Annotated in this window: 109 protein-coding genes and 5 pseudogenes (2 of these 114 only partly in view); 48 read left to right on the top strand and 66 right to left on the bottom strand. The window is 60.6% G+C overall.

Going from position 1 to position 113,647, the window contains the following annotated elements:
• The 9 genes from KIO76_RS29335 to KIO76_RS29375 form a co-directional block, all read right to left on the bottom strand.
• Window positions 1-242: the start of an acyl-CoA dehydrogenase family protein gene (locus KIO76_RS29335; protein WP_291976290.1), read on the bottom strand. The gene continues 640 nt to the left of window position 1, outside the view; 242 of the gene's 882 nt are visible here — the first part of the coding sequence; the start codon lies at window positions 240-242; the stop codon falls past the left edge of the window.
• A gap of 201 nt (window positions 243-443) precedes the next feature.
• Window positions 444-1,655 carry a CaiB/BaiF CoA transferase family protein gene (locus KIO76_RS29340; protein WP_213327228.1) on the bottom strand — a complete coding sequence of 404 codons (1,212 nt, stop codon included), beginning with the start codon at window positions 1,653-1,655 and terminating at the stop codon, window positions 444-446.
• A gap of 15 nt (window positions 1,656-1,670) precedes the next feature.
• Window positions 1,671-2,531 carry an amidohydrolase family protein gene (locus KIO76_RS29345; RefSeq protein ID WP_213327229.1) on the bottom strand — a complete coding sequence of 287 codons (861 nt, stop codon included), beginning with the start codon at window positions 2,529-2,531 and terminating at the stop codon, window positions 1,671-1,673.
• Between the two features lie 27 nt (window positions 2,532-2,558).
• Entirely contained in the window at window positions 2,559-3,272 is a 714-nt protein-coding gene (locus tag KIO76_RS29350; protein ID WP_213327230.1) for an ABC transporter ATP-binding protein, read from the bottom strand.
• Window positions 3,256-4,041, bottom strand: a complete 786-nt coding sequence (locus KIO76_RS29355) for an ABC transporter ATP-binding protein (protein ID WP_213327231.1) — start codon at window positions 4,039-4,041, stop codon at window positions 3,256-3,258. Before KIO76_RS29355 ends, KIO76_RS29350 begins: the two co-directional genes overlap by 17 nt.
• Window positions 4,038-5,042 carry a branched-chain amino acid ABC transporter permease gene (locus KIO76_RS29360; RefSeq protein WP_213327232.1) on the bottom strand — a complete coding sequence of 335 codons (1,005 nt, stop codon included), beginning with the start codon at window positions 5,040-5,042 and terminating at the stop codon, window positions 4,038-4,040. The genes KIO76_RS29355 and KIO76_RS29360 overlap by 4 nt, the downstream gene beginning before the upstream one ends.
• Before the next feature lie 3 nt (window positions 5,043-5,045).
• The gene (locus KIO76_RS29365) at window positions 5,046-5,921 is read right to left on the bottom strand and encodes a branched-chain amino acid ABC transporter permease (protein WP_213327233.1); all 876 of its coding nucleotides are present in this window, start codon (window positions 5,919-5,921) and stop codon (window positions 5,046-5,048) included.
• A gap of 18 nt (window positions 5,922-5,939) precedes the next feature.
• Window positions 5,940-7,079, bottom strand: a complete 1,140-nt coding sequence (locus KIO76_RS29370) for an ABC transporter substrate-binding protein (RefSeq protein WP_213327234.1) — start codon at window positions 7,077-7,079, stop codon at window positions 5,940-5,942.
• Between the two features lie 425 nt (window positions 7,080-7,504).
• Window positions 7,505-8,299, bottom strand: a complete 795-nt coding sequence (locus tag KIO76_RS29375; RefSeq protein ID WP_213327235.1) for an enoyl-CoA hydratase-related protein — start codon at window positions 8,297-8,299, stop codon at window positions 7,505-7,507.
• A gap of 87 nt (window positions 8,300-8,386) precedes the next feature.
• Here KIO76_RS29375 and KIO76_RS29380 point away from each other — a divergent pair, with 87 nt between their 5' ends.
• A complete protein-coding gene (locus KIO76_RS29380) occupies window positions 8,387-9,133 on the top strand; it encodes an IclR family transcriptional regulator (RefSeq protein WP_213327236.1) in 747 nt (248 codons plus the stop codon).
• Between the two features lie 136 nt (window positions 9,134-9,269).
• Window positions 9,270-10,187 (top strand): LysR family transcriptional regulator, encoded by a 918-nt coding sequence (locus tag KIO76_RS29385; protein ID WP_213327237.1) that lies wholly within the window; start codon window positions 9,270-9,272, stop codon window positions 10,185-10,187.
• Here KIO76_RS29385 and KIO76_RS29390 read toward each other — a convergent pair.
• From KIO76_RS29390 to trbB, 11 genes and pseudogenes are all read right to left on the bottom strand, one after another.
• Window positions 10,184-10,411: a DUF2274 domain-containing protein gene (locus KIO76_RS29390; RefSeq protein WP_213327238.1), complete on the bottom strand. Its 228-nt coding sequence runs from the start codon at window positions 10,409-10,411 to the stop codon at window positions 10,184-10,186. The genes KIO76_RS29385 and KIO76_RS29390 overlap by 4 nt on opposite strands.
• 2 nt (window positions 10,412-10,413) lie before the next feature.
• Entirely contained in the window at window positions 10,414-11,568 is a 1,155-nt protein-coding gene (locus KIO76_RS29395; protein WP_213327239.1) for a TraB/TrbI/VirB10 family type IV secretion system protein, read from the bottom strand.
• The gene (gene trbG, locus KIO76_RS29400) at window positions 11,565-12,572 is read right to left on the bottom strand and encodes a P-type conjugative transfer protein TrbG (RefSeq protein ID WP_213327240.1); all 1,008 of its coding nucleotides are present in this window, start codon (window positions 12,570-12,572) and stop codon (window positions 11,565-11,567) included. The genes KIO76_RS29395 and trbG overlap by 4 nt, the downstream gene beginning before the upstream one ends.
• Complete coding sequence (gene trbF / locus KIO76_RS29405; protein ID WP_213327241.1) at window positions 12,569-13,258, bottom strand: conjugal transfer protein TrbF; 690 nt, start codon at window positions 13,256-13,258, stop codon at window positions 12,569-12,571. The genes trbG and trbF overlap by 4 nt, the downstream gene beginning before the upstream one ends.
• Window positions 13,255-14,618, bottom strand: a pseudogene (gene trbL, locus KIO76_RS29410) (P-type conjugative transfer protein TrbL). The gene trbF and the pseudogene trbL overlap by 4 nt, the downstream one beginning before the upstream one ends.
• 3 nt (window positions 14,619-14,621) lie before the next feature.
• Window positions 14,622-14,912 (bottom strand): putative entry exclusion protein TrbK-alt, encoded by a 291-nt coding sequence (trbK-alt, locus tag KIO76_RS29415; protein ID WP_213327242.1) that lies wholly within the window; start codon window positions 14,910-14,912, stop codon window positions 14,622-14,624.
• A gap of 9 nt (window positions 14,913-14,921) precedes the next feature.
• Window positions 14,922-15,683: a P-type conjugative transfer protein TrbJ gene (gene trbJ / locus KIO76_RS29420; RefSeq protein WP_213327243.1), complete on the bottom strand. Its 762-nt coding sequence runs from the start codon at window positions 15,681-15,683 to the stop codon at window positions 14,922-14,924.
• On the bottom strand, window positions 15,680-18,136 hold the full coding sequence (gene trbE / locus KIO76_RS29425; protein ID WP_213327244.1) for a conjugal transfer protein TrbE: 2,457 nt from the start codon (window positions 18,134-18,136) through the stop codon (window positions 15,680-15,682). Before trbE ends, trbJ begins: the two co-directional genes overlap by 4 nt.
• Before the next feature lie 10 nt (window positions 18,137-18,146).
• A complete protein-coding gene (locus KIO76_RS29430) occupies window positions 18,147-18,428 on the bottom strand; it encodes a VirB3 family type IV secretion system protein (protein ID WP_213327245.1) in 282 nt (93 codons plus the stop codon).
• Window positions 18,428-18,760 carry a TrbC/VirB2 family type IV secretion system protein gene (locus KIO76_RS29435; RefSeq protein WP_213327246.1) on the bottom strand — a complete coding sequence of 111 codons (333 nt, stop codon included), beginning with the start codon at window positions 18,758-18,760 and terminating at the stop codon, window positions 18,428-18,430. The genes KIO76_RS29430 and KIO76_RS29435 overlap by 1 nt, the downstream gene beginning before the upstream one ends.
• On the bottom strand, window positions 18,757-19,737 hold the full coding sequence (trbB, locus tag KIO76_RS29440) for a P-type conjugative transfer ATPase TrbB (RefSeq protein WP_213327247.1): 981 nt from the start codon (window positions 19,735-19,737) through the stop codon (window positions 18,757-18,759). Before trbB ends, KIO76_RS29435 begins: the two co-directional genes overlap by 4 nt.
• A 509-nt stretch (window positions 19,738-20,246) precedes the next feature.
• On the opposite strand from trbB, the gene KIO76_RS31240 reads away from it, so the two are divergent.
• A complete protein-coding gene (locus tag KIO76_RS31240) occupies window positions 20,247-21,410 on the top strand; it encodes a hypothetical protein (protein WP_249730236.1) in 1,164 nt (387 codons plus the stop codon).
• A gap of 158 nt (window positions 21,411-21,568) precedes the next feature.
• Here KIO76_RS31240 and KIO76_RS29450 read toward each other — a convergent pair whose 3' ends face one another.
• From KIO76_RS29450 to parA, 9 genes are all read right to left on the bottom strand, one after another.
• A complete protein-coding gene (locus KIO76_RS29450; RefSeq protein ID WP_213327248.1) occupies window positions 21,569-22,006 on the bottom strand; it encodes a CopG family transcriptional regulator in 438 nt (145 codons plus the stop codon).
• 3 nt (window positions 22,007-22,009) lie between these two features.
• Complete coding sequence (locus KIO76_RS29455; RefSeq protein WP_213327249.1) at window positions 22,010-23,998, bottom strand: conjugal transfer protein TraG; 1,989 nt, start codon at window positions 23,996-23,998, stop codon at window positions 22,010-22,012.
• A 21-nt stretch (window positions 23,999-24,019) separates the two neighbouring features.
• Window positions 24,020-25,759 (bottom strand): relaxase/mobilization nuclease domain-containing protein, encoded by a 1,740-nt coding sequence (locus KIO76_RS29460; protein WP_213327250.1) that lies wholly within the window; start codon window positions 25,757-25,759, stop codon window positions 24,020-24,022.
• Between the two features lie 243 nt (window positions 25,760-26,002).
• A complete protein-coding gene (locus tag KIO76_RS29465; protein WP_213327251.1) occupies window positions 26,003-26,923 on the bottom strand; it encodes a lytic transglycosylase domain-containing protein in 921 nt (306 codons plus the stop codon).
• A 5-nt stretch (window positions 26,924-26,928) separates the two neighbouring features.
• Window positions 26,929-27,264: a DUF736 domain-containing protein gene (locus tag KIO76_RS29470; RefSeq protein ID WP_213327252.1), complete on the bottom strand. Its 336-nt coding sequence runs from the start codon at window positions 27,262-27,264 to the stop codon at window positions 26,929-26,931.
• A gap of 33 nt (window positions 27,265-27,297) precedes the next feature.
• The gene (locus tag KIO76_RS29475) at window positions 27,298-27,843 is read right to left on the bottom strand and encodes a S26 family signal peptidase (RefSeq protein WP_502761915.1); all 546 of its coding nucleotides are present in this window, start codon (window positions 27,841-27,843) and stop codon (window positions 27,298-27,300) included.
• Complete coding sequence (locus KIO76_RS29480) at window positions 27,840-28,358, bottom strand: DUF2840 domain-containing protein (RefSeq protein WP_213327253.1); 519 nt, start codon at window positions 28,356-28,358, stop codon at window positions 27,840-27,842. Before KIO76_RS29480 ends, KIO76_RS29475 begins: the two co-directional genes overlap by 4 nt.
• Window positions 28,355-28,609 carry a hypothetical protein gene (locus KIO76_RS29485; protein WP_213327254.1) on the bottom strand — a complete coding sequence of 85 codons (255 nt, stop codon included), beginning with the start codon at window positions 28,607-28,609 and terminating at the stop codon, window positions 28,355-28,357. Before KIO76_RS29485 ends, KIO76_RS29480 begins: the two co-directional genes overlap by 4 nt.
• Window positions 28,606-29,259, bottom strand: coding sequence for a ParA family partition ATPase (gene parA / locus KIO76_RS29490; protein WP_213327255.1), 654 nt, complete (start codon window positions 29,257-29,259; stop codon window positions 28,606-28,608). Before parA ends, KIO76_RS29485 begins: the two co-directional genes overlap by 4 nt.
• Before the next feature lie 291 nt (window positions 29,260-29,550).
• On the opposite strand from parA, the gene KIO76_RS29495 reads away from it, so the two are divergent.
• The 4 genes from KIO76_RS29495 to KIO76_RS29510 are packed head-to-tail and all read left to right on the top strand — an operon-like array spanning window position 29,551 to window position 34,256.
• Window positions 29,551-30,162: a TnsA endonuclease N-terminal domain-containing protein gene (locus KIO76_RS29495; protein WP_249729551.1), complete on the top strand. Its 612-nt coding sequence runs from the start codon at window positions 29,551-29,553 to the stop codon at window positions 30,160-30,162.
• Window positions 30,159-31,829, top strand: coding sequence for a TnsB C-terminal domain-containing protein (locus KIO76_RS29500; RefSeq protein ID WP_213322902.1), 1,671 nt, complete (start codon window positions 30,159-30,161; stop codon window positions 31,827-31,829). The genes KIO76_RS29495 and KIO76_RS29500 overlap by 4 nt, the downstream gene beginning before the upstream one ends.
• Window positions 31,826-32,722 (top strand): TniB family NTP-binding protein, encoded by an 897-nt coding sequence (locus KIO76_RS29505; protein ID WP_249729550.1) that lies wholly within the window; start codon window positions 31,826-31,828, stop codon window positions 32,720-32,722. The genes KIO76_RS29500 and KIO76_RS29505 overlap by 4 nt, the downstream gene beginning before the upstream one ends.
• The gene (locus KIO76_RS29510; RefSeq protein ID WP_213322900.1) at window positions 32,709-34,256 is read left to right on the top strand and encodes a TniQ family protein; all 1,548 of its coding nucleotides are present in this window, start codon (window positions 32,709-32,711) and stop codon (window positions 34,254-34,256) included. The genes KIO76_RS29505 and KIO76_RS29510 overlap by 14 nt, the downstream gene beginning before the upstream one ends.
• On the opposite strand, the gene KIO76_RS29515 is transcribed toward KIO76_RS29510, so the two are convergent.
• A complete protein-coding gene (locus KIO76_RS29515; RefSeq protein ID WP_502761919.1) occupies window positions 34,228-35,208 on the bottom strand; it encodes a replication initiator protein A in 981 nt (326 codons plus the stop codon). The genes KIO76_RS29510 and KIO76_RS29515 overlap by 29 nt on opposite strands.
• Between KIO76_RS29515 and KIO76_RS31850 the strand changes: the two genes are divergently transcribed.
• Window positions 35,146-35,319, top strand: a complete 174-nt coding sequence (locus tag KIO76_RS31850; protein ID WP_502761920.1) for a hypothetical protein — start codon at window positions 35,146-35,148, stop codon at window positions 35,317-35,319. The two genes, KIO76_RS29515 and KIO76_RS31850, sit on opposite strands and share 63 nt — an antisense overlap.
• 41 nt (window positions 35,320-35,360) lie before the next feature.
• On the opposite strand, the gene KIO76_RS29520 is transcribed toward KIO76_RS31850, so the two are convergent.
• From KIO76_RS29520 to KIO76_RS29540, 6 genes and pseudogenes are all read right to left on the bottom strand, one after another.
• A complete protein-coding gene (locus tag KIO76_RS29520; protein WP_213327257.1) occupies window positions 35,361-35,642 on the bottom strand; it encodes a helix-turn-helix transcriptional regulator in 282 nt (93 codons plus the stop codon).
• Between the two features lie 143 nt (window positions 35,643-35,785).
• Window positions 35,786-36,235, bottom strand: coding sequence for a DUF2285 domain-containing protein (locus KIO76_RS29525; protein WP_249730252.1), 450 nt, complete (start codon window positions 36,233-36,235; stop codon window positions 35,786-35,788).
• Window positions 36,132-36,545 carry a transcriptional regulator domain-containing protein gene (locus KIO76_RS31245; RefSeq protein WP_349629441.1) on the bottom strand — a complete coding sequence of 138 codons (414 nt, stop codon included), beginning with the start codon at window positions 36,543-36,545 and terminating at the stop codon, window positions 36,132-36,134. Before KIO76_RS31245 ends, KIO76_RS29525 begins: the two co-directional genes overlap by 104 nt.
• A gap of 103 nt (window positions 36,546-36,648) precedes the next feature.
• Complete coding sequence (locus KIO76_RS29530; protein ID WP_213327258.1) at window positions 36,649-36,912, bottom strand: DNA -binding domain-containing protein; 264 nt, start codon at window positions 36,910-36,912, stop codon at window positions 36,649-36,651.
• A 142-nt stretch (window positions 36,913-37,054) separates the two neighbouring features.
• Complete coding sequence (locus KIO76_RS29535; protein ID WP_213327259.1) at window positions 37,055-37,309, bottom strand: helix-turn-helix domain-containing protein; 255 nt, start codon at window positions 37,307-37,309, stop codon at window positions 37,055-37,057.
• 410 nt (window positions 37,310-37,719) lie between these two features.
• Window positions 37,720-38,718 (bottom strand): annotated as a pseudogene (locus KIO76_RS29540) (DUF932 domain-containing protein); the annotation flags it as partial.
• A gap of 13 nt (window positions 38,719-38,731) precedes the next feature.
• On the opposite strand from KIO76_RS29540, the gene KIO76_RS29545 reads away from it, so the two are divergent.
• Together KIO76_RS29545 and KIO76_RS29550 are read left to right on the top strand one after the other, a co-directional pair.
• Window positions 38,732-40,135, top strand: coding sequence for an STY4851/ECs_5259 family protein (locus KIO76_RS29545; RefSeq protein ID WP_291977549.1), 1,404 nt, complete (start codon window positions 38,732-38,734; stop codon window positions 40,133-40,135).
• Between the two features lie 7 nt (window positions 40,136-40,142).
• Window positions 40,143-43,898, top strand: coding sequence for a DEAD/DEAH box helicase (locus KIO76_RS29550; protein ID WP_213327262.1), 3,756 nt, complete (start codon window positions 40,143-40,145; stop codon window positions 43,896-43,898).
• Between the two features lie 235 nt (window positions 43,899-44,133).
• Here the strand turns inward: KIO76_RS29550 and KIO76_RS29560 are convergent, their stop codons facing one another.
• The 3 genes from KIO76_RS29560 to KIO76_RS29570 all read right to left on the bottom strand — a co-directional run bounded on the left by KIO76_RS29560 (window position 44,134) and on the right by KIO76_RS29570 (window position 47,833).
• The gene (locus KIO76_RS29560) at window positions 44,134-45,492 is read right to left on the bottom strand and encodes a tyrosine-type recombinase/integrase (protein ID WP_213327264.1); all 1,359 of its coding nucleotides are present in this window, start codon (window positions 45,490-45,492) and stop codon (window positions 44,134-44,136) included.
• Between the two features lie 172 nt (window positions 45,493-45,664).
• Window positions 45,665-46,579: an MBL fold metallo-hydrolase gene (locus KIO76_RS29565; RefSeq protein WP_213327265.1), complete on the bottom strand. Its 915-nt coding sequence runs from the start codon at window positions 46,577-46,579 to the stop codon at window positions 45,665-45,667.
• Between the two features lie 72 nt (window positions 46,580-46,651).
• Complete coding sequence (locus KIO76_RS29570) at window positions 46,652-47,833, bottom strand: L-dopachrome tautomerase-related protein (protein ID WP_213327266.1); 1,182 nt, start codon at window positions 47,831-47,833, stop codon at window positions 46,652-46,654.
• Window positions 47,834-48,314: 481 nt separating this feature from the next.
• Between KIO76_RS29570 and rclC the strand changes: the two genes are divergently transcribed.
• From rclC to KIO76_RS29590, 4 genes are all read left to right on the top strand, one after another.
• On the top strand, window positions 48,315-48,878 hold the full coding sequence (gene rclC, locus KIO76_RS29575) for a reactive chlorine resistance membrane protein RclC (protein ID WP_213327411.1): 564 nt from the start codon (window positions 48,315-48,317) through the stop codon (window positions 48,876-48,878).
• A gap of 124 nt (window positions 48,879-49,002) precedes the next feature.
• Window positions 49,003-49,491, top strand: coding sequence for a cupin domain-containing protein (locus KIO76_RS29580; RefSeq protein WP_249730237.1), 489 nt, complete (start codon window positions 49,003-49,005; stop codon window positions 49,489-49,491).
• 39 nt (window positions 49,492-49,530) lie between these two features.
• A complete protein-coding gene (locus KIO76_RS29585) occupies window positions 49,531-49,953 on the top strand; it encodes a cupin domain-containing protein (RefSeq protein WP_213327268.1) in 423 nt (140 codons plus the stop codon).
• Window positions 49,954-50,063: 110 nt separating this feature from the next.
• Window positions 50,064-51,776, top strand: a complete 1,713-nt coding sequence (locus KIO76_RS29590; RefSeq protein WP_213327269.1) for a thiamine pyrophosphate-dependent enzyme — start codon at window positions 50,064-50,066, stop codon at window positions 51,774-51,776.
• Between the two features lie 342 nt (window positions 51,777-52,118).
• Here the strand turns inward: KIO76_RS29590 and KIO76_RS29595 are convergent, their stop codons facing one another.
• Window positions 52,119-52,610, bottom strand: coding sequence for an Lrp/AsnC family transcriptional regulator (locus KIO76_RS29595; protein WP_249730238.1), 492 nt, complete (start codon window positions 52,608-52,610; stop codon window positions 52,119-52,121).
• A gap of 102 nt (window positions 52,611-52,712) precedes the next feature.
• On the opposite strand from KIO76_RS29595, the gene KIO76_RS29600 reads away from it, so the two are divergent.
• The 4 genes from KIO76_RS29600 to KIO76_RS29615 all read left to right on the top strand — a co-directional run bounded on the left by KIO76_RS29600 (window position 52,713) and on the right by KIO76_RS29615 (window position 57,863).
• Window positions 52,713-53,657: a DMT family transporter gene (locus KIO76_RS29600; protein ID WP_249730239.1), complete on the top strand. Its 945-nt coding sequence runs from the start codon at window positions 52,713-52,715 to the stop codon at window positions 53,655-53,657.
• A 274-nt stretch (window positions 53,658-53,931) separates the two neighbouring features.
• Window positions 53,932-55,734, top strand: a complete 1,803-nt coding sequence (locus tag KIO76_RS29605) for a PAS domain-containing sensor histidine kinase (protein WP_213327271.1) — start codon at window positions 53,932-53,934, stop codon at window positions 55,732-55,734.
• A 40-nt stretch (window positions 55,735-55,774) separates the two neighbouring features.
• Complete coding sequence (locus KIO76_RS29610; RefSeq protein WP_213327272.1) at window positions 55,775-56,701, top strand: ArdC family protein; 927 nt, start codon at window positions 55,775-55,777, stop codon at window positions 56,699-56,701.
• Between the two features lie 130 nt (window positions 56,702-56,831).
• Window positions 56,832-57,863 carry an IS110 family RNA-guided transposase gene (locus KIO76_RS29615; RefSeq protein WP_213327273.1) on the top strand — a complete coding sequence of 344 codons (1,032 nt, stop codon included), beginning with the start codon at window positions 56,832-56,834 and terminating at the stop codon, window positions 57,861-57,863.
• A gap of 269 nt (window positions 57,864-58,132) precedes the next feature.
• On the opposite strand, the gene KIO76_RS29620 is transcribed toward KIO76_RS29615, so the two are convergent.
• The 10 genes and pseudogenes from KIO76_RS29620 to KIO76_RS31855 all read right to left on the bottom strand — a co-directional run.
• Complete coding sequence (locus KIO76_RS29620) at window positions 58,133-58,411, bottom strand: hypothetical protein (RefSeq protein ID WP_213327274.1); 279 nt, start codon at window positions 58,409-58,411, stop codon at window positions 58,133-58,135.
• 205 nt (window positions 58,412-58,616) lie between these two features.
• Complete coding sequence (locus KIO76_RS29625; RefSeq protein ID WP_213327275.1) at window positions 58,617-59,498, bottom strand: efflux RND transporter periplasmic adaptor subunit; 882 nt, start codon at window positions 59,496-59,498, stop codon at window positions 58,617-58,619.
• The gene (locus KIO76_RS29630) at window positions 59,489-59,719 is read right to left on the bottom strand and encodes a DUF1656 domain-containing protein (protein WP_213327276.1); all 231 of its coding nucleotides are present in this window, start codon (window positions 59,717-59,719) and stop codon (window positions 59,489-59,491) included. The genes KIO76_RS29625 and KIO76_RS29630 overlap by 10 nt, the downstream gene beginning before the upstream one ends.
• 12 nt (window positions 59,720-59,731) lie before the next feature.
• Entirely contained in the window at window positions 59,732-61,900 is a 2,169-nt protein-coding gene (locus KIO76_RS29635; RefSeq protein WP_213327277.1) for an FUSC family protein, read from the bottom strand.
• Window positions 61,901-62,115: 215 nt separating this feature from the next.
• Window positions 62,116-63,489 (bottom strand): NAD-dependent succinate-semialdehyde dehydrogenase, encoded by a 1,374-nt coding sequence (locus KIO76_RS29640; RefSeq protein ID WP_213327278.1) that lies wholly within the window; start codon window positions 63,487-63,489, stop codon window positions 62,116-62,118.
• A 145-nt stretch (window positions 63,490-63,634) separates the two neighbouring features.
• Window positions 63,635-64,465: a haloacid dehalogenase type II gene (locus KIO76_RS29645; protein ID WP_249730241.1), complete on the bottom strand. Its 831-nt coding sequence runs from the start codon at window positions 64,463-64,465 to the stop codon at window positions 63,635-63,637.
• Window positions 64,407-65,864 (bottom strand): DHA2 family efflux MFS transporter permease subunit, encoded by a 1,458-nt coding sequence (locus KIO76_RS29650; protein ID WP_213327279.1) that lies wholly within the window; start codon window positions 65,862-65,864, stop codon window positions 64,407-64,409. The genes KIO76_RS29645 and KIO76_RS29650 overlap by 59 nt, the downstream gene beginning before the upstream one ends.
• Before the next feature lie 831 nt (window positions 65,865-66,695).
• On the bottom strand, window positions 66,696-66,857 hold the full coding sequence (locus KIO76_RS29655) for a hypothetical protein (RefSeq protein WP_213327280.1): 162 nt from the start codon (window positions 66,855-66,857) through the stop codon (window positions 66,696-66,698).
• 99 nt (window positions 66,858-66,956) lie between these two features.
• Window positions 66,957-69,931, bottom strand: a pseudogene (locus KIO76_RS29660) (Tn3 family transposase).
• 823 nt (window positions 69,932-70,754) lie between these two features.
• Window positions 70,755-70,892, bottom strand: a pseudogene (locus tag KIO76_RS31855) (DUF982 domain-containing protein); the annotation flags it as partial.
• A 687-nt stretch (window positions 70,893-71,579) separates the two neighbouring features.
• Here KIO76_RS31855 and KIO76_RS29670 point away from each other — a divergent pair.
• Together KIO76_RS29670 and KIO76_RS29675 are read left to right on the top strand one after the other, a co-directional pair.
• A complete protein-coding gene (locus KIO76_RS29670) occupies window positions 71,580-72,182 on the top strand; it encodes a hypothetical protein (RefSeq protein ID WP_213327281.1) in 603 nt (200 codons plus the stop codon).
• Window positions 72,183-72,524: 342 nt separating this feature from the next.
• Window positions 72,525-72,827, top strand: coding sequence for a hypothetical protein (locus KIO76_RS29675; protein ID WP_213327282.1), 303 nt, complete (start codon window positions 72,525-72,527; stop codon window positions 72,825-72,827).
• A 710-nt stretch (window positions 72,828-73,537) separates the two neighbouring features.
• Here KIO76_RS29675 and KIO76_RS29680 read toward each other — a convergent pair.
• Both KIO76_RS29680 and KIO76_RS29685 read right to left on the bottom strand, forming a co-directional pair.
• Window positions 73,538-74,017 (bottom strand): helix-turn-helix domain-containing protein, encoded by a 480-nt coding sequence (locus KIO76_RS29680; RefSeq protein WP_213327283.1) that lies wholly within the window; start codon window positions 74,015-74,017, stop codon window positions 73,538-73,540.
• 145 nt (window positions 74,018-74,162) lie between these two features.
• A complete protein-coding gene (locus tag KIO76_RS29685) occupies window positions 74,163-77,687 on the bottom strand; it encodes a DUF4214 domain-containing protein (protein ID WP_213327284.1) in 3,525 nt (1,174 codons plus the stop codon).
• 312 nt (window positions 77,688-77,999) lie between these two features.
• Here KIO76_RS29685 and KIO76_RS29690 point away from each other — a divergent pair, with 312 nt between their 5' ends.
• The 8 genes from KIO76_RS29690 (at window position 78,000) to KIO76_RS29720 (ending at window position 86,725) form a co-directional block, all read left to right on the top strand.
• Complete coding sequence (locus tag KIO76_RS29690; RefSeq protein WP_213327285.1) at window positions 78,000-78,317, top strand: helix-turn-helix domain-containing protein; 318 nt, start codon at window positions 78,000-78,002, stop codon at window positions 78,315-78,317.
• Between the two features lie 532 nt (window positions 78,318-78,849).
• The gene (locus KIO76_RS31505) at window positions 78,850-78,981 is read left to right on the top strand and encodes a hypothetical protein (RefSeq protein ID WP_283771608.1); all 132 of its coding nucleotides are present in this window, start codon (window positions 78,850-78,852) and stop codon (window positions 78,979-78,981) included.
• Window positions 78,982-79,254: 273 nt separating this feature from the next.
• Window positions 79,255-79,551: a hypothetical protein gene (locus KIO76_RS29695; RefSeq protein WP_213327286.1), complete on the top strand. Its 297-nt coding sequence runs from the start codon at window positions 79,255-79,257 to the stop codon at window positions 79,549-79,551.
• 31 nt (window positions 79,552-79,582) lie between these two features.
• On the top strand, window positions 79,583-80,419 hold the full coding sequence (locus KIO76_RS29700) for a hypothetical protein (RefSeq protein ID WP_213327287.1): 837 nt from the start codon (window positions 79,583-79,585) through the stop codon (window positions 80,417-80,419).
• Entirely contained in the window at window positions 80,416-80,739 is a 324-nt protein-coding gene (locus tag KIO76_RS29705) for a hypothetical protein (protein WP_213327288.1), read from the top strand. Before KIO76_RS29700 ends, KIO76_RS29705 begins: the two co-directional genes overlap by 4 nt.
• Before the next feature lie 1,756 nt (window positions 80,740-82,495).
• Window positions 82,496-83,560, top strand: a complete 1,065-nt coding sequence (locus KIO76_RS29710; RefSeq protein WP_213327289.1) for a bifunctional nicotinamide-nucleotide adenylyltransferase/Nudix hydroxylase — start codon at window positions 82,496-82,498, stop codon at window positions 83,558-83,560.
• Between the two features lie 54 nt (window positions 83,561-83,614).
• Window positions 83,615-85,012, top strand: a complete 1,398-nt coding sequence (locus tag KIO76_RS29715) for a nicotinate phosphoribosyltransferase (protein ID WP_213327290.1) — start codon at window positions 83,615-83,617, stop codon at window positions 85,010-85,012.
• Between the two features lie 126 nt (window positions 85,013-85,138).
• A complete protein-coding gene (locus tag KIO76_RS29720; RefSeq protein WP_213327291.1) occupies window positions 85,139-86,725 on the top strand; it encodes a cadherin-like domain-containing protein in 1,587 nt (528 codons plus the stop codon).
• Here the strand turns inward: KIO76_RS29720 and KIO76_RS29725 are convergent.
• Window positions 86,722-87,864, bottom strand: coding sequence for a helix-turn-helix transcriptional regulator (locus KIO76_RS29725; RefSeq protein WP_213327292.1), 1,143 nt, complete (start codon window positions 87,862-87,864; stop codon window positions 86,722-86,724). The two genes, KIO76_RS29720 and KIO76_RS29725, sit on opposite strands and share 4 nt — an antisense overlap.
• Window positions 87,865-88,739: 875 nt before the next feature.
• Between KIO76_RS29725 and KIO76_RS29730 the strand changes: the two genes are divergently transcribed.
• Window positions 88,740-88,943 carry a hypothetical protein gene (locus KIO76_RS29730; protein WP_213327293.1) on the top strand — a complete coding sequence of 68 codons (204 nt, stop codon included), beginning with the start codon at window positions 88,740-88,742 and terminating at the stop codon, window positions 88,941-88,943.
• Here the strand turns inward: KIO76_RS29730 and KIO76_RS29735 are convergent.
• Window positions 88,933-89,409 (bottom strand): DUF2441 domain-containing protein, encoded by a 477-nt coding sequence (locus tag KIO76_RS29735; protein WP_213327294.1) that lies wholly within the window; start codon window positions 89,407-89,409, stop codon window positions 88,933-88,935. The two genes, KIO76_RS29730 and KIO76_RS29735, sit on opposite strands and share 11 nt — an antisense overlap.
• Window positions 89,410-92,167: 2,758 nt before the next feature.
• Here KIO76_RS29735 and KIO76_RS29740 point away from each other — a divergent pair.
• From KIO76_RS29740 to KIO76_RS29780, 9 genes are all read left to right on the top strand, one after another.
• Window positions 92,168-92,326, top strand: coding sequence for a hypothetical protein (locus tag KIO76_RS29740; RefSeq protein WP_213327295.1), 159 nt, complete (start codon window positions 92,168-92,170; stop codon window positions 92,324-92,326).
• Window positions 92,327-92,397: 71 nt separating this feature from the next.
• Window positions 92,398-92,541, top strand: a complete 144-nt coding sequence (locus KIO76_RS29745; protein WP_213327296.1) for a hypothetical protein — start codon at window positions 92,398-92,400, stop codon at window positions 92,539-92,541.
• Window positions 92,511-92,702: a hypothetical protein gene (locus KIO76_RS29750; protein ID WP_213327297.1), complete on the top strand. Its 192-nt coding sequence runs from the start codon at window positions 92,511-92,513 to the stop codon at window positions 92,700-92,702. The genes KIO76_RS29745 and KIO76_RS29750 overlap by 31 nt, the downstream gene beginning before the upstream one ends.
• A gap of 344 nt (window positions 92,703-93,046) precedes the next feature.
• Window positions 93,047-93,367: a hypothetical protein gene (locus KIO76_RS29755; RefSeq protein WP_213327298.1), complete on the top strand. Its 321-nt coding sequence runs from the start codon at window positions 93,047-93,049 to the stop codon at window positions 93,365-93,367.
• 751 nt (window positions 93,368-94,118) lie between these two features.
• Complete coding sequence (locus tag KIO76_RS29760; RefSeq protein ID WP_213327299.1) at window positions 94,119-94,472, top strand: hypothetical protein; 354 nt, start codon at window positions 94,119-94,121, stop codon at window positions 94,470-94,472.
• A 95-nt stretch (window positions 94,473-94,567) separates the two neighbouring features.
• The gene (istA, locus tag KIO76_RS29765; RefSeq protein WP_213327300.1) at window positions 94,568-95,824 is read left to right on the top strand and encodes an IS21 family transposase; all 1,257 of its coding nucleotides are present in this window, start codon (window positions 94,568-94,570) and stop codon (window positions 95,822-95,824) included.
• A complete protein-coding gene (gene istB, locus KIO76_RS29770) occupies window positions 95,821-96,678 on the top strand; it encodes an IS21-like element helper ATPase IstB (RefSeq protein ID WP_213327301.1) in 858 nt (285 codons plus the stop codon). Before istA (KIO76_RS29765) ends, istB (KIO76_RS29770) begins: the two co-directional genes overlap by 4 nt.
• A 70-nt stretch (window positions 96,679-96,748) precedes the next feature.
• Entirely contained in the window at window positions 96,749-97,063 is a 315-nt protein-coding gene (locus KIO76_RS29775; protein ID WP_213327302.1) for a hypothetical protein, read from the top strand.
• A gap of 350 nt (window positions 97,064-97,413) precedes the next feature.
• Entirely contained in the window at window positions 97,414-98,250 is an 837-nt protein-coding gene (locus tag KIO76_RS29780) for a hypothetical protein (RefSeq protein ID WP_213327303.1), read from the top strand.
• Between the two features lie 70 nt (window positions 98,251-98,320).
• Here the strand turns inward: KIO76_RS29780 and KIO76_RS29785 are convergent, their stop codons facing one another.
• Together KIO76_RS29785 and KIO76_RS29790 are read right to left on the bottom strand one after the other, a co-directional pair.
• On the bottom strand, window positions 98,321-98,581 hold the full coding sequence (locus KIO76_RS29785) for a hypothetical protein (protein ID WP_213327304.1): 261 nt from the start codon (window positions 98,579-98,581) through the stop codon (window positions 98,321-98,323).
• Window positions 98,578-98,919 (bottom strand): hypothetical protein, encoded by a 342-nt coding sequence (locus tag KIO76_RS29790; protein ID WP_213327305.1) that lies wholly within the window; start codon window positions 98,917-98,919, stop codon window positions 98,578-98,580. Before KIO76_RS29790 ends, KIO76_RS29785 begins: the two co-directional genes overlap by 4 nt.
• A gap of 56 nt (window positions 98,920-98,975) precedes the next feature.
• Between KIO76_RS29790 and KIO76_RS29795 the strand changes: the two genes are divergently transcribed.
• Entirely contained in the window at window positions 98,976-99,245 is a 270-nt protein-coding gene (locus KIO76_RS29795) for a hypothetical protein (RefSeq protein ID WP_213327306.1), read from the top strand.
• Between the two features lie 109 nt (window positions 99,246-99,354).
• Window positions 99,355-99,672, top strand: coding sequence for a PIN domain-containing protein (locus tag KIO76_RS31860; RefSeq protein ID WP_363316886.1), 318 nt, complete (start codon window positions 99,355-99,357; stop codon window positions 99,670-99,672).
• A gap of 88 nt (window positions 99,673-99,760) precedes the next feature.
• On the opposite strand, the gene KIO76_RS29805 is transcribed toward KIO76_RS31860, so the two are convergent.
• The 3 genes from KIO76_RS29805 to KIO76_RS29815 all read right to left on the bottom strand — a co-directional run bounded on the left by KIO76_RS29805 (window position 99,761) and on the right by KIO76_RS29815 (window position 100,579).
• Entirely contained in the window at window positions 99,761-100,033 is a 273-nt protein-coding gene (locus tag KIO76_RS29805) for a hypothetical protein (RefSeq protein ID WP_213327307.1), read from the bottom strand.
• A gap of 22 nt (window positions 100,034-100,055) precedes the next feature.
• Complete coding sequence (locus tag KIO76_RS29810; RefSeq protein WP_213327308.1) at window positions 100,056-100,325, bottom strand: hypothetical protein; 270 nt, start codon at window positions 100,323-100,325, stop codon at window positions 100,056-100,058.
• 62 nt (window positions 100,326-100,387) lie between these two features.
• A complete protein-coding gene (locus tag KIO76_RS29815; protein WP_213327309.1) occupies window positions 100,388-100,579 on the bottom strand; it encodes a hypothetical protein in 192 nt (63 codons plus the stop codon).
• Window positions 100,580-100,608: 29 nt separating this feature from the next.
• Between KIO76_RS29815 and KIO76_RS29820 the strand changes: the two genes are divergently transcribed.
• The 3 genes from KIO76_RS29820 (at window position 100,609) to KIO76_RS29830 (ending at window position 102,954) form a co-directional block, all read left to right on the top strand.
• The gene (locus KIO76_RS29820; RefSeq protein WP_213327310.1) at window positions 100,609-101,271 is read left to right on the top strand and encodes a hypothetical protein; all 663 of its coding nucleotides are present in this window, start codon (window positions 100,609-100,611) and stop codon (window positions 101,269-101,271) included.
• A gap of 336 nt (window positions 101,272-101,607) precedes the next feature.
• Window positions 101,608-102,111 carry a helix-turn-helix domain-containing protein gene (locus tag KIO76_RS29825; protein ID WP_213327311.1) on the top strand — a complete coding sequence of 168 codons (504 nt, stop codon included), beginning with the start codon at window positions 101,608-101,610 and terminating at the stop codon, window positions 102,109-102,111.
• 666 nt (window positions 102,112-102,777) lie between these two features.
• Window positions 102,778-102,954, top strand: a complete 177-nt coding sequence (locus KIO76_RS29830) for a WGR domain-containing protein (RefSeq protein WP_349629443.1) — start codon at window positions 102,778-102,780, stop codon at window positions 102,952-102,954.
• Window positions 102,955-103,830: 876 nt separating this feature from the next.
• On the opposite strand, the gene KIO76_RS29835 is transcribed toward KIO76_RS29830, so the two are convergent.
• A complete protein-coding gene (locus KIO76_RS29835; RefSeq protein WP_213327312.1) occupies window positions 103,831-104,034 on the bottom strand; it encodes a hypothetical protein in 204 nt (67 codons plus the stop codon).
• 377 nt (window positions 104,035-104,411) lie between these two features.
• Window positions 104,412-105,371, bottom strand: coding sequence for an aldo/keto reductase (locus tag KIO76_RS29840; protein WP_213327313.1), 960 nt, complete (start codon window positions 105,369-105,371; stop codon window positions 104,412-104,414).
• Window positions 105,372-105,544: 173 nt separating this feature from the next.
• On the opposite strand from KIO76_RS29840, the gene KIO76_RS29845 reads away from it, so the two are divergent.
• Complete coding sequence (locus tag KIO76_RS29845; protein WP_213327314.1) at window positions 105,545-106,417, top strand: AraC family transcriptional regulator; 873 nt, start codon at window positions 105,545-105,547, stop codon at window positions 106,415-106,417.
• A 334-nt stretch (window positions 106,418-106,751) separates the two neighbouring features.
• On the opposite strand, the pseudogene KIO76_RS29850 reads toward KIO76_RS29845, so the two are convergent.
• Window positions 106,752-107,145, bottom strand: a pseudogene (locus KIO76_RS29850) (response regulator).
• A gap of 214 nt (window positions 107,146-107,359) precedes the next feature.
• Between KIO76_RS29850 and KIO76_RS29855 the strand changes: the two are divergent.
• On the top strand, window positions 107,360-108,439 hold the full coding sequence (locus KIO76_RS29855; RefSeq protein WP_249730242.1) for a sensor histidine kinase: 1,080 nt from the start codon (window positions 107,360-107,362) through the stop codon (window positions 108,437-108,439).
• A 282-nt stretch (window positions 108,440-108,721) separates the two neighbouring features.
• Window positions 108,722-109,021 carry a hypothetical protein gene (locus tag KIO76_RS29860; RefSeq protein WP_213327316.1) on the top strand — a complete coding sequence of 100 codons (300 nt, stop codon included), beginning with the start codon at window positions 108,722-108,724 and terminating at the stop codon, window positions 109,019-109,021.
• Between the two features lie 14 nt (window positions 109,022-109,035).
• On the opposite strand, the gene KIO76_RS31865 is transcribed toward KIO76_RS29860, so the two are convergent.
• Both KIO76_RS31865 and KIO76_RS29870 read right to left on the bottom strand, forming a co-directional pair.
• Window positions 109,036-109,272, bottom strand: coding sequence for a DUF982 domain-containing protein (locus tag KIO76_RS31865; RefSeq protein ID WP_363316887.1), 237 nt, complete (start codon window positions 109,270-109,272; stop codon window positions 109,036-109,038).
• A gap of 193 nt (window positions 109,273-109,465) precedes the next feature.
• Window positions 109,466-109,780, bottom strand: a complete 315-nt coding sequence (locus KIO76_RS29870; RefSeq protein WP_213327318.1) for a DUF982 domain-containing protein — start codon at window positions 109,778-109,780, stop codon at window positions 109,466-109,468.
• 563 nt (window positions 109,781-110,343) lie between these two features.
• Here KIO76_RS29870 and KIO76_RS29875 point away from each other — a divergent pair.
• The gene (locus KIO76_RS29875) at window positions 110,344-111,315 is read left to right on the top strand and encodes a choloylglycine hydrolase family protein (protein ID WP_213327319.1); all 972 of its coding nucleotides are present in this window, start codon (window positions 110,344-110,346) and stop codon (window positions 111,313-111,315) included.
• A complete protein-coding gene (locus tag KIO76_RS29880; protein WP_213327320.1) occupies window positions 111,300-111,455 on the top strand; it encodes a hypothetical protein in 156 nt (51 codons plus the stop codon). Before KIO76_RS29875 ends, KIO76_RS29880 begins: the two co-directional genes overlap by 16 nt.
• A gap of 1,041 nt (window positions 111,456-112,496) precedes the next feature.
• On the opposite strand, the gene istB (KIO76_RS29885) is transcribed toward KIO76_RS29880, so the two are convergent.
• Window positions 112,497-113,225 (bottom strand): IS21-like element helper ATPase IstB, encoded by a 729-nt coding sequence (gene istB / locus KIO76_RS29885; RefSeq protein WP_151612119.1) that lies wholly within the window; start codon window positions 113,223-113,225, stop codon window positions 112,497-112,499.
• Window positions 113,225-113,647, bottom strand: the 3' portion of a protein-coding gene (gene istA / locus KIO76_RS29890) for an IS21 family transposase (RefSeq protein ID WP_213322865.1). It continues 1,077 nt past the right edge of the window; only the last 423 of its 1,500 coding nucleotides appear in the window; its start codon lies beyond the right edge, outside the window — the gene reads right to left on this strand; its stop codon occupies window positions 113,225-113,227. The genes istB (KIO76_RS29885) and istA (KIO76_RS29890) overlap by 1 nt, the downstream gene beginning before the upstream one ends.

Consider the following 113,647-nt stretch of genomic DNA (forward strand, 5'->3'; position numbering starts at 1 on the left):
TCACCAGAGGTGGCAAGCAATGCTGCGTGGGAGCATTCGCGGCCGAACGGCAGCCTGGCGATGCGACCGGAAACGGTCTTGCCATCATAAGTGAGGCTATCCGAGAAAGAGCTCGGACCGAAGGTAATCTTGCCGGACGGCAGGGAAATTCCCGCAGCTCCTAGCATCCAGCCAGCTAACATGGTTTCGGCAAGGGGCACCGAAAGGGCCATGTTGCCTGCGGCCCGCAGGACGCCGAACACTTCTTGAATGCTAACTCCGACGCCGTCCAGATCCTCGGGGACGGCGGCTATGTTCAGGCCGATTTCCTCAATGCCTTCCCAGAATCGCGCCTTCCAGATGCCGTTTGGTGCAGCGGTAACAGCCTGAATGTCGGCTAGATCATCGAAAAGCCGCTGGGCGGATGAAATGACAATGCTATCAGCGATCATGGCGATTTCCGATCACGCTTGAACGATCGCGCCGGACTGGCGCAACGCTTCGATCTTCTCTGCCGAAAGGCCCAGGTACTCTGCGAGAACCGCGCCGTTGTCCTGCCCCAATCGGGCCGACGGGATGTATTCGGGAGCGGGGGCTCCATGGAGAACGAGCGGGCTACGATGGACGAGGATGTCGCCGTACTCGGGATGCTGGACTTCGCGGAGCATTCCCCGTTCGTGAAGATGGCGATCCTGCGTGACCTCGAGGAGGTCTCGCACGGCAGCACAAGGAACCTTATGGCGACGGCAAACGTCCACGACTTCTTGACGGGTATGCTTGGAAGACCAGGTGGACACGATTTCATCGGTGAGATCGATATGCTTGAGCCTATCGAGCACCGTCGTGAAACGTGGATCGTCAAGAAGCTCCGGACGCCCCATTGCCCGGGTCAGACCGACCCAATGCGATTCATTCACACTGATGATCGCAACAAAGCCATCTGACGTCGGGTAGACGTTGTAGGGAGCTTCGGCCAAGCCGCCATGTCGGCTACCCGTCCTGGGCGCGGCAGACTTACTATTGAAGACGTCGGCCAAGTTGGAAGCCATCGCCGGATAGACGGCCTCGACCATCGCGATCTCGACCAGTTGTCCCTTTCCGGATTTTTCACGCCCGTAAAGCGCGGTCAGGATTCCAGCGTAGAGATGGACTCCGCTGAGGAAGTCAGTGATGGCAGGGCCTGCTTTCACCGGGGGACCATCAGGGAATCCGGTCACGCTTATAATGCCGGAAACGGCCTGGATCGTCAGATCCATAGCAAGGTTGTCTCGATCAGGCCCGGACAGGCCGTAGCCTGTAGCGGTACCGTAAATCAGGCGGGGATTGATCGAACTCAGAACCTCATAACCGACACCGAGCCGGTCCATCACGCTTGGTGCATAATTCTCGATGAGGATATCAGCCTTCGCCGCGAGAGCCTTGAGAATCGCGATGCCATCCGGGGACTTCAGGTTGAGGCTGATGTTCTGCTTGTTCGCGTTCAGCATTGCAAACGGGACTGCATTGCCTTTGCTGATGCGGGCACGATGCCTGACCGGCTCGCCATTTGGCGGCTCAATCTTGATGACCGTAGCCCCAGCTTGCGCCAGGAGAAAGCTCGCGTATGGGCCCTGGTAAACTTGGCCGAGATCGAGCACGACCACTCCTTCGAGTGGAGATTTGCGGGTGTTGTCCAACTTTTCCTCGAGTGGTCAGAAGCCGTAAAGGCGAGTCGGATTGTCGACGAGAATCCTGCGGCGAACGTCTTCGTCCGGAACAGTTTCAAAGAAGAGGCGAAGCAAATCCTGCAGATCTGGCACGGATTCGGGGCAGTGCCCGACGTGGGGCCAGTCACTGCCCCATACGACCTGGTCCGGCGCCGCCTCAACGATCGCACGCATGTAAGGCGCGGTGTCCGAATACGGTCGGCCGACCCGTGTGTTGCGGTCAGCCCCTGAAATCTTGGCCCAATAACGTCCGGTTTTCAGGAGTTCAGTAAACCCGATGAAGTCCGGATGCTCGTGACCCTTGTCGGCCATCGTACGCGACATGTGATCAATCACGTACTGCATCGGAAACCGCTCCAGTTCCGGCGCGGCGGCTACCAAATCGGAGCTTTCAATCCAGAACTGAGCATGCCAACCGCGCTCAGCGATACGCGGCGCAAGTTGCACAAAGTCTTCATAGCTTGTGCCCAGCGTCGAGACCGGCTTCCCGTCTTGGCGGATCATTGTCACTCGAACCGCCTTGAAGCCGGCGTCCGTCAGTTCATCAAGTCGCCGGTCCGAAACGTCGGGCCGCAGAATTGCGGTTGCCCGAAGGCGGTCTGGAAAGCGACGAAGCGCGTCGTAAGTGACGGCATTGTCGTTACCCGAGCCGACGGCATGGACAATAACCCCTCGCGAAACTCCGAGCTTGTCCCAAAGCTTGAAGGCATCCTCGATGGCGAAGGGACGGGATGGAGTAAAGCGCCCTTCGTCGCCCGCCGGGAAACGATCGAACGGCCCGTAGATGTGAAAATGACAGTCGCAACTGCCTTCCGGCAAGCGATAGCTCGCGATTGTTTCAGCCATGATCCCCCCCTGCCTGCGCGCACAACCTCAAAGGCCCAGATAGGCGCGCTGGACGTCCGGTGATTCTGTCAATTCTCTGGCGCTTCCCGCGGCAGTGATGCGCCCCACGCGCAAGACGTAGCCGCGGTCGGCGATTTTCAGGGCAGCGCGCACGTTCTGCTCAACCAGGAGCGAGGCAATCCCCCGATTCTTAAGTCCGCGAATTGCGGTCAGCACGACTCTGCTCAGCATCGGCGAGAGGCCCAAAGATGGCTCGTCGAAGAGAAGGATCTTTGGCGCTGCCATCAGGCCGCGTCCAATCGCGAGCATCTGCTGCTCGCCACCCGACAAGGCTCCACCAAGCTGGTCGTGGCGCTCGCGAAGTCGCGGAAAGAGGTTGAAGACATCGTCGATAGTAAATTTTGGACCTCCGCCATTGGCGTCGATGAGCCGAAGATTGGCTTCGACAGTCATGCCGGGGAAGATTTCTCGACCTTCCGGGACCTGGCTAAGACCAAGACGGCTCATCGTCCAAGGTCGGGCGCCAGTAGTATCGCCGCCAAGGAAACTGACTTTGCCAGACTGGGTCGGGATTACGCCTGTGATGGCGTTTAGCAGCGTGGTCTTGCCGGCACCGTTTGCACCGAGAATGGCGACGATCTCTCCTGGTGCGACCGACAGCGACACCGACCGGAGGGCCGAAACGCGTCCATACGCAACGGTTAAGTCTGATACGTTAAGCAGGTTAGTCGTTGTCGACATCGTCGACTCCCAGATAGGCTGCGATCACCTCGGGATGTTGAAGTACTCGACTTGGAACATCGGTAACGAGTTGTTTGCCATCGACCATGACCATCACCTCGTCGCAAAGGGCACCGATCGCAGCCATGTCGTGCTCGACGATCACGATGGTGCGGCCCTTTGCTGTTGCCCGCATCAATCGGATGAATTCGGCAGTCTCCGCCTCGTTCATTCCAGCAACGGGCTCATCCAAGAAGATGATTTTTGGCTCGTTCATCAGCATGATAGCCACGGCCAGCCGACGCTGAATGCCGTAGGCCAGGACCGAAGCTGTCTGGTCTCGAAGGTCAGAGAGGTCACACATTGAAAGAACCTCCTCAGCCTTACCAGCAAAAGACTCCATGTCGGACCGCCATGCCGAACTGCGCAAAATGCGCTGAACGACGTTGTGCCGCATCCCGCCGTAGCTGGCATAAAGGAGGTTTTCGTAGACGGTCGCCTCACCGAACATCGCCGTCCGCTGAAAGCTCCGACCCACGCCGCTGCGTGCCACCGCATGAGCCGGCAAGGCCACTACGTCCATCCCGAGCACCGAGACTTTCCCGGAAGTGGGCTTTGTGATCCCGCACATAATGTCGAACATCGTCGACTTGCCAGCTCCGTTCGGGCCGATCAGACCGAAAATCGAGCCATCGGGAATGCGAACGTCCACGCCCTTGAGCGCTTTGACGCCACCGTAGTGCTTCTCAATGCCGGAGGCTTCAACAGCGTATCGGGTCACCGGCGTCATGGTTGACCCGCCTTTGATCTGGAAAGCCGCGTCAAAAGGGCCTTGAAGATCTGATGGAGTCCGCCAGGGGCTACCATCATTACGAAGATAATAAGCAACGAGAAGACAAGAACCTTAACGTTCGCATCGAAATTCAAGAATTGCGGCGCTACCGTGAAGATCACAGATCCGATCACCGGCCCATAGAGTAGGCCCGTGCCGCCAATGAGCACTGCGAGGAGTGCGTCTACCGTGCGCAGCACCGACATGATTTCGGGCGTGACGATCTGAGAGAATGGGAGGCAGAGACTTCCCGCCAAGGCCGCAATCGGCGCGCTAAGTACCAGCGCCTTGAGCCTCTCTCTGAAGACGTTGATCCCTAGCGACTGAGCCAGATGCCGACCCTGGCGAATGCTCTCCAATGCCCGTCCAAACCTGGAGCTGCGAACATGAGCCAGGATTACGAGCACCAGAAGCAGGATGAGCGCAGTCGCGAGGAAGTAGGTCCGTGGCGTCGAAAAATCAAAGGGTCCGATTGCGAGGCGCGAGAATCCAAAAAGCCCGAGTGCACCGCCCGCAAAGTCCAGGTTGTGGACCGTCACCATTGCGACGCCCGACAACCCCCAGGAGACGATCGAGAAGTAGGCGCCGGTAAGCCTAAGCGTAAGCCAACCGATAAGCAGAGCGGCGACCGCAGCCACCACCATTCCCATTGCGATACCGAGCTCGTAGGGCAGCCCGGCATTGTTCATCGCGATTGCAGGCGCATAAGCGCCAATGCCAAAAAACATGCAATGGCCAAGCGGCACTTCTCCCACTCCACCAAGGATGATGTTCACGCTCAACGCGAACAGGGCAAAGCCGCAGGTGTACGCTGCCAAGTTCAGGAGAAACGGGCTTTCGACAGTCAAGCCAACGACCAGAATGAACCCGAGCCCAGCGAACAGGAGCAAAAGCTGCGCGACGGGTAGAGTTCTGCCGCTTCTTTGCAACTTCAGGGGGGCAATCGAAACAGTTGACATCACTCAGTGCCTATTGATTTGGGCTCGGCCCAGCAGGCCCTGAGGCCAGAAGAGCAGTACAAAAATGACGAGCATCCACCCGAGAGCTGGCGTCCAGGAAACAGAGACGTAGGTTTCGAACAGCGCATTCGACAGTCCGATGACCATTGCTCCCAGCATGGCACCGCCAATACTGCCTAGACCGCCCAGGATGACTACAGTAAATGCGACGATTACGTTTGCGTCGCCCATCGTCGGGAAGGCCGCAATCAAGGGAGCCAAGAGTGCGCCTGCGAGCCCGGCGGCGGATATGCCGAGAAGGAAAGAGAAACTGCGGATAAACGGGACGTTGATCCCCGAATAGAGCGCGCCCTTGGCATTCTGAGACACCGCGAGGATCTGCTGGCCTCTGACCGAATGTCGAAGCCACCACGCGAATGCAGTGAGAACGATCACCGAGGTCACGGCGATGAATACGCGCTGCGCCGACAGGAAAAAGCCGAACACTGATATGGCTGTTTGTCCAAAGGGCGATCTCACCGGCAGCGGATCCGGGCCAACGATAAGGATGATCGAGGCCACGATCGCCTGCGACAGGGCGAATGTGATGATGATCGACCCGTGCTCTCCACGATCGTAGAGGGCGCGGCGAACGATCGTCACCTCCAGTAGGTAGCCAATGACGGCGACCCCGACGACCGCGAGAGGTATCGCGACAAGATACCCCAATCCCGTGTTCTGGAGGAGAAGCACACCGTACGCGCCTAGTGCGAAGAAGGCGCCATGAGCAAAATTGACGATGTGCAGAGTTCCGAAGATGACCGTCAGGCCGACGGCCACCAAGGCATAACCAGACCCCAGAATCAAACCGTTAATGATCGTTTGGACAAACAGGTCCATCAGCGTTTGGCCTTGTGCTTACTTGACCCGGAAGAGGTCGAGGAGAGCGACGTCATTGCCCTTCACGACATGAATGTAGAAGTAGGGGGCTCGGGCGCGACCTTTCTCGTCGAAATTCAGGGATCCACGCGGCGTTTCCCAGGTATTCGTGCGGATCGTTTTGGAGATTAGGCCGTAGTCACTATCGCTGCCCGCTTTGTTCATCGCGCCAGCAATGACCTGAACCGCTTCATAGCTCACAAGGCTGACCTTGTTCGGATCTTCGCCGTACTTGGCTTTGAAGCGTTTGATGAACTCGGCCATCGCGCCTGTTGCGCCCTCTGCGATGAAAATATCCCCCGTGAGAACGCCTTCCATGGCGCCTTCAGCAGGACGGATAGCGGAAGCCTGCACCGTACCGGTGGAATGGGCTTCCATGGGGAACCCGCCTTGCTGACGGATCTGCTTCCAAATCTGGGCTGTCCGTGCCGGATAAGCATCGACGACGTAGATCATGTCGGGCTTCGCCGCTTTGAGGCGTGTAATGATCGACGTGAAATCGGTGGTAGTGCTATCGTAATTCGCAACCTCAATCAGTTTGGTGTCGGTTCCATCCAGTGACTTTTTAAGATTATCAAGGACAGCTTTATTGAATTCCGTATTCTCGCCCATGTAAACGATAGTCTTAGGGCGTTTAGTATTAATCAGGTATTTATGGTAAACGGTCGAGTTTGCCGTTGAGGTGTTGTTGATTTGAAAAAGATATGGGGAGCCTTGTTCGGTAATTGCGTCCGCTTGAGCCCCAGGATTCACATGTAAAATCTTGTTCTTCGTCATGGCGGATTCTGCCAGCGTAATGGAGCTATTCATGCCCGCGATGATGGCTTTCGCCCCGCCTTGGGTCATAAGCTTCTGAACAGCGGCAACACCGTCCTGAGGTGTTCCTTTTTCGTCCTCGAACAGCAGCTCGATCTTGCGGCCGCCCAAAATTCCGCCGGCTGCGTTGATCTCGGCCGCGGCAAGTTCCGCTCCCATGCGCCCATCCTTACCGTAACCAGCGGTCGGTCCGGTCAGTGGCAGCGCGAAGCCGATCTTCACAGTGCTTTGGGCAAATGTCGGGACGCTGTTGATGAGCGAGCCCGCGATAATGGCAGCAGTAGTCACTGAAAGTAGGTTCATGTTCTCTCCCTAATATTGGTGACGCTTATCGCGCTATTGGTTCTATGATTTTACGCGAAGATCCGCGGGCGCGTGATCTCGGATACTTAACGAACATCTGGCGCCGAGGCCGGTGCTTCGTGCTTTTATCCTTCGAGCATAATCGCCCGCCATTTCGTTCCGGGACCATATTGCCGGCTCCCGGTTTCGTCCAATGAATTCGTATGTATGTTATTATTTCTATATATATGGAAAATTGACGGGACGGCGATTGACCTCCTTTCACCCTTTGTCTTCGCTCGATTTGAACAATGCGGCCGGCGCGCGGCCTTATGCGAGACGCCCGCTCAGGAGCGGAGAGGTATCGCAACAAGGACTGTCTGTGCGTCGATCCATCTCCGTCGGCGCCACTGCAACGCCCGTCTAGCGCAGATGGGAGATGGACCCTACGCCTGGCCTTGCGTCAGCGCCCGAAAACGCGGCGAGCGCTTTTCAAGGAAGTGCGCTACGCCCTCGACAGTGTCTTCGGTGCCCAGGCTCGCCTCCGTCTCAAGGTTGGAGAATGTGGTTGCCTGCGCGAGCGACTGGCTCCAGGCCTCTCGGAGCTGCCGCTTTATAACCATCATCGAGCGTGGGGAGCAGCTTCGTGCCAAATCCTGGGCATACTGCTCGACAGCGTCCAGAAACCCTTCAGCTGGAAATGAGCGCGCCAGCCCCAGTTCAGCTGCCTCCTGCGCATTAATGACGCGGCCGCTGATCAGGAGATCCGAGGCATTCATCCACCCGATCAGGCGAGGAAGCATCCAAGCGATACCGTGCTCTGCGGGGAGGCCCCGTCGCGAAAACGCAGTTGTGAGTTTCGCGCCTTCCGCGACGAAGCGGAGATCGCAATAGAGAGCGAGGCAGAGGCCCACGCCGGCGGCAGCACCATTTACGGCTGCAATTAGCGGCTTTCTGAGGCCCAGCATATAGCTGTATCGTTGGCCAAAATCATCGTTGGATGTTACCGGTCGGCGATAGCTTTGTCCGGATAAGATCGAACTCGGGTCGGGCCCTGGACAAAATGTTCTACCGGAGCCAGTTATAACGATGGCTCTTACATCCGGATTGGCGTCGGCAGACAGAAGAGCCGTTTTCAGCGCATCCTCCATCGCTTGATTCCATGCGTTACGCGCTTCGGGTCGGTTGAATTGGATTACCAAGACCCCGCTTTTGATCTCTTGCAGTAGTACTTCTTCCATAGGGGCACCTTCTGAGAAAAATCGGTTGACGATTGCACAGGCAGATGCTTATCTCTATAGGGAATTAATTTCATATATGTGCAAATCGTGGCCAGCGCTGACTCGACGATCAAATCCGCGCGGCGAATTTTTGAAGTCCTAGAGCATTTCGAGGAAGTGCAGCGGCCTATATCTCTAAAAGAGATTTCGACGAAGCACGATTATCCAATATCGAGCGCTGCTGCGCTTCTGAAAAGTATGGTTGCGCTCGGTTACTTGTTCTACGATAGTTACAATCGAACCTATATGCCGACAATGCGCATTGCCCAAATGGGATCGTGGTTGAGCGACGGCCTGTTCGGGGAAAGTGATGTGCTGGCGCTGGTTGAGTTCGTGAACCAGGAGCTCGACGAGCTGGTCACAATCAGCACGCAATCGGACTTGCATGCACAGTATATTCATTGTCTACAAACGCGAAAGCGCCTGCGCTTTGAAATCAAGCCTGGCGATATCCGTCCGTTGGCCATCAGCGGTGTCGGCAGGGCAATACTAAGCGCGCATACAGACATTGAAATATCGCGGCTTGTGCGCCGGATTAATGCCGGCGGCCAAAGCAACGAGAAGACCAATCTCGAGGAGCTGATGAAAATCATCAATGAGATCCGACGTGATGGATATATGTTCTCGAAGCATATCATCACGCCCGACGCGGGTGTGATTGCCATCCCGTTGCGCAAGAGAAGCTTCGGTCGAATTCTAGTCCTCGGAGTTGGAGGTCCTGTGTCTCGACTGGAAGAGAATTTTGAGAACATTCTCTGTTGTATGAGGAGCGGTATCTCAAAATTCGAAGTGTAACTTTGACAGAGGTATCGTTGGAGGACGGCGGCCCTCAGATCGTCTTTGCAAAGGTTGTTCGTGCGGATGTATAGTATTTTACTTACCCATCGCGGCACATTTTCTTTGCAAAAAGTACTGGATTCGTGAGGGTTTTGTGTCGAAATTGGTCTTCGACCTCAGATTATTTCGCTATGCTTTAGTATCGGCCCAGCACGGCAGTTTTCGCCGCGCAGCAGCCGCTCTCAACGTCCAGCAGTCGACTGTGAGTCGAGGGGTCAGAAGCCTGGAAGAGCGCGTGAAAGCAAAGCTCTTCGAGCGCGATCACTCCGGGATACGACCAACGCCTGCCGGCGATCGCTTCCTCGAAGAAGCGACGCTGGGATTCGATCATCTGAGACGTGCATTGCAGCGCGCCGAGGCCCTACAGCGTGGCGACCATGGTGAATTGACGGTCGCCGTCACCGTGCCGTTTTCAGTCGTCGGCGACTTATTCGAACGCTTTCGAGCGGCATATGCCGGCGTGTCGGTCGAGATCGTCGAGAGCACTTCTGACGCGAGCTCGGCCCTCGTTCAGCAGCGCTCCGTGGACGTGGCCTTCGTTGGCGGGGCACATGGAAACGGAACAGCGCGATCGTTGTATCTGAGAGATGAGCGCATGATGGCGGTGCTTCCCAGATCGCACCCGCTCGCCGGCGCACATAAATTGAGTTTCGAAGATCTCCACCGCGAGCGGTTCATCTTCGCTGAGAACGGAGTGGGACCTGATATTCAGGGTCATCTCGCGAAGCGAATGGCGAAATGGGATGTTGAGCCGAGGGTGCAACTCCATCGCGTCGGCCAGTGCAATCTCATGAATATGGTGGCACTGGGATTCGGGGTCACAATCGCCATCGGCACGCCGCCGCGCATCGCTACAGACGGCATCGTCCTTATTCCTCTTGCCGGCCGCAACGTTCTGTCGCTGCATGCGGTGTGGATCGAGGCTAACCCTAATCCGGCGTTGAAGGCTCTGCTCGACATCGTGCGGGACGTTGCCGAACCTGATGATGTGCGGCACCAGCATCGGCACTAACTTTTCTCCGATACCTTGCGTGCATGCGCGAATCCTCGATCCGTCGCGATGAAGCGTTGCAGCATAGGCACGATCAACCTGGCAGGGCCGCCAACCTGCTGACCGGACTCGCGCGAGAGCAAATCGGCATAGGCCGTCAGATCGCGATGAAGCGACGCGGGCAGTTCCACCGTGACCTTCACCGGCTTGTCGTCGGCGATCGCGCCGAGTTTCAGTTTTGCCATCATCATCCCCTGTACGGCTCGAAGACCAGATCCCTGGTGACGATGATCCTGACCGGGAAGCCCGGGCGGATGGTTAGCGTCGGCGCGACCTGCAATTGGCGACGGATGATCTGCTGGCCCGCGTCGTTGATGGTGTCCTGCGCGCCGTCACGGATAGCGCGGACGAGACGGTCCTCATCGCTGACGGCGAGTTCTGTGCCGATCGCGAGCAGTGTCGACAGGCCGGCGGCCTTGGCCAGGTCCCACCAGTGGTAGTCGACGCCATCCTCCAGGCCCGCATAGCCTTGCGTGTCAGCGCCCGGTTGACGCTCCAGCACGATCGACCGGCCATTCGGCAGGATCAGCCGGTTCCAGACGAGCAGCACACGGCGCTGCCCGAACTGGACGTTGTTGTCGTACTGGCCGATGACGCGCGTGCCCTGCGGCACGAGCAGGCTGCGGCCTGTCGGGCTGTCGTAGATGTTCTCCGTCACCTGTGCCGTGATCTGGCCGGGGAGATCGGAGCGAATGCCGGTGATCAGCGCCGCCGGAATGACCGCCCCAGCCTGAAGCACATACGGTGACGCCGGCGCCATGACGCGATCCGACGACGTGGTGCGCCGATCGACGGCGGCATTGAGGAAAGCGAGTTGCTTGTCCTGTGCGGTCTGCTGGCCGGGCTGTCCCGTCAGATCGAGACCGGCAAGGTTCGGCGTTGCACCTCCCGGCGGTGCGCTGCCAGTCGATGTGGCCGGAGCTGTCTGGAAGAACACCTTGCTTGTCCGCGCGGCCTCTTCCTCGGCGCGCCGGCGCTGCTCGGCCGCGTCGACCGTCGGCGTCGCGATGGACGGGGGGACGACGGGTTGCCCCTTGTTCTGAGCGTCGAGGATCGGCCGGCCGAGATCTCCGGGCAACGGCGGGCCGAGAACTGGTCCGGTATAATCGCGCGGTAAACCGGCGAGACCATCGGCGGTCTGCCTGTTCGCGGTGGAGTAGAGCTCCTGGCCGTCATCGCCGGTTGTACGCGTCTGTAGGGCGTAGATCAGCGCGCCGCCGATATCGAGGCCGGCGACCACGCCGAGGCCCGCCAGCACTTTCCGCGATAGGCGCGTAACGCGCGGCGGCTCGGCGCGCAGCTGCATGGGAGTGGCCGCGCTCGTCTCATTGTTCTCGCTCATGACGGTCTCCCATCGGTGCGCTCGATCCGGACGGTCTGCTGCTGCTTGCCGCTGCCAAGGCGCAGCTCAGCCGCGCCGAAGAGGCGGTCGACGATCAGGATGTTGCGATAGATGCGGGTGTTGGCGATCTGCGCCTCACCCTCCGGGCCGATCACGAATATCGGCGGCAGCTCGCCCTGCACGATGCCGCGCGGGAACTCGACATAAACGCGCCTGCCGTCGTCATAGACGGAGACCGGCCTCCAGGGCGGATTGTCGCCGGTGAGACCGTAGCGATAGTTGCGCGCGGCGAGCGCCGGGATGGCCGGCGTGGCGGGAATGCCCTGGCCCTGTTCGGCCGCCGATCGCGGATACGACCAGGCTACCGACGGCATGTAGGGTTTCTGACCCGAGCGCAGCTCGAGCATGTAGGTTCGGCGATCCGTCGTGATGACGACGTTGGTGGTGATATCCGGCCGTGAAGGCTTCACCAGCACATGCACGCGCCGGGTGGCGCCAGAACCGGATTCCGTGTCGCCGATGATCCAGCGGGCGGTGTCGCCGGCGGCGATCGGCCCCGTCCCGGTCAGGCTCTCGCCCGGCTCAAGGGCAATGTCGGTGATCTGCCCGGGCGCGGCATAGACCTGATAGAGCGCGCCTTCGGACCATGGATAGATCTGGATCGCGTTGTAGTAGCCCTCGCGGCGCGGCTGGACGCGCGCAGCCGCGTTGGCGCTCTCGACCCGGTCGACCGGCGTGCCGGCCGCCGCGCCGCCCTTAGCCGGCGTCCAGGCTGGCGGGATGTGCAGCGGCTTCGGTCGATTGTCGGTGACCGATGCCGGCACGGCCGGCAATGGCGGCACGTTGCGATCATAGCTGACCTCCGGCGGCTTCAGCGGTGTGGCGCAGCCCGCGAGCGCAATCCCGGAAAGCAGCGCAACCGGAATTGCGGTTTTACGGAAAGCCGGAATGACGGTGATGCGGAAACCGGGCCTTCCGCCTTTGCGGACCTGCCGCCGGCTCATTGGCTCATCTCCCGCGACCAGGAAACCGCATTGACGTAGATACCGAGCGGATTGGTCTTGAGCCGGTCGGCGTCGCGCGGTGGCTGGATGATGATGGTCAAGATGGCGGTCCAGCGCTCCGTGCTGGAAAGCTGGCCGTTCTCGTAATGACGCTCGGTCCAGGCGACGCGGAAGGAATCTGCGGACGCGCGGATGACCGACGACACCTCGACGGAGACCTGATGCTTGCCGACCTTGGTGAAGGGGTCGCTGCCGCGCGCGTAGTCGTTGAGCGTCGCCGCGCCACGATCCGTGGTCCAGTCGTAGGCGCGCAGCCAGTTCTGCCGCACGATGACGGGATCGGCGGGGATCGCACGGACCTGCTCGATAAAGCGGGCGAGATGCCACGCCACCTGGGGATCGGTCGGCTTGTAGTCGGCCGTCGCCGGCGCGATCGCCTGCGCCTGACCGAGCTTGTCCACCTGAACGACCCACGGCACAACGGTTCCCTGCACCGACTGCCAAACAAGTGCGGCGGCGAAGCCGGCTGACAGGATCAGCGATCCGAAGGCCATGTAGCGCCAGTTCTTTGCCTGCACCCGGGCGGAGCCGATGCGCTCGTCCCAGATCTGTGCGGCCTTCTGGTACGGCGTCTCGGGTTGAGGGGTCTTGCCGAAATGCGCGGCAGGTCGCTTGAAGAGGTTCATGAGCGGTCACTTTCGGAGAGATTGACGGAGGCGCCGGAGCCGTGGCTGTCGCCGGAGCGAACCGCATGTGCGGCCGCGCTCGCGCCGTGGCCCATATGTCCACCGCGTTTCATGCGCTGCGCCCAGGCGGGCGGCCCCTCTGCGGATGTGGTCGAGGAAGCACCGGTGGTGGCAGCGCCGGACGCGGGATCGGCATCGCCAAAGATGGAGCCGCCGGTGGCGGTAACCGATCCCCTGCGCCCCTCCGCGAAGCTGCTTTTGAGGCTATCGTTCGCGCGGCTGGCAGCGCGGCGAAGCGGTGACAGGGCAGCGTTGCCGGCGGCCGTCGCGACGCCACCCAGTCCTCCAGCAAGGCCGGCCTTCCCGGTCTTGTCGATGGCGCCGAGCTGATAGGCGCCAGAGACCGCGCCCGCGGTCGCGGTGCCACCCCTGACAGCAGCGGCGCCACCGGACAAAGCCGCAGCTCCTCCTCTGGCGGCCAGCATCGCGCCGCCGCCGGCGGCAAGGGCCGCACCACCAACAGCGAGCCCCGTGCCGGCGGCAGCGCCGGCGCCGAGCTGGGGACCGCCGCTGACCAAGCCGGACGCAATGCCGGGACCGAAGATACCGAGGCCAAGAAGCGAGAGGGCCGCGAGCACCACGGCCATGGCGTCGTCGATGGTCGGAGTCTGTCCGCCGAACCCGGAGGTGAACTGACTGAACAGCGTCGAGCCGATGCCGATGACGACGGCCAGCACAAGCACCTTGATCCCGCTGGAGATGACGTTGCCAAGCACGCGCTCGGCCATGAAGGCGGTCTTGCCGAACAGGCCGAAGGGATCAGGACGAAGCCCGCCAGCGTCGTCAGCTTGAATTCGATCAGCGTCACGAAGAGCTGGATGCTCAGAATGAAGAACGCGAGAATGACCAGCGCCCAGGCGAAGAGCAGGCAGGCGATCTGGATGAAGTTCTCGAAGAAGGCGATCCAGCCCATCAGGTCGGAAATGGATTCGAGCAGCGGCCGCGCCGCATCGAGGCCCGTCTGCGCCACCTTTCCGGGACGCATCAGATCCTGCACGGAGAAACCCGTGCCGCTCGCCTTCAGCCCGAGGCCGGCGAAGCTGTCGAAGACGATTTTGGCGAGATTGTTCCAGTTGGAGATGAGGTAGGCGAAAACGCCGACGAACAGCGTCTTCTTCACCAGCCGAGCGATAATGTCCTCGTCGGCGCCCCAGCTCCAGAACAGCGCGGCCAGCGTCACGTCGATGACGATCAACGTGGAGGCGATGAAGCCAACCTCGCCACCGAGCAGGCCGAAGCCGGAATCGATGTAGCGGGTGAAGACCCCGAGGAAATTATCGATGACGCCGCTGCCGCCCATGATTCACCGCCCGTCCGTGGATCGTGTCGGAGCGGGCGTGAGCGCGCGGCCGAGAAAGCGATCGCGGGTCTGCGCCCAGACGCGCAGGCATTCGGCATTCTCGGCCGCCTTCTGGCCAAGCTGTTGGCACCGGCGCTGACCCTCGCGCAGAGGATCGAGGCCGAGCTCGACCGGGCGAACCGGCGATGACGGCTGCGATGGCTCACCCTTGCGGGTCAGCTCGATCACCGTCGCCGTGATGGCCACAGTGACGAACACCACAGCGCCCAGCCGGGCCAGCATCTTGCCGTCCATGGCCGTGCCTCAGTTACCGTTGAACATCTGTACGTTGCCCGGCTGGTAGCCGCTGCCGGGCGTGAGGAAGCGGCGGCGCTGCTCGCGTCCCTGCGCGGCCGCCGCCGTGCGCTCGGCCTCCGTGAGCGCGCCGGCACGGCCATTGGCCGAGATCAGCGCAACCAGGTCGGAAAGCTGCTGCGACTGGAGGGCAAGCAGCTGGTTACCCGCCTGCGTCGCCTGCAACGCGCCGGTCGCCGACTGGCTCTGATCGACCAGGGTCGACATCTGCGTGCGGTTGGTGTCGATGTTGCCGACGACACCGGCCTGCACGCGCATCGCATCCTGCAATCCGCCCACCGTGTTCTGCCAGCGTGAGCGGGCGTCAGTGACGAGCTGCTGATCCGTCGCCGACAACGAGACGCTGCCGTACTTTTGCTGGAACATCTTGTCGATCTGCTGGACGTTGAAGGCGATGTTCTGCGCCTGCTGCAGAAGCTGCTGCGTCCGCTGAACCGATTGCTGGATCTGCTGGAGCGCCGAGAACGGCAGGTTCGCGAGATTGCGCGCCTGATTGATCAGCATCTGCGCCTGGTTCTGCAGGCTGGTGATCTGGTTGGTGATCTGCTGGAGGGAGCGCGCCGCGGTGAGCACGTTCTGCGCATAGTTCGGGGGATCGAACACAATGAGAGCGTATGCTGGCGTGACGACGATCGGCGTGATCGCAAGCGGCGTTGCAAAGATCGTCGCGGCCAACAGAACGGCGCGCGAGCGGAACAGACCTGTGGTCATGACAGGACCTCCTTTTCGGTCGGGGTGATGAGCGTCGGGACGCTGGGGAGAAGATCGACAGCCCAGCTCACATCGCGTGCCCTGAACCAGGCGGCGAGGAATCCGTCGCGGCCATGCTCGGCGAGGATCTGCGCAATCAGAGTCTGGTCGGATTTGGCGGATGCGGCGCAGAGCGCCAGGCCGACTTCGGACAGGCCGAGCTCGAACAGTCGGTTTCCCCTGCGGCTCTGGCAGTAATAATCCCGCTTTGGCGTTGCCCGCGCGAGGATGTCGATCTGTCGGTCATTGAGACCAAACCGCCTGTAGATCGCCGTGATCTGCGGCTCGATCGCGCGCTCGTTCGGCAAGAGCAGCCGGGTCGGGCAGCTCTCGATGATGGCCGGCGCGATCGCCGAATTGTCGATGTCCGATAGCGATTGGGTGGCGAAGATGACGGAAGCGTTCTTTTTGCGCAGCGTTTTCAGCCATTCGCGGAGCTGGCCTGCGAAACCGTCGTCGTCCAGCGCAAGCCAGCCTTCGTCGATGATGAGCAGCGTCGGGCGGCCGTCGAACCGGTCCCCGATGCGGTGGAAGAGATAGGCGAGCACAGCTGGCGCAGCGCCTGTGCCCACAAGACCTTCGATCTCGAAGGCTTGCACGTCGGCGGTGCCAAGATGCTCGCTCTCGGCGTCGAGCAGGCGGCCATAGGGACCACCGACGCAGAACGGCCGCAAGGCTTGCTTGAGGTCGTTCGACTGCAGCAGCACGCTGAAGCCTGTGATGGTGCGTTCATCGACGGGCGCGGATGCCAACGAGGTCAACGCCGTCCAGATGTGCTCCTTGGCTTCAGGCGTGACAGGCAGGCCCTCACGCAGAAGGATCGCCCCGATCCAGTCGGCCGCCCAAGCGCGTTCATAGGTGTCATGGATGCGCGCGAGTGGCTGAAGCGAGACGGAAGACTCCGAGCCTTCGGTCAGGCCGCCGCCGAGATCGTGCCAGTCGCCCTGCATGGCGAGCGCGGCAGCACGGATCGAGCCGCCGAAGTCGAAGGCGAAGATCTGGGCTTGGCTGTAGCGCCGGAACTGCAAGGCCATGAGTGCGAGCAGCACACTCTTGCCCGCGCCGGTCGGACCGACGACGAGCGTATGCCCGACGTCGCCGACATGGAGGGAAAACCGGAACGGGGTCGAGCCTTCCGTTCTGCCGTAAAGCAGCGGGGGTGCTTGGAAGTACTCGTCCCGTTCCGGCCCCGCCCACACGGCGCTCAGCGGGATCATGTGGGCGAGATTGAGCGTCGAGATCGGTGGCTGGCGGACATTGGCGTAGGCATGGCCGGGCAGCGAGCCGAGCCAGGCGTCCACGGCATTGACCGTCTCGACCATGGCGGTGAAGTCGCGACCCTGGATGACCTTCTCGACCAGCCGCAGCTTCTCATCGGCGAGACGTGGATCAGCGTCCCACACGGTGATGGTCGCGGTGACATAGGCCATGCCGGCGACATCCGCGCCGAGTTCCTGCAAGGCCAAGTCGGCGTCGGCGGCCTTGTTCGCGGCGTCCGTATCCACGAGCACGGATTGCTCGTTGGTCATCACCTCTTTCAGGATCGCCGCGATCGACTTGCGTTTGGCGAACCACTGCCGCCTGATTTTTGTTAGCAGCCGGGTCGCATCGGTCTTGTCGAGCAGGATCGCGCGGGTGCTCCAGCGATAGGGAAACGCCAGCCGATTAAGATCGTCGAGCAGGCCTGGTGTCGTCGCCGTCGGGAAACCGACGATGGTGAGGATGCGGAGGTGCTGCTCGCCAAGACGCGGCTCGAGCCCGCCGGTGAGCGGCTGATCGGCAAGCAGCGCGTCGAGATAGATCGGCGTCTCGGGAATGCGGATGCGATGACGTTTCGTTGAAACCGTCGAATGCAGGTAGGTCAGTGTCTCAGCGTCATCGAGCCAGGCGCATTCCGGCATGAAACCGTCGAGCAGCGCGAGAACGCGATCGGTCCGATCGGTGAAGGCGCGCAGGATCTCGTGCGGATCGACGCCCGACCGCTCGCGGCCCTCATAGAGCCAGGCTTCGGTGCGCGCGGCTTCCTCGGCCGGCGGCAGATAGAGGAAGGTGAGGAAGTAGCTCGACTCAAAATGCGCGCCGGCTTCCTCGAAATCGGCCTTGCGTTCGGCGTCGACCATGGCGGACGCCTGATCGGGAAAGGTGCTGTCGGGATAGGTCGAGGCCGCGTGGCGCTGCGCCTCGACGAAGATCGCCCAGCCGGAACCGAGGCGGCGGAAGGCATTGTTGATGCGGCCGGCGACGGCGACCAGTTCTGCCGCAACAGCGGAATCAAGATCGGGACCGCGGAAGCGCGCGCTGCGCTGGAAGCTGCCATCCTTGTTGAGGACGACGCCTTCGCCGATGAGCGCCGCCCAGGGTAGATAATCGGCGAGGCGCGACGCAGTGCGGCGGTATTCGGCAAGGTGCATCATGGGCGCGCGCTCACACCGCCAGATGGCCGGGGATGCGCAGGTGCCGGCGCCCGACCTCCACGAACAACGGATCGCGTCGCGCCGACCAAACCGCCGCAAAATGGCCGATCGCCCAGATCACGAGCCCGAGCAGCCAAAGCCGCAGGCCGAGGCCGACCGCGCCGGCGATCGTGCCGTTCATGATGGCGATGGAGCGCGGAGCGCCGCCGAGCAGAATGTGCTCGGTCAGCGCGCGATGCACCGGCACTGTGGAGCCTGGCACGGCGTCGAGCTGTTCGAAGGCAGCCGCCATCAGATCAGCGCCCCGCCGCCGAACGAGAAGAACGACAGGAAGAAGCTCGATGCCGCGAAGGCGATCGACAGGCCGAAGACGATCTGGATCAGGCGCCGGAAGCCGCCAGACGTATCACCGAACGCCAGCGTGAGACCGGTGACGATGATGATGATCACGGCGATGATCTTGGAGACCGGTCCCTCGATCGACTGGAGGATTTTTTCGAGCGGCTGTTCCCACGGCATGGACGAGCCGGAGGCGTGAGCGGCCGGAGCGAGCATGATGCTGATGGCGAGCGTGGTGGCGGCAGTCGCGGTAGCGCGATAACCGCGCGAAAGTATGCGGATCATGCTGGCTCTCCTGTGTTTGTTGAGACGAGGTTGATGCGATAGTCGCCGTCGGCTCCCAGACCTTCGACGCGCGCGAGCTCGGTAAGCCGTCGCCGCGATCCGCGGCCGGACAGCACAGCGACGAGATCGATGGTCTCGGCGATCAGCGCGCGCGGGACGGTGACGACGGCTTCCTGGATAAGCTGCTCGAGACGGCGCAACGCGCCGATCGCGCTGCCGGCATGGATGGTGCCAATCCCGCCAGGATGGCCGGTGCCCCATGCCTTCAAGAGGTCGAGCGCTTCGCTGCCACGAACCTCGCCGATGGGAATGCGGTCGGGGCGCAGGCGCAGCGAGGAGCGGACCAGATCGGAGAGTGTAGCGACGCCGTCCTTGGTGCGCATCGCCACGAGGTTTGGCGCGGCGCATTGCAGCTCGCGCGTGTCCTCGATGATGACGACGCGATCGGCGCCTTTCGCCACTTCAGCCAGGAGCGCATTCGTCAGCGTGGTTTTACCGGTGGAGGTCCCGCCAGCGACAAGGATGTTCGCGCGGGACGCGACGGCCGCGCGTAGGGCCACAGCCTGATCGTCGGTCATGATGCCGGCGGCCACATAGTCGTCGAGCGTGAACACGGCGACGGCGGGCTTGCGGATCGCGAAGGTCGGTGCTGCGACCACGGGCGGCAGCAGCCCCTCGAAGCGTTCGCCGGTTTCGGGCAGCTCGGCCGAGACGCGCGGTCGGCGCGCATGCACCTCGGCGCCGACATGATGCGCGACCAGGCGTACGATCCGCTCGCCATCGGCGGCCGACATCGTCTCGCCCGTGTCGGCCAGGCCCTCCGACAGCCGCTCCACCCAGATGCGGCCGTCGGGATTCAACATCACCTCGACCACGGCCGGCTCTTCCAGCAGCCGGGCAATGGCAGCGCCGAGCGCCGTGCGCAGCATTCGCGCGCCGCGCTGGCTCGCTTCCTGCCTGTGGTGAGTGGACGACATTCCGACCCCGTTTGCGACGGGGCCTCAACAAGTCATTCCCCGAGTGGGTGACTAAAAGAGCCTTGGATCAGACGCGTTCAACAAAGTTCTGTCGTAGTAGGGACATGGCGTGCAAATACAGGAGAACGGCGGCATCGCTTTGGTCTTGCTCCATGGAAGTCACCACCTTGATTGCTGCGGCTCGTCATGATTCGATCTCGTCAAAGGTGGCTTGCAATTTGGCCACCGAGGATAAAGTCGATCAGCGTGATTTCAGCGGGCGGTTTCGACCCCCTAGCGGACATGGGGAGCTACTTCGAACAAAGATGTAAGCTGCCGCTCCACATCCCAATCCAATGGCAGTTCTTCGGGGCTATCATTCCAGGTTGGCGTACCTTTGCTTCTATAGGCACTAAGCGATTCAAAGATGGTGCTTTTTGCCTTTCCAGATGCGAAAGGAATATCGTCAAGGCCCGGCTCCGCTAGGGCCGCATGACCAGCGCGATGCGCGAAACACGAACGGTACAGGAATGTTGGACTTGTTTACTCCGCGATTCCGGGAGGAAAAACTCCACAATCACTTTCGTCTCATCTCGGCCGACCCTGAATACGCAAAGGTCCAGCCTATCATTCAAAACTGGGCGACTGGCCTGCTGGATCGAAGGGGAGAGAGCCAGAAATTCATCAACGAATTTCAAACGACGTTCAATTCCTCAATATGGGAAATCTATCTGAACAGAGCGCTGATTGATTTGGGATGCAGAGTCGACTTTTCAAAGTCAGCGCCGGATTTCTTCGTCCGAGGACCCGGAAATTGCGAGTTCAACATAGAGGCCGTCGTCTCTGATCAGCCTTCGACCGCGAAGCAGCAGAAGATCTTTAACGAGCAAGATTTCAAAACCCGTGGTGCGCTGAAACTTGCTGGAAAGATCGGGGACAAGCAGGATCTTTACCGCGGAAGCAATGGAAAGAAGCACCCGTATTCCTCGATGAGCCACGTGTGCAGCCGGCCATTTGTCATTGCAATCGCCCCCTTTGATAGCGATCTCTCGCTCACTCAAAACAACGAACTCATCAACATGGTCCTTTTTGGCTTGGCGCCGCCTGTGCTCGAAGGGCCAGACCTAAGAAAGCAAGGCAAGATAACCTCTCTCCTGACGCCTTCGGGTGCGCCGGTTGAGTTGGGAATTTTCACGAACGATTCGTTCAAAGAGATCAGCGCCGTTTTCTTTTCTACGGTCGGGACCTTTGGAAAAGCAGTCGTTGAAAGTAAGATTGATAGGCTCATCCGGGCGACCCGTTACAGGGTAATCGACAAGGACAGGATTGCGCCCGGTTCGGAACTCTGGCGAGTCGGGACGCACCGGTTTCAGGTCGCCGCGCTGAACTACCTCCTCACGCAACGACGAGAGAGCGAACATCAGATCGGCGGTGCAGATATCCTTATCCAGCACTCATCGTTTCATCGTGAAACCCATCTGGATGGGCTTCAGGTCTATTTCAATCCGTATGCAGAGGTGCCGTTTGACCCCAAATTCCCATGGCCCGCAGAAATCGCTCTCAACTACTATGACGTCGAAAGCGGTGAGCACATCCAAGCGCATCCTGACGGCGCGCTCGTTTCAAGGCAGGTTTATGAAATAACCCCCGAATACATTCGGCTTCTGCTCGGCAGTTACGGCTTTCTTCGATGATTGTTAGCCCGGTTGGGAGGCTTAAAAATAGATTCCTATGTCCGCATCCTGAGGTCTGCACTCAAGAGCGGACTGACGGCAACCCACCCGTTCCCGACATCCAGGATGTTACGAGCGTGAACCACGATCACCACGCAAGGCAATGTCGCTGCCGAACGTCATTGATCGAAGGCCTGCTCACCCGGAACATCTTCGGGAACCTCCTGACGGAGCTTCGGCCCTTTGGCGAGCCGCCGTCCTAGCGCGGTTATGAAGGCTTCATAGCGCTCGTTCGCCTTGGCGCGCGCTGCCTGCGCGGCGGGCTCTGGCAAGGCCGGCGTCGTGGTCACCCAGAATCGGACGAATACGGCCAGCGTCTCGACCGCGATGCCCATGTCCCGTTCAAGCCGCATCATGCGCCGATCGAGCTGGTCGAGACGTTTGCCGATAGCGGCCTCGCGCCGCTCTGCTGCGTCCGGAGACAGGAAGGACGCAATAGCGGCTTCGGCGATCATGGACTGTGACTGGCTCCGTCGTGCGGCGTAGTCGGCGAGCATCGTCATGAGGTCCGGATCGACATAGACTGAGACCTTCGTCTTCTTGCCTCTGACAGCCATGGCTCACAGTTCCATGCCATCGTTGGGATCGAGCGAGACCTGTCGCGCGGCGCCTTGCATGATGCTGGTCAGCCGACGATTGCGCACGGCGTCGTCATCGTCACCATCGTCGCTCGGGTCGATCTCGAATTCGTTTTCGATCGGCTCCTTCTTTTCGACCGGGTTCACGCGATTGAGCTCTGGCTGCAGCCGGCGTTCGGATTCGGTCGGGTCTTCATCGTCCTGCTGCTGCGCGTCCGATGCCGCGGTGGCCATGGGCGGGACGGGAATCGGCAGCTTGTTCCACTCGTCGGCCGAGACCTCAGCGCGGCGCTGCATTTCCGGCGGCGGCAGGATGCGTTCGCTGAATCGGGCATCTTCGTAGTAGCGCGCCTTCTTGGCCCGGATCGGCGGAATGCCGGCGATCATGACGATCTCGTCGCTCGGTGGGAGCTGCATCACCTCGCCGGGCGTGAGCAGCGCGCGGGCCGTTTCCTGCCGGGAGACCATCAAATGTCCAAGCCACGGCGACAGCCGGTGCCCGGCATAGTTCTTCATCGCCCGCATCTCGGTCGCGGTGCCGAGCGCGTCGGAGACACGCTTCGCCGTCCGCTCGTCATTGGTCGCGAAGCTGACGCGCACATGGCAGTTGTCGAGGATCGAGTTGTTCGGACCGTAGGCCTTCTCGATCTGGTTCAGCGACTGGGCGATGAGGAACGACTTCAAGCCGTAGCCGGCCATGAAGGCGAGCGCGCTCTCGAAGAAGTCGAGCCGCCCCAACGCCGGAAACTCATCGAGCATGAGCAACAGGCGGTGCCTGCCCTGCTTGGCCTGGAGATCCTCGGTCAGGCGTCGGCCGATCTGGTTCAGAAGCAACCGGATCAGGGGCTTCGTCCGGTTGATGTCGGAGGGCGGCACGACGAGGTAGAGTGTCGCCGGCTGTTCGCTGCCGACGATGTCGGCAATGCGCCAGTCGCAGCGGCGCGTCACTTCGGCCACGACGGGGTCCCGGTACAATCCGAGGAATGACATGGCGGTGGAGAGCACACCGGAGCGCTCGTTGTCGGATTTGTTGAGCAGCTCACGCGCGGCCGAAGCGACCACAGGATGCGGCCCCGCCTCTCCCAGATGCGCGGTCTTCATCATGGCGCGCAGCGTGGATTCGACCGGCCGCTTCGGATCGGACAGAAAGTTGGCGACGCCCGCCAGCGTCTTGTTCGTCTCCGCATAGAGAACATGCAGGATGGCGCCGACCAAAAGGCTGTGGCTGGTCTTTTCCCAATGGTTGCGCTTGTCGAGGCTGCCTTCCGGATCGACCAGGATGTCGGCGATGTTCTGGACGTCGCGCACTTCCCATTCGCCGCGGCGGACCTCGAGCAACGGATTGTAGGCGGACGATTTCGGATTGGTCGGATCGAACAGCAGCGCGCGGCCATGCTGGGCGCGGAAACCGGAGGTGAGCTGCCAGTTCTCGCCCTTGATGTCGTGAACGATGGCCGAGCCCGGCCAGGTCAGCAGCGAGGGAATGACCAGGCCGACCCCTTTGCCGGAGCGGGTTGGTGCGAAGCACAGCACATGCTCCGGCCCGTCATGGCGAAGATAGTCCCGCTCGAAGCGCCCGAGCACCACACCATCGGGATCGAGCAGGCCGGCCGCCTTGATCTCGGTCTTGTCGGCCCAGCGCGCCGAGCCATAGGTAGCGGCGTGCTTTGCCTCCCGCGCGCGCCAGACCGACATGCCGATGGCGACGGCGATGGCGAGGAAGCCGCCAGATGCAGCGATCACGCCGCCTTCGGCGAAGATGCCCGGCGCATAGGCTTCGTAAAAATACCACCACCAGAAGATCGCGGGCGGATAGTAGACCGGCCAGCCCGCGAGCTTGAACCAGGGCGCGCCGAGCTGCGCCTGAAACCCAAGGCTCCAGGCGACATATTGGGTCGCGCCCCAGGTCGTGCACAGCACGATCAGGAAAACGACGGTGATCTGTCCCCATAGGATCTTGGTTGCGGACATCGCAGGTTCCTTTCTCGAGGGTCAGAGTCCGAGCCCTCGCTTGCGGCCGAAATCCCAATCGACGCCGCCGCCGTCGCGAGCGACGCCGGAGACGTGGCGGCCGAGCTGCTTTTCGAGGGAGGGCGACCACGGCACGAGCTGGAAGCCGAGGCCGTCGTCGATCATGGCGAAGCGGCCGGTGGCGAGCGCGAAGCGCTGGCGATAGGTTCCAGCGATATATTCGCCGCTGCCGGCGCGATTGAACGGCAGGCCGGTCTCGCCAGCCAGCTTCTCGCCCAGCGCATTAACGTCGCGATCGCGCAGGGTGTCGAGCAACTGGCGCGCGAAGACGACGCGCTGGCCCCGGCGTTCCGCGAGACCCTCAGTGATGAGATGATCGGCGCGTTGATCCATCGCCTGCCGTACCTCGGCGCCAAAGCCCCCCTCCGACAGAGCGATCGGTTCGCGCGCCACCGCCTGCCGGTCGAGCCAAGTTGCTCCGGTCGCATTGACCTGTGCCTGGATGTCGAGGTCGGAGCGGACGGCGAGCGCGATGCGGCGTTCGCCGCGCGCGTCCTCATAGGACCGGAGCTCGACGATCGAGCCCGGCGGACTGTCGCCGGCGGCGTCGAGATGCGGCAGCTTGAGATGATGTGTCCGGCCGTCGACGCCGTCGATCACGGCATAGGCAGTCCCCCTCAGCTCATCATCGTGCCCGCGCTCAAGCAGCCGGCCGATCACGGGCACGTCGAGGCTCTCGGCTGCGAGGACATAATTGGCCGAGCCGCGCTCGATGCCGCGTTCGGTCAGGGCGCGGTGCATGCGCTTGATGATGTCGCCGCGCTCACCGAGCTCGCGCAACACCACTTCCGCGTTATCTGCGATATGCCATTGCGCGTGGCCGACCTGTCCGGCGACGCCAAGGATTTCCAGCGTGCGGAGCCGCCCGACCTTCAGCGCGTGGAATTCGTCGGGCGGTTGATCGGCGCGTGGCGCGAGGTCGATGATGCCGGTCTTGCGAGCATCGCGCACGAGCTGCCGATCGAGCTGGGTCCAGCGCTCCGCCTCGACCTGACGCGCCAAGTTGCGATGAATCTCCAGTTCGGTCCGGAGGCCAAGCTCCTGCGTGACGAGGTCCTGCGCGCGAGCGCGCATGCCCTCCTTGATGTAGTCGCGGGCGATGACGAGGTCCTGGCCGTCTTCGGCACGACCGCGCAGGATGATGTGAACGTGCGGGTTGTCGGTGTTCCAGTGATCGACGCCGACCCAGTCGAGCTTCGTGCCAAGGTCCTTCTCCATCTGCGCGATCAGCTCGCGGGCGTGAGCCTTGAGATCGGCCATCTCCACCGCGTCCTCGGGAGAGACGATGAACCGGAAATGATGGCGGTCGCCGTCGCAGCGTTCCGCGAAGGCGCGGGCGTCCATCTCGTCGCTCTCCGGCCCGAACATCCGGGCCTTCTCCCCATCGCGGGTCACGCCGTCACGGCGCAGGTAGTTGAGGTGCGCGCCGAGCGGGGCCGAGCGCGCCGTGTGACGGACGACGCGGGTCTTGATGACGACGATGCGCGAGCGTCCGGTCAACAGTCGGTTGGCCTGGATGCTGGCGCGCTGGCCGCGGCCGAAGCGCGAGCGGTTGCCGGGCGTGATCTTACCGGAGCGGGACACGCGGCCGCCGGCCTTCTGCGCCGCTGCCAGGGCCTGCGCGATGAAGGGCCGCGCCTGCTGCGCGCGGGTCGAGCGGATGCGACCCGGACGGACACGGAATTCGCGCTCATCGGCCATGGCGCAGCCCCGCGACGTGCAAAATGCGCCTGGAATTCAAGAAGATGAGCTGTTGGCGCACGGTGCGCCATATGGCTGCACGGTGCGGAGCGCCCCAGAAACCTGAGCAAAAACAACCATCCGACCGAAGCGCACCGTGCGCCTTTTTATCTCGCCATCCCCCGGTCGTGTCGCCTGCCACCACCCCCGGGGCGCCCCACGGCACGCCAGCGCATGAGGGAACGCGAAGGGCTGCGGAGCCGGTCATGGCGCCGCTCCAACGCCGCGGCGGGCGACGAACAGCGCTTCGGGCTGCGCGGTCGTCAGCGTCGCGGGTGTCGCTGGGCCGGGCGAACGGTCGTCGTTCGGCGGGCGATCGGGAGGTGCGGGCTTATCGGAGGACGCACCGTCGTCGCGCATGACAAAGATCGCCGCCTCGCGCCAGTCGAGCGGCCGAGCGCCTGTGAACGCGATCTTCGAGGGGCGCTCGCCACGCAGCGCCGGCGCAAGCGACGCGACGTAGGCGCGTGTTTCAGCCGGCAATGGACGGCCCTTCGCGCGATGCTCGTCATAGCGCGCGGGACCCGCATTGTAGGCCGCGAGCATCGCGGCGACGTCGCCGTATCGATCCCACATCTCGCGGAGGTAGGCTGTGCCTGCGAGAATATTGTCGCGTGGATCGTAGGGGTTGCGGCCGAGGCGATGGCGGATGCGCAGCTCGGCCCAAGTGTTGGGCATGACCTGCATCAAGCCCATCGCGCCGGCCGATGAGATTGCGCGCACATCGCCCGCGCTCTCGACGCGCAGCACGGCGCGAATCCAGTGTTCGGGAATGCCGAAGCGTTTCGAGGCCTCGGCGATGTGCGCGGCATATGGATCAGCAGCGGCCGCGCGCACGAAAGGCGCGGATTGCGCAATCGCCACACTTGATGCGCTGCTCAGCGAGAGCGCTGCGATCGCCACGGCAGCAGCACACAGGAGTAACGCCTTGTCTCTGCTGCACCGCCAGCCTGCCAGCGTGCTCGCTGCGGTCAAGGGTACGCGCGAAGCGCCGGCCAAAGGCCGCCCTTGACCTTCACTGCGCGCGCCGGCCGTCTCGTGGTCGAGCGGGATGAAGGGATGAGCCGGTCTTTCCGCGAACAAAGGGATGAGGACTTTGAACGCGATGATGGCGGGTGACCGCATGCCCGTCAGTCCCGCGCGTTGCGTGGCTTTGGACGATTCCAGTGCAGCGACCAGGCGCTATCGTCATCGTTGGAACGGAAGAGGTTCGCGCGGATCGGCTGCGCGAGCGTCGGGTCGTCGAGTTGCAAGGACAGGTATTCGCCGGCCTTGTCGCCGGTTTCCTTCCACGCCGCTCCCACTTCGGGACCGTTGGCGTCGCCAATGTGGACGCGGAAGTCCGGCACGTTCTCGGCATCGGATTTCTTCGCCGGCATTAACGCGAGTTCAGCGTCGATGACGAGCGTGCGGATGCGGCCGGAATAGCCGGTCTTCGTCTTCCGGAATGCGCCGATATTGGCCAAGGGACTCTCCTTCGGTTGCAGGTGGTGAGACGGTCAGCGTGTCGGCGCACGCCAGACGAAGCGGCCATCGCCGCTCTCGTCGGTGAAGAGAGGGATCGCCCGCCCGATCACGGCCGCGGCGGGCAGCGGGCCGAAGTAGCGTCCGTCGAAGCTGTCGCGGACGTCGCTGTTCATGAGGAAGAGTTCGCCCGGAGCGATGATGCGGCAGCCCTGCCAGACGAGCATCACGCGGCCCATCCGGTCGCGCTCCAGCGCCGCGCCCATCTCGACATCGTCGACGGTGATGGTGCGGCCGGCACGGCAGACGCGTTGACCGGGCAGTCCAACGACGCGCTTCAAGAGGGGCACGCCGCGCCCGACATAGCCGCGTGCGACCATGAATTGGGCGATTGGTTCCGGCGGCAGCACGGCGACCAGCTCAGGAACCTCGAGCGCGTCGGCTGCCGCGATCGCATAAAGGCCGATCGGCGCGCTGGCGGATGCGTTCCAGATCAGCTTGGTCGGCATTGGCTCGAGGCCGGGATAGCCGACGCCCGCCGCCGCGAGCGCGGTCGCGGTGATGAGGCCGAAGCGTGTCACTGCCCGGTCCTCCGCCGCTTCAGCCAGGCTTCATGGCGGGCCAGCGTGTAGGCGGATGGCGTCTCGCCAGCGCGCAGGCGGTTGTGGACGTGGCGCCAGTGGTCGGGGTCGACGTCGGCAGGATCGATGCCGAGCGCTTCGACCGCATCGATGTGCTGAAGCACGCGCTCGACTGCCGGCCAGCTCCCGGCCTTCAGCAGAATCTCGCCGCCGGGGCGCACGAAAGGCAGCGTCTGGAACGGCTCGCCCCGTCCGATCGCGCGCACGACGTCGATGCGCGAGATGATCGTGCCGTAGTCGTTGGCGGCCCAGCGGACGAAGGCAAAGATGCTGTTCGGCGCGAAGCCGACGACGCTCCGATGACGGTCCAGGATCTGTTCGTAGCTCTTGCGGCCGAACCTGATCCAGTGCTCGATCTTCCTCTGCCGCCAGGTGAGATCCACGAGCGTGGTGAATGGCGCAGGCCCGTCCGAAAGCGGACGGCCGCGCATGCGGCGGGCCGCGTCGCCGGTCATGGCTGGTCTCCATCGGTGAGCGGGAATTCGCGCGTGAGCAGGTCGCGCAGCATGTCGGCGACGGTCACGCCGCGCCGGAAGGCCGCGACCTTGATGTGTCCGCGCAGCTCCGGCGTGATGTCGATGGTCAGGCGAGCGGTGAAGGCGCTGGCGACGACTCTGCCGTTCGCCTGCGGTTCTGCCGCCCTGATCCACCCCTCGGCATCGCCAGGCCGGGATGCGAAGCCGCGCTTGGATGCACGCTCCGTCATGGCGCAACCCTCGCGATGCCAAGCCGCGCGATCTCGGCAGCTAGCGCCGTGATCTCGCGCGCGGCCGGGCTGTCGGCGTCGATCTCGGACGCGAGCCGTCCCGACTGCGCGGCATCGGCAAAGACGACGCGTTGTCCGATGCTGCTGCCGAGCAGTGGAGGATCGTGGTCGGCCAGCGCCTCAGCCGTCTCGCGCGCGATGATCGTGCGCGCGCCACAGCGGTTGAGCACGAAGCGGGCGACAAGCTGCGGCCGGTAGATGCGTGCTTCGCTCAGAAGGGCCAGCATCTCGGCCGAGGCCCAGCCGTCGAATGGCGATGGCTGGACCGGGATCAATACGAGGTCGGCGGCGAGCAGCGCTGAACGCATCAGCCCCGCGACGCGCGGCGGTCCATCTATGACGACGTGATCCGCGTCACGCGCCAGCTCAGGCGCCTCGCGATGAAGCGTGTCGCGGGCGAGTCCGATGACGCCGAAGGCACGCGGCAGGCCCTCGCGGCCGCGCTGCTGCGACCAGTCGAGTGCTGAGCCTTGCGGATCCGCGTCGATCAGCGTGACGCGCTTGCTGCGTCGCGCCCATTCGCCAGCGAGATGCAGCGCTAGCGTCGTCTTGCCGACGCCGCCCTTCTGGTTGAGGACGGCGACGATCATGATGCCCCTCCCGGCTTGCGGGATCGGGACGCCATCCGATTGCGCGGAGTATCGGCCGCAGAAGCGGATTTACGGAAATGCGTAGCGGAGGTAGTGTAATCGGCAGATGGCTTGGATGCGTTCAGACATCCATCTGCGATGTTGTCGTTTTTCCAGGTTTCGTGAATCGGCGTGAGAGCGGACGTGAGTCCGAACAATGGCTTGCGCGCATAGATGTGGTTCCATGTTTGTGAACTGACCCCAAAATGTGCTAGGTTTGCGTACCGACTCGTTTCGCAAATGGAGGTGCATTTGCGGCGCATTCCGCTGAGCCATCGGTCGCATGTGATCGGCTTCCAGCCCTTGGAAACGGGCGTGGCGGAGCATGAGAGTTCGCTGGAGCGGGACTTCGTGACGCTCGCGAGTTTCATGGATGCGAGCGCGGTGGTGACGGCCCAGCCGGCAACGATCCGATTCGAGCATGAGGGTCGCCAGCGGCGGTACACGCCGGACTTTCGCGTGGATTGGAGCGATGGCCGTTGCGAGATCGTCGAGATCAAGTACCGGGCTGATCTGCGCGCGGGCTGGAGGCGCTTTCGGCCTGCCTTCGCCGCCGCCCGATCATGGGCGGGCAGCAACGGAGCACGTTTCCGCATCGCGACCGAGCGCGGCGTTCGCGGACCGCAACTCGATGCGGCGAAGCGATTGCTGCCGCTCAGGACTGCGCCGATCGACACGGCGCTGGCGGAACGTGCGCTTGCCCATGTGCGCGACAATGCGGTGAGCTTCGCCGATCTGGTCGGTATGCTGCCCGCCTCGCGTGAAGCAGGACTTGCCGTAGTGTGGCGATTGATCGCGCGGGGTGCGCTTGTCGTCGATCTGGCCGCACCGATCACGGCGCAGACACGGGTGATGTCGCGATGAGCGCGCCCGATCTCTCCATGGTCGATGCCTCTGCCTGGGACGAAGCGCGGCGCTGCCTGCCGGTGATCCGCCGTCTGGCGGAGAACCCGGCGCGCACCAGAGGCGACGTGGTGGCGGCTGCGGTCGAACTTGGTTGCGGTCCGACGCACGCCTATGCGCTGCTGCGTCGCTATCTCGCCGATGCGCGTCTGACGAGCCTGCTGCCGCGTCGGCGTGGCCCCGAGCGCGGCATCTCGCTGCTCGACGAGCATGTGGACGCCGTCATCCGCGATGTCATCGACACTGTCTATCTGACGCGCCAGCGGCCAAGGATTGCCGATCTGGCTGAAGAAGTGCGGCGGCGCTGCAAAGCGGAAGGCTTGCGGGTTCCGAGCCGCAAGGCGATCACCGCACGCGTGAAGGCGCGTCCTGCCCGTGAGGTCGCCGCCAAGCGTGAGGGCCGCAAGGCCGTTCGCGAGCGGTATCTGCCCGTGGTCGGTTCTCTGGAAGCCCACTGGCCGCTGTCGCTGATCCAGATCGACCACACGCTGGTCGACGTGATCGTGGTCGACAGCGAGACGCGCGCGCCGATCCAGCGGCCCTGGCTCACGCTGGCGATCGACGTGTGTTCGCGATGCGTGGCCGGCTTCCACCTGTCGCTGGAACCGCCGTCCGCAACCTCCGTGGCACTGTGCCTGACGCACGCCGCTCTCTCCAAGGAAAGCTGGCTGGCCGAGCGCGGCATCGATGCGGAATGGCCTGTGCGTGGCATTCCCGAACGCCTGCATCTCGACAACGCGAAGGAGTTCCGGTCCGAGGCGCTGAAGCGGGGCTGCGAGCAGTATGGGATCGCCATCGACTACAGGCCGGTGCGCACGCCGCATTACGGCGGCCATATCGAGCGGCTGATCGGCACGATGATGGGCAAGGTCCATCTGCTGCCCGGCACCACCTTCTCCGACGTGCGGGCTAAGGGCGATCTCAACCCCGAGAAGACGGCAGCGATGACGCTCGACGAGGTTGAGCGCTGGCTGGGATACGCGATCGCCGGCGTTTATCACCGCGATCTGCATCGTGGCCTCGGCATCACGCCGTTGGCGGCGTGGCAGCGCGGCATTGCCGGAGACGGCACGACGCTGGGACGCGGGGAGCCGACTGCCGTTACCGATGCCCGCCGCTTCCTGATCGACTTCCTGCCGATCGCGCGTCGCCGGGTTCGCCGTGACGGGGTGGCGCTGCATTCCATCGCCTATTGGGCGGATGTGCTGGGCACCTGGATCGGCCATCCCGAGCAGATGATCGTGCGCTATGACCCGCGCGATCTCAGCCGGATTTATCTGCTCGGCCCCGACGGCACCTATTACAACCTCAGCTACCGCGACCTGCGGCGGCCGCCGATCAGCCTGTGGGAGCACCGCCTGGCGTTGAAGCGGCTGCGGGACGAAGGCCGGTCGCTGGTCGATGAGGAAGCGATCTTCCGCACGATCGAGGCCATGCGCACCATCGCGGATGGAGCGGTCCGTGCCAGCAAAGCAGCGCGTCGCCAGCGTGAACGGCGTCTGCGGGTCGCTCCCGAAGCCCGTGGCGATCTGCTCCCGGTCGAGCCGGATGAGACTGATCGCTTCCGGCAGATCGGTGCTGACACTCCTCCGCATGAACGCATGTTCCCGGTGGAGGAATGGGAATGAGCGGTGGCTATGCGCATCTACATCCGTCTGTCCGGCACCTGGCCGACGAGGACGCCAGTTCGCGGATACGGCGCATCCGCACGGATCGCTGGATCGGCTACGCACGGGCGGAAGCCGTCCTGGCGGCGCTGGAGGACCTGCTGAGCTTTCCGACGCGGACGCGGATGCCGAACCTGCTGCTGGTCGGACCGACGAACAACGGCAAGACCATGATCGTCGAGAAGTTCCGGCGCGCGCATCCGGGAACGGCCGCCGCCGAGAGCGAGGATGGTCTGGCACTCCTTCCCGTCGTGAAGGTGCAGATGCCGCCCGGTCCTGACGAGGGCCGGTTCTTCGGGGCCATCCTCCATGCGCTCGGAATGCCGTTCAGCCCGCGCGACCGGATCGCCACCAAGCAGGACACGGCGGTCCGTGTCATGCAGGCGATGGGCGCGCGCATGCTGGTGATCGACGAGTTGCACAACGTGTTGTCCGGCTCGGCGATGCAGCAGCGCCGGCTGCTCAACCTGCTGCGCTGGCTCGGCAACGAGTTGCGGATTCCGCTGGTCGGCGTCGGCACGGCAGAGGCGCTGCGCGCGATCCGCAGCGACGACCAACTCGTCAACCGCTTCGAGCCGCATCCGCTGCCATTGTGGGGCGACGACGACGAGTATCGCCGTCTGCTGAGCACGCTGGAAGCCGTGCTGCCGCTGCGCAAGCCGTCCCATCTTGCCGATTCCGCGCTTGCCGGACGCATTCTCTCGGCGTCCGAAGGCGTGCTCGGCGAGATGATCGCCGTCGTCATCCGGGCGGCGGTGCGGGCGGTGGAGACCGGCGCGGAAGCGATCTCCACGCGCATGATCGAGGATACAGGCTTCATTCGTCCCTCCGAGCGTCGTCGTGTCGTGGTCTGATCTGTTCGAGGTGTCGGCGTCCCCGATGCCGGCTCCCGGCCGCATCGGCCTGCCGGGGCATGTCGCCCCGGTCGAAGGCGAGGCGCTGCTGTCCTGGGTGGCGGCGATCTCTGCCGTTCTCGGCATGACGCCGCGCGTCTTCTGCCGCGACGCGCTTCACATCGACGTCCGGCAAAACCCCGGCTGGTGGCGTCGGCCTGCCTCCGTGACCCTTGAGCGGATCGGCAGCCTGACCGGCCTCGATCTCGATCACCTGGCCGGAATGACGCTGGATGGCTGGGCTGCTGCGCCTGGCGACGACGATCCTGACCGGTTCGCCGCGAAGCGCTGGACTGCCGGTGCTGAGGGCAAAAAACGCCTGGCCCGCATGGATGTCTGCGCGCTCTGCCTCGCCGAGGCGCGGCGTCCGCACCTTCGGCTGAACTGGACGCTCGGCTGGACGGGCGCATGCCCTCGTCACGGAACGATGCTGACCAGCCGATGCCCCTCCTGCGGCACAAGGCTGAGGTTGCGCGGGCTGAATGGCTCGGAGCCGATCGACCTGCGCTGCGGGCGCTGCAATGCGACGCTGTCCGATGCGGAGGGAACCCCGGCACATCCTGCCGTGCTCGCCTTGCAGGCCGCGCTCATCGCCGGCAAGCACGGCGGGACGGTGATCCTTCCCGGCATCGGCGCGCTCGACTGGCCCACGGCCATGGCGCTCGCCGACGTGCTGCTCGCCATGGTCTGGACCAGGCGCCCGAAGAACAAACGCGACCATTGGGCGCCACGGCAGCGCGATCGCCTCTTCGCCGCCATCGGCAGCGATATGGGAATGGCCGTGGGCGCGTGGGAACGCATCCCGTGGAAAGAGAATTACGGCGGCCTTTTGCTGTTGGCCTGGCTGTTCGGCGATCTCGATCGCCGCCTGCCAAGGGCCATTGCCACGCTCCGCACGCCGCGCCTCGAAGGGCTTCTCGCTCCCTTCACAGACCTCGATGAACTGACCAGCGACAGCTTGCGCGTAATCCTCTCCGCCGCGCGGACCAGATCGCCGCAGGGACGGCGTGCATGGAAGCCGTGGCTTGACGGGCTCGTCGCCGCCGATCTGCGCGAACAAGCCGGGCGGGAGCGCTACAGGCATCGACGGCAAAGACTGCGGGCGCTGGCCGAACTCAGAGACGGTGCGTCGGTCGAAGCCGTAGCGGCGCTCGTCGGGGTCGATATAAAAACCATCTATCGCTGGCTTCATCGCGGCGCGGCCAACGGTCTTGAAGCCGCGCTCGAACGTCCAACCGGCAAGCCTGCGCTCACCAGTGCTCAGGCCGAAGCTCTGGGAAAATGGATCGCACTCGATCACAGGCACCAGAACCGGCAGGCCGTACTCAAGCGGGCCAGGGAAACCCTTGGCATCGACATCAACGGCGATGCGGCTACCAAGCTGCTGGTGAGACACCGAAAGCCGAAGCGAGGAAAGCGTTGCCGCTTGTGGGCACCCAGATACGGCCCGAGGCGCGGAGCGGGATCTACTCATGATCCGGCTCCCGGTTCGTGAATCCGGTTCGCGTTTCCTGGAGCGAGTTCATGAAACCTCGCCCCGGTTCGCGAAACCTGGCACCCCGACAGATGTTGTTCCTGTCGCGCGCGCGCCTCTTAAAGTTAGATTCTCTGTTAGAGTCTAAGTTAAGGGCGCGATTTCTTGTTTGATCTGCGAGCGTTAAACCCGATTTGGGTTCCCGTTGGCACGAGGGGCCGGTTCCGGATAGCACGCCTCGGCGGGTTCCGGATCGCACGAGTGAATCCACAGCCTGTCCACTCGGCGCGGTCGGCTCGAAGGCGAGCAGGGTTCGGCCACTGATCTCGACCTCGATGGACAGTTCGTAGCCGGGCAACGGCTGACGCCGGATGATCTCACGCAGCTCGAACGCGAAGCGCTTGAAGGGCGACAGGCTGCCCGACTTCTGGTGGAGATGGCGGAAGTCGAAGCGCCATCCCTGTCGCTGATGACCGCCGTGCTTGCGCACGATGCGGTAGAGCCAGCGTTCGAGGCCGCCCGTCAGGTCGAAATAGGCCCGGTCGATGGTGAGAACGAGCGCATCATCGAGAACGGCCTGGTAAAACCAGTCTGGAACGATCAGCTCGATGCCGGCGGCCTTGCCGCTGCGGTCGGTGCGCTCCTTCCACTCGTTGATCCATGAGAAGCGGTGTCGCCGCCCTTCAGCAGGCTGGCGAAGGGTCGTGCTGATCGTGGTGGATTGGAGGCGATCCAATGCCGCCTTGAGGCGCTGGTAATCACGCAGCGAGGTTCCGCGGCCGATGAACTTCAGAATCTCGTACGGAGTGGCGGCCATCAGCCGGGAAGTGCGAAGCCCTGCGTCGCGGGCGTCGACGATCTGGCTTGCCGCCCAGATCAGGACGTCGGCATCCCAGATGGTCGCCATGCCGTGATCGGGCACGGCCTCGACGCGGATGGAGACGCTGCCAGCAACGAAATCGATCGGCGCGATGCGCGGCGTCTTGGCGAGGGAAAAGAACGGGTAAGCCATCAGGTCCTGCGCATCTCTTGGCGCGAAATCGCCAGGGCGCGCATGGAACAGGTCGAGCTGTCCGCGCTCTGAGATCGGGCGATTCCGCGACGACACAGAGGGAGATCCGGCGATCAGCGGCGGTGGTGACTTGCGTGCGCCGCCGGTGTCGCGCCGTGACGCTTGGCAGGCAGAACGGAGCCGCGTGGGTCGGAGGTCGACGTAACAGCGCCGCGCTCTGCCCAGGCGGCGAGATCGTCGATGGCGTAGACGACGCGACCGCCGAGCTTCCGATAGGCCGGCCCGGTCCCATAGGTGCGATGCTTCTCGAGCGTGCGGGCGGACAGGCTGAGGAACTCGGCCGCCTCCTTGGTCCGCAGGAAGCGTGGCGGGATATGGGCTAAATCAGGTCGCATGGATCGGCCTCCGTGGCGTTCCGTGTGGCCGCAGGTCGAAAGCGGCGGACGGTGATCACGGTGGCGAAGATCGATCGCGCGGAGGGAGGGGGAATTTAGGGGGCGCTATTTCTCACCCCTCGGTGGCAGCCAGCGGGCCGGCGTCAACTTCGGCGGCGATGGCGCAGCAGCGTGCGATAGCCGCCGGCGATCATCGCCAACCCGTCCTTGACCAAGGCTGTCGTGGCATCGCGAAGCGCGGAGGTTTTCCAAGGCTCGGCCGCGACACGGTCGACGCCGAAGATGACGCGAGCAATGTCGCGATAAGTCGCGCCGTTCATGCGCCCGTCAGTAGCCTGGAGCATGAACCGGTGGCGACGCTTCTGTTGCGGCGTGAGCCGTTGATCGTGAGGGATCGTGCGTCCCTGCAGGGCGCGCAGAAGGCGGCCGATCCCCTCCATCCTGTCGAAGCCATCAGCGTCGAGCGGCACGAGTGCCGCGAGAGGAATGTCAGGCGACACGCCGGCGAGCCGAACGACCCGGATCGTCTGACCACCGGCCTCGAACAAAAAATGCGTGCCCTCGTCGTCCGAGGGCGCGGGTGGTTCGCGCAGCGCGGGATAAAGATTGCCGGCCGCCGGCAGAATGATGGGCATCTGTGCGAGCAACACGGTGCTGGTGTCCGCGTCGGCGGACCAGAACACGGGACTCTCTCCAGCATTCAGCGACGGCGGGACGAAAAAACTGCAATCCCCACTTGCGCCGCAGTTCGCGTTTCAGGGAAGGACGATCCGCCTGTGCATAGTCCTTTTGGTACTCGGTATTGCGCCTGAGCCATTCCCAGGCGAGATCGGGAGAATCAAGGGCGTCCAGGTATTCGTAACTTTTCGCGGACCGCCAGCGCGATATGTCAGGCGTCATCATCCTTCCTCATGCCGCAACGGGGCGCGCAGCGTGCCTCAAGATTAAGCCGGTCGGGAAGACGTTGCAGAGGCGCCATGTGTTGCGTTCCGCGCACCCCCGCGTACTAGTGGCGGCCCTTACGCAGAAGTTGGCGATAGCCGTGCTCGGTCATCCAGCGAGCGCGAGCAAGATGGCTGTCGTGGACACGCCGGGCGCGCTCCAGCTCAACATCTGGGTCGATTCCGAAAATGACACTGACCGCCTCGCGCCAGTCGGCTCCGTCAGTGGCAGCGTCAAGCACGCGCATATACTCCTTCATATGCGCACGATCATAGTCGGTCAGCTCGGCGCTCTCCGGTGGCTGATCCAGGAACCCTGGCTTTTTCATTCCCTTATCCCCGACCGGGAAAATCTATATCTGTCATTGGGCGAAGTATGAACATCCCATGGCGTCGGGTAGGTCGACGGCAAAATGATGCTTTTGCTCCCTACCGCGACCTGCACAAAGGGTTGGATGTAGCCGGTCGCAATCAGCGCCGCTTAACCTCCGGTGCGACATCGCGCATGACCATCACACCCTCTCCCTTATCGGTCGTCATGAAGACGATGCCGTTACCCTCCAGCGCCCGTCGGACCTGATCTCGCGTGGACTCGTAGACGCGTAGCCCATTCTCGGACTCCAGGCGTCTGAGCGCGGTCAAAGATACCCGGGCCTTGTCGGCGAGCGTCTCCTGATTCCAACCAAGCAACGCTCGTGCGGCCCGCGACTGACGGGCGGTGATCATGAACAGGACCACCGCCACAGATCGCAGCGTACAAGCGAGAACTACGATGATAATAATCGTTCTTTGGGCGAACGCCACCCATAATCGTGTTTCTGCGGCTCATTCTGACGGACTGTGACGGCAACTGATTCGGACCGCTATCGATCTCACCGGCGGACGCCCGTGGCCGGATGGCCCGACGGGCTACACAATGGACAAGGCGATCAAGTGATCGTTCGTGCCAGGGTGTCGTCGCATCGCCTTCTGTCGCAACCGTGCTGCCTTTTTATCGCGAGCCGGGCGCAGCCCGGCGAGCGCCGGCTGCGCCATCCAGGGCGGGGCTGCGCCGCCGATCCGGATTTACGGATCGGCGGAAATTTCCTGACGCGGAAAACCGCGCAGCCGGATTTCCGGCTACGCGGCTTTGCTGATTACACTGCCTTCTCCAGCAGCGTCTTCGCCTTCCCCTCCAGTTCAAGGCGCGTATCCTGATGCGCCTTGGTGCGGGCATGCGCGGTCATGCCCTGCACGAAATCGAAGATGCTTTCCGGAGGGCGGCCTTCCTCCTGCAAGACGGTCTCGATGATCTTGCCGGTCTCGGCCTTGCTGAACCCGCGCTTGCGCAGGAAACTTTCGCGGTCCTCGTCGGTGCGGGCGACGATCTTCTCTCGCGCCGCCTTGATGCCGGCGACGAACGGCGCGGGCGAGGAATTGGCAAAGCTGGTCAGCGCCGGGGCCGCTTCATGGGCGAAGCGCTGCGCGGCGAACTTGCTGTGCCGGATGGTGATTTCCTCGAAGCCGTCCGCGCCCCAAAGATTGCGGTTCATGCACACGGCGCGCAGGTAGAAGCTCGCGATTCCCAAGGTCTTCGATCCGACTTCGCTGTTCCAGCAATAGAAGCCTCGGAAATACAAATCCGGCTCTCCGTTCGGCAGGCGTCCGGCCTCGATGGGATGCGTGTCATCCACTAAGAACAGGAACACGTCGCGGTCGCTGGCGTAGAGGGTGGTCGTGTCCTTGGTCACGTCCACGAAGGGATTGTGCGTCATGGTCGCCCAATCCAGCACGCCCGGCACCTTCCACATGGTGCTACCCGTGCCGTCGCCCGCGATCTTCATCACGGCGGCGACAAGCTCATGGTCCCAGATGCGGCCATAATCCGGGCCGGTCACGGCGCGAAGCTCGATGCGGCCGTCTTCAGCCTCCAGCATCTTCACAAGCTCGGCGCGATGCGACAGCAAGCCGTGCTGCAGGTTGATGCCTGCGAGCGGCGCGGGAAGCTGGCGCATGTACGTTGCGGGTGCGCCAACAAGGCTGCACAACTGGCCGAAGCTCCAATGCGTCGGGGCGACGGGCTGCTCTTGCCCGGGCACGACAAGCGAAAGCCTCTCCGCATCCTCCCGGCTTGCCTCCACGCGGACGGAGCGGCTCACCGGACGCCCTGTGTATCGGCTGCCACTGACTTTGCGGCCGCCGGGGGGACAATCCTTCGACGTGATCGTTCCGCTTATCGGCCGCGACGCCGTTATCGCACTGGCGGATGGCGCCATCCTCCCGCCCGGCCGGCAGATCGATATCGGCGCGTTGCGGGGCGCGGTCGCCGTGTCACCTCGCCGGGCGGTCTTTCATCTTGGCGCGAAGGGTTCCAAGTCAGGCATCAAGACCGTCGTCGATGGCGAACTCCCCCTTGGCATCCTGCGCGGCGCGATCGATGAGACGCTCGCCACGCTGCCCAATCAGGATGATTTGGTAGAGATCGATTTCATCGGCGATTCACGGCCGCCGATCCGCATAAGCCGCTACCGTTACGACCAACTTGCGCGCGACGGCATCATGGTGCGCTGGCTTCCCCCTTCAGCCCCCTCCGGCACCGCGCCCGTGGCGCGCATGATCCTGGATCCCCGACACGAGCACGCATTGGAATATGCCGAGGACGGGATGTGGTGGCTCCCGGAGCGGTGCAAGGGACCTTGCCTCGTCTATCTGCGCGACGGCGTCGATGTTGTTTCGCGGCCCCTCCCGGTTGCGCAGCCGGGCGCGCCCGATGTCTATGCCGGTGTTCTGGTTTCGGCCTTGGCGATGACAGACTACGAGGAACGACAGCGCGCGGTCCTCGACTCGCTCGCCCGGCTCGGACGCGGCGAGGCCGGGGCAGAAGACCTCAAGTGGTTGCGTGACGCCGCCACCAATCTGAACGGCCTTCCGGCAAGCGCCTTCGATGCCTTGAAGCTGCTGCCTTCGAGCGCGGAAACCCTTATTCACCTGCTGCTCAGCGCCCGCGATGCGGGAGAACGCAGCATCGTATGGTCATTGCAGAATGAACTGCCATTCCTGTGGTTAGCCCTGCCGCTCCGCGTCTGGTGGTCAGCGATGGATCGCCAATGCACCGCCTTAACCAGCGCGCTGGAAGGCGCTCTTGGCCGGGAGAAGGCCATGGACGAGGCGATGGCGTGGCTGCGCGGCGTGTGTGGCGACCTCATTGCGCTGGAGCCTGCCCTCGAAACCATCTTCGCCATGGCCGGACTGCCGATAGGTCAGGCGACCGGTAGTCCATCGCTCCGGGATTTGACGAGCGGTTACATCCGGGACCAGCACCAGCGGGGCGGCGATGCGCCCAACGATCTCGCGGCGCGCCTCGCTTCGATCGGGCTGAAGCTTCCGCCCGAAATCGAAACGAAATCCCACGCGGATTTTGCCCGCCTCTTTGCTCCTGTCCTGCTCGCCGCAAGTGCCCGCGAAAAACTCGTGCTCGACCGCGAACAGGCCTTGATCGCCCGCCGGACGCTCCGCGAAGACCCGACATACGCGTCGGGCGCCTGGCCTCATCTCCTAAAATTCTACAGTTGAGCGTGACATGACACCATTCGAGGTTCTGAATGAAGTAAAGCGGCGAAGCGCCGAGGCGGTGATTGCGCAATCGGGGCTTGCGCATGAAGGGCTCCGGCGGCATTTGCGCACCCTCCTTGGCGGCGACAATCCGGCGATCGGCGCCATGCTTCAGGAGCCGGTGCTCGAAGGCGCGCACCCGTTCGTCACTGCCGCCGCGACGATGGCGGCGCTCGCTGGCCCCCTCCTGCACCCTGACCTGGTGGCGGCGTTGGACAGTCTGCCCGCGGGCCACGACTATCGCTTTCCGCGCACCCGCAAGCCATTCCTCCACCAGGCCGATGCCTGGCGCCTGCTTGCGGAAGCCGAACCCCAGTCGGTGTTGGTCACCTCGGGCACGGGATCCGGAAAAACGGAATGCTTTCTCTTTCCGATCCTGAGCGACCTGGTCACGCAGGCGCAGGGGCGACGCGAGCCGCTCGAAGGCGTGCAGGCGATTATGCTCTATCCCCTCAATGCGCTGATCGAGAGCCAGCGCGAACGACTCTCTGCCTGGACGCAGCCTTTCGGCGGCAGGGTTCGCTATTGCCTCTACAATGGCGATTTGCCGCGCGCCGCAAAGGAGTCGGAACGCCGCCGCACGCCGGAAGAGGTCATCGACCGGGAGCGGCTGCGCGCCAGCCCGCCGCCGCTTCTTGTCACCAACATCACCATGCTTGAATACATGCTGGCCCGCGCCGAAGACCGGCCGATTATCGACGCCTCGCAGGGCAAGTTGAAATGGATCGTGCTCGACGAGGCCCATTCGTTGGTCGGTGCGGCGGCGGCCGAAATCGCGTTGCTACTGCGGCGCGTCATGCTCGCCTTTTCCGTGAAGCCGGAAGAGGTTCGCTTCGTCGCCACCTCGGCCACCATTGGCTCGGGCGAGAATGTGCGCCAGCAGCTTCAGCGCTTCCTCGCCGACGTCGCCGGCATTCCGGACGATCGCGTCCACGTCATCGAGGGGCGGCGCCGGATGCCGCGGCGCCCTGAGGGCGCTCACGTCCGTTCGCCTGTCGACATCCGCGCCGCAGAGCCGGCCGTGCTTTACGATATTCTCGGCCGCGACCCGAACACGTGGCGGCTCGTCGAGTGGTTGTTCGATGGCAGCGTGGCACTCGCGGACTTTGACGCGCCCGCGAAGACATACGGTGTCGATGCGGCCGATCTCATCTTTGCGATGTCGCGCGCGGCGCGGAATCCTGCCGATATGGAGGAAGAACGTCTCGCGCCGATCCGGCTTCATGCCTTTGAGCGCGCCGTTCCCGGCATTTGGAGCTGCATCAATCCGGCCTGCTCGCAAAGGCCGCCGGACTGGCCCTTTGGCCGCATCCTCCCGGAGCGCGCCGACGAATGCCCATCCTGCGGCGCGCCGGTCCTGGAGGTGGTCAGCTGTTTTGAATGCGGTGAGGCCTTCCTGCAGGGGGTCGAGGCAGGTCCACGCCTGGCGGCGCCGCTGCGCAATCCGCCGCGGGATGAGTTCGCCTTCGACAGCGCCCGCGAGAACGATGGTGGGCCGGAAGATGCGGATGACGCCGAAGACGACGCAGCGCAACAGGAGGACGTCCCCGCCTGGGACCGCCTTTTTGCAGCCAATCCGACCCCAGCCGCCCGGGGTTTCTGGCTCGACGAAAAGGCCGGCTGGCGCGTTGCCGACGGGCCAGGCGATGGTGGGCTGTCGCTCCGGTACGAGGAGCACCACGGACCGCGCGTTTGCCCGCACTGCAGCCCGACGGGACGCCAAGGTCCCGAGCTGATCCGGCCGCTCCGCTTCGGCGCGCCCTTCATCCTCGGTAACGCGGCCCCGATCCTGCTCGAAGGTGTAGAGCCCGCCAAGGCTGAGGCAGGTGAGAAGCTTCCTTCCGCAGGGCGCCGACTGCTCTCCTTTACCGATACCCTCTCCTACGTTCCACCGGAAGATCCGGTTGTCTCCACGCGTGATGTGGCGTGGCAAAGTCTACCAGTGCCTGAGCTCGGGCGTTACCGGTGCAGCCGCGAGGGCCTGGTCTACTATTCCAATCGCGGCGGGCCGGGCGGCTCCGGCTACGCGATCTGTCTCCAGTGCGGCCGGGCCGAAGCCGATAGCGACAATCGCGGGCTGTCGTCACCCCTGCCGGCGCTCGTCGACCACAAGCCGCTGCGTTACCGGAAGGGCCAAGACCTGTGCCCGGGCAACGACAAGCCTTTCAGCATCAAGCGTAACCTCGCGCTCGGCCTGGAAATCACAACCGACGTCTTCGAACTTCAGCCGCGGCACACGTTGCGCCGGGCCGGCGCCAATGCGCTCGTGATCGCGCTGCGGGAGGCGCTTGCCCAGGAACTCGGCGTCGAGGCTGACGAAATGGGCTTCGCCGTCGGCCAGAGCCAGAATGCGCTCGGGGCACCGGCCGTGTCTTTGTTCCTATTCGATCGGGCCGCCGGCGGCGCCGGCTTCGCGGTGTCGTTTGAGCATCTGATGCGCCCGGTCATCCGCCGCGCCGAGCAGATACTCGATTGCGAAACGCCCGGATGTGAAAAGGCTTGCGCGGCATGTGTGCTCACCTCCGACGCGCCTGGCGGCAAGGATGAGCTCGACCGAACCGCAGCGCTGGCATTTCTTCGGACGCATCTCAAATTCCCGGACGAGCTCGGCCCGGACGAGCGCTTCGTCGATGGCGCTGGCCTGTCCCTCGCGCCGCTCGACGAGATTGACCGTGAACTCCGCCTTTCCGCACGTTCGACCCTGACTGTCTTCCTGCCCGACCGGAGCAACCCCGCCGCCTTCCAGGATTGGCCCCTCGCCGCAGAACTGCTGGATTGGCGGAAGCGTGGTCATGGTACGCAGCTCGCACTCGCGCCGGCGCTCCTCGCTACACTTACCCCGGCGGAAAAGCTCGGCCTTCGTGACTTCGCGTTGCAACACAATGTTGGGCTCGCCACGGCAGAGGCACCGGCGTTTCCGAACGGCGCGCATGCGCTGGCGATAGTCGATACCGAAGGGGACTCCAGCCGAATCTGGGCGACGCGCGAGGCCGAGCCACGCGTCCCCGGCCCTGCGTGGGGACGTCCCATCGGCCACCCCGTCGTCAGAGGAAGCGCGTCGATCGCTATGTCATTCGCTGCAGTGGACCTGGACGCGCTCCTTCCGCCTCCGGGGGCGCAGCTACGCCAGATCGGCACGGAACTCGACTGCGATCTTGCCACGTTTGGCACCCGCGCATCCAAGATCATCGTCGAACTGCTGATGAAATGCGGCAGCTGGCCGAAAGCGGGCATCGCACAGGCAGTCTACCGGGACTCTTATGTGTCCTCGCCTTTGGTGACGCGCCTGCTGATCGACACGATGAAGCAGATCTTCTCACAGTCTGGCGCTACGGAGGCCGCCCTCGTCATTGAGACTCGTTCACCGCGTCCCAAAGACGTACGCGGAGATCCTTGGCAAATTTGGCACGATTGGCGCGACGCTGCCGATCAGAAAGCGGTCATCGAATTGTTCGGCAAGCAGCGCGGCGTTCGGGTTTCCCTGCGTCAAATGGATGTGCCGCATGGCCGCTACCTCGATATCGATTTCGCCGACGGCAGTACCGCGACGATCGTGCTGGATCAAGGATTCGGCGCTTGGGCGCCACCCCGGCAAGTTACTGTTCGCTACGACTTTGCGATCGATGCCACGACCCAGGTAAGGCGGCTGGCAACGGTGAACGCCATTCTTGAACGACGCGGGGTTGGTAAAACCTATTTCGTCGCAACGTCAGGTAAGACGTAAGTTCAAGAATGGGCCTCGACATAGCTTCTGAGCGTCGAAAGGTACATGTCCGCCTGTTTCTCGATCTTGGACACAGAAGGCTGTTTGATGTTGAGAGTGGTGGCAATGTCTTCCTGAGCTCTGCCGGTGATCTCGCGAAGCTCGCGAAGGCCATCCACCTCCTACTTCAGTTCCAGATAGAGGGCCTCAATGACCTCAAAATTCGAACTCACGAGCCCAATCACGTACGTCTAGACTAGGCAGCAAGGCGTTCCTCTCCTTCGTTCTCAGCAGCTTGCCCGCCAACGGCTTTGAGGAGGAAACGGGCGAGCTGCGCTTTCCGGGAATCCCGATCGAGTGCATAGGCCGTCTGCTTAAACTCGATACCGTCGAGAAGACCTTGGATGTATCCCGCGATCGTGTCCGCAGCCATGATGAGGGCGGTATCGAGCGCGTGAATGTACTTGCTTGTCACGGAGCCTTTGGCGTGCCCGACCAAGGCGGCGATCGTGACTTCGGTGAACCCCAGATCGTTTGCGATGCTGGCAAAGCTATGGCGCAACACATGAGGTGTCACGTCCGACAACGGCGAGTCCTTGAATATTTGCTCCCAGTGGTTTGGGAAGCTGCCGAAGGCGTTGTCCTCGTCCTGTCCGGAGAAGACATACGTGCCCGTCGTACTCTTGCGCCGTTCCTCCAGAAACTCGACCACTGGCAAGCCCACCGGGCGGATGGACACGCCTTCCTTGCTGTCCTTCAGGCGCAGGCAACTTCCGTCCGTATCTGCCTCGCTCCACATGAGACCGATGATCTCGCTGCGGCGGCAGCCGGTGAGCGCAATCTGCCGGATGATATCGACGGTGACGACGTACTTTTCGATCGTCGCCGCCTCGCGCAGCATCTGCCCGAGCGTGCGATACTCCGCCTCTGTAAGGCGGCGGTTCCGGACATTGTCCTTGGGCTTCTTGATGCCGTGCGCCGGATTGCGCTCGATAATGCCGGCCTCGACGGCATAGGTGAGGATGCCACCGAGGAGACCGACAGTGCGGGTCGCCGTTCCCGCGCCACCGCGGACGATCGCCTTTCCGCGCAGCTTCTTGGTCTTGACCGAAACCCGCGTCTTTCCGGCCATGATGTCCTTCAGGACCTTGTTGATGTCGGCCTTTGTGAGATCTTTGACCCGCCGCGTGCCGATGAGCGGGATGATGTGCCGGTGGATTCGGCCAGTGTCTGTTCCAATTGTCGTCGACTTCTTTGGACGACCGCCCTTACCAAGGATGAGGCCAGCCTCGAGATCGTTGAGATAGAGGTTGCACAACTCCTTGACGGTAATCGCCTTGTGGTCGAGTTGGCGCTCCTCAGCGGGATTGTCTCCGTTCGCAATTCGGCCCAACTGGATTTTGGCTTCCTGTCGCGCTGTCTCTGGCGTCCATACGCCATGCAGCCCGATGGTGTAGCGTCGCGAACGACCGGCAGCTCGATACTGAAGGACGTAGCTGCGCTTGCCGGAAGCGAACACGCGAAGGCCAAATCCGGGCAGCTCGTCATCCCAGATGACGTAATCCTTCTCGCGCACCGCAGCCGCATCGACGACCCTTTTCGTGAGCTTAGGCACAGCCTTCCTCCGACCTCAGCGCCCTTTCTCGCGTAAGCACTGCGTAAGCAGCGGGACGGAAATCAGGGCGAACCTTCGGATACGACTGTTGTGCCGAAATTACCGAATTTCTAGGCGTATCAAATAGATAGCGTATCATAGCGTGCCCTATCGCGTTTTTCGGATGGGCAGGTTAAATTGCTCCGAAGGCAGCGGTCGGCCGGGCGGCAATGACCTCGTCGACCGAGCCGCTGCCCTTCTTCAGCCGGGCGACGTTGTCGCGGATCGCGACCAGCATGTCGCGATAGGCAATCAGTTCGGCCTTGTTGCCGAGAGGCTTGCCGTGGCCGGAAATGACGATGGTGTCATTGTCGGCGGTGGCGAGGTTAGCTTCCGCCGCGGCGATCATGCCGTTGATGTTGCCGCCGGTCGAATAGTCGATGAAGGGGTAAAGACCGTTCCAGAAGGTGTCGCCGCATTGAAGGATATTCGACTCCCCGATAACGACCGAAATGTCGCTGTCGGTATGCGCCGGGCCGTAATGCTTCAGCGAGATCGTCTTCCCGTTCCGCTTGAGCTGCTTTTCAGTGTCGAACACGTCCGTAGGGATCGCGGCGAGCGCCGCCGGGTTGAACGTGAAGTCCCAATCCTCGACCCTCTGCGTGGCGAGCAAACGCTTGTGAGTGTTGGACTGGGCGATGATGGACGCCCCTTCCTGGCTCAGCCATTCGTTGCCGTCGGTGTGGTCGAAGTGCCAATGGGTATTGATGAGCGTGGTGACGGGCTCTTTGCTCAGCCGATTGGCGGCCTCGATGATGCGTGGCCGCGTCCCGGTAATGCCGGCATCGATGAAGACCTTGCCGTCCGATCCGGTGATGAGGCCGATATTGCCGCCCGAGCCTTCGAGCACACTCACATTGTCGCGGGCCTTGTGGACCGTGATCCTGGCCTTTGCGGCCTCGTCCCGGAAGACGTCGACCAGGTTCCTTGCCTGGGCGAAGGCCTCGGAAGGGGTCAGCCATCCCCCGGTCGCGGCGGCACCGGTGGCAACGACACAACAGAGGCAGAAGCCGCGCCTTGAAAAGAGGTGTTTATTCGTCGGTGACATCTGCGCGTAACTTTCGCTTTAGATGAGGTGGATGGTTGGTTCGGGACTTTGAAGCGCAACGGCGCAGTAGAATCACTTCAGTAGTACGGGGCCGGCGTCGATCTTCACGCGGAACAGGCTGTATGGATGCTGGCGAAGATCCCGGCCTTCATGAAACTGCGGCTGGCGCTGCAGCTGATTGGCAGTAAAATAGAGGTAGCCGTCGGTGCCGACGGAGAGCGTGTCCGGCCAGAGAATGCGCGGATCATGCGCGATGGTCTTCCACTCGCCGTCGGGCTGGCGCTGGCGAATGCTGTTGCGCTCATAGTCGCCGGCATAGACGCGGCCCTTGTCGTCGGTCTCCATGCCGTCCGACGCGCCCTTCTCGCCGAGGTCGACGACGGCGGCGGCGAGCGCGGCGTCACCGGCCTCGCGGTCGAGCAGGAGGGCGGTGGGCACGGAGTACATGTGCCGGCTCGACAGCGGGCAGTAGAACAGCGTCTTACCATCGGCCGAAATGGCGATGCCGTCGGAGGCGACGGCAAACGGAGCTGGCGGTTCGCCCTTCAGGCGGATCGCCATCCGTTCGCCCTCAACCACCGGAATGAAGGCGGGATCGGGCGAGGTCGAGGAGTGCCCGGTCAGCTTGCGCCAAGCTTCGCCGGTCGCGAGGTCGACCACGATGATGCCGCCGGGACCGGTCACCGAGGAGTCGGTGATGTAGGCGACGCCTTCCTTGCCGGCGGAGAGATCGAAGCGGACATCGTTCACATAGGTCGAGGGGAGGATGACCCCGTCGGGAAAGACGATGGTCTTGACCACCTTGTTGGTGGCGAGATCGACGGCGACCAGCTTGGCGCCACCGGCGATCGGGGCGGCGAATTCTGGCGCGGCCGTGTCGAGGATCCACAGCCGGTTTGCGGGATCGACGACCACGCTCTGCACGCTGAGCAGCGAACTGCCCGGCTTCGACGTGTCGGCCTTGTTGATGGCGGCATCGGGATAGGCCACGACCTTGCCGTCGCGGATCTCGCCGACGGTATAGGGCACGTCGTCGCCCCAGCGCGGGAAGTTCACGAAGATCCGCCCGTCATGCGACACCGTCATCCCGGTCGGCATGGGGCCGCTCTCGAACGCGAATACCTGTTCGAGGCTGCCGATCGTCGCCTCCGCGGGAAGTGTTGCGCCCGCACTTTCCGCGGCGGATGCCACGGAAGCGAGGGGCGAGGCGATCAGGAGGCCGGCAGCCGCCAGCACGGGGGCGATGGTGCTCATCTCATGGTCCTTGTGTCAGTTGCGCGTCACGTCCACCCGCGGAAGGCGCGTGCATCGGCGCCGTTGCCGAGAAGCCTCGCGCCCTTCGCTGTCAAATAATTCCCCGTCCGCACTCCGTGGAAACGGACGCCTCCGCCGGCGGGCAAACCGGCAAACCCCGCAAGCGCTCCACGCGGGTTGCACGCTCCAGCGAGAGTAAGTTCCCAATTCTTACGAGCTGAAGCGTGAGGGAAAGACACGGATGGGCATAGCTATGCCGCGTCATAGGTCATCCATACGTTGGTATGTATGCCTGAGGAGATGCCGAAAGCATAAAGTACATGCGGTGACATCGGACGTCCCAGTAAATGTTATTGCCGTGAGATTTTAAAGATCCGCACGGTTGTTGTGATGTGGCGAAATTCTATAAGCAATGCCTCTCATGTCGTGGTGGAAAATGAACTACGTTTATATCACTTGCCTACGGATTGCTGCTGCGCCGATGTCGTTCGTGATCGGGATTGCCGGAATGAAGATCGCCATTGCGATCATCTTCCTCTGGATCGGCGCGCTGAAATTCGCGCCCTACGAGGCCGACAGCATCACGCCCTTCGTGGCCAGCAGCCCGTTCATGTCGTTCTTCTACACCGATCCGGCGGACTATAAGGCGCACCTCACCCGCGAGGGGGAACTCGATCCGGTCAAGCGTGCGTGGCAGGTGTCGAACAACACCTATGGCTTCTCGCGCGGCCTTGGCACGGTGGAACTGATTATCGGCACTATGGTCGTGATAGGGCTATGGAACCGGAAGATCGGCCTTGTCGGAGCGTTTCTCGCCTTCGGCACGCCCTTCGTGACACTCTCTTTCCTTGTGACCACGCCCGAGGCATGGGTGCCAGCGCTCGGCGATGCGCAGCACAGATTCCCCTATCTCTCAGGAGCCGGGCGGCTGGTCGTGAAGGACGTCGCGCTGCTGGCGGGCGCGTGGCTAGTCCTTGTCGTCACCGCGCGGGAACTTCTGGCCGACGCCACCTCAATCGAAGGCCTCCGTCCGACGCAGCGCTGAGACGGACCGAATCTGGCGCAGTGCTCCGGATGCAATGCCCAGACGGGCCAGCATGTTCTGTCAACGCCGATAAGGAAGCACCGTCATGCGCGATTTTTCCCATTGTTTTGCAGGAGCCCTTCTGATGACCGCCACACTGTCGCCGGCAGCCGGCGCCTTCGGCCAGACCTTGCCGGCGCCGACGCTCTCGGAACCGCCCGCCGTGACCGAGGCTCCGGGGCGGGGAATCATTCCCGGCGTCAGCGGCCATATGGCGGTTGCACCGACCCTGTACGAACTTGACAAGCAGACCGTCGAACAGATCTCTCCGCTCGTCCAGCGGCAGTATCTCAGCGGTGCGCAGTCCACCTTCGTGAAGTGGACGGTGAAGAAGGGCGGCGTCTTCGCGCTTCATCACCACAGCTATGAGCAGATCACCTGGATCACTCAGGGGCGTTGCGAGGTCTATTCGCAGGGGCGGAAGTTCACCATGACGGCTGGCACCGTACTGGTGATCCCGCCAAACGTGCCGCACGAATTTGTCTGCACGGAAGATACGATCGACATCGATTTCTTTGCGCCCGCGCGCCAGGACTGGCTCGACGGAGCAACCTCGGCCGCGGCGCCGCGCTAGACACAAACCGATTTTCAACTCGCAACATAGAGACTTGCTATGTCAGATGACACGTTCACCGGTCGCTTTGACGTCCGTGCGGTGGCGGCGGCGCTGCCGGAGACCTCGGATACGCTTCTCGTCGACACGTACCTGACCGACCGCGAGGCCGCGAGCGCGCGCGTTTTCCGCGTCTACAAAGGCACGCCGCCACATTATCACGCGACATGCGACGAATATCTCTACGTCCTATCAGGCCGCGGAACGTTCTGGATGGGTAATGAGAGCACCAAAGCCGAGTTCGAGCCGGGACATTTATTGTTTTTTCAGCGCGGAACGGTTCACGCCCTGCCGGAAATCCTGGCCGAGCCCCTGGTTTTCCTGTCCGTCGATACGCCGCGACGCGAGCCCACCGACATCATCTTCGTCAATCCGACGGACGGCACGCCAGCGACCTTTATGGCGCGCAACGCCAAAGGATGACGTCCATCGCCCGATGAGCCGCCGGCCGACCACATCACACGCCTTCGCGAACGCACTCACGCGGTCGACCAGATTACCGGATCCCGCGCAGGTTGATTGGAGAATGCCCCATGTCCCGAACTGTCGCTGACGTCATCGTGGATACTCTTCGTCAAGCCGGTGTTCGGCGTTGCTACGGTGTTCCCGGAGATACGCTGAACTACGTCACAGATGCGATCAGAAGAAGTGACATACGTTGGGTGCATGTTCGGCACGAGGAGGCCGGCGGCCTGGCTGCTGGCGCCGACGCGCTGCTGACCGGGGAATTGAGCGCGTGTGCCGGCTCGTGCGGCCCGGGCAGTCTACATTTCATCAACGGACTCTACGAAAGCCATCGCAATCGGGCACCGGTCGTGCTGATCGCCGGTCAGATCGTACGTGACGAGATTGGCTTCGACTTCCCACAGGAGGTCGACTTTAAATCTGTCTATACTGGGTGCAGCGTGTATTGCGACGAGATCCGCACGCCTTCCCAAGCCCGCCGCAAAACCGCCATGGCTGCTCAGGCCGCCCTCGCCCGGCGAGGAGTCGCCGTGCTGATCGTTCCCGCCGATATCTCCCAAGCCGATGCGCCCGACGAGCCGCACTTCGCCGTCCATCGGTCGAAACCGGAGGTCAGCCCTTCGCGAACAGAAATCGAAGCGATCGCAACCACGCTCAACGCGGGAACTCGGGTTGCCATCTATGGCGGCTCAGGTTGCGAAGACGCTCGTGATCAGGTCGTGGCGCTCGCCTCCCGGCTTGGCGCTCCGGTCGTCCACACCTCGCGCGCCAAGGACTTCCTCGAGCACGACAACGCCTTCGATGTCGGGATGACGGGAGTCTTCGGTTCGGAATCCGGTTATCACGCCCTGATGGCGTGCGACACGCTGCTTCTACTGGGGTGCGATTTCGCCTGGCGGCAATTCTATCCCTCAAAGGCCAAGATCATCCAGATCGACATCGATGGCACCCATCTCGGCCGGCGTCATCCGGTCGATATCGGCGTCGTCGGCGGGATCCGCGAAACCCTCGAACGGCTGCTGCCACTTGTCGACGAGCAAACAGATCGAGCGTTTCTCGACGACTGTATTGGGCGCCGGCACGCGGCACTGGACGCGCAGGCCAGGCACGCCGTCGCGCAAGCCGGCCGGCCGATTCATCCGCAGTATCTCGCTGAAACGATCGCACGCCATGCGAATCGTGACGCGATATACACCGCCGATGGCGGCTCGCCCATGGTCTGGTGCCTGCGCCATGTGCCCTCCACCGGGGCCAACCGCACCCTGGTCTCGCTCACCCATGGAACGATGGCGAACGCCATGCCGCAGGCGCTCGGCGCGCAGGCGGCCTTCCCGGAACGTCAGGTAATCTCGATGTCGGGCGATGGCGGAATCGCCATGCTTCTCGGCGACCTTCTCACTGCGGTGCAGGAAAAACTGCCCATCAAGGTCTGCATCTTCAACAACGGCACGCTTGGTTTCGTCGAACTGGAGCAGAAGGTGGAGGGACTGCTGGAATCGTTCACCGAACTGGTCAATCCCGATTTCGCACAGGTCGCGCAAGCCATCGGCTTCTGGGCCCGCCGGGTGGAGAACGCGGCCGGGCTCGACGCTGCCGCGCAGCAATGGCTTGCCGAACCGGGGCCGGCATTGCTGGACGTGGTAACCGACCGCTTCGAGCTGGTCATGCCGCCGAAGGTGAAGCTGGATCAGATCTTCGGCACGGCGCTCTATTCGGCCAAGGCCGTTCTCGCCGGCAAGAGCGGAGACGTCTTCGAGCTGGTTCGGGGGGCCGTCACTTGAGCTGGCGCTTCGCCATTCGGGAAAAGAGATCATAACGGGTCAACAGGTGCTTGGCATCGCTCCGAATGACGGGCTCGCCCGCGCGCCGAATAGACGGCGTGGCCCCATGGGACCGCCGAAGGCCCAATTTGATGCCTCACCGGTCCAGGCTGCTGACGTACCGCCGTCAGAGGATCGGTGATAGGCGACCACTTTTGAGGGCTGTGCCGCACGAGTTCGTCTGCACCGAAGATACGATCAACATCGATGTCTTCGCACTCTTGCGCCTGGAAGGCTTGACGAGGCCACCTCAGTCGCCGGGGTAGCGCTCGAGACCCGCACCGGGCGCTTCCAACCCGACGTTCACCGGTGATGAAGGTGGCGGGTCGGAAGCGCGGTGATGTATTTTACCTGATTGAGCGCGAAGCTGGAGCGGATATTGGCGACGCCGGGGATCTGCGTCAGGCAGTCCAGCATCAGCGCCTGATATTTGATCAGATCCTCGATCACCACGCGCAGCAGAAAGTCGGCCTCGCCGGTCATGAGATAGCACTCCATGACCTCGGGCCGGCCGCTGATCGCGTGGATGAAGGTCTCCAGCGATTCCTTGTCCTGCCTGGTCAGGGTCACATGGACGAACACGTTCACCGCCAGACCCAGCTTGAGCGGATCGACCAGCGCCACGGCCCCGCGTATCACGCCCTCCGCCTTCATGTCCGCCACCCGGCGCCAGCAGGGCGAGGGAGACAGGCCGACACGTTCGGCAAGTTCCGCGTTGCTCAGTTCGCTGTTCTCCTGGAGCACGTCGAGGATGCGTAGGCTGGCGTCGTCCAGGATGTCGGAGGCTCTCGGCAAGATTTTCCACCTATCCCATAAGCATGGAAACGGAAAATAGAAAGATAAGATATTCCGCCGGCTTGCGCATAGAGTCCGCCCATGATCCGAAGGAGTTTGATCATGAGCCTCTGCCAGGACTGTGCGCCAATGGAACCCGCCGCGCCGCGGCTGGGAATGCAGACCGCGACGTTCGTCTGGCTGGCGGTAATGGTCGTGCTCTGGGGGCTGAGCTGGCCGGCGACCAAGCTGGCGCTCGGGACGGTGCCCCCGCTCTGGCTGGCGACCCTGCGCTTCGGAACCGCCGCCATCTGCCTGTTCGCCTTTGTCGGCATCCGGGGCGGTCTCCGTCTTCCGCGCAGGCCGGACTGGCCGATCGTCGCCAGCATGGGGCTCCTGCAGATGATGGCCTTCACCGGCCTCGGCATGATCGCGATGACCCACACCGATACGAGCCGCGCCGTCCTGCTCGCCTATACGACGCCGCTCTGGGCGGTTGCGATGAGCTGGCTGCTGTTCCGGCTGCAGCCCACCCGTCGCCAGCTGCTGGCGCTGGTGGTCGGCATGTCCGGTATCGCCATCATCTGTTCGCCGCTGGAAATGGACTGGTCGAAGCCGGCGACGCTGGTCGGCGCCGGCTTCCTGCTGATCGGGGCGATCTGCTGGTCCGCCGTCATTCTCCACATAAGGCGGCACCAGTGGAGCGCCTCGCCGCTCCAGCTCGCGCCCTGGCAGATGCTGATCGCCACCGTGCCGCTGGCCGGCTTCGCCTATGCGCTCGAGGGGCCGCCGACATCGATACCCGTCGATGCGCGGCTGCTGGAGCTGCTCGTCTATATCGGCCCGGTCGCGACCTCCGCCTGTTTCGTCATCTCGGCGGAATATGGGCGCCGGATCACGGCGTTCGCCATGTCGAATTTCACCCTCGGCGTGCCCTTGGTCGGCATTGGTGCGTCGGTCGTGCTTCTCGGCAGCCAGCTCAGCGTGGCCTTCATTGCCGGGCTCATCCTCGTCACGGGCGGCATGGCGCTCGCGGCGCTGCCGGCGCGGCCGCGGCCGACGCGATAGCTCTCACCGACGGCTCTCGCTGCAGGGGGGGGCGTCGGCATGTCCGCGGCGTTCGCTTGTCCGCCTCCACAGCCCGCGCCGTCATCGCGCCGGGACGGCAGGAATTTGTCCGATGTATTCAGAACCGGGTGCCTCCGCCTATGCCGCCTCGGCCCGCAAGGGCGCATCGCAGGGCCAGATCGTCTTTGCCGGGATCGCGCTGCTGCTGATCTTCGCGATCGGCAGCACGCAGAATGCGGCGGGCGCGGTGACGTCGCTCTATGCATTGCCGCTCATGCTCGTGGCCGGCTCCGGCGATCGCCGAGCGCTGGCCGGCCTCGCGGTCCTGACGGCACTTCTCGCGCTGGCGCCCCTGTCCCGTCTCGCCATTGGCGAAGCGCTCGAGCGGCTGGACCTTCTCGCCCTGCTGGGCGGCGGCGTCACCGTGATGGCCGTCGGCGTGCTCCTGCGTCGGCAAAATGACGAGCGCCGGGAAGTGGCCCTCCTGCATGGCGACAATACCCGCCTGCGGCGTTTCATCGATCTGGCGCCGGCGATCTTCTGGACCGTGGATGGCGCGGGACAGGTGCGCCTGTTCAATGACCGTCTCGCGGCACTGACGGGGAGGCGCACTGCCGATCTCATCCAGATGCCGGACTGGCTGCCGCTGTTCAACGCCGACGACCACGCGGCGCTGCTGCGGTTTCAGGCGGAGCCGGTTTCGCGCGATGACGAGAAGGCCGTTCAGGCGCGCCTGCGACGCAGCGACGGCAGTGAGATGTGGTTGCTGCTGATCAAGCGCCAGATGGTCGATCCCGTGTCGAGCGAGGCCGAATGGATCTGCGGCGCGGTCGATATCGACGCGCAGATGCGCGCCAATGAAGAAGTGGTGCAACTCAACGCCATGCGGGCGGATCTGGTGGAGCAGCGCACCGCGCTCGCCGAGCGGGCGGAGCTGCGCTTCCAGTCGCTGTTCGACCATTTCAACATCGCCTGCACCGAACAGTGTATCGGCGAGGCGAAGCGGCTGGTCGAGGAGGCCCGGCAGCAGGGGGTGAGCGACTTCTATGATTTTCTCACCCATCATGAGGAGCGCGTCGAGCAATGCCTCGACAGCATTCGCTGCACGGCGTTCAGCCAGGCCTTCGTCCGGATGATCGGCTATCCCAGCGCCGCCGCGTTGCATGCCTTGCCGCTGGAGAGCCGGCTGGAGGGCGCGCGTCAGGTCAAACTTCTGCAATTGCAGGCGATCTTCGAGGGGCGCCGCCAGTTCAGCACGACCGGCGTGCTGATTGCCGGTGATGGACGGCGCATTCCCGTGGCTCTGGGGGCGAGCATACCGGCCGACTGGTCCACCGCGTTTTTCACCCATGTCGATATCACCGAGCAGGTGCAGGCGCATGAAATGGTGCTGGCGGCGCAGGATGAGCTGGCCCGCGCCAACAGGGCGGCGACCATCGGCGCGCTGTCGGCGACGATCGCCCATGAGCTCAACCAGCCGATCGTGGCGGTGACCATCGATGCGCAGACCTCGCTGCGCTATCTCGATGCCGATCCGCCGAAGGTCGCGCAGGCCATGGAGACGATCGGGCGGGTGGTGAAGAATGCGGAGCGCATCAGCGCCATCGTCCGGCACACGCGCGAGCAGCTGGTGCGCGGCAGCCGGCCGCTGGAGCTAGTCGACCTCTGCCAGATTTCGCGCGAGATGAAGGCTCTGCTGGATCGCGAGCTCGCCGCCCGCCACACGGCGCTGTCGGTCGAATGCCCGGCGGGGGCGATCCAGGTCCTCGCCAATCGGGTGGAACTGCAGCAGGTCTTCGTCAACCTCATCGGCAATGCCGCCGATGCAATGGCTGGGCAGAATGGTGACCGGCGGATTGACATCGTGATCGGCCTTGCGCGGGAGGACGAGGCGACCATTGAGGTCGCCGATTCCGGTCCGGGTATCGGCGAGGCAGAGATGAAACGGATCTTCGATTCGTTCTTCAGCACCAAGCCCGACGGCATCGGCATCGGGCTGCAGATCAGCAAGGCGATCGTCCAGTCGCTGGGCGGCCGGCTGAGCGCCAGCAACCGACCGGCCGGCGGACCGCCGTGACGGGGTCGCGGTCGGCGCGACCTCCGTCTCGGAGGTTGATATGAGCAGGAAAGAAGAGAAGCCGCGCGTCGACGTTTACGCGCGGATCACCGACCAGATCGTCGCGGATCTGGAAAAGGGCGTGCGGCCCTGGATGCAGCCCTGGCGTTCGGGGAACGCCATCGGCCGCGTAACCCGGCCATTGCGCCATAATGGCTTGCCGTATTCCGGCATGAACGTGCTGCTTCTGTGGTCCGAGGCCATGGCGCGGGGCTATGTCTCGCCGGTCTGGATGACTTTCAAGCAGGCGATTGAGCTCGGGGGTGCCGTGCGCAAGGGCGAAACAGGCACGATGGTGGTCTTCGCCAGCCGCTTCACCAAGGCCGAGGCCGACGGCCACGGTGGCGCGGTCGAGCGGGAAATCCCCTTCCTCAAGGCATACACCGCGTTCAACGTCGCCCAAATCGACGGGCTGCCGGATCGCTACTACGCGAAGGCGGAGCCTGTCCGCGATCCGATCGAGCGGATCGAAGCGGCCGACCGCTTCTTCGCCAACACCGGCGCGTTGATTCGGCATGGCGGCGATCGCGCCTTCTATTCCCCCGGCAGCGACCACATCCAGATGCCGCCGTTCCAGACGTTCCGGGATGCGGAATCCTACGTGGCCGTCCTCAGCCATGAGGCCACCCATTGGACATCGGCGTCCCATCGCGTGAACCGCGATCTTAGCCGATATGGCAAGGACGGGAGCGAACGCGCCCGCGAGGAACTCATCGCGGAACTCGGGAGCTGCTTCCTCTGCGCCGACCTCGGCATCGTGCCGGAGCTGGAGCCGAGGCCGGACCATGTCAGCTACCTCGATTCCTGGCTCAAGGTCCTGGCCGAGGACAAGCGGGCGATCTTCTCGGCGGCGGCACATGCGCAGCGCGCCGTCGCCTTCCTGCACGGGCTCCAGCCGGCTGCATCCAAAGAGCGTGAGGCGGTCTGATGTTGCACGCGCTAGATGCCGTAATGGGCCGGTGTCTCAAGAGTAGCCATGCTGTGTGGCTGTCCCTCAGAATGATGTTGTTGAAACGAGGTTCGAGCGATCGGCCTCAAGCATCATGAGAGGAACAGCCGTGGAGCATTATGCAGGAATCGATGTCTCTCTGAAAGAGAGCAACGTGTGCGTCGTCGATACGACTGGAAAAGTGGTTCGCGAGGTGAAGCTCGTCAGCGAGCCGGAGGCCTTGGTTGGGTATTTCGAATTGCTCGGATTGCCTGTTTCCCGGATCGGTCTCGAAGCCGGCCCGCTATCGCAGTGGCTGCATGCAGCGCTCTTGGCTGCCGGCCGTGACGTGGTTTTGCTGGAAACGCGGCACGTGAAGGTGGCGCTTTCAGCGATGACGGTGAAGACTGACCGGAAGGATGCGCGGGGCATCGCGCAACTGCTGCGGATGGGATGGTATCGGCCGGTCCATGCGAAGTCGTCAGCGGCCCAGGACACACGAGCGTTGCTCGTCGGGCGTAAGCTCCTCCAGGGCAAGCTGCTCGATGTCGAGCTCAGCATCCGCGGCATCTTGCGGGGCTATGGATTGAAGGTCGGTGAGGTCAGCCGGGGGCGGTTCGAGGCGCGTATCCAGGACCTGATCGCGGGACACGCCACACTCTCGACGGTGATCGGCGGAATGTTGGCGGCGCGAGCGACGCTATGGAGCGAGTTTACAAAGCTTCATCGGGAGATGCTCCGGATCGCTCGGGCCGACGCGATCTGCCACCGACTGATGTCGGTGCCCGGCGTCGGTGCGCTGGTTTCGCTGACATACCGCTCGGCAGTGGACGACCCGACACGCTTCGGGAAATCCAGCACCGTCGGCGCATACTTCGGTCTGACGCCGAAGAAATATCAGTCCGGGGAAACCGACCGGGATGGCGGTGTCACGAAAATTGGCGGCGCCATGGTACGCACCGCCTTGTTCGAAGCAGCACATATCATGCTGACGCGGGCGACGCGCTTCTCCGGCCTCAAACAGTGGGGGCTGAAAGTTGCGCGGCGGCGCGGAATGAAGCGCGCGAAGGTGGCGCTCGCCCGCAAGCTGGGTGTCGTGCTCCATCGCATGTGGATCGACGCGACCGACTTCCGGTGGAGCGCCGTGCACGTGGCCGCTTGAGAGTAGAAATGAGATTGGGTCGGTCAGGTTAGGCCGGCTCTGTTGGGGTCCCGTCGCCGGGACGCAGGCTTGGCAAGGTCGTGTGTAGTGCTGTGATTGCCTCGGCAAATCACGCTTCCTAGATTGACCTGCCGGCTTGAGGATCTGATGGCATGGTGTGGCAGCCTTCGTGCTGACCACGGACAGAAGCATGATCCTGGCGACGAGATATCGTTCAGAGGGACTTGACGATCAAAGGCCCATTACAGAAGCATTACTTTGGTGAATTTTCAGGAGAGAGCAGTCGGCCGCAGTGCGGACATCGTGTTGATGGTCACCCCTCGAAGGTCGCGATGATGGCGGCCCGGACCGCTGGCAAGGTCGGCTGAGCTGGCGGATCCAGGGTTCTTTTTTCGCTTCGCTTGCTTGAGGCGCCGGGATTGAAGAAAGGCATGAGCGATCATGGCCATGACCGTATGCCGATGCAGCCCGGTGCAGGCGACGCCCGCCATCATCGCTCGTTGCACGCTGCGCGGCGCATAGGCGTGGACCGCGACATAGGTGTCCATGGGACGCGCCCGCTACAGGGCGCATCACAGTGATGACGGAGAGATGCCGCTTCAACCCGGCATCCGTATCCAGGCGAACTTCGCGGAATGTGCCCGCTGGCACTGATGCCAGGTTCCTGCTGCGGGAGGAGGGCCTCGATCCCACGAAGGTGGCCGCTGGAATCAGGATCGCGCGATAGGAGAGGTGGCGCTGCGGCAGGAGGGCCTAGTTGGCCGGCGTGAGAGAATGAACGACGACCGTGGCCGACATACCGGCGACAAGCTGAATATCATCCGGCACATCTTCCAGCGCAATGCGCACGGGAATGCGTTGCGCGAGACGGATCCACTCAAAGTTCGGATTGACTGAAGCGAGCAGGCCGGCACCGGCTGAAGCCTGGTTCGCAATGGCGCGGCTCACGCCTTGCACTTTGCCACGCAGAATCGTTCCACCAGCCATCAGACGTATCTCGGCGTCGTTTCCAACCCTGATCGCCGGCAGCTTGGTCTCCATGAAATAGGCATAGATATAGAAGGAATCGCTATCGACCAAGGCCAGCACGCTGGTCCCGGCGATCGCATAATCGCCCGCGCCGGCCGTGAGGTTCGTGACGAAGCCGTTTGCCGGCGAGCGCACGGTGCTGCGCTCGAGATTGAGTTGAGCCGTGGCAAGTTGCGTCTGTGCAGACTGTAGGGCCGCCACTGCTTCGCTCGCCTTGGTCCGCGATGCTTCTGCTGCCGCAGTCGATATGGCGCCGGGATCTCCCTTTACGACCTGTGCGTCGCGATCGGCATCGTCCTGGGCAAGCTTCAGCGCCGATTGGCTTTGCGCGATGGTCGCCTGCGCCTGCTCGACGGCAAGTATGAAGCGCTGCTGGTCGAGCACGAACAGAACATCTCCTTTCGCGACTTTCTGGTTGTCGACCACGTTCATTGTCGTGATCGTTCCCGAAACGTCCGGGGCGACCTGAACGACCGTGGCCTGCACGATCGCATCGCGTGTCCAAGGGGACAGGGTGTAGAAATTCCACAACCACCACCCCACCAGCCCGGCGGCGGCAGTGACGACGAGTGTGAGAACGACGCGCAGTGTCGCGGTCACAGCCATGCGAGATTCCCCAAGCCGACAACGCCACCCGTCACAAGCACATAAAGCGCGATGTTGAACAACGGACGGTGCCAGACAAACCTATAGAAGCCGATTTTTCCAAAAGCCCAACGCAAGATAACAAAGGGAACGATTGCCGCTGTCGCCCAGAACGCCAGCGGCGGCAGATAGAAACCGAGTAGTTCCATGGTGTGAAATACAGTGAGATTTGGCTGGCCCATGCTCGGCTCCCGTTATCTCTTGGCAAAATCGCGTTCCAGATAAGCCCGGTCGATGGAGAAGCGATCCGCGATGAAACGTAGAGCCGCACCGGCCCGCAGAACGGGTCGCGCTTCGGGACCGGGCACAAGAGGCAGCGAGGAAAGGTAGCCCCGCATCCCCGACACGATAGCTTCGGCCCTTGCAAGGGCCGGCCCGCAATCGGCAGGATCGCTGGCAACGGCTTCTAGAGACGATGCAAACTGCTCCAGGAAGCGTTTCAACTCGCCGGCCACGTCGGCGGGTGTATCGACATTCGATCCAAGTTCCACCAGTCGACCGAGTTCGATCGCAACCGACGCGGCGCCTAGTGTTCCCCTGAAGAAGTCCTCGTCGCGCTGCTGATCGAGGGCGAGGCGTGAAAGAAGGGATGCCAGCATGGCGACGATCTCGTCGGAGGCGCGATCCGGGTTGGCCGACCCGCGCGCCACCTGAGGCAGGACCGTGCCGACCACGCGCCGCCAGCTCCTGTCTCTCCTGGCTCGCGAGTTCACCGGCGTTGCCGCGATCACGGCAAGGCAGATGACCATGCCGAGGAGCAATGCGATCGCGTTGCTGATGAATGCCTGCTCTTCCGGCACGAAGACATTGCCGGTGCTCATTTCGGAGATCGCAAAGGCGCCGAACGCAATACCGGCCAGGGCATGGCTGGGGGTGCCGGCCATGAGACCCGGCACAAACAGGATCGGCATGAGCACCGCGGCCAGTGCACCGAAGCCTTCGAGGTGCGGAAGCACGAAGATCATGGCGAGATAGGCAACAACGATGCCTGCCGCGGTCCAGATCAGGTAAGTGCGCGCAGCCGCCCGCTGATCGTCCTGATTGACGGCCAGGAAGAGCGTGTTTCTGCCGCCAGAAACCGCGGTGAAACCTTCGCTCCAACCGCTTGCCATCCAGAAGACACTGAGCAGCGCGATCGCGAGCGCAGCCTGGATGCCGAGCAGCAGCGCCTCTCGCTCAGTTGCAGGATCGCGTTTGTGGAGATGGCGCAACGATACGCTGCGGCCCCTGTCGTCCAGGCTTGCGGCCTCGGTCAGAACCACCTTGGCCAGGCCGTCGAGCAGATCGCCAACGCGGTTCAGGATCAGCAGCCCGTTGGCCAGCGGCTCGAAGGGCGCCACGCCGGCCATAGCCTCGAGATCGGCCGCCGCCGCGTCCAATTCCCGGTGCGACTGACGCAGTTCGCCGCGGAGTTCTTCCGGTGTCCGCCATATAAGCGGATCGGCTCCGGCCTCCTCGACCCGCTGTGCGATCGCTTCCAGTGTCGGGCGCAGACGTGTCTCCACGACCCGCGCATTGCGCTCGTCAAATGCATCGAGGCGGACGAAGAGCCCCCGGCCGACCGACAGCACGATCAGGAATTCGTGGACGATGCGCTCCACGCCCGCAGCGTCGGCCCGCATTTCTGGTCCCTCGAAGACAGTCGAGGAACGCAACGCGTCGAAGGAAACGACCTTGCGCACCATCTCGCCACGCAGCTTGGCGAAGACGGCCAGAGATGCCGAAAGGCGCAACGCCGTCGCGACATAGCCCGTCAGGTCGCGGAACGTGCTGGAGAGCGCCTCACGCAGCGCCTCGCCGGCATAGCGTGGCAGGACGATCATCCCCATCACCGTGCCGCAGCCTATGCCGATCAGGATCGCGCCGATGCGGTTTGCGGCGATCGACCATGCATTGAGTGGGTCGACGGATCCCTCATAGGCGACGAGCAGGAAAGTATAGCCCGCAAGGAGCATGCCGTAGGAGACGAAATTGCGAAGCCGTGCGCCGAGGTAGAAGGTCACCCCGACCATCGTCACGGTCGTGGCGACAAGCAGTTCCGGCGCCTGCGAAGAGAGTGCGACGGTTGCCAGTCCCAGCAATCCGCCGCCAATGGTCCCCATGGCGCGCCATACGCCTTTTGAAAGAGTGGCCCCGACGGTTTGTTGCGCGAGCAGATAGACCGTCAGCGTCGCCCATTGTGGGTCATCCAGATTCAGCCAGTAGGCGATCGCAAGCGCGAGGATCGCTGCGCCGGCAGTTCTCAAGGAAAAGATGATATTCCGCCAGCCGATATCGAGAGAAAACAAGTGCCCAAGAGCGTGCTGGATGGCGCAATCCCTGTCGGCCGCCCGCTGGAAAGGATCATTTTGCCTCGGTTCCATAGCTGATCCAATGCCGGCCTACACCAATATGTCCATAGGTTTCGCCAAGATAGAGACAATATTGGCAAAAATTATTATTGATTCTCGCCAATACGGACCACATGCGATCTTGATCGAATCGTTGAAGAGCCCGGCGTGTCGGCGAGAGAGAGGAGCGATCGACGTCGCGATCGATCCTCTCTCTGGCGCGACATCAGGCCGGGCGTCGATCCGTGTCAGAAAGCCGCGACGCGGATCAGCTTCTTGTTCACGAACTCACTAATGCCCAGATGGGACAGTTCGCGGCCATATCCGGAGTTCTTGACGCCTCCGAACGGGAGTTCAGGTGCACTCCCGGTTGCTTCGTTGATGAAGACCATTCCGGACTCGATCAGGCGCGCGATACGCTTTCCGCGTTCGATGTCTTTGGTGATGACAGTCGCGCCCAATCCAAAGGGAGAATCGTTTGCAAGCTTTACGGCCTCGGCTTCGTTCTCCACCCGGAAGATCATGGCTACCGGCGCGAAGAATTCCTGCCGATAGGCCGGGTTGTCCGGCCGCACCTCGGTGAGGATGGTAGGAGCGAGGAAGAAGCCGCGCCGGTCGAGCTTCGTGCCCCCGAGCAGGATCTTCGCGCCGCCCCCGACCGCAGCATCTATCTGCTTCAGGACGAGGCCGAGGGCTGCATCGGTACAAAGTGGGCCCAATGATGTATCGGGGTCCATGGGATCGCCCGGCTTCACACTTTCCAACCCGGCCTTGAAGCGGCTGATGAACGTGTCGGCAATGCTGTCCAGGACAATGAAGCGCTTCGCTGCCGTGCAGGCCTGTCCGGTATTCTGCATCCGACCCCATACGGCCGATTTGACGGCGATGTCGAGATCGGCGTCGTCCAGGACGATGAACGGGTCGCTGCCGCCGAGTTCCATCGTGCTCTTCTTGAGCGCTTGACCCGCTTCCGAAGCCACCGCGGCGCCGGCTCTTTCACTGCCTGTAAGAGCCACTCCTCTGATCCGGTCATCTGCGATGATCGTGGCCGACTGTTCATTCGTTGCGAAAACGTTGGTCCAAACTCCCGCCGGGGCGCCTGCGTCGAGAAACAGCTTTTCAAACGCCAGCGCGCACTGCGGCACGTTCGGAGCATGCTTGCAGAGGATGGTGTTGCCGAGCATGAGGTTCGGCGCGGCGACGCGTGCCAGCTGGTAGTAAGGATAGTTCCACGGCTCGATGCAGAAGAGCACGCCCAGCGGCCCACTCTCGATGACGGCCTCGCCGCTTTTGACGAGAAGCTTTTCAGGCGCCAGAAAGACGGCGGCGTTGTCGGCATAGTAGTCGAGGATGTCGGCGCATAGATCGACTTCCCATTGCGCCTCCCTGAACAATTTTCCCATCTCCAACACGCTTAGCTTGGCGTATTGGTCGGTGTTTTCCCGCAAAAGCGAGGCAGCCTTCTTCACAATGCCTCCGCGTTCAGCGAGCGACCGTCGACTCCAGTCGGCTTCATAGGCGTTTGCTGCCTTGGCGATTATCGATTCGAGCTCCTGGTCAGTGTGAAGCGGAAATGTCTGGATCCGTTCTTCAGTATAAGGATTGATCGTTTGATACTGCATGACGCAATCTCCGTTCTTTTCTGAAATTCCTAGACTGCGCAAACCCGTCGGATCAACGGCACGGGCGTCAGGCGGTCATTGCTCTGGTGTGTCGAATTGCTGTGGCCGGCGGGCTGATGCCATACGGGCGTGACCACAACCGCCGTCAAATGGCTCCCAACCTGTCCGCGAGAGCGGTGAAACTATCGACACAGCAGTCGATCCAGCTCTCTGGCGCGATATCGGGCTGGGCGTCCGGACCGAACTCAAGAGGGCGTGCGACGAATGCCGTGCGCATGCCGAACGCCTTGGCCGCCCGCAGATCATACTTGTGACAAGCAACCATCAAGATTTGATCAGGCCGATAGCCAAGATAATCCACGGCCAGTTGATAGACCTCCGGTGCCGGCTTGTAGATCTTGGCCAGTTCCGCGGTGAGTACCGCATCGAACGGCAATTGTGCATGTTTGGCGATCGAGACAGCAGCCGCCATGCCCGTGTTGGACAAAGTCGCAATCGTGAAATGACGGCGCAGGCGTGTCAGCCCTTCGACAGAGTCCGGCCAAGGGTCAAGCTGTGACCATACGGCGTTGAGCGCGTCACGCTCTTCCTGAGTGAACTCAAGGCCGTGGCTCTTGAGCAATGTGTCGAGCGTTTCGCAGTAGATATGATCGACTCTTGTCCACGGCCGTTTTCCTTCAATGACTTCGTCGAGCATCTGCCGGTAGAGACCGCGCCATTCGGTCGACATTTCGGACCAGTTGATAGAAAGTCCTTTGCTGCGATTGATGGCGGTTCCAGCACGGAGCAGCGGTTCATAGAAGTCGGCGGTGGTACCCTGGACGTCGAAAGCAATCGCCTTCAACTCATTGCGCCACATTGACGGCTCGAACGATTCATCTGCCATTTCTGTCTCCATATCGATTTTTGAGTGCGCTTTAGTACGGGTCCGAGGCAGGTTGATGGCTGCGATCCGGGATCGCGTCCTGTCGCTCATGGGCGGTAGAAAGTCCGGCAGGGCGGACCCAGCACAAGAGCGCCGCAAGCGACGCCAGCAGGGCGAGTACGCTCACAGCCATCTTTATGGCGGACGTCAGATCCGTCGTGCTGGCGCTGAGAGCGCTCGAACCGCCTGTGAGGAGACGCAATTGCCACGACAACAAGCTTGTCGCCATCGCAATACCCACGCTCGTTCCCAGATCACGGGTGACGTTCAGCAGGCTGCCGGCCTCGCCGGACTCCGTGACGGAGGCGCTCCCCATGATCGCGTTGTTGTTGGGCGCGAAGAACGTGCCCTCGCCGATGCCGACGACAACGGGGGACAGCGTGATGTGGGGTAGGCTCGGCTCTGCCGCTTCAAATTGAATGTACAAGGAAAGGAGGCCGATACACACGATCAGCATTCCGCAGGAGCAAAGAATGCGATTTCCGATGCGATCGGACAGAGCCCCGCTGATGGGCGCAAAGATGCCGAGCGCGATCGGTATGGTCGTGAGGCGAAGGCCGGCGGAGAACGCGCTCTCTCCAAACACGCGCTCGAACGCGAACGGCATGAGAAAGAACAATCCGAACAGGATGATGAAAGCAAATAAGCCGACCAGATTTCCGCAAGCAAAAGACCATTTCTTGAACAGGCCGAGTGGAATGAGAGGATCGGACGAGCGGCGTTCCCAAGCGATGAGGGCGACCGTCAGGAGAATACCGGCCGCGGCACTTCCCAGGACGCCGGGCGAGGTCAAGCCCCAGGAGCCGACTTGGTTGATGGCCAGCATCAGCGCGCCGAGCGCCGGCACCAGCAGCAGGGCGCCGAGCAAGTCGAAACGGCTGCCGGGCTTGCCCGCACTGGTTTCGGGAACGATGAACCATGCCAGGATCATTCCCAAAAGACCGAACGGCACGTTCACCCAGAACACCCAGCGCCAGTCCAGCGTATCGACGATCCAGCCACCTGCCGTCGGGCCGGCGCAGAGACCAATCGCCTGCACCGCAGCCTGAATCCCGAGGGCCTTGCCCCGCAGCTTGGCGCCCACAACGGACACGATGATGGCTACGCTGTTGGCGGCGATCATGGCCGCGCCGACCGCTTGCAGCGCCCGAGCCGCGATCAGGGCTTCGATTCCGGGTGCGAAGCCGCATAGCGTTGAGCCCACGATGAAGACCAGGAAGCCGGCGGCATACTGCTTCTTCCGGCCGAACATGTCGGCCAGCCGTCCGAAAACCGGAAGCATGACCGTAGCAACGAGCAGGAATATCACCGCGACCCAGCTGACTTCGGCGATGGATGCTGAAAAGGTGCGCTCGAGCGCAGGCAGCACAAGCTGAGTGATGCTGGCATCGAGTTGCCCCATGAAGGAGCCGACGCAGACAACGGCGACGACAATCCAGACCTTCGGCATCTTGTGTGCCGGAACAGCAGAGGACGTCCCGCTGCTCCGTGCAGCAGCTTCCGGCTCTTGCGAGCGAATATGAAACGCGTTGCCTTGCATCGCATCATATCCCCAGATCTTGCCCGACGCGCAGCACCGGAAAGCTTGTTCAGTCGCACCGTGGGCTGGAACCCAAGGTGAGCCCTCAGCTTGCTTGATCCGACAAGCCGCCTGCCTCGGCGCAACGGTGTCGTCCGGCTCTCCGCAACGCTATGTAATGCGTCACACTAGAGTGTCACGTTTTATTTAGACAAAAGCTCAGCGGCCGGCAAGCGCATTCTGCTGGTGCGATGGCCTCGAACTGACCGGAAGCGATCACCCCTTGGTAAGCGGCAGGCTGGCAGCCGCATCTATGACTAGCAAGCCTGATCGAGGTGAAGTCGTTACGTCGGTGGCGCGTAGTCGACGCGGGAGCGCCTCGGGGAGGGCATGGAGAGCCGGTGTGGCCAGAAGGTACCCCGCCGGGCGGCCGAAAAGCAGCACCGGCTGGAGGCGATCCACGCCCCGAAGGCCACGCTCCGAAGCAGAGAGCAGTTCAGGCCCACCCGCCCGATCCCGATTTCGAGATGGGCCGGGTGCGTGGTCCGGCACGTGTCTGCAGAACCGTCTCTTGCGGGCAGAGGATAGCGAGCCGGGCGGACCGGGCGGAGAAGGATTTCGCCGATCCCGACCGCCGCATGCTGCCGATGCGCGGCGGCATCATCCAAGACCGGCTTCATCTGTCGCTAGCTGGAAGAACCAGATTGCCGTCGATGCCACTCGTCAGGCCATCGCGGCACATCACTGCCTGACCGCGCGGCCTCACAGCGTCTCGCCGCGATAAAGCGATCCCTGCCCGCATCGCGCGCGGCTCCAGATCTCGTCATCGCGCAATTCGGTCTGGATCAGTTCCACTGGGACCCCACCATCGTCGATGATGGCGACGTGGAACCCGTCGATCGGCTCATACGGACCGAGGATCACCTGCTCCCCGTCGATTGCCGCCGCAAGGTCCGGCACCTTGAAGGGGGCGGGACAAGAGCAGTTCGAAATCGTACGCTAAGGTCGAACGGAGCAGGAACGTTATGCGGCACGCCGTAGCCCAGCCGGGAGGCGAAGCAATCTGAAGCCTTCCGGGAGATTTTGCTCGCTGTCCCAGGTGTAGATGCCTGTCAGGTTGATATGCTCCCAACTCAGCGGCGAGATATGCCTCAATAGGGACTCTGGAATGTTCCTTCCCGCTCGTTTGAGCTCTTTGACCGCGCGGTCGAGATAGACCGTGTTCCAGTGGACGATCGCGCTGACGACAAGATTGAGGCCTGATGCGCGGAATGCCTGACTTTCGAACGACCGGTCGCGGAGTTCGCCACGCTCATGGAAGAAGACTGCGCGTTTGAGTTTGTGCGCTGCCTCGCCCTTGTTGAGGCCGGCTTGGCAGCGCCGGCGCAATGTCGAGTTCGAGTACCATTCGGTCATGAAGAGCGACCGCTCGATGCGGCCGAGTTCCCGAAGAGCCTTGGCCAGCTGGCTTTCCTTCGGTGATGCCGAGAGCTTCTTCAAAATCGTAGAGGGCACAACGGCGCGGGTGGTGATCGATGCCGCTAGATGAAGCAGATCATCCCAGTGATCGAGGATCAGGGTGGTGTTGATCGGCGCCCCGATGTGGTTCGACAGCGCCGGGTATGCGTCGCCTTTCTCGAACGTGTGGAACTTCCGATCTTTGAGATTGCGCAGTCGTGGTGCGAACCGCTTGCCGATCAGAGCGAATAGCCCAAAGACGTGATCGCTCGCGCCGCCGGTGTCGGTGAAGTGCTCCTGTATTTCGAGGATTGTGTCCTGATCGAATAGTCCGTCGAGCACATAGGCAGCCTCGCTTTCGGTCGGGCTGATGGGCAAGATGCTGAAGTAGCCGTACTGATCTGACAGATGGCTGTAGAACTTCGATCCGGGCTCACTGCCGTAATGTAGATTGATGTCTCCGCGCTTTGCGGCTCGGTCGCTTGCTCGGAAGAATTGGCCATCGGATGATGACGTCGTGCCATTGCCCCAAAGGCAAGAATGCGGATGGCGGGTGTGTGCGTCAGTCACGCAGGCCTGGGCCGCGCGGTAGGTCTCTGACCGGGCATGGAAGGCGCGCATCCAACTGATCTGGTGAGCGCTGATGCCTTTGGACGCGCTGGCCATTCGCTTTGGACCGAGATTGGTCGCATCGGCCAGTACGCCAGCCAGCATGGCCGAGACATTCCTCGGAGTGTCACCCGTTCGAACATGCGTGAAGCAATCCGCAAAGCCGGTCCATTCGTGCACTTCCCGCAGGAGGTCCGGCACCTCGACCAACGGATAAAGCTCGCTGATCTCGGCGTTCAGTTCCTCCGCTGCAGCGGGAACCTCGCCGGCGGCCGGCGTGACGATCAAGGTACCAGCTTCAAGGCGAACACCTTCAAGCTTTCCGGATCGTGCCCTGTGCGCCAGGCGCTTCAGGTTGAAGTCGAGCATCTGCCGCGCTTCGGTAAGCCACGCCGCGCCGTCTTCTTGGACACCAAGTCCGAGGCGATCTTCATCTTTCAGGATGGTGAACGTTGATCGCGGCATCAGGTGCTCGTCGATCGGTCGGAAGGATCGGCTGCCATCGACCCAAATGTCCGCAGATCTAAGCCGGTCTCGCAAAGCCGCGAGGGTTGCAATCTCATAGAGACGGCGATCGGGCTTCTCCTGCCCGAGGATCAGCCGTCGATCGGCTTGGCTGAGGTGGGTGACCGGGACGCGATCCGGAAGGGTCCGCCGCTTCTCGGCATAGAGCCGCTTCAGCAGCAAAATCGCCGCAAGAAGGGGATCGTGGCGGCGCGCTGAGCGGAACGTGAACGTCTGCAGGAACGCACCGGCATACTTATTGACGGTGGCATATTGCTCGACCGCTAAGGTCAAGGGCGATGCCTCGTTGTCGCCGACCATCGACTCAAGCTCAGGCTTCATCCGAAGCAACCGGTGCCATCCAACTTCCTGATCGAGAACCTCCAATGCGTTCCGGCCATAATCGTTCGCGGACTGCAGGGCTGTGATCGTGTCCAGGAACATGCGTAGCGCTTTGGCGGTATCCGGCCTGCAGTCCATGTGCCGCTGCTTCTTGCGGTTATTGGCTTGCGAGAACAGCCGACCTATCAGCTTGATGAACATCGACCCTGCATCGTCCGTGAGCTTCTGGCCGAGCTTGATAATCTGCGCCACGATTAGCGCGTGTCGACGGCTGGCATTGAAGTCGTTGGCCAGCCATGCCGGTGTGGCGTTGCCTTCACGGATCATCTGATCCCACCGTCCAGACGATATGCGTATCTGCAATCTCGGATCGATTTCTAGCTCGCGCAGGAAGGCAATCCGTTCGGTCAGCCCGACCAGGTTTGACGTACCTGGCGCATCCGGCGCTGATCGTAGCCAATGAAATCGCGTCTGGCCGATAGCCGGGTCAACCTCCAACAGCTTATCCAACGATGAAGCGTATCGACCGAAATTTCTTCGATCAGCGCTCTCTCTGCCCGCCGACGGGCAATGGCGCGGGCAGCAAGACCGATCCGTTCGATCGTGTCGATTGCTGGCAGAAGAGATCCGCGTTCACGAAACATGGCGACAGTAGCACTCGCTATCGCGCCACCGTCGTCGGACATCGCGGCCGCCTGAATTGCAGCCAACAGCGCAGCCCTACGGTCTTGCGCCGTCGCGCTCCGCGCGGCCAGATAAACCATCAAGCGAGCAATGTGATCGCGCCGCGTTTCTTCACGGCGTGCATAGAGCGCAAACTTTCCAGCGTCGGCGCCAATCTGCTCAGCAACGTACTCTAGCATTGCGCGAGGCGGAGTTTCATCGGTCGCCAACACCCTGCCTGGATATCGCATCAGGCAGAGCTGAACGGCAAATCCGAGCCGATTGTGTTCTCGTCTGCGAAGTCCAATCTCAAGCCTGTCAGCCGACGACAACGAATAGTGCCGGATGAGGCCGTCCTCATCGGTTGGTATATCGAAAAGTCTCTGTCGATCTTGGACCTTGAGAAGCCTCCGTTTACCCATTGCCCGACTCCATCTCCGACCAATCTGCCGGGAGCGTTGTCGAGTCGGACGGACGAAGAAATCAAGATTGGTGCATTGCGATGGCAATCCACAGGGATCGGATGCTGGACATCCGGGCTACGGCGCCGTTCATGCTCCGTTCGCCCTTAGCGTACGATTTCGCACTGCTCTTGTCCGCCCCCCTTCTCGCGTACGCGCGTACTGCCCCGGCAACTCCCGTCGCCGACCGCGAGCTTGGCCATAAGTCCTTGGTCGGTTATAACTTCATAAGCAACTATTCCTGCGATGGGGGTCGCATGAATCGGGAATCCATCCAGCAGCAACTGCTCTTGGCGGAAAGTTACATCCGGAGAGGCGAGCACCGTATGGCGCGGCTGCACGAGCTAGCCTCGCTACTAACAGCTGCGGGTATGGATGCGGCGGGCGTGGTGGCCCAGCAGGAGCAAGAACAACGTCAGCAGAAGATGCGGGAGATGGACCGGGGCCGGCTTCTCGCGATGCTGGCATGTACGAGTAATCCGCAAGAACATCAACGGGCCGGAGCCTACCCGCCTAACTCGATAGCAGGATACCAGACGCTATTCGCCCGACGCGGAGCCACTTGTATATTCGCTAATGTGCGGGCGCATCACCCAGTCCAACCGCAATCTGACGAGCTTCCCGACCTTCACCTTGAATAACGAGGCTCCGCGACGCGTCGGAACGGCGCTCCAAGCCAGGACTTCTGTGTCATCCGCCGCGATCCCGAGACGGGCGGCATGTCGCAGGTGAGCGAAACGGCCGCTGGCTAGTGGCGGGGTTAGCTGCTGATCGCGTCTCAGTTCTAGACCATCCCTGCTTCCTCAGCAGCATTGATAAAGGCCGATCGCGCGATATCGATGGTCTTTAGCGTCTTGACTTTGAAGGCCCCGTAGCAGGCTTCCATAGCAATGAGACGCTCATCACACGTATCACCGGGATCAGGCCATCCCTCAAAAGGAGCCGCGACGCCTCTTCCACGCTCGTGACCGTCCGTCGCGTGCTGTCAGACACCCATACGTCAACAGGTTCGAACCGTAGGCGAGAAATGTCCGAACCTAGCACAATGTCCCGCTTGCGCCTGGCGAATGCGCGTGCTCGACTATCTTGAGCGCTTCTACTGCACGACACTCCGGGTGATTGGCGAGACGGACAAGTGGCAGCAGACGACATCGACGAGGCGACGTCCTTGATCGCTCAGATGCCTGTCGAGCATTCCGGGGACCTACCTACAGTCCGGATCACAGAAACGGGGCGCCTACACGCCCGGCAGCTATCCGAAATCCCCGATAAGGAATCTTCATCATCAACGACAATACACCTGACCTGAGATCAATCACATAGCTACGGTCAATTCACCTCGGTGACGTTGCTGTCGAACTTGGAGGAGTTCGCTTTCGTGTGCTTTGCGCTAGTTGTCCGCTACCCCCGTAGCCGCACAGTCGGGTGCAACACGGTAACAGGCAAAGTTGCGTCAAGACCTAGACTAGCTGTCTCCGGATGTCTCAGAAGTAAGCGGTGCCGAGGTCGCACTATATGTGCCCAGGCAACATATACAGCGTAACGGCTACGACGTATCGTCAAGCCGCGCCGTAGATGATAAGGTCGCACTGATTAAGCGAGGCGCACAATGCCAGAATGGATTGCAGGTTTTGCGAATTCGCTTAGGGAGCGTTCACTTCCCCATGGCTTGCTGCTAGTGGTGCTCGGTACACTGCTCTATTCGGCGGAGCTCTATGAATGGCCCTACGCCGATGCTCTTGCTTCTCTCCGGGGATTCTCTGGCCTCTGCGTTCTCGTAGGCGCAGCAATCATCATCGTATGCGCCCTGGGAAATGGTGTCGTGCTTATACGACGTATCGCAAGCCAACGGAAAACACATGCCGAACATCAACTCAGGCTAGAGATGGAACTGCATTATGTGAAAACCATCTCAGGTTCTCTCTCCAACTATGAGAGAGGTCTTTTACTGTTTCTTCTCAAGAAGGATCCGCCGGAGTTTTGGATCGACGTTGATAAGGTGCCGTTTAGCCGACTGGCCCAGTTGAATTGCTTCATGCCAGTAGTTCGACCAAGCGATCTTGCGTGGGGAGGTCCAACTTTCGTCACGTTTACCCCTTCGTTCCGCAGGCACCGCGACGCATTGGCTGAGTTCATCGCCGCCCAACCACACGCTTCAGTTGAAGGAGACAAATGGTTACAAGCCCTCATGAGAGTTCCTAGTGCTAGGTAAATTCCTGTTGTTCTCTTTCTCTGTTTTTTGTTCGCCTATGAAGAGGCGATGTCAGGGCCAATTTCCTTCCCTCCGGTTTTTAGGTGAGCTGGCAAGGCGAGCAATCGCCAACACGTCAAATGCTCGTTTTTTTGCCCATTCACATACCGCGCTCGAACAGGACCAAGGGTTCGAACGCACAAGGACCGAGGAGCTAGCGTCTCGGGTCCGATGCACGAAGGCTGTCGGATGCCGGCATACACGTCAGTTGGGAGACAATCCCCTGGGTCCATTATCTCAGACGGACCGGCCAGTACCACCGTCTGACTAACATGATGCGTATGGTACGAGAGGAAGGTTCTGATGAGTAAGGTGTATTCCGTCACGCGAGTAGTCGTCGCCAGAGGGGCTGTCGAGAGCGTGACGAGCCGGGTAGCGCTCGATGCTGAAGGCGCGAAACATGCTCTCCGTGAGCTGTCGCATACCCCTGATGACGAACCATGGCTCTCCGAGGATCTCGTGGCGATTGCCAGAGAGATGACCAACGCGATCGCTGCAGGTCAAATCTACTTCTTCGTCCAGCAGCACGACATCGAGCTCCATGTGACCATCCCCGTCTACACGATGGAACAGCTCTCAAAAATGAGCGCTAAGAAAGTCGCATAGCGGCTCGCGTTTCTAACGAGCAGGGACGATTACGAAGAGCGATCGATTTGACAAATGTATGCAGACATTGCGAGCGTCACGAAGCGCTCAGTGACGTTTAGATGAGCGGCAGCCAATTTGCCCCTGTCGGTGCGGCGCCGCGTCAGGTAAGGAGCGTTCAGTTAGTTTTGGGCACAACGTCAAAATGACGGCTATGATCGTCGCCTCCACACCGAGCGTTCAAGATAACTCGGGATAGGGCCTGCGCCTTGATCGCTCCTGCCGAGGTAGGACGTACTTCATAATTTCTTCACACCAGGTATGTGAACGAAGCTCCTCAAGCGCGAGGCTTCGAAAGCACCTTGTCGCACTCTTGGACAATTTCCCCGATCATACAATCGACGCGAGTGCCGTGGGCGCGCTGGGCGCTACTGTAGATGAGAAGAAAGCGATCGAACTCGCCAGCCTGCAGCATACGGTAGCGAACCCTGTGGAATCGGAGTGCGAATGATTCTGCCTGGGCGGTTCGCTCTACTTTCACCTCACACCTCGAGAACGCTTTCCAACGTACGCTGAGGGAGCGAGATGAGACCACCTCTCTGCTCGCTCTGAGCTTTCGTATCGACGGCATTTCTGAGCTTCGAAGACGATGACGCGCCCGCAGAGCCGAATCCAAACCGCGCTCTCAGCTTTTGGGACAGAGCACCGAGCACAATGCGGCCTCCTTCTCACTAAGGGTGAGATCCGTCGGTTTGCCCGGCCGCTGCTTCATGAAGTGCTATTGACGCGGCCGAAAGATCCGGAGCTCCAAAGTGTTCTTGCGAAGCAACCTTAAGGATTTTCTGAACGGTGGCCAACGACATACCCGTGGCACGGGCAAGTTTGCGAAGGGGCCAACTCTCGCCGCTGTTTTTGTGGAGCAGGTGCAGCGAGATGACCGCCTCAATCGCCTCGGCGCTGAACCTCGGCATGCGGCCGCGGCGCGGCTCCTTTATTCCATCTAACCCCAGCGCCGCATAACGAGTCCGCCATTTCCCAACAGCGTGCCGGGAAAGACCAACAGCGAGGCTGATCTCGCCATTGTGGGCATTTGTTTCCGCCATCAGGATGCAGCGCGCTCTCACCCGTTCTTCGGGCGTTGCGGTCGTCATCCAATGTCTAAGTTCGAGGCGCGCGGCGTCGGAAAGGGGCGCTGTGGGCTTTGTCTTCATGATTCCCTCCGGTGCGGTATCGCGCGGGGCGACTGGTGCAGCCTCAACGGGAAGATCAACATGTGTGACAATGAAATAGGACCCGGCGCGTGCGCCGGGTCCCGAAAAGCTGCCATCCAGGGGAATTGGATGACGCGGCGGAGAATTACGCCGTGAAGAGCAGGTCCGGCTGAGAGATACCGTTCGTGCCGGTCAACTCAACCACGTCGTGAATGCTGAAGTTGAAGGCTGCGACGTTGAGGACATCATTCGACTCCGTCTCAACTTCGGCGATGCTGATGTGATAATCACCATCGCTGTCGCGCCAGCCGATCAGGAAGCCATCCCCAACGTTGACCTGATCGCTTGCAATGAGCGTGCGCAGGCCACCGATATTGATGTCTTCCGCCACAAGGTTGTGGTCGGCATAGGTACCATTGAGCTGGATAAACGACGGTGTCGTCACCAAGCTACCGAGATTGCTGACCACGCTCGCGAGTGTCAGGAAGTCCGCTTGAATATAATCTTCGGAATTTGCGCTTCCGATGTCATTACCAGCAGTGTTTACCAGGCTACCTGAGATGAAGCTGTTAACGCTGCTGAGGTCGATGATGAGCGTGTCATTGCCGTCATCATTGAAGTCGGTAATGACATTGTCCGCGACGGTCTTGCCACCAATGTTCGCCTGACCAACGTGATTCAGGTAAACATAGTCATCGCCCTTGCCGAGCGTGATGGTGTTCTTGGCCTCCGTTCCTGTCACGACATAATCGTCACCGTCGCCAGCCAAAACCGTGTTGGTGCCGCCGCCGGTATAGATGAAGTCATTACCGCCTCGGGCGTCAATGACATCATTACCCGCGCCGCCCTTGATCCAGTCACCGGTCACATGGCCGATGAAGCTGTCATTGGCGCCGAAACCATCCTGATCCTCGTTATTGAGGTTGTAGAAATTCTCCGGCTGGCTGCCGTTGGTATGGTCGTTGCCGACCGGGCCAAGGCTGACAAAGCTGTTGCCGGACTCGCCGGGACCGTCAGAGATGCTTGATGACTCTTCGACGTCATTGTCGGTGCCGATGAAGTTGACACCGCCCTTGTCCTTGATGAAATCGACATGGACCGTATCGGTCGTCAGGCCAGAGTAGTCCTGGTTCTTGATCGCCTGGTTGGCGAAGGTAAACCAGTGGCCGCCGTCGCCACGATCGCTTTCCTGCCAATCACCCTCGTCGAAGATACCTGCGCCGGACGCAGTCAGAGTTCCCGTGCTGGTACCCTGAGTGGTGTTGTTGGCGAGGATCCAGGTGCCGACGCCGACCGAGGCGCCATTGGCAATTGTGATCGTGGTCTTCTCGACATCGCCGGCACCGAGGTACCAGAGATTGGTCTCAGAGTCGTTCTGGGCATCAAGCGTGATCTCGGAGATCGTTGCGCCGTTCGACAGGACCGGGCTCGTCAGATCACCAAGGGCATTGATGATGTTGACGTTGGTGGTGGAGCCCTGCGCCGAGGAGAGGTGGATCTCATCGAGGTTACGGGCGGCATCGAACGGCGCCGGGTTGTTGAAGCCCAGGGCAAGGCCGAGACCAACCGAATTGATGTAGATGTCACCGCTTGCCGTCGCATGGGCGTCGAAACGCTCAAGCGAAGCGACGTTACGGATATCGCGGAGCAGGATGTCGCCGGTGTCCTTCGTGGCGAAGGAGATGTCCGTCGCCGCATTGGTGCCACCGATATCCGCGAAGTCGCTCATGTCGTAATAGGAGTCGTTGCCGTCACCGCCAGCCCACTCCGCAGAGGCGCCCTTCTGACCGAGGACCAGATCGCCCTTGCCGCTGTTGACGACTTCGAGAACGCGGGTCACGGGGTGCGTGGGATTATTGATATCGAACTGCCAAGCATCGCCGGAGCCGTCCGGAGCAATGTTATGGAAATAGGTGTCGAACTGGCCCTTCGACTCGAAGTGGAACTCACCAGCGTTCTTGACGCCGAGAGCACCCGCAAAAATGTCGTTGGCCTTGTTGTTGGTCCAGGTGACCTTCAGATTGCTGTCGGTAACGCCCGCAGCGTATTCGATCGTGTGGTAGGCATCTGCCTGTAGGCCCGACACGTTCAGGTTCGCGACCGTCGAGTCCATGTTGGCCAACTGGATGCGGTCAGTGCTCTGGTTGACGTTCACAGTCTTGACGTCATCAACATTGGCAAAATTGAGCTTCGCATTGCCGTTGAAGGTGAGGTCAAAGGTCTCGATCTCGGAGCTCGTCGGCGCGCGCTGTGCTGCCTTGGTGAAGGTCGCATAGAGCGTGTCGTCACCAGCGCCGCCCTTGAACACGTCGCCGTTGGAGAGCGTGTCGCCGGTGTAGAGCTTGTCGTTGCCCGAGCCGAGCTTGACATTGATGTCAGTGGTCGAGTCGGAGATGTTCAGCGACAGGTTCGACTTGGCAGCCGAGGCGTCGATGCTGGTGAGGCCAGCGTCGAGGGCGTTCTTGATGCGGAAGTCGAGGCCGGCCGTGCCGCCGTCGATCGTCAGCTTCGTGGTGCCCTGGGAGTGGAACGAGTTGACGTCCGACGTGAAGCCCGCCGTGTCGTTGATGGTCAGCGCGACCGTCTCGATCTTGGCACCGGCGTCAGCCGTCAATTCGACATCGCCGCGAACTTCCTTGAGGCCGAGCTTCACAACCTTGCCGGCACCGACAGCCTGAGCGTCAAAGTCGAGCGTGGTGTGCAGCAGGCCGTTCGACGAGACATCGTCGTCGATGCTGTAGACGGTGTCCGAGCTCTGCAGATTGCTGAGCTTGGTGTCGACACGCAGCGTGTCGAGAGCGATCGCGTCGATCTCGGTCCAGCGGCGGGTGTCAACGGTGACCGGGCCCGTGCCAGCGGCGTCGCTGGTGCCGACCGTGATGAGGTCGACGTTCTTGATCGTCTGGCCGTCATAACCACCCGAGGTGAACTCGAGCTCGACCGAGCCGGAATTGCCGGTGATGATGTCGCCAGCCGTCAGCGTGCCCGTGCCACCACGAACGACGTCGCCGTCATGGATGTTGAGGATGTCGACGCCCGAGGTCAGCGGAATGGTCTCCGGCTCCGGCTGCGGCTCCGGCGGCAGGAAGTCCGGATTGAACAGCGTGCCGGTGTAGACGGGCTCGCCATCAGCAGCGGCCTCGAGGAAGCCGGCGATGTATTCCTGCGCCGCGTCGGTAAATTCCGGCGACTGTGAGAACGACAGGACGAGGCGGGCGAGAGCTTCCTCGCGGCCGACTTCCTGGGTCCACTGGCCAAGAGCGGCAGTCCAGAACTGCACGCCAGCAGGCTCACCTTCGCGGCCGAGCACGTTGACATACATCTTCGCGACGACGGCTGCGTCGGGAAGATTGTCATACTGGTCCTGGAACTCCTGGCTGACTGCGAAAGCGGTCGACAGATTGCCGAGCGTAAGCGTGCCGCCGACGTTCGCCTGCGTGTAGCTCTGCACCCAGAAGTCGAGACCAGCGCTGTCCGGCACGCGACCGAACACAGCCTGGTAGAGCTGAACGACGGGGTTAACGCTGCCGCGAGCGGCGGTGATCAGAACGTTTTGCAGCTCCTGCACGGTGTCGTAAGAACCGGCAAGCGCGTTGATTTGAGACTGGGTAGGCGTAACACGAAGAATTGCTTCGTAGTTGTCAGCAACTACTGCTGGATCAAGAGCCATGGACAAGTCCTCTCTAGGCAAGGGGCGAAACCGCGTAATGCCAGTTATGGCCCCGAGAAGTTGAAGCCATACAGCGGAAGCCATACCCTCGCAAGCACTATGTATCGCTTTTTATTACCAGCCAATCGGTCGAATGCGCCCGATCGGTCCCAATTTATCGTGTTATTTCCGAGGGTTAAATATCATTAACCGCAAAAATGCAACACTCCGGGGAATGTGTATGAAAAAAATATACCCCGGCTGGCGTACAGTGAATATTGCACCACCGAATCGGTTGCTGTAATGTGAGCTATCGATCCAAGGACCCGGGAAATGAGCGTGACGCCCCTGCGAGCGAGCCACGGTGTTGTCGGCAAAGATGTGGACGTCCAAGCACTTCGCCGTGAAGCGGGAAAGTGGCTGAAGGAACGTCGCGAAGCCGTCGGCCTATCGCAGCGAGAACTGGCTACACTCGTGGGCGCTCAATACTATACATTCATATCCCAGCTCGAGATCGGACGCGGTCGGATTCCACCGGAGCGGTACCGTGAATGGGCCGGACATCTAAAAATGGACCCCAAGGAATTCGTTCAGACGCTCATGATGTTTTACGATCCAGTGACGTATGAACTCTTATTCGACCACGACTGAACCCACCGAAGTCCTTCTTTGGGGAGCATCTTGCACGTAGGAGCATGCCTCGCGCCCGGATTGAACTAGCGCAAGCTCAAAGAAAAATCCCCGCCTACCGGGACGACCGATAAAGCGGGGAGCAGTTCAAACGTCCATAGGACGGCTCTTGATACCGCCAGGCAGGGTAATCAAACCCACACCTTAGCTCGAAGCTTAGGCGCCCCTGCGTAGTTCGTCAATACAGCGATGCACACGTATATAAAGCGCTGAATGACTAAGCTGCGCCTTGAGTCGCTTGAACTTTCGTCTGCGACTGGCTACGAAACATAGCCGCGGTCTGGCGTTCGCCGGCATATCGCGACTAGAGTCCTATCCGCGTGGCATAATTTTTGAAAGCCTGTCACGGAAATCCGGAATCACTCGAAGACCGGCGCTCAGGCCGCTATCTGGATGACCTCATGCAAAGCCATCCGGCTGCGAATGGGCTCACAGGGAGTGAGAACCTCCTGCGGTATTCGGGGAGAATGGCGAGCGTCTGGAGTACGGGACCATGCAGAAGGTTCGCCAGCGTGATGCGCTCATTATCAATCCGAACAAATTTTCAGCGGTCAGGGCTTTCATCGGCTGCAAAGGCATCGGGCTCAACGAGCCATTCAGATTTAATCACAATCAACTTCTGTAGGACCTCAAACGAAACCCGCCAAGCGGGGGAACGCCCTGGCGGGTTGGGGAGATGGATCAGAGTTTCTATCCGTCGGCTTGGGGATCGACGGTTTCACCTAATCTACGGCGCGGAAAACATCGGGGTCAAGCATCCGCGCTATTAGACGAAATCCCAGTTTGCCAATCTGGTTAACGTTCGCTAGAACCGTAATAATTGACTTAAGCAGGGCCGTGTTCGACGGGGGTCGGGGTACGGTTTGTGACATCGATCGGTAGGTGCGGGGGACGAGTTATGGGGGACTATCCGGATGTACGCGCTGATGGCGCGAACATAGAGATCGAGCTTGAACAGGGTTTGAAGCTTGCAGCCTATGTCGGAGACCCTGCCCTTGCAGCTCTGCTTGAGGAACTGTGGAGCGTAAAGGGCAGCTTAGGCGTCCGCATAGCGCTTTTGGAGAAGCATCTTCGCGAAGTAGATGCCCGATCGCCTCCTGACGGGGAACTCCTAGCACTCCTCGCTGGGCTTCGTCGGCAGATTGGCGAGCTCGAAGCGTCGCTGCAGGCAGACCACGTGCAACACCTTTGTTGAAGCGGATTTCCTACTGTGGCACTTTCTCGCCATGGACGCCAAGATCACACCGTTCCCCTTCCATGCCACCGCCCGAAATCGGGCGCTCGCAAAGCTTTATCAACCTGAGGCAGCGGTCCTTCAGGCGGGCATTAGAGCGGAGATCGATCGCGGGTCCTCCGACGAGGGCGATCCGTGGGTTGTGTTTGTGCGCCCCGGTACCGGCGAGATAATCGCTCATGTCGCCATCATCGACGGCGAGGTGGTCGCGGACAGTCCAGCCTTCAGCCGGCTGATGCGAGGCCAAGACATCAAGGAAATCCTTGATCGTCTGGTTTCTAGGCTCAAGGCCACTGGTTATAATCGTCCGAGCGCCACCGTCACCAATCTGGGGATTGTTGCCGCAGCCATCGCCCTGGCGTCCTTTCACCTGTCCGATGCTGATGCTGCCTGGTGGTCGCCGATCGATCCGGGCGCCGTGGCCGAGTTGACGAAGGATATGAGCCTGGTCGAGGCAATCGCGGTGATCACAGCGGCTCGCGTTGTTCAGGAGCTGCCGACCTTATGGTTCGCTGGCGGATCGGATAACAACCATCCGGTCGAAGCGCCTACTATTCCGGAAACTCCTGAACCTACCCAGCCGCAACACATAGAAGCGCCTCTACAAAAGGTAGAAAGCGCTGGGGAGAAGATCCGCTTTCCCGCGCCTTGTCTGCTACAGAAAGACAGGCGATCGCGCCAAACGATACAGGGAAAGAGGCTCATGTCGCGCCACTTCAGGACAACCTCGGCCGCGACGCCAAAGAGCCATCAGCTCTGCCGAGTTCCTCGGAGCCGCCCCAGACATTCGTGGATTCATCGACAAAGCCCCGCACAGACGATGTTGTGACGAGCGATCCTGTCGCCGATGTGCCGTCATCTAAGGAGCCGGACGTATCAGCTCCGTCAGACCCGGAGTCATCAACCGCCGTTCGCGAATACCATGCGACCAACGATTCGATCATTCTGATTATTGAGCGGATTAAAGAGGAAAATGCCTCTTGGTCTGTGAGTAACATTTTTGGGCTGAGCGGTGGAGATGTAGCAATAGTGTTAGCGAACAGCGAGTACGACACATTGAGGCTGATTACAGAAGACGGCTCGGCCATTACAATTTTCGCGGAGGATCCTAGTCAGGTTAAGCCGGGACTGTATCCTGATTTTATGTAGCTCGTCGCCAACCACGTCTATCATACTAAACTATTCATCAAAGCAATTCCGCATGGCGATTTGCACCGCGGGAACGAAATTCTCTCGCGAGCCACCAAAGCCCACTGAGGTACAGGCCATTGGATAATCCGAACCTTGAGAGAAAAGGCTCGGGGACGTCAGACGTGGCCTACCGGTAGGCAGCCGGAATCGGATCGCGCCTCCATCTGAAAGTCGCAGCGCTTCCGTCTGCTCATAGCCAACCTCCTCGCCGAAGACCCAATGCGAGCGGTAATTTGAAGAACCGCTTCGGCACGCTTCGAACCAGTCGTAAGCGCCCGTAGCTTTAAGCGAAAGAACAACCTGCGGTCCACGCTTACGCGTGCAGGAGGCAACCATGCGTATTCTCTCGTCGTTGTCGACGAGACTGCGATAAGACCCCCTCTGAAGGTCTCTACATGCCATGGCTTCCAACCACCGGGGTCGGCGATAATCTTGAGTTCAAGTGCCTCCGCTGGCGTTATCCAACGCATCTCGCCCGGACCGGACTCGCTCGCGACTCCCATCAACCGAGCGTCGGCCCCCATTTTGGCGATATACAGAGCTAACGCCGCTGTTAAAAGCTGCGTTCTATCAAGGTCTCCGCCTGTAAACAGCGCCTCCGTCGGCGCATTCAAAGCGCTTGGAAGGTAGAATCTGTGAAAGCCAAGCCGGCTCCCTGGCTCAAGCGATCGTTCAACCCCTCCGAGAAATGCGTAAGCGCAAGCGGAGGCGCACTCGCCTGGAACTCGTCGCGTGATAACTCCGGAGCTCCAGACCCGCTTCTCGCCCGGAACGAGGCTATCGCCTCCAACCTCGGTAGCCATTTTCCTATCGCGGATCATCTCTCCCAATTTTAGACCTGCACGAAGTGAACCTCCTGGCGATTCCAGTCTGATCCGATTGGACATATACGCGGTGTTTGCGAGAAACTTAGCAAAGTCGTCCGGGGTGGAATCTACAATTTCTCCGCGAGCCTGAATGAAGTCGCACGTCCGGCACGCCTCATCGCTCCCACCCTTCGAGAACTTCATTGGCTCCGCAACGGCGGCAAAGGAGAGGCAGCATAGCAGTGCCCCGGCTAACCTCACCAAGAACGTCATAGAACCTGCCGCTTAGCCCATACCTGCGCAAATCTACCCAACTTCTTCAAGGCAGTTCAACACGGTATCCACATTGCAGAACGTTGCCTCAAGAGAATTTCACATGTCGACTTCGTATAATCTGTTGTTGCACAAATGTTACATCAAGCTTATGGGAAAAGTGAGCGCATCATTGATTATCGCTAGAGCGCAGACACAGATCTAAGCACGCGCTAGAACGAGCAGGGAAGCTCACTGAGCAGCATCCGATCGCTTCGACGTGATAGATAGCGCTCAAGCAGGGACGCGTCTCACAGAGCGCTTGTAAGCTTTCCAGAAATACAGCTTCCGAGCGATCCCCAAGGCCAGAGAGGCCGGCATGCAACGGTTTGAGCTAAGGCAGGCCAAGAGAACACTCGGATCGAGAGACATAAGTTCACATATAGCGGCACACAGAACCGATGCCGGAGAAATCTAGAGACGACAGCAGAGGAGGCTGAGAGCCGGAGTATCTTTGAGGGAGAGAACGCCTGGTGGGATATCCGGGTATTGATTATTGAAGCGACAGACGAGGTGGCGATTGAAAACGTGATCTGATAGAATCTCACCCGTCCCGTCGGATGTCGGCGGGGCTTTTCACCCGAGGAGGTCTCGGTATGGTACAGCACGATTTCGTCGTGTTTATCGGGCGTTTTCAGCCCTTTCACATCGGCCATCAGCATATTTTGGACAGTGCGCTGACTCTCAGTGAACGGGTCATCGTGGTCATTGGATCGGCCGATAACGCCCGCTCGCCGCGCAATCCTTTCACGTTCGAGGAACGGCGCGGTATGATCGCCCACATCTATCAAAGGGAGGTGTCCGAAAAGCGCCTGATCATTCTTCCCGTGACCGACAACCAGTACAATGATGATGCCTGGATTGCCGAAGTGCAACGCGAAGTCACCGAGACCGTGCTTGAGTACGGAAAGGGCGGTGGCTTCCGAACACACGGTACCAGGGATTTTCGAGTAGGGCTAATCGGCTTCGCCAAAGACGGCTCGTCGTTCTATCTCAAGAAATTCCCCGAGTGGGACAGCGTGCCGGTGAAGGGCCAATATGGCCTCTTCAACGCGACAGACATCCGGAATTCCTACTTCAGCGCGATGGGCGTGCTTCCCCGGGATAACTGCTCCGAGCACGTCGTCGACTTCATGAAGGATTTCCGGCTGACTGAGGACTACGCCGAGCTGGTGGCTGACACCAATGCGGTGCAGACCTATCAGAAGCAATGGGGCAAAGGGCCGTTCGTCTCTGCAGATGCGGTGGCGATCCAGTCAGGCCACGTTCTTCTGATCAAGCGGGGAGGGCGACCCGGTCTCGACCGACTGGCGCTGCCAGGTGGTTTCGTCAATGCCGACGAGCATCTGATCGATGCTGCGGTGCGCGAGCTGAAGGAGGAAACCCGCATCTCCGACAGCCGCGGCGAGGTCCCCGCTGGCGTGCTTCGCTCCTACATCGAGGACGACAAGACGATGGTGTTCGACCATCCTCACAGGGATGAGCGGGCTCGTATCATCACCCACGCCTATCTGTTCCGGCTGCCCGAGCGGACAGAGCTATCCAAGATCCAGGGCTCGGACGACGCCAAGCACGCCGCTTGGTATCCGATCGGCAATCTCAACCCGTCGGAGTTCTACGCGGATCACTACGATATCCTCCGGCGCATGCTGGGGATCTAAGTGCCTAGCAGCTGCAAGGGGTTTGCAGCTGAACGAAATCTGAGGAGATCAGATATGACCTACAACATTCTCGCCGATACCGACAGCTACAAGCTGAGCCACTTTCTGCAGTACCCGCCGGATACGGCCAGCATGTCCTCCTACATCGAGGCGCGGAAAGACAGCACGATCTTTTTCGGTCTCCAGATGATCCTCGGCGAGTGCCTGCACCAGCTCACGCAAGAGGACGTGGATGAGATGAAGGAGTTCGAAGGACACGGGCTCCCGATCAACATCGCCGGCTTCCAGCGCATCATCGACAAACACTACGGCTTTTTGCCCGTCAAAATCGAGGCTCTTCTGGAGGGAACTTATGTGCCCGCAGGCGTGCCTATGGTTCAGGTGGTGAACACCGACCCTGAGATGGCATGGCTGACCAGTTATCTCGAAACAGCACTTTTGCGGGTGTGGCACCCGACGACGGTCGCGACCCGGTCCTTCAAGATCCGAAAGCTCATCCGCAGCTACTTGGATACCACATCCGACGAGCCCGCCGGCGCCGAGCTCTTCAAGCTGCATGATTTTGGCTCGCGCGGCGCGTCTTCCGGTCTAAGCGCAGGCATCGGTGGCTGTGCGCATCTGGCTATCTTCCGCGGCACGGACACGCTGCAGGCTCTCCAGATGGCCAAATTCCACTACCATGAGCCGATGGCTGGCTTCTCGATCCCCGCGGCCGAGCATTCCACCATCACAGCGTGGGGCAGGGACGGCGAGGAGGACGCCTATCAGAACATGATCCGGCAGTTCGGCAAGCCTGGTGCGATGTTCGCTGTGGTCTCGAACAGCTACGACCTCGACAACGCCGTGCGAAATATCTGGTGCGGCTCGCTGCTCGAGGAGGTGAAGGCTTCCGGCGCCACACTCGTGGTTCGTCCTGATTCAGGCGACCCGACAATCATTCCGGTCCAAACGATTAAGGCGCTGGCGGAGAAATTCGGCTTCAGCTTCAACAGCAAGGGATACAAGGTTCTGCACCCCAGCGTGCGCGTCATCCAGGGCGACGGGATCAACGAGACATCTATCCATAAGATCCTAATGAACCTGATGCGTGAGGGCTTCTCGGCCGACAACATTGCCTTCGGCATGGGTGGCGAGCTCCTTCAGAACATGTCTCGGGATACCCACAGCTTCGCCATGAAGGCGAGCGCCCGCGAGGACACAAGCGGCGTGTGGCATGACGTCTACAAGGACCCCGTGACGGACACGCGGAAGCGCTCGAAGGCAGGCCGCCAGGCTGTGATCTGGGATGACGGCATGCTCAAAGCGATCAGGCTCGAGGAGTTGAATGGCCGCGAGAACCTTTTGCAGCCCGTCTGGGAGAATGGCGAGCTACAACGCTTTGAGACCCTTGCTCAGATCCGAGAACTCGTTGGCCAAGCGCTCGAATATGCGTTGCTCAAATCCGCAGCGTGAACCAGCTAGCGCCGGTAGGGCGTTAGCTCCCGCCGTTGCTCTACCAGTAACCCTAACCCGTTCGGGTGATGCGTGCGCCTTGACGCTTACTCACACTTTTAGTGGGATTATTTGGGGAAGAGGCAAATGACCGCGCAACCTGGTTATCGCATAAAGCTCGACGTGATGTCGGGGTGTCGACTCGAAACGTCGGTCTATAGCCGCGCCACAGGGAGCGCTTTGGGTCGTGACTATGAGATTGCGTCTGACGGCGTGGATACGCCACGGGGATTCGGTGGCGCGCTGCACTTTCTTGACATCTCGGCAGTAGGAGGCGCTGCCTATCTTGGACCACTATCGACAAGCGCGGCAACAAAACTTTCCCCGATCTTTGACTTTCTCGGTGGACTATTCGGCGTGCAGGTGCCAGCGCTGCTGACAGGCGGCCTTGGGGTACGAGGGGATGACGGATCCGCAGCGAGCGTCGAAGGAGGTGAGCAACTCACGTTTCGCCTCGGCAGTGAACTCTACGGGCTCGGCGCCAGCATCCGCACCCAAGCGATCGATAGCGCAAAATTCGATCTCATCAATGTGAAAGGCAGCGGACTGGTGAAGGCTGAGCTATTCCACGCAGGAAGCAAGGTAGGTGAACAACTCGTGCCCGTGAGTGGAAATGGGATAGCAATATCGAGCCCGAACCACGAATCCTTTGACGAAATCAGGCTTAGTGCGCAGGGCAGCCTGGCTTTCTCAATTGCAGGTGCCGAGTTTCTGACCCAAGATGCTAATTCTGCTCCAATCGCTCAGACGCTCACCATCCATACACCCGAGGACGTAGCTATCGACCTGGGCTTTCTGGCAATTGACCCCGACGGGGATGTCATCACGTTCTCAACCGCTCCCACAAGCCCTCATGGCATCTTCAGTCAGGCCTCCGATGGCCAATGGACGTTCACGCCTGATGCTGATTTTAGCGGGATTGTCGACGCGGGCTACGTTGTAACTGACGGCATCCATTCGTCGCATGGCGCGATCCAGATTACGGTCGATCCCGTGAACGATATACCAGTCGCGAACGCGGACGACTATGCCGTCCAAGGCGGTCAGCCACTCGTCATATCTGTCGACAATGGTGTCTTGCGCAATGACAGCGATAGCGATGGACCCTCGGCCCTACAAGCTGTGTTGGTAGAAGGGCCATCACGAGGGACTATAGAGCTCGCGGCCGACGGCTCATTTGTCTACACGCCCGAGGACTATCGGAAGAATTGGTACGACGACGAGAACTATAGCTATCACTCTCGACCCGTAATGTTCACGTATCAGGCGACCGACGGCAACGCGGCCTCAACCGCGACAACGATTACGATTAACTTACAACTAGGGCCTGGCAAGTTGATATACGGCAATGGGTCTGATCCTTCGCCAGTTTCCGGTCATTTTTACTCCACGAATGTTTATTACTATAATTCCACCGAGAACGCGAGAGATATTGCGGGATTCCACGATGCCATCAATGCCATTCGCGTCGCTGAGGGAATGTCCATAGAGCTATCCAATTACAGATCCTACTCAAAAGGAGATCCAACTTTGCGAGACACCGTTTTCCGGATCACAGATGGTACTGGAGAGGCGTTTATAACAATAATCGACACAACTTTGAGTCAAAATGGAATCAACTTTGTTCTCGACCAAACTCGTTGGGATTTCCCATGGTCGGAGCCGCTGCCTTAAAGTTTATCCCCTACTCCCGAAGGCCCTTGCATTAATAGACGTACTAGCTCCACCTGCCGGTGTGTGCCAGTTTTCAGAAAGATCGAGCGGAGATGAGTTCGGACCGTCTCGCGAGTGATGCCAAATTGTTCGGCCGCCTCGCTAAGGGATCGGCCATCCAATAGCGCAGAAACCAACCGCTGCTCTGCTGCCGTTAGCCGGTAGGGGTTTCTTGCGTTATCCTTTACGACCATTTCGATTCGGTGGGCCGCACGCTGGAAGATGACTAGTGCATACAATGTCGGAGGAAAGAGTGACGCTATCCCAGAGAAATTGCTAGTCCGATCGCGAATGGGAAGAACGATGACATTGAACGAGCCAGACGGTTGTCGCGCAGACGTTACAGGCTTGGACTTCTTGGCTCCGCAGGCTCGAGCTACTTGTTCCTCCAGCCATTCGTTCCAACCACAGGGGCTCAGGAGCAGTCTCCCTTTAGGGGACAATGAGAGTGTGCTTCCTGATTCAAGCAACTGCTGCGCAGCGCCGTTGTGGTCGCGAACCACGCAATTGGTGTCGACGAGAAAGGCCGCTTCGGTCAGAGCTCCAGGCAGGTCTGTGCGGGCAGCGGTGGGGTGAAAAACACGCGCTGCGGCTATCGACCGACGGAGACGAGGCGCAATAGCGGAAAGTAGCTTCCTCGCATCGCGGTGATGAGCCTCGTTGTGCCGGATGCTATAATGAAGATCGATAGAGGCATTTCGACCGCTCTCCTGAAAGAGCTTCAGGCCCGTGGCGCTAAGCGCATTGCCAGCGCCACGGAGCCAATCTGTATAGAACTCGGTATTTTCGAATGACGACGACGGCAACGTGTCTTCCGTCCATACGGGGACCATTAATGGCGCCTCCGCCATTATGGGAACCCACGGATTCAGTGCAGCATAGTGCTGGGTGTAAGACGCTATGTAAGTCATATCCCAGCCCCGGAGTAGGATCGGCGTGGTACCCGGCGCTAAGGAATCTCGTGTGTGAAGCACAATTTGCGTCTCGGGCATGAGGTGATGCATCGCATCGAGCGCGTCGTCCCACCCTTTAGGGTCGAATGTCGCCTCGTCGATAAGCTCCCCAATTTCGGCTACGCGCCGCGAAAACTTGTTAGTCATTGCGGCCTTCCCCCAGCTGCGCCATTCGTCTGGATCTTATTTTAACACACGATCGGCAGAAGCACAGCGGACGGATAAGATGCTTATAGCATCGCTCATCGCCGAGCGACACACAACGTGGGGTCGAACGCGATAGATCCTTTCAGCCAAAGCGCGAATTCTCAGTCTCAGCAATTAAATGAGGAGAAAGCTCGTGACGTCAAACAAGGAACAAGTAGAATCCCCCGCTGCTACCGGCGAGGAAACTCAAACACTTCCATGTGCAAGTATGGCGCAAAACCTCATCCCGTTGTCGACTTACAAGCGAGCCTACCACGCTGAAATTGGCAAACTTCTTAGACAGGCGGCCGACGCTGTCGGGGAAAAGAGGAGCCTTTCTGAACTCATCGACACGATGATAGATCTCAAGCGAGATAACGAGAAGCTCATGTTCTGCTACTGGGGCCCTATCCCAATCGAGTGCGCTTGGAGTGCTTTTATTTGCAATGTCCCTGAATACACCTCTCCACTCGCGGACGGACGGCCCGTTGAAGGAAGGGGAGCGACACCGGAGATTGCCGCGCGCAATCTCATGGCAGCTCTTGCGACTTCCCACCCAAAAAATAGTCGCGCACAAACGAAACCCGCCAAGCGGGGCGCGTCATGGCGGGTTGGGGAGATGGATCAGAGTTTCTATCCGTCGGCTTGGGGATCGACGGTTTTAACTAATCTACGGCCCAAACCGTCGCGGTCAAGCATCGACCCCCGTTAGGCGAAATCCCCGTTTGCCAAAGCTGGTTAACGTTCGCTAAAATCATGGTTATTGGCTTAAGCGGTGCCGTGTTAGACGGGGGTCAGGCACGTGTAGCGACATCTACAGGTTTGGGGGACGGGTTATGGGGGACTATCCGAATGTGCGCGCTGATGGCGCGAGCATAGAAGTCGAGCTTGAACGGGGCTTTAAGCTCGTCGCCTATGTCGGCGATCCCAACGTTGCGGCCTTGCTCGAGGAACTCTGGAGCATAAGGGACAGCTCGCCAGTCCGCATCGCACGCTTGAAAAAGCATTTTCGTCAGACTGCGCCCACTCTCAAGAAATAATCTCTTCGACGCGCAACGGCCCTTCGATCAGAACCTCAACTTTGCCCCGTGGCGCCTCATGCCAGTAGGCATGAGCACAATAGGGCACGTACTCGATAAAACCTTTAGACTGGTGCATTCCGATCATGTCGTAGTGTCCAAGATGTATTTTCGCGCTCGGATCCACGAGACGCACACGACACAGCTCGCCAACGCCTTTTCTTACGTTGGTACGGAACCACCGAGCTTCGGCCTCGTCGCGAAAGGCAAAAAGACTCTCCAAGCGAGATGGAAAATCTGGCGGTCTAGCGGCTTCAAATGCCACCTCCCAAAGCAAACTGATCCACGCAGGATCATACCCTTCCGGCACCTGATGAGGAATTGCCCGCATTGTTCTACCCCAATATCCAGGCAGCAGAACGTCACCGGGTGTGACCGCGGTTTTTCCGCGCGTTACATGATAATAGTCAACCTCGAGCCGTACCAAACCCGCCCTCCCAGCGCATAACCAGCCACGGCTAAGCTTACGCATGCGTATCCTTTAGGCAATAGCACTGGGCGCCGGGAACATAAAAGCCCCGCTAGCGCTGCGTGGCGGGGCTTGACGCCTTATCTTGTCGAACTCTTCTTGCTGCAGCTAGAAGCCAGGAAGCTTCCAACTGGGGACCGTGTCAGGAACGTTCAATCTCGTGTCGTTGTTCCTACTGAGCCACGGTGAGGAGCCGCTGGGCAAACACTTGCCAGGGAAGGCACTCCATCCTAGTTTCTTATTGACAAAAATGACGTCAAACGTGGCCATCGCCCGTACCCGCTTCCCGCGCTTCTTTGGCACTACGGTGCTAATCTCTAGAAAATCCTGCCTCGGCCCTTGTCGGCGGGACACAGTCGCATCGAAGGATGCATCCTCCGTAAATTCCACACCGTCATATTGCTTTCCTACTGGAACCGCTGTGCAAATTGTATATCCCTCAGGGGCATAAAAATAGTTATTCTGATCCTGTTCGGATTTCTTATTTACTGATTGATCTATTGCGTAAAGACCTGCATTAACGGCAGTCCCCGAGCATCCCAGCGCCGCGCATGCGGCTTGGACCAGCGCGTGCCCCTCCTTTGAATTCAGTTGTTCTACGCCCTTTTCGATAGCACTTTGGTTCGTTTCCCGCTTGTACGTAATGCGTTGGACGACGAAATCAGGCTGTGTTGACTGAGCGATCGCCCCGGTCGGGAGAAGACTGCAAACCACAACTAACGATAGTGATTTCATTGTGTCCCCCATTCTAAAAGCGCTCTTACATACGATCTAAACTGCCGACTTGCTATCCTCCGTTTGGGGTAGTGTTCGAAGCTGACACCAATCGGGTTTGCGTTGCGTGGTCCGAATATTCACGGATGTGGTTCTTCATATGTTGCACAAATGTTACACGCAGCTTATGGGAAAGCTGAGCGCATCGCTGATTATCGCAAGAGCTAGAATAGAGATCTAAGCACGCGCTAGAACGAGCAGGGAAGCTCACTGAGCAGCATCCGATAGCGTCAGAGTACACAGACAGCTGACAGACAGGGACACGTCTCACAGAGCGTTTAAAAGTATCCAGCAATACAGCTTTCCCGCTAACCGTAAAGAAAGAAAAGGCAGTGCTGGCTTAGCGAAGGGCTAGTGAGGCATATAACGTACAAACAAGACACCTGAGCCCGGAGAGACGAGCGTGTCTTAGGGGAGAGAAGGGAAGGTGGACCGGTGAGAATGAGAGAGTGGCAAGTGTGAGAGGGGGAACGTTGGTGCGAGGCGAAAAGGGTGTGGTTGAGAGTAGGGTGAAGGTGTGGTTGAGAGTGAGCCGGTGAGTGGTGAGATAGCTGGGGGAGCGGCACATCCACGGCTTCCCACAAACCACCATAACCTTCCTTGGCTAACCAGGACCGGAACAGTCCATCTTCACCAGGCCAAGGGGTCTCTTTTTCTCAGGCCACCAAGACGGGTCTTCCAAAACCAGGCCACTAAGACCCAGAGCCGGAATGAGGAGCTTTCTCTCTCACTCCCTCTCACAGCCACACAGACCCATGGACCGGGATATCATTTCCACACCAAAGCAACCGCGATCCTGTTCCGGAAGAGGTCTCAATGGCGCTGGTGCACGAAGTTCCGCTCGGAGAGATTGTTAAGAGATACTTCTCTTAACACCCTAACTAGTGAGTATATATATATTTATATATATACGAACGGTATTACTACGTGTGCGCGTGTGACGTGCATATGTGCGCGATAGAGGCTCCACACCTCTCAGTCAACTCTAAAATGGAGGGAAGGGGCAAAAAATTCGAGGCGCGCCGCTGACACCTTCCGGTCAATTCTCCCGTTCCGAGCCAGTCCGCCTTTATGGCGCATTTGCCTCAAACCCATGGAAATCCTCAATTCTGCGTGGTAGCTCATGGAGCGCCACCTGTGAGACGCACCGGCCGCGGAACACCATGGCGCTAAAATGGCCGTAGAGGTCCCATAAGTCAGTTATTACTTACTTCCGCTACCACCGTAGCTGACACCTCCCTCGACCCTGCTCCCCGGCCTTCTCTGGCCATTCTAGAGGGTAAGCATCGCTGATATGAGGGTGAGGGGTTGAACTAACCCTCAGACTCTCTGAATCGGATCGTGGATCGGTTGAGGTTCCCGGAACGGACAGGAACCAGCCGCGGAAATTTTAGGATCGGCCAGCATCCGGCTCCGGAACCGCTCCACGGCACAACGGATCCCCGTGGCTCAGGATGGCGCAGTGGGTCGCGGCACGGCTTGGCCGAGGTGCTGGGTCTCCGCTCCATGGCGGCAATGAGCCGTCTGATGAGCGCCACAACCGAAAGCGCTCCCGAACGAGATCTCATCTCGTCTGAGAGCGCCTATGCAGCTGTGATGTCTCGATAATCTGATCAGTTCGCGTGTGGAATGCAAGCGGGCATTCTCCGGCGATCCATGGTGATTTCTGCAGTCGATTTCCCTCGGCGCTATAGCTGCTATCAGCTGCCGATTTTATCCCTCATCTCAAAGAGCGAGAAAGACGAGTCAACACACAAGCGAGTCACGATTATGCCCAACGTCTTCCAAGTCAGTACTGCGTCCTACAATCAGGAAGCTGATACGCTAACTGCTTCGGTGTTTCTGACCCGCAGCTACCTCGACCCCGACGAGACGATTGCTGAAAGCGATGCCTTCGAGAAGTTCCGGATCGTGCTCAACTTCGCCGATCGCGTCTCGAGCATTGTCGATCGACAAGACCGAGGATTACGAGATCGATTATCACCCACACGTTCTGACGTGCTTCGCCAAGGCGTTCAAGAACGCTTACGCGGAGCTCAGTCACGATGCGAGCCCCGCGGACGTCTTCGATAAGTTCTTCACGTTCGACGTCCCGCTGTAAGCGCCGGCAGCTACCACCCGCAATCCGTTGCTCGCTCTGCGACTATCAATCGTCAACAGAGAGACAACGCCATGCCAAGCAACATTTTCAGCGCTTCACTCCACCTTTTCGTCGGGCTCGCTATCTGCGCCGCGCTCATCGTCGTCACCATCGAATTTGCCGCGGGCTGCGGTATGGATGGTCGATGCGTTTTCATCTCGGAGGACGTGCAGTGAACACCGAGGCACTTGAGGTCCGCCTCCAAACCACCGTGACCGCCTACACTGTGGGGGCGCATGTCTACGTTCAATGCGGCTCCACCGCCGAGATCGGGCGCGGCAAGACCGAGCAGGAAGCCTGTATGGATCTCTTAAGAAAAATGGGGCTCGAACCCTAACAGCCGGCCCAGGATCCCTCACCGGATCTCCTGGGTCTGTCAGTCCCGTCTCCCATGGTTTTCCACGCCTTGCGATGGGTCCAGTCCGCCTCGGCCAGGCACGGTCCGGTCTCTTCAGGCCAGGCCACGGCGCCCCAGAACTCCCCATGCAGATCCGCGGAACACGCCTATCTCGCCATCATGCCGCGGCTTGCCACACCTAGCCGGAACTCTCCGTGATTGAGCGTGAGTTTTCTCCCTAAGTTGTTGCAGCTGTTACCGATTCTATCCCGAAAAGTGCTGCGTCATTGTGATCATGTCGAAACGAGATCGACATCAACACACACAAGAACGCGAGACATGACATGAACGCTCTTCGCAACAATTCTCTCATTGAGGCTCTCACTGACGTCGTCGAGTTCGAAGAGGCGATGACTGAGAGCATGCGCAAGGGCGCGATGCAGATTAATTCTCGACTGCACGTGCATGCTAAGCAGCAGCTGTCATCGTTCGTGGATCGCGTTCTGCGTGCTCGCAACTATGTCGGTCTGCAGAACAGACTCTATGACGAACTTCCCTGGGACGAAGCGCAAAAGAGAAAGGAGCAGCGCGCACGCGAGCGTCGTCAGGCGATCGCATATCGAAAGGCACGACAGATGACGACGAATCTCGTCGCAGCGGAGTGACACAAGGCAAGGGATGCGCTTCGGCGCGTCTCTTCCCTATCGTCACAGCCCCATGGGTCACCACGGTGTGTGCTGGTCTGGCGCATCATGGATAGCCATGGGATGGCACGATGCTAGATCGCCGGAACCACGGAGCTATGTGAGAACCCATGGAATGCCCTCGGGAATGCCGGAAATTTTAGGAACCAACGCGAAACGGTCACATGTGCCTACGCCACATGTATGCGCATACTCGCACGCCTTGCGCCCCTGTTCACGCGTTTGCTCTTATGAGAGCGTCATATTTGCAGTGTCTCATGCTAACACATTGAAAAACACTCGGGATTTGACGGCGAAGTGAACCTGCGCGCGTTATGACGCTTCATGCATACGCATAACGCGATTTACAGCGTTACAGCTTTCGCGCTTATCTCGTAACACGTTGTTTTTATTCACGATTTTCTGCGCGATGCTTCGTTTTGAGCGCTTTTCGCGTCATTCGCGCGTTTCAGCTAACGCATTGTTTTGACTCATGTTCTCTCGTTACGTGTAATCGCACGCTCCTCCTCGTGTGTATTTTCTCGCTTTCGTCGTGCGCGTTCTAAGTCATTGTTTTTGATTCGTCTTTTTCAGCACGCGTCGATTTTTGACGAATTTTCGCTTTTATTCGCTCATTTCTGTTGTTCCCCTTACCTCGATAATTAAACACTTACTTATGCAGATGAACACAACGCATCGCATAACACACAACACTCAAACGCGAGTAACTGACATGACAAACGTTGCTGATTTTCGCGCTTCTCTCGTCGCTGCTATTGACGCGCGCATTGCTTACGAGAAAGACAAAGACGCTGATAACATGTCTATGCGAAAGACGCTTGCGAACATTCGCAAGAGCGCTGATCATGATCGCATCGCTGAAATCATGCTCGCGTCGCAGTGCGATACTAATCGCATCAATCGCAGTGAGCGCAGCAACGCACGTTACAACGTCTATGCGTATGAGAAAGATATCAACATTGCACGCTCTATCGCACGCGTGAACGCTCTCAATCACTATACGCGCGCTATCTTTTGTCAGTGGGCGTGTAATTCTCCGCAAAAGTGGGCTTTGAAAATTCCCTGATTGTTGGAGCTGGTTGCCCAACGTGCCGGGGTTAACCCCGGCACGTTGGGCAACTCCAAAATCGGCGCGATGACCTTCTGCGGGAGGCTGTGCCGATGATCCGACTTGGAGAAGCCATGATGATACTTGAGTTGCATCGGCAGGGGCTGTCGGTGACGGCGATCGCGCGTCGAACGGGGCGCGATCCCAAGACCGTGCGCAAATACATCGAGCGGGGCGTTGAGGTGCCGGCTTACGGCCCGCGCGTGGCAGGCCGACCGAGCAAGATCGCGCCCTACTTGGATTTTCTGCGCGAACGGGTGAAAGCATTCCCAGACCTGACGGCCTCACGCCTGACCCGCGAGATCAGGGAGATGGGCTATGCTGGCGCCTACACGGCGGTGAAGCGCTATCTGGCGGCGATCCGACCTGAGCATGACCCCAAGCCCTACGAGGTCCGCTTCGAGACCAAAGCCGGCGTGCAAGGCCAGGTCGACTTCGCCCGCTTCGTGGTGGAGTTCACCGATGAGCCCGGCGTGGCGCGCATCGTCTGGCTGTTCAGCATGGTATTGGGCTTCTCGCGCTTCCTCTTCGCCCGCTATGTGTTGCACCAAGACCTGCAAACGCTGCTGCGCTGTCATATGCAGGCCTTCGAGGCTCTGGACGGTGTGCCGATCGAGATCCTGTACGACCGGATGAAGACCGCGGTGACCGGCGAGGATGACCAGGGGCACATCGTCTACAATACCTCGCTGCTGGCGCTGGCGAAGCACTACCGGTTCCAGCCCAGGGCGTGCCGACCCTACCGCGCGAAGACGAAGGGGAAAGTGGAGCGGCCGTTCCGCTATATCCGCGAGGACTTCTTCCTGGGGCGGTCCTTTCGAAACATGGAGAATCTCAACGCCCAGCTCATCGACTGGCTCGACACGGTTGCCAATGTACGGGTGCATGGCACGACCCAACGCGTGGTGACCGAGGCCTTCTACGAGGAGCACGAAGAGTTGCAGCGCTTGCCCGAGCACCGCTTCAACGCTGTCCTGAGGCTCGAGAGGCGGGTCAGCCATGACGGGCTCGTGGCGGTGGGCGGCAACTATTACAGCGTGCCCGATCGAACGCGGCGCGTCGTCGAGATCGAGCAACTGCCGGATCTGATCCGCGTCGTCGACCGCGGTATCGTCGTTGCCGAACACCCGATTCTGGAAGGACGCCGGCAATATCGTATCGACCAGCGCCATCGCACCGGACGACCTCAGCCGAGAATGGATGAGCGGCCGATGACGATGATCGGCCGTATCGGTGACCATGTGCCGCGGCGCTCACTGGCCATCTATGAAGCTATCGGTGCGAGCCTGGCCACGGAGGGGCGGCCATGAACGGCGTCGCGCCAGTCACGCGTATCGACTCCATCCGCAAAAGCCTGGTCAGCCTCAAGATGCCCCGGGCGCTTGAGATCCTCGATGCAACCCTGCGGCGTATAGAACAAGGCCAGATCGATGGCATCGAGGCGTTCGACGAACTGCTCGGCGAAGAATTGTCGCTGCGCGAAAACCGACGGATCAAGGCCGCTCTGCGCATGGCACGGCTGCCTGTCGTGAAAACGCTCGCCGGCTACGACTTCTCGTTCCAGCCATCGCTCGACAGGAACCGTATCCTTGCTCTTGCCGGCCTCGACTTCATCGAGCGCGCAGAGGTCGTCCATTTGCTGTGGCCGCCGGGCACCGGCAAAAGCCACATTGCCACCGCGCTTGCAGTCGAGGCCGTGCGCGCTGGGAAAGCGGTCTACTTCATCCCGCTCGCCGATCTCATCGCTCAGCTCGCCAAGGCCGAACGCGAAGGAACGCTCCGCGAGAAGATTCGCTTCCTGACAAGAGCCTCGCTGCTCGTCGTCGATGAGATCGGATATCTGCCGGTCACACCGGGCGGGGCCAACCTGTTCTTCCAGTTGGTCAACGCCCGCTACGAAAAGGGCGCCATGATCCTCACCTCGAACCGCGGCTTTGCCGAATGGGGTGAGGTCTTCGGCGATCCTGTCGTTGCCACCGCGCTGCTCGACAGGCTGCTGCACCATGCCGTCGTCATCCAGATCGAAGGGTCCAGCTATCGCATGCGTGAGCACGCCGCGCTTGTACCCGAAAACCTGCGAAACAGTGCCACATTCAATCCGCCGCAGCCCAAACGCCGTGGCAGACCACCGACGAAAGGAAACTCCGAGCACGAATACAAATGATTACTGACCATCCCGTACCGACAGAATAGGGAATTTTAGGCGCCCACATCTGCGGAAACTTCGGTGCTCATTGACAATCTTTCTCGCAGCGCTTGCACTCGAAGCAAATGAGATGACGCTTACGCATAAAGACGCTATCAGCGCTTGTTCGTTGCACTGCAAGACGAGTGACGCAAAGCGCGAGAAAATTATCGCAGCTGCGAAGTATCAAAAGCATGTTGCTGCTAATACTGCTAGCACGCAATCGAGCTCGTCTATCAATGCACTGCAAGCTTTCGACGTTCTGACAGAAGCGCGCGACGCTGCAAACACAATCGTTTACAAAATCAATCGCGATGCTTGCGCGACGCAAGAGCTAGCGCAGTATCTGAACGTGACTTTGTGATGCGCGTTTAGATCGCTAGAGAGAGTGTTACAGCACGCTCTCTCTAGCATCACGCTACACATACAGCGCGCAACGCATGAGCGCGCTGTTTGACTCTCTAAAGCGATCAGAGAGCGTGTCGCTTTCGTGCAACAATCTGATCGCAGTCGATTTTTTGAGAAAAATGCGAAGTCTTAGATTGACGGGATGGGCGCCTATACGTTCCCGCCTGGCTTCACCTTACTCCGGCAAGCACCCTTGGAGTTGCCACCGATCTATCCCGGCGATCGTCCTTGGAGCCCGGTTCGTGTGTACCTTCAACTCAGCATTTTCAGCTGCTATCATAAGGCCAGCCTTGGAGGGAGGGTACGGTGAAAGAGGGTGAAGTTCAGGCTGAGCGATTTCTCAAAGCGCGCGGTTTCACAAACATTAGGTACGAGCCGTGCCCTAATCAGACACCCGATTTTCTGATAAACAATGATATTGCCGTAGAGGTGCGTCTCGTTGAAAAGCACCATCCGAATGGGTCAAAGAGAGGATACGAAAGTTCTCGCCAGATCCAGAGGCCGTTGTCACGTTTTTTGGATAAGTATCTGAAGAAACTTGGGCCTCGCCCAGCAGATGAGTGCACCTGGTATTTTTCATACTGGTTCAAACGCCCCTTGGATATAAGAAAATTGGAGCGTCACCTGGACGCGGTTCTTCTTCCGTTCGTCGCTAGCCGGAATAAGCAGCCCTTTGATCACAAAATCTCTGATAACTTCCGCTTCAGTGTGAAACGCGCTCACACTGAGCACGCGAACTTATTTGTCCGTGGACTTGTAGCGGATCATCAGGCGCAGGGTTTCCCAGCATGCGACCTAGTGGACAGCCTGAAGATCGCAATCGAGGAAAAGTCCGAGAAGATTAGCTCGGTGAAGGACGACTACCGTTACTGGTGGCTCATACTTGTCGACTCAATCGGCTACGCAGACACGGATCTGGAGTACGTGGAGATGCCTCCGCCAGGATTGTTCGACAGAGTCACTCTCATTCATCCCTTTGATGCTGAGATCTCGCAGCAAATTCACCCCTTGCCTGAAGGGCAGAAGTTTCCATCCTCATCGAGGGTCTTTCGCCCGATCCGTGCGCAAGCGGAGTACTTCTTTTTTTCCAATACTCCCGCACCTCCGGAAGCGGATGAGCGATGCGAGAACAAAGCGCGGTGATCTTCATGCCGAGAGAACGCTGAAATTCCGCTGACGTCAGCTGCATTGGTGGGATCGGAGCCGCTCTTGATTAATCCCACTTCTCGTCGGAAGGGTGCGTCTCCAGGTAGAGGTTCGTCGCAGCCTCGAACATCTCACGCATCTTCATGCGCCGCTTGGCAGCCTCGATCTTGAAGCGGACCGCAAACCTGGTGTCCATCCGGAAGGTCATCTCCGTCTGGCTCTCAGATGCGGGCTTCGAGAGTGTGTCCGAGGCATCCTGGCTGCGGGGAATCGGAACAGCGATGCGGGGCTTGCGAGCTGCGGGCGCCTTCTTCGTCGTCTCACTCATCGCTTCTTCTCCGTCAACGCACTGGCCGTGGATACGATCTCGGCGGCGACCTCGGCCGCGCGGTCATTGAGGGTGGGGAGGGTCGCCTCGGTCAGAGCACGGCCAAGGTTCTGAGCGTTCTGATAGCTCTGCCGCGAGGGGAGATCCGTACCGACGACCTTATAGCCGGCGCCTTCGATGAAATCCCGTGCCTCCTGCACCGCAGCCGGGCTGTCGAGGCTCATGTTGATCACGAACAGGATCTTTTTGCCCTGGATCGAGCGCGCCTTGAGCTCGTGGGCAAACTTCACCTGCGGCACCATATCAGCGACCGTCGTTGAGGTCGCGAGAGCCGCCACTTGAACCCCTCTGCCGGGGTCGTAATATGAGATCGAGACACACGACGGAGGTAGTGATGGGCATCGCTATCAAGAAGCACATGAAGGAGGCCGATCTCCGCGCGATTCAAAAGGGGATCGAGGCTGGCGGATCGATCGAGGTGGAATTTGAAGGCAAGATCCTCACCCTAACTCGCAAGTCCACAGAGCTTTCAGAGTTGGGCCGCAAGGGTTCACCCAAGCCAGATGGCCGCAAGACCTCCGAGCTCTTTATCGTGCCGGGCACGGCAGACGAGCGATTCGAGGCGCCTACGCGCCGGCGCAGGAGAATCGATATTTTCGAATGACATATCTGCTCGACACCAACGCGATTTCTGAAACGGTCAATTTTGACACCAAATGGGAAGTCCAGTCGGTAAGAGCGTGGTTCGATAGCTTGACATTCAGGAGCTGTGGATATCCGTTGTCACGCTATCGGAGCTTGAGGTTGGTGTCTCACGAAAGGAAGCCAAAGGGGAGGGGAAGAGACTCCGCGAATGGCTGCGAACGACCGAGAAGATTTTTGACGGTCGCATTCACGATTTCCGACGCTCGCAAGTCCCGCTCATCGACTCTATGCACCCGCCACACCTCCGGTCGATGGACTTCGACGAGTTGATCGCCGCAACGGCTCTAGAGCATCAACATACGGTCGTGACGAGGAACGTTAAGCACTTCACCCGGCTACGCGTTGAGATCCCGGTCATCAATCCCTGGGACTACGAGGCGCGCTAGCTTCACGGCAGGTGCATGAGAAGAAGCGCGAGCCAGAAGACAACCCCGACGCTGACGAGAACCAGCTGGATCTTATCGGGGTCGTCCATCACGCGACCTCTCTTTCCTGATCCGTGTAGCGCTGGAGAACGGCGATCACCTTCTCTTCCAGGTCGCTGACAGCACCGTCATTCTCGATCCAGAAGTCCACGACCGACTCGTCGAACTTGTCGAAGATGAAAGGCGACGGCTCGGCTCCAGGCCGGGTGATCCCGATCACCACACCACCGAGGCTTTGGTAGAACAGCCCCTGGTTCTTGCGCACCGAGCCGAATGAGTAGGAGCGCGAGGGATCGAGCTTTCGGGTCGACATGAAGGGCATGGCGAAATCCCCGAGCATGTCCTCAGCGATTGCCCAACTCTCCGAGGATCTCCCGGTTCTGCCAGCGACGCCCGAGAATTTCCGTGTGCCGGGTTTTACCCTCCTGGGTAAACACGTCTTCTGGCGCGAGGCCGAGCCAATCCATGGCGATCTTGCGGAGCGGAAGTCCGTCATCCACCGGTTCGACCGCGAAGCGATCCGCTAGGATCCTCTGGACCGAGGACTTCCCACTATTCGGATAGCCGCACAGGGCGATGGGTTGGGGAATTTTCAGACGTGGATTCGACGACAAGGGCGGCTCCTTATTAGTAAGTATTTACTGATGATCACAGACGGTTGAAGGCGCGTCGTGCCTCAATGGAGATCGAGGCGACGAGCGTCAGCGGTCTCGCCGAGCCTAATCTGCTCTTTCAGACGAAGGAGGCGCCTACGAAGCTGACGGATCTCTTCCTCGAGCTCCGCGAGGCGCCTCTCCCGCTCAAGCGCCGTCTGAATGCCGTATACGAGAGGGTCGAACACATTGACGAGTTTGCGATTAGCTTTCATAAGGCAGCCCTTCGAGCGGGAGCGGCGTGATGTTGATGGCCTTCGGCATCTTTGTAGTTTTCCGGGTCTGGTACAGACAGAAAAGCATCCATCCGGCTCGAGGTGAGCCTGGCCGCACCAAATGGCTTGTAATCACCATCGCGATGATACCCCCAATTATTATTGCGTCACAGTTTGTCGGCGCTCTGGTCGTTTCCGCGATGATCGGACTGTGGCCTCCGTTTGGGTACATTGAATTTTGGGAGTCCATTGTTAAAGGGTCAGTTCTGGCGAATATTTGGGCTGTGATACTTCTGCCGATCTACGCTCTCGTATGTAACCTTAGAAGCCAGCGTGGGGGTTCACGCAAGCCAGCACCCCCTCGCGCGATTCCGGAAAGCGCGGTGATTCCAACCAAAAGTAGCGTGAGATCCCAAGACAAAATCGCTCGCCCGTCATACGTGACGCCTCAACCCACTGCGGCGTCTGAACCTTTGTATGATATCTTCTCCGACGCTGACGATCACCCGGCGAGTAATCAGAGCCCTCCCGACGTGAAGCGAGAAATCCCACAATCGTTTGCTAACAGTCAGATCTCTGTCCGCAATTCGAAGGAGACATTTGATCTACAGCTCTCCATGGTCCTCGCCTTCATCTGCGCCGTCTTCATCATACTAGCTCTGTATCGCTGGTATTATGCGGGCGCCTTCTAGATTGTTACGCCGCCTCGCGCTCGTCAAACATTCCCCAGTCGAAAAACTTCGTTGTCGCCAAGGATCATCTCATTGACCCCGGGCGCGTCCTCGATGATGAGACGACGATCCGGGAGCGGTTCGCGAGTCATTTTCCATCGGGGGACGGTTTCAGATGGGAAAGTGTCCGGCCGCTCGCATTGATAGCCAGCTTACCCGGGTAAGTAACTATTGACTTATTCAGCTCTAAGCGCGAACGACAGTCATCAGTAACTTTATCTCACGAGCGCAACACATCCGTCGATAGGCACGCTATATCATTAATCAGACGCGATACACATCCGGATGATGATATCGATGATCGACAACGGAGTAGCGCACACAGGAGATGAAAAGACTATGGCTTTGAACAAACTGACCTCCGCTCGCACTGGCACAGCTGCGCCAGCCGCGTCTAAGGAAGTCGAGATCCCGGAAATCGCGGTGTTCCTCGATAAAGCCATAGAAAGGGCTCTTCGAGAGGGCAACACGTCCCAGGCGGAGATCGCCAGGGCCGTAGGCTACAAGAGCCCCAATGTCATCTCTATGTTCAAGTCCGGCGCAATGAAGGTGCCGCTCGACAAGGTGGGCGTTCTCGCCGAGGTCTTGAACGTCGACCCGATGCACCTCTTTCGCCTGGCTCTCGCCCAGTTCGCTCTGGACATTTCACTCTGGGAGAAGCTCCAGACTGGAGTGCTCTCACAGAACGAGAAGAAAATCCTGAGTCACATTAGGAAGGTGACCAACAACACCGATCCTAAGCCGACGCCGGCGATTTTAGCCGGTATCAAGAAGGCGTTTGAAGGGAGATCTTCCCTTTGATCCTGGGCGGTGCTCGTAAATCATCTGGTCTGCCGCGTTCTTGCCGTTAAAATTCGCCTTTCTACGGGGGAACGCAGAATATTTTGCTCATTGCGAAGGCCAATTGCGCAACCGGGATGCTCGAATTCACCTATGGCGATGATCGGCCGTGCCGGGCGAGCTTCCCGCTCCCAAAAGACGCGGACACCTCTTGCGCCTCGGAGATTCCACCGCTCGAGCCCAATTCAAGATGCTCTGCCCGAATGGCCGCGTTCGTGATGCGGCCGCCCAGACGATCCGCAAAGTTCGATCGGCCGTTTTATCGGCACCTCGGGGGGGGGGGGGCTGGGTGGGCGGGCTGCAACGGCCCCAGACTTCGACTGGGTCGCTCGCCACAATTTTTCTCCGAGCTGAACGGTCCGAGGAGAAACACTCCCGGGCCCACAGGTGGAGCGCGCAGCTATTGTCCGGTACAAACATTGGTCTGCGGACAAACGTTCGCCGCTGGTGGAGAAGCTCTCGACTGAACCATTCTTCAAATATTTGAATCAGTTGAGGTCCAGCGATTCAAAACTGTCGTTGGATATCGGCGCTGCCTTGCACGAATGTCGCGCTATGATCACGCAGCCCTACCGACTTTATGTCGAGCGCAAAGACACTTCGAAGAACATGGCTCGCTTCTATGCGATGTCTATAGAACCGACCTTGCTTGGAGAAGTCTGCCTGACGCGACGTTGGGGACGTATTGGTACCTACGGCCAAGCCATCCAGCGCAGTTATCCATGTGAGAATGACGCGGTTGTAGCCTTTCTCTCTCTTCTGCGACAGAAGAGACAGCGTGGCTATAGACCTCGAGAGAGGTGATCTGCCCGATTGGCTTTGACCGAACACATGTCCTGGCCACCGGGGTATACGCGCGAGCTATACGAATGCCACGCTATCCTTAAGGCGCCACAGCTCGGCAATGCGCATGGCGATGTCTGGGTCGCCGACATAGGCGACGAGTTTCAGCCCTTCTCGAGCTCGATCTCAATGATGGCACGTCAGCACGCACATCCGGATAGTCCCCCATACCCTTGCCCCACAAGGCATAGATCGGCACCGCGAAGCGCCTGACCTCCCATATGAGAGGCTTCTGTGCCGAATGCTCAAGCTTCTAGCGAACGTTAAACAATTGGCAAACACTGGAGGTGGATGCGCAGGGTAGCCTCTCGAAAGTTGGTCGGGGCATCAGCGCGCTAGGCGTATTTGAAGCATCAACTACAAAGCGAAATGGCCAACGAAATCGTGAGGATTCACGGCGAACCCTCGGTTTGAGATCCCGTCCTCGGAAAGGCCGCTCTGTACCGACGGGCGCCTATTGGGTGAAGATCGGCCGCCTTGTTTCAGGGCTGTCGGCATGAGATGGTCGAGCCCGCCCCCGGCTGCTGGCTTGCGCCGGGGAAAGGGCAGCCGGAGGCGGTACCTCGTCCCCGGGGGAGCGGAGTTGAGGTCAGCCATCGGAGCATAGCGCAGCTCAATCCACAAGCCCGCCCCCAGCCAGGCTATTCTGGCCGGGGGCTTTGGCATCGTTTGTGGTAGCACAACACGCCTGGCTCCCCCCGAGGCCGGCGAGCACCGCCCCCAACCGACGCGACCTGAGACAAGCACACCCGGTTACCTTGGGCAAGCTTCTCTAACGTTCTGAGTTTTCAGCGAGACTATGGTTGCTGAGTGCGCCCTCTTTTTCGGGGAGACTCGTCAGATCTTGATCGGGACGCCAATAGCGATTGCTCGATGGATTAAAAAGTCCCGGAACTCTTCAGCCTGAACGCCAGCAGAGGGATACTGCTCGATCAAGTCCAGGATGGTACCTGGTACATCAACTGCAGTACGGTTCCTGATCGCATCAATCAAATGCTTCTGAATCTCTTGCTGTACCGACTCCGCGATAACACCAGGCACGGCTACACCTCCATCCCTGAGGCGGTCGATCTTATCGAGTCAAAGCCCACTGCAAAGGCCCCGCCCTACACGACTTCTCGACCGGCACTGATCGCAGGTCTCTGTTGAGCCGCGCCGCTCACTTCGCCTCAAACCCACTGTTTCTCCGGCCGGAGACATTGGTGAAAATTCTGCTGATCGTGGCGCTTGTCGCTGCGGCTGTGAACGCGTGCGCGTGTCGCGAGAGCAACGACTGGGCCGGTGTCGCCAAGGGCGCCCGCTCCGTGGTTCAGGGTGAACGCGGTGAGGCTCGTCGCCAACTGGCGCGGGGTTCTACACTACGCAAGTGCATCCGCCTCATTCTCCTTGCCGGCGTCCTGTCCGGTGCCGACGTCGCGCTAAGCTTGCATATCCTTTTCCCACCAGCCGCGGGTGTTGACGCCAGCTGCATCAGCGATTGCTTCCAAGGCCACAATATCATCGCTGGAAAGCGTAACCGCGGTGGCTCTGACTAGCCCGTCGATGTAGTTGGGCTTGGTGACACCAATTATCGGTGTAGCGCCCTTAGCGATGGCCCAAGCTATTGCCACATCGGGAACTTCGGCATCTTGTTGCTGGCCGATGGAGGCGAGTTTGTCCGTCAGCGCCTTTAGCTGAGACAGCACCCCATTGTAAGCCTGCGCTCGGTTTGTGCCTTCCGGGAGGGGGTTTTCCGGACTATATTTGCCGCTCAAGGCGCCCTGTTCGAGCACCATGTAGGCAAAGAAGGGGATGCCGTAGTTGCGGCAGTATTCCAGGATGCCAGCTTCTTCGGAGCTGCGGTAGAGGAGGCTATAATGGTTCTGGATGGCTTCGACTTGAAATCCAGCCTCGCCTAAGATTTGGTCGGCGAGCTTGATTTCGCTCAGGTTGTGGTTGGACACGCCGACATGTCTCACCCTTCCGCTCTTCAAGAGCGAAACCAAGTGAGGCGTCCACCGCTCCACGTCGGCTGAATTATGAATCCAATAAAGGTCGATGTAGTCGGTACCGAGGCGTTCCAGGCTCTGCTCCAGCATGTCCGCGACGGGATCTGCGCCGGCTCCGGCGGCCTGCGGGGTGAACTTTGTGGAGAGCTGGTAGTCGCTACGGGGAAAGCGCTTCAATACCTCCCCAAGTACGGTCTCTGAACGGCCCATGCCGTAAACAACGGCAGTGTCCCAGAGGGTGAACCCGGCCGCATGCGCCCTGTCGGCGACCTCTTCCAGGCCAGCTCGAGTTATGCGGCTACCGAAATAGCCTTCGGCACTCTCGCCGCTGTCTCCCCAGGCCCAGGTGCCCAGCGCGACGGTGGGTACTTTAAGACTATCTGGTGTCATGTTTGCTCCGCACTCGTTATGCGACGGGGGTTTGGTGTACCCTCTGCGCCGGCGCCACTGTGATACGCGGCTGCCCGGGAGCGTGAGCCTGATGCGCCGAGATTTCTGCATGATCCTCCAGAAATCGCTGGTTCGCGTTGCCGCAGTTCCTTCCGCGTGGGATAGTCGACTCCATGGAAGCGTTGAGTGAAATTGCAGCGATAATTACTAGGTTCGTCTCGAAGGATGGTTTTCACGGCACACCCATCGAACGCTTGACGCTTGTTCGATCCTCCACCGTGACGATGCCGATGCCAAATGTTTATCGGCCGCAACTATGCCTGGTGGCGCAGGGGCAGAAGCAGGTCACATTAGGTCGCTATGGCGTCGTCACCTACGACTTGCCAGCGATAGGCCATGTGGTCAAGGCAACGCCTGACATGCCCTATCTCTGCCTGTACCTCGATTTCGATCCGGTTATGTTGGGGGACTTGGCATCGCGCGTGACGATACCGCCAGGGCCGCCATCGCCACCCATCGGCAAAACGGTCTCCGACGCCGGCGCCGGTCTGCTCGACGCGGCGCTACGCTTGCTGCGCCTGCTCGATGATCCAAAAGCGCTGCCCGTGCTGGGGCCACTCGTCGAGCAGGAAATTCTTTATCACTTGCTCGCCGGTCCAGATGGCGCACGGATGCGCCATGTCACCTCCAGCCAGGGGCGGATCGCCCAAATTGGTACTGCCATCGCCTGGATCGGAAAGAACTTCCGGGAGCGGTTCAGTATTGAGCGGCTCGCCGCTGACGTAGGCATGAGTACATCCAGCCTTCACGAGCATTTCCGCGCCGTGACAGCGATGACGCCTTTGCAATTTCAGAAGCAGCTCAGGTTGCAGGACGCGCGCAGCCTGATGCTGATCGAGGACATAGATGTTGCGTCTGCTGCCTTGCGGGTAAGTTATGAAAGCGCGTCGCAGTTCAGTCGCGAATATCGCCGCCACTTCGGAGAACCGCCGGCACGCGACATAGCCCGCCTACGAGCTGCGCCTGGCTTGGCATTGGCAACCTGAATAAGCGCGATTTGCGCCTATTGGATCAGAAAAAGCTTGACTGGCCTAAGCTAGTCATCGGGCCCTCGCAACCTGGTTGGGTCGACGTTCGTCCCGATAGCAATGGAAACGCAACTGACCGATAGAGGTATGCCGCCTTCGCAGTTCATGTAGCTTCAAAGGGGGCGTCGACCAGTTTTGCCTCGAGGGTTCGCGGCTCCATCGCGCCTCACGTCGCAGTGTGCTTTTAGTGTTCGATCTCCCTGCGCGGCGAGTCACGAGGTGAACAGAATTGGACAGCCAAACGCAATTGACACGTGTGGATTGGAAGGGATGCTGTGCCAGTAATACCCACTTAAGCAGCAAATTCTCTCATCTTCGCCTGCACTCGGCGCGAATCGTACGGCTTCGGGAAGAAGGCGCCGCGCTCCGGCATGGTCCAGCCGCTGGGTAGGGACATTCCAGAGGTGATGATGATCTCCACAGGTGGCCCAGCGATCACGAACAGCCGCCGCCAACCTCAGACCGTCCATGGACCCCGGCATCTCCACGTCGGTAAAGATGATCCGGATATCGCTGCGGCTCTCAAGAACGGCGATAGCCTCGTCCGCGTTATAGGCTTCGAGCACTTCAAACCCTGCGTCCGTGGCGATATCAGCTGCCGTCATCAGCTGAAACGGATCGTCTTCCACGACGAGCACCACGGGGTGTGGCGAACCGTGATGAGTACCCACTAGAATCCCTTCCATTCATGGGCGCGTGCATTCTCCGCTTGAAGGGATCGACCCCGACGTTGGTACCAAAATGGCGTATGAACCCTAGCGAACAACTTTTTCCGCGTAACGCGCATGATACGGCGAGGTTCCCGCAGATCAGAGGTCCGTACGAAAGCTCGCCGGCGCTTGATCTTTCATATGGCGAGGCTTCCGTCTAGATTGGAAATTTCCAACGGGAGCGATGCTGTTGCCAACACAATTTCTGAACGGCGGTGGCGAGATGGGCGACGCGATCCGCTCCTTTGACTGGAGCACAACGCCGCTTGGCCCGATCCAAGGATGGCCGATCGCCCTCAAAACCGCCGTTGGTATGATGGTGAACTCGCGCTTCCCGAAATGCATTGTCTGGGGCGCGGAGTATACCGCCATCTTCAATGACGCCTTTCTCCCCATCCTTGGCGACAAGGGCGATTGCCTCGGGCGCTCATTCAAGGACATTTGGTCTGAAGCGTGGTCAGAGATCGGCGCGCTCGTCGACAACGCCTACGCGGGGGAAGCCATATTCATCGAGGACTTTCCGCTGGTCGTCGAACGCGGCGGCTACCCTGAGCAAGCCTGGTTCACCTTCTGCTACAGCCCCATCCGGGATGAGCAGGGTCATATTGCCGGCATCATGGATACGGTGATCGAGACAACCTCGCGCGTGGTTGCCGAGCGCAACGCTCGGATCGTCAATGCCGAGCTCGCCCATCGCATGAAGAATACGCTGTCGGTTGTGAGGGCCATCGCGAACCAGACCTTCCGGTCAGAGGCATCTATCGACGACGCCAAGCACATTTTCGGACAGCGGCTTCGCTCGCTCGCCGATGCGCATTCCCTGTTGACCCAGGCAAGCTGGAGCGGAGCTCCCATAAGCTCCATCGTGGAAAGTGCTATTGCGCCCCATCGCGGTCCAGACGGAGCCGTGGTGATTGAAGGGCCGCCGCTGCAGTTGTCGTCGCAACAGGCATTGACTCTTGCGCTCGCTACCAACGAGCTGGCGACCAACGCGATCAAATATGGCGCCTGGTCCGTTCCCGATGGCCGCGTTCATGTGTCATGGACGATCGGGCGGCCGAGCAGTGATGATCTATTCATGTTCCGATGGATTGAAGAGGATGGCCCTCTGGTCGAGATACCCCAGCGAACCGGCTTCGGGTCTCGTCTCCTCGAGCGGATCGTCGCGCAGGATTTCGGAGGTGAAGTCCTGCTGCGATATGAACCGGGGGGTTTTCGTTATGAACTTGCAACCAAGATGTCGAACGTGAGCGAGACGGCACATCATTAAGCGCCACGACCGGATCCGAATAGGACCCCTCGTAACAAACAGGCTTACCGGAGCTTTCGATTAGCTGGTGAATCGGCACTTCTCGCGTTCGAAAGTATATAGCGCATGGACGATCCGATCTCGAAGGGCGCCGGGAATGCGCTGAACCCACTCAGCACTTCGATACCGGTCTCAGCCATTTTTGTCCAAGCCCTGCGAAAAATCGATCACGTCGGCAGAGCCAATAAGCCCGCTCGGGACGAGGTAACGGACCGTGCTGTCACATAGTATAAGAGACGCAAAATGGGTATAGAGCAACTTGAGGACGAGGTCGTCCGACATGCAGGTTCCAACTTGCGAGAACTGGCAAATTCGTATGCCAGAACGCAGCCAGGCAGCGCATCCGAACAGCGTGTCATGGCTGAGTTTTTGTTTCGTCAGACAGGGGCACAACTGGCGGCAGCGCACGCGACGATTGAGACGGCTTACTCCACGCGGCAAAGTGCAGGCTCACTATTCTGGTCAGTGATCGCGCTGGTGGTTTTCGCGGCTGTTTGCGTTGTCTTCACCGCGCTTACCTACTTCCACATGTCGCAGCCTTGATCGCATCGCGTACTTTAAAGCATCCCTGCTTCTTCCGCCGCCTTGAGAAAGGCGGCACGTGCACGCGCAATATTGAGCTTGATGGGAGGATGTGGCGCTAACCCACAACGGTCGATGGCGAGCGTCCGGGTAAAGCTGATTACGGGCCACTCATCGCGCAACATGGCCTGCGCGTCTTCAACGCACATCACGAATCGGATCGAATTATCCGGCAAACGCAATGGGACTGGTTCGAACCAAAGGCGGCGCATACCTGACCATAGCAGAGACGTCCCGCTCACGTATGCTCAAAGGCGGGGGCTCGGCTATCGCGAGCGCTTCTCCCTGACGAGCATGCGTGGACTCAGGGTGGCTTACGATCTGCAGCCGGACGATATTCAGTCGGGGCCGTCGCTAATCGCTTGCGGTCTGGTAGAGCAATTTGGCATTGGCCTAAGGTCGGGATTACGCATCTAGGCCGCGATGCGCTTTGCGGCGAGGATGAGAAATGATCCGGGCCGCCTTGGCTGCCTCGACGAAAGCAGCGCGCGCAACCTTAACAGCTTTGGGTCGATGACCTTGCAATGCCGCCAAGCAAGCTCGCCGAGCTATAAGGTGTGGCTTAGATCTGGCTGCCGCCGATGGCCAGTCCTTGGATAGCGCTCCGAACGCCTCCTCGACGCTCGTCACGTTGCGGGGAGAATCATCAGGTACTCGTAAAATAACAGGCTCTGGCCAGGGATGCTGCATGATCGCAGATAACGCAGGGCGCACGTCCATGTTCCCGCGCACCGCCTATCCGGCATCGTGCTGGTCACGCCTGCCGTGGTCCAAGGGCACTTTCTGTGCTCGATGTGACGCCATAGGAAATGCGCTGCGGGCGTATCTGGGTTACGGGCACAATGCTCCCGAGATCTTTGGGGCCGCTGCTCAGCTGAGAAGGCGTCGACCGGTGCCGTCGCTGTGTGGGTCCATTTCCAAGGTGGCGACCTTGCCGACTTCGTGGTGGGACGTGAGCGGTCAATGCCCCATGAATGTCCTCGTTGCCGCTGCCCTGCATATCGATCGGTGTACAAGCCTCACAGGTGAACGAACTATGCGATAGCCCCCGCCGGCTCTCAGACTGCACAGCCAGACTGTTTGGGCGGGTATTTAGACGGCTTCTCCGCCTTCCCTACATTCCGCCTGGCTGACTAGTCGGTAGCAGTCCTCTAGGGACTACCAAATACCTTGGCATTAAATCACCCGCAGAATGCAATGTGAATAGTTCCGTAACGATCAACATGGTCTATGCTCGACAGAACAGTCTGGCGGCCGGGTGTTAAGCCGCAAAAGGAAACACTATGCTGAAAAGCCGGTTCACCCGCATCGCTTCCGTTTCCTTCGCCTCCACCGCCCTCGCCCTAACGCCGCCGTCGGCGCAAGCCTGTACCTCCTTTCTGATTTCAGCGAAGGATGGTTCACGGGTCTATGGCCGGACCATGGAATTTGGTCTCCCGCTGCAGTCCGAACTGATGGTACTGCCGCGCGGATATACGTTCAAAGGCACTGGGCCGGACGGCAAGGCGGGTACAGGCTTGGAATGGACCGGGAAATATGGCGCATTCGGCGCTAACGGCCTCGGACTTCCGGTGCTGATCGATGGCATGAATGAAAAGGGTCTTGGCGGCGGCCTCCTGTTCTTCCCCAACCTCGCAAGTTTCCAGGAGGTCTCAGCCTCCGAAGCGAAAAACTCCATCGCCTCCTTCGAGCTGCTAACATGGATACTCACCAACTTCGCAACGATCGATGAGGTGAAGGCCGACCTGCCAAAAATTAAGGTTTCGACTGCGCCCCAGGCGGCCTTCAACGGTCCGGTGCCGCTGCATGTGACCCTGCATGATCTCGCCGGCAAGAGCCTTGTCATCGAGTATGTCGATGGCGAACTGAATATGTATGACAACCCGACTGGCGTGATGACCAATGCCCCGGCCTTTCCTTGGCACCTCTCCAATCTCGGTCTCTACGGCAATCTCTCGGCGAACGAGCCCGCGCCACGCAAAGTGGGAAGCCTCACCATCGCCCAGCCCAGCACCGGGGCGGGACTGCGCGGCCTTCCGGGAGACGTTCTGTCACCTTCCCGGTTCGTACGCGCCTTCATGTTCACTCAGAACCTGCCGGAGCTAGCCACGGGCCTTGATGCAATGAATGCTGCACGGCACATCCTCAACAACTTCGACATCCCGCCCGGTGCCGTGGCGACCCAGGCCGGCAGCTCTACCGGCGGTGGGTCGCCGGCTTCGAGACGACGGAATGGACTGTGGCAGCGGATCTAAAGAACGGCGTCTATTCGATCTGGGATTACGCCAACCAGACGCCGCGCTATCTCACTGCGAGAGAGCTCGATCTCGACGCTAAGGCAATCCGGTTCATTCCTTTCGAGCAGAAGCCGGCCTACCTCAACCTCTCGAAGTGAGTCCGCCGCTTGGACCAGCCATGGACGTCGCCTTTGCTCGACCATCGGTTTCCTGCTCCACTCGACATGGCCCTTCATGGACCGATCCGACAGACTACCCCATCGTCGGGCCCAAAGGTGACGACGTAGCGCAGGCTGTTTTTATGGTGCGTGGCGATTTGAGTTGCGCGCTGTGGTGACGCAAAGCGACAAACCTTGCAGCCGGCAATCCACCCTCGAGTGCTGGCGCGGTAAAATGTCTCTTGCGAAAAAGCCCAGGCTATGTCCATCGGGTTGAGCTAAGGACGGAATTCAGGAGCGCCAGATTGGGGATGCGAAGCGTCGTCCGAAAGCGGCGGCGGCGCAGCACCCTTGCATCAGAATATGGCTGCCGCCGTCTCGTTATCGCGATGACGACGGCCGTGTGTCGGTGCACGGATCCTCGTTCGCGGATTTGAGATGGATTGTACAGTTGGGAGAGGTGCAGCACAGGTTACCGGGGATGCTGCGTAGGTTTGACCAAGCCGTGCTGACTTTCAGCCATAGCCAGAAGATCAAGCCGTCAATTTGGCGGTTGACCGCGACGGACGGCGACCTCACGCCTGCTTCATTGGGCGACTGGGGGTACAAATCTCCTTTCATCCGATCAGCCATCTTTCAGGTAATCCACGATAAGAACACCCAGCGCACTACCAGCCAAAGAAATAATACCGACTGCCGCCAGGATGCCCATTGAGGGCGAGAGAAGCCCAATGACCCAGGCCCCGACCCTTCCAAGCACAGCAGCACTTCCGACCAGCCCGAGCACTCTCCCAATGTTCTTCATTTGCCGCCCCTCGCGTTTATTGTGACCTTAACAGTCGGCAGTAAAGCAGCGCCGCTGCGTTCTGCAAAGCACAGAGAGCTCTACGATCCAGCGCTGTCAAACGGCCCGCAAAGTTGCCCCCCGATCGGCGTCCAATGTTGACCCCTTGAGTATGCTGCGCGGTGAGGAGGCGGCGCGGCGGAGCTGGTCTGGATTGCGCAGCCGCGCCGGCTCCGGATCGGTGGTGTGCGGGGAACTCAGAGCCTGTTCTTGAAGCGCCAGCTCTCGTTGCCGGTCTCGACGATGTCGCAGTGATGGGTGAGCCGGTCGAGGAGCGCGGTGGTCATCTTGGCGTCGCCGAAGACGGACGGCCATTCGCCAAAGGCGAGGTTCGTGGTGACGATGACGGAGCTCTGCTCGTAGAGCCTGCTGACCAGGTGGAAGAGCAGTTGTCCTCCGGACTGGGCGAAGGGCAGATAGCCAAGTTCGTCGAGGACGATAAAGTCCATGCGTGCGAGATAATCGGCCATGCGGCCCTGGCGGCCGGCGCGGGCTTCGGCCTCGAGCTTGTTGACGAGATCGACGACGTTGAAGAAGCGGCCGCGAGCTCCGGCACGGATGCAGGCCCGGGCGATCGCGATGGCGAGATGGGTCTTGCCGGTCCCGGTGCCTCCGACCAGGACGACATTGCGCTGATGAGCCAGGAAGTTCCCGCCGGCGAGATCATGGACGAGCGTCTCGTTGATCGGGGTGCCGTCGAAGGCGAAGTCGGCGACATCCTTGGCGAGCGGCAGCTTGGCGATGGTGATCTGATACTTGATCGAACGAGCCTGCTTCTCGGCGATCTCGGCTGCGAGCAGGTCGCCGACGACGCGCTGCGGCTCGTGCTGGCGCTTCACCGCCGAGGCGATGATCTCGTCGAAGGCGGCCTTCATGCCATAGAGCTTGAGCTCGCCCATGGTGGCGAGAATCTCCGAGCGTTCCATCACACGGCTCTCCTGAGGCTGTCGTAGCGGGCACAATCGGCGGTGGGCTCATGGCGCAGGCGCAACGCATCGGGCGTCATGATCGTGATCGCTGCCGCGGGCTCGCGGCGCCGGGCCAGGATGTTGATGATCACGTCGGCGGAGTGGACGCCCTGCCGAAGGGCGTCCGCGCAGGCAGCTTCGACGGCGGGCAACCCGTCGCTCAGCACCGCGGTCAGGATCTCGACCATCTGCCGATCGCCGTCTTGAACGGCCGCGAGCTTGCGCCGGACCCGATCGATCGCGCCGGGCAGGACCCAATCCTTGAAGGGGGCGCCGTTACGCAGGGCTCCCGGCTTGCGAGCCAGCACCGGGACATAGTGCCAAGGATCGTAGATGGTCTGGTCGCGGCCATAGCAGCGGGGATGCTCGCCGACGATACG

Origin of the sequence: Chelatococcus sp. YT9, assembly GCF_018398315.1 — a bacterium.
GTDB lineage: Bacteria > Pseudomonadota > Alphaproteobacteria > Rhizobiales > Beijerinckiaceae > Chelatococcus.

Excerpts from the sequence above, each read along its gene's own strand:
- KIO76_RS29345 (WP_213327229.1), bottom strand. The coding sequence starts at position 2,531 with ATGGCTGAAACAATCGCGAGCTATCGCTTGCCGGAAGGCAGTTGCGAC.
- KIO76_RS29350 (WP_213327230.1), bottom strand. The coding sequence starts at position 3,272 with ATGTCGACAACGACTAACCTGCTTAACGTATCAGACTTAACCGTTGCG.
- KIO76_RS29355 (WP_213327231.1), bottom strand. The coding sequence starts at position 4,041 with ATGACGCCGGTGACCCGATACGCTGTTGAAGCCTCCGGCATTGAGAAG.
- KIO76_RS29360 (WP_213327232.1), bottom strand. The coding sequence starts at position 5,042 with ATGTCAACTGTTTCGATTGCCCCCCTGAAGTTGCAAAGAAGCGGCAGA.
- KIO76_RS29365 (WP_213327233.1), bottom strand. The coding sequence starts at position 5,921 with ATGGACCTGTTTGTCCAAACGATCATTAACGGTTTGATTCTGGGGTCT.
- KIO76_RS29370 (WP_213327234.1), bottom strand. The coding sequence starts at position 7,079 with ATGAACCTACTTTCAGTGACTACTGCTGCCATTATCGCGGGCTCGCTC.
- KIO76_RS29375 (WP_213327235.1), bottom strand. The coding sequence starts at position 8,299 with ATGGAAGAAGTACTACTGCAAGAGATCAAAAGCGGGGTCTTGGTAATC.
- KIO76_RS29390 (WP_213327238.1), bottom strand. The coding sequence starts at position 10,411 with ATGGCAAAACTGAAACTCGGCGCGATCGCCGACGACAAGCCGGTGAAG.
- KIO76_RS29395 (WP_213327239.1), bottom strand. The coding sequence starts at position 11,568 with ATGAGCGAGAACAATGAGACGAGCGCGGCCACTCCCATGCAGCTGCGC.
- trbG (WP_213327240.1), bottom strand. The coding sequence starts at position 12,572 with ATGAGCCGGCGGCAGGTCCGCAAAGGCGGAAGGCCCGGTTTCCGCATC.
- trbF (WP_213327241.1), bottom strand. The coding sequence starts at position 13,258 with ATGAACCTCTTCAAGCGACCTGCCGCGCATTTCGGCAAGACCCCTCAA.
- trbK-alt (WP_213327242.1), bottom strand. The coding sequence starts at position 14,912 with ATGGACGGCAAGATGCTGGCCCGGCTGGGCGCTGTGGTGTTCGTCACT.
- trbJ (WP_213327243.1), bottom strand. The coding sequence starts at position 15,683 with ATGACCACAGGTCTGTTCCGCTCGCGCGCCGTTCTGTTGGCCGCGACG.
- trbE (WP_213327244.1), bottom strand. The coding sequence starts at position 18,136 with ATGATGCACCTTGCCGAATACCGCCGCACTGCGTCGCGCCTCGCCGAT.
- KIO76_RS29430 (WP_213327245.1), bottom strand. The coding sequence starts at position 18,428 with ATGGCGGCTGCCTTCGAACAGCTCGACGCCGTGCCAGGCTCCACAGTG.
- KIO76_RS29435 (WP_213327246.1), bottom strand. The coding sequence starts at position 18,760 with ATGATCCGCATACTTTCGCGCGGTTATCGCGCTACCGCGACTGCCGCC.
- trbB (WP_213327247.1), bottom strand. The coding sequence starts at position 19,737 with ATGTCGTCCACTCACCACAGGCAGGAAGCGAGCCAGCGCGGCGCGCGA.
- KIO76_RS31240 (WP_249730236.1), top strand. The coding sequence starts at position 20,247 with ATGTTGGACTTGTTTACTCCGCGATTCCGGGAGGAAAAACTCCACAAT.
- KIO76_RS29450 (WP_213327248.1), bottom strand. The coding sequence starts at position 22,006 with ATGGCTGTCAGAGGCAAGAAGACGAAGGTCTCAGTCTATGTCGATCCG.
- KIO76_RS29455 (WP_213327249.1), bottom strand. The coding sequence starts at position 23,998 with ATGTCCGCAACCAAGATCCTATGGGGACAGATCACCGTCGTTTTCCTG.
- KIO76_RS29460 (WP_213327250.1), bottom strand. The coding sequence starts at position 25,759 with ATGGCCGATGAGCGCGAATTCCGTGTCCGTCCGGGTCGCATCCGCTCG.
- KIO76_RS29465 (WP_213327251.1), bottom strand. The coding sequence starts at position 26,923 with ATGCGGTCACCCGCCATCATCGCGTTCAAAGTCCTCATCCCTTTGTTC.
- KIO76_RS29480 (WP_213327253.1), bottom strand. The coding sequence starts at position 28,358 with ATGACCGGCGACGCGGCCCGCCGCATGCGCGGCCGTCCGCTTTCGGAC.
- KIO76_RS29485 (WP_213327254.1), bottom strand. The coding sequence starts at position 28,609 with ATGACGGAGCGTGCATCCAAGCGCGGCTTCGCATCCCGGCCTGGCGAT.
- parA (WP_213327255.1), bottom strand. The coding sequence starts at position 29,259 with ATGATCGTCGCCGTCCTCAACCAGAAGGGCGGCGTCGGCAAGACGACG.
- KIO76_RS29500 (WP_213322902.1), top strand. The coding sequence starts at position 30,159 with ATGAGCGCGCCCGATCTCTCCATGGTCGATGCCTCTGCCTGGGACGAA.
- KIO76_RS29505 (WP_249729550.1), top strand. The coding sequence starts at position 31,826 with ATGAGCGGTGGCTATGCGCATCTACATCCGTCTGTCCGGCACCTGGCC.
- KIO76_RS29520 (WP_213327257.1), bottom strand. The coding sequence starts at position 35,642 with ATGCGACCTGATTTAGCCCATATCCCGCCACGCTTCCTGCGGACCAAG.
- KIO76_RS31245 (WP_349629441.1), bottom strand. The coding sequence starts at position 36,545 with ATGATGACGCCTGACATATCGCGCTGGCGGTCCGCGAAAAGTTACGAA.
- KIO76_RS29530 (WP_213327258.1), bottom strand. The coding sequence starts at position 36,912 with ATGAAAAAGCCAGGGTTCCTGGATCAGCCACCGGAGAGCGCCGAGCTG.
- KIO76_RS29535 (WP_213327259.1), bottom strand. The coding sequence starts at position 37,309 with ATGATCACCGCCCGTCAGTCGCGGGCCGCACGAGCGTTGCTTGGTTGG.
- KIO76_RS29550 (WP_213327262.1), top strand. The coding sequence starts at position 40,143 with ATGACACCATTCGAGGTTCTGAATGAAGTAAAGCGGCGAAGCGCCGAG.
- KIO76_RS29565 (WP_213327265.1), bottom strand. The coding sequence starts at position 46,579 with ATGTCACCGACGAATAAACACCTCTTTTCAAGGCGCGGCTTCTGCCTC.
- KIO76_RS29570 (WP_213327266.1), bottom strand. The coding sequence starts at position 47,833 with ATGAGCACCATCGCCCCCGTGCTGGCGGCTGCCGGCCTCCTGATCGCC.
- rclC (WP_213327411.1), top strand. The coding sequence starts at position 48,315 with ATGTCGTTCGTGATCGGGATTGCCGGAATGAAGATCGCCATTGCGATC.
- KIO76_RS29580 (WP_249730237.1), top strand. The coding sequence starts at position 49,003 with ATGACCGCCACACTGTCGCCGGCAGCCGGCGCCTTCGGCCAGACCTTG.
- KIO76_RS29585 (WP_213327268.1), top strand. The coding sequence starts at position 49,531 with ATGTCAGATGACACGTTCACCGGTCGCTTTGACGTCCGTGCGGTGGCG.
- KIO76_RS29590 (WP_213327269.1), top strand. The coding sequence starts at position 50,064 with ATGTCCCGAACTGTCGCTGACGTCATCGTGGATACTCTTCGTCAAGCC.
- KIO76_RS29600 (WP_249730239.1), top strand. The coding sequence starts at position 52,713 with ATGAGCCTCTGCCAGGACTGTGCGCCAATGGAACCCGCCGCGCCGCGG.
- KIO76_RS29605 (WP_213327271.1), top strand. The coding sequence starts at position 53,932 with ATGCTCGTGGCCGGCTCCGGCGATCGCCGAGCGCTGGCCGGCCTCGCG.
- KIO76_RS29610 (WP_213327272.1), top strand. The coding sequence starts at position 55,775 with ATGAGCAGGAAAGAAGAGAAGCCGCGCGTCGACGTTTACGCGCGGATC.
- KIO76_RS29620 (WP_213327274.1), bottom strand. The coding sequence starts at position 58,411 with ATGGACACCTATGTCGCGGTCCACGCCTATGCGCCGCGCAGCGTGCAA.
- KIO76_RS29625 (WP_213327275.1), bottom strand. The coding sequence starts at position 59,498 with ATGGCTGTGACCGCGACACTGCGCGTCGTTCTCACACTCGTCGTCACT.
- KIO76_RS29630 (WP_213327276.1), bottom strand. The coding sequence starts at position 59,719 with ATGGGCCAGCCAAATCTCACTGTATTTCACACCATGGAACTACTCGGT.
- KIO76_RS29635 (WP_213327277.1), bottom strand. The coding sequence starts at position 61,900 with ATGGAACCGAGGCAAAATGATCCTTTCCAGCGGGCGGCCGACAGGGAT.
- KIO76_RS29640 (WP_213327278.1), bottom strand. The coding sequence starts at position 63,489 with ATGCAGTATCAAACGATCAATCCTTATACTGAAGAACGGATCCAGACA.
- KIO76_RS29645 (WP_249730241.1), bottom strand. The coding sequence starts at position 64,465 with ATGAGCGACAGGACGCGATCCCGGATCGCAGCCATCAACCTGCCTCGG.
- KIO76_RS29650 (WP_213327279.1), bottom strand. The coding sequence starts at position 65,864 with ATGCCGAAGGTCTGGATTGTCGTCGCCGTTGTCTGCGTCGGCTCCTTC.
- KIO76_RS29670 (WP_213327281.1), top strand. The coding sequence starts at position 71,580 with ATGCCAGAATGGATTGCAGGTTTTGCGAATTCGCTTAGGGAGCGTTCA.
- KIO76_RS29675 (WP_213327282.1), top strand. The coding sequence starts at position 72,525 with ATGAGTAAGGTGTATTCCGTCACGCGAGTAGTCGTCGCCAGAGGGGCT.
- KIO76_RS29680 (WP_213327283.1), bottom strand. The coding sequence starts at position 74,017 with ATGAAGACAAAGCCCACAGCGCCCCTTTCCGACGCCGCGCGCCTCGAA.
- KIO76_RS29685 (WP_213327284.1), bottom strand. The coding sequence starts at position 77,687 with ATGGCTCTTGATCCAGCAGTAGTTGCTGACAACTACGAAGCAATTCTT.
- KIO76_RS29690 (WP_213327285.1), top strand. The coding sequence starts at position 78,000 with ATGAGCGTGACGCCCCTGCGAGCGAGCCACGGTGTTGTCGGCAAAGAT.
- KIO76_RS31505 (WP_283771608.1), top strand. The coding sequence starts at position 78,850 with ATGCAGAAGGTTCGCCAGCGTGATGCGCTCATTATCAATCCGAACAAA.
- KIO76_RS29695 (WP_213327286.1), top strand. The coding sequence starts at position 79,255 with ATGGGGGACTATCCGGATGTACGCGCTGATGGCGCGAACATAGAGATC.
- KIO76_RS29700 (WP_213327287.1), top strand. The coding sequence starts at position 79,583 with ATGGACGCCAAGATCACACCGTTCCCCTTCCATGCCACCGCCCGAAAT.
- KIO76_RS29710 (WP_213327289.1), top strand. The coding sequence starts at position 82,496 with ATGGTACAGCACGATTTCGTCGTGTTTATCGGGCGTTTTCAGCCCTTT.
- KIO76_RS29715 (WP_213327290.1), top strand. The coding sequence starts at position 83,615 with ATGACCTACAACATTCTCGCCGATACCGACAGCTACAAGCTGAGCCAC.
- KIO76_RS29720 (WP_213327291.1), top strand. The coding sequence starts at position 85,139 with ATGACCGCGCAACCTGGTTATCGCATAAAGCTCGACGTGATGTCGGGG.
- KIO76_RS29725 (WP_213327292.1), bottom strand. The coding sequence starts at position 87,864 with ATGACTAACAAGTTTTCGCGGCGCGTAGCCGAAATTGGGGAGCTTATC.
- KIO76_RS29730 (WP_213327293.1), top strand. The coding sequence starts at position 88,740 with ATGGGGGACTATCCGAATGTGCGCGCTGATGGCGCGAGCATAGAAGTC.
- KIO76_RS29745 (WP_213327296.1), top strand. The coding sequence starts at position 92,398 with ATGCCAAGCAACATTTTCAGCGCTTCACTCCACCTTTTCGTCGGGCTC.
- KIO76_RS29750 (WP_213327297.1), top strand. The coding sequence starts at position 92,511 with ATGCGTTTTCATCTCGGAGGACGTGCAGTGAACACCGAGGCACTTGAG.
- KIO76_RS29755 (WP_213327298.1), top strand. The coding sequence starts at position 93,047 with ATGAACGCTCTTCGCAACAATTCTCTCATTGAGGCTCTCACTGACGTC.
- KIO76_RS29760 (WP_213327299.1), top strand. The coding sequence starts at position 94,119 with ATGACAAACGTTGCTGATTTTCGCGCTTCTCTCGTCGCTGCTATTGAC.
- istA (WP_213327300.1), top strand. The coding sequence starts at position 94,568 with ATGATCCGACTTGGAGAAGCCATGATGATACTTGAGTTGCATCGGCAG.
- istB (WP_213327301.1), top strand. The coding sequence starts at position 95,821 with ATGAACGGCGTCGCGCCAGTCACGCGTATCGACTCCATCCGCAAAAGC.
- KIO76_RS29785 (WP_213327304.1), bottom strand. The coding sequence starts at position 98,581 with ATGAGTGAGACGACGAAGAAGGCGCCCGCAGCTCGCAAGCCCCGCATC.
- KIO76_RS29795 (WP_213327306.1), top strand. The coding sequence starts at position 98,976 with ATGGGCATCGCTATCAAGAAGCACATGAAGGAGGCCGATCTCCGCGCG.
- KIO76_RS29805 (WP_213327307.1), bottom strand. The coding sequence starts at position 100,033 with ATGCCCTTCATGTCGACCCGAAAGCTCGATCCCTCGCGCTCCTACTCA.
- KIO76_RS29815 (WP_213327309.1), bottom strand. The coding sequence starts at position 100,579 with ATGAAAGCTAATCGCAAACTCGTCAATGTGTTCGACCCTCTCGTATAC.
- KIO76_RS29820 (WP_213327310.1), top strand. The coding sequence starts at position 100,609 with ATGTTGATGGCCTTCGGCATCTTTGTAGTTTTCCGGGTCTGGTACAGA.
- KIO76_RS29825 (WP_213327311.1), top strand. The coding sequence starts at position 101,608 with ATGATCGACAACGGAGTAGCGCACACAGGAGATGAAAAGACTATGGCT.
- KIO76_RS29830 (WP_349629443.1), top strand. The coding sequence starts at position 102,778 with ATGTCTATAGAACCGACCTTGCTTGGAGAAGTCTGCCTGACGCGACGT.
- KIO76_RS29840 (WP_213327313.1), bottom strand. The coding sequence starts at position 105,371 with ATGACACCAGATAGTCTTAAAGTACCCACCGTCGCGCTGGGCACCTGG.
- KIO76_RS29845 (WP_213327314.1), top strand. The coding sequence starts at position 105,545 with ATGGAAGCGTTGAGTGAAATTGCAGCGATAATTACTAGGTTCGTCTCG.
- KIO76_RS29860 (WP_213327316.1), top strand. The coding sequence starts at position 108,722 with ATGGGTATAGAGCAACTTGAGGACGAGGTCGTCCGACATGCAGGTTCC.
- KIO76_RS31865 (WP_363316887.1), bottom strand. The coding sequence starts at position 109,272 with ATGCGCCGCCTTTGGTTCGAACCAGTCCCATTGCGTTTGCCGGATAAT.
- KIO76_RS29870 (WP_213327318.1), bottom strand. The coding sequence starts at position 109,780 with ATGGACGTGCGCCCTGCGTTATCTGCGATCATGCAGCATCCCTGGCCA.
- KIO76_RS29875 (WP_213327319.1), top strand. The coding sequence starts at position 110,344 with ATGCTGAAAAGCCGGTTCACCCGCATCGCTTCCGTTTCCTTCGCCTCC.
- istB (WP_151612119.1), bottom strand. The coding sequence starts at position 113,225 with ATGGAACGCTCGGAGATTCTCGCCACCATGGGCGAGCTCAAGCTCTAT.